Source organism: Gorillibacterium sp. sgz306347, assembly GCF_059735245.1.
Map to the genome: position 1 here is coordinate 56,702 of NZ_JCAPET010000006.1, position 88,300 is coordinate 145,001.

Here is an 88,300-nt window from a genome sequence, read left to right on the forward strand (position 1 = left end):
TTAATGTGTACATGAAACCCGAACACGATGATTATTTTAACCGGATTGCCGCGAAATATCAAATCGGGCGGCCCATTCAGTGGAGCGCCGGAGACTCCGGCATGAACAACACGACCCGGTATGCTCTGCTCCCGGGCGGCGGCAGGCTGGTCTGCCGGGTTTATGAAAACCACCGCGACCCGGATAAGCTGCTTTTCGAACACGATGTTTTGCAGCAGCTTCAGTTCTGTCGGCTCCCTTTTTCCATTCCTTGTCCCCTTCGCACCAGACAAGGCGAAACCTTTGCCGAGGCGCCGGACGGCAAGCTGGCCGCTTTCTTCGGCTATCTGCCCGGCCGCAGGCCTTCGGGTTCCGAAACCGGCTTGCTGGATGCGCTTGGACGGGCGGCGGGTGAACTGAGCCGCGCCCTCGGACAGGTGAAGCCTCTGCATCCCCCTGTCTATCCGCCTTATGACGAGCTGGAGGAGGCTTATCCGGGAGCGGCGGAAGGGCTTCTCAGGCTTACCAAAGAGCCTGTGCTAACGGAAGCGGCCGCCGCCATCGTGTTGCTTCTGGAGGAAATGGCGGGGTTTGCTGCCGTCCGCCAGCAGCTGCTCCGGCTGCCGCGCCAATTGATACATGGGGACGTGTCTTTTTCGAATGTCCTGACCGACGGTGCCGGGATAGCCGCCGTGCTTGATTTCGAGTTTGCCACCCGAGACATCCGGGCCATGGAGCTTGCCGTCATGCTGGGCGAGCAGCTGGCGTCCGGGGAAGAAGGGCAAGGCGGAACCGTTGGCTTTTTGCGAACGGGCCAAAGCTCCTTGGATTCTATCCGGGAGCTTCTGTCCGGATACGGCAGCGCATTTAAGCTGTCAGTGGATGAATGCAAACTTTTGCCCGATCTGATTAAACTCCGGCGGCTGGATGTAGCGCTTCATTTTTGGACGCGCTGGCAGGCCGGCCTCGACCCCGCCCCGGTGTTCGCGGATCAATTGGCCCGCTCTGCGGCCTCCTTCCGCCGTTTGAACTCCAATCGGGGTATGCTAGAAGAATGGTTCGGGATTTTCTTGTTGGACGGGGCTTAATCGGCTGCGGCGATGCGGCTTATCCCGCTGGAAAAGCCGCATCCAGCGCTTCGCCGATGCTGCCGCGCATCACGAGATCCGCCGAAGCATCGTAAGCCGTCGGCGTCCGGTTAATCAGGACCAGTTTGTCGCCCCGGAAATAACGGATCAGCGAAGCGGCCGGGTTCACTGTCAGGGACGTCCCGCCGACTATCAGCAGCCGGGCGTTCCCGATAGCCTCCACCGCCTGTTCGATGATGTCCATATCCAGCCCTTCCTCATACAGCACCACATCGGGTTTGACCATGCCTCCGCAGGCGCAGCGCGGAGCCTCCCCCGGAAGCTCTCGAAATTCCGCCAGGCTGTAATGCCTTCGGCAGTCCATGCAGGTATTGCGGTGCACGGAGCCGTGCAGCTCCAGCACGCGTTTGCTGCCTGCCAGCTGGTGCAGCCCGTCGATGTTTTGCGTCACCACCGCATCCAGCTTGCCGGCCTGCTCCAGTCGCGCCAGCGCCCGGTGCGCCGGTCCGGGGGCGGCCTCCGGATGAAGCATCTTGCTTTTATAAAACGCGAAAAAATCCTCCGGGTGCCGCAGAAAGAAGCTCCGGCTCAGCATCGTTTCGGGCGGATAATTCATCCCCCCGGACGTCCGGTACAGCCCGGTTTCCGAACGGAAATCGGGAATGCCGCTCTCCGTCGAGACGCCCGCTCCTCCGAAAAAAACAATGCCCTTCCCTTCCTCCACCCATTCCCGAAGCCGGTCTGCCGGTTCCGCCATTTCGCATACCTCCTTGATTTTCCCGGAATGAAAACAAAAGCGGGAGGCGCCGCCCTTCCGGGATACGCCCTCCGCCTTTGCACCTGCCGGTGATGCAGGACTTATTGAAAAATGGAACGGTTCGCTTCCCGCAAAACGTCGGCGGAATGCTTCAGCTTCCGGAGCTCGTCCTCGTTCAGGTCCAGCTTCATGATTTCGCGGATGCCGTCGCGGCCCAAAACCGCCGGCATGCCGATATAGAGATCCTCCAGCCCATACTCGCCCCGGGCAAGCGTGGAAACCGTCAGGATGGAATTTTCGTCGCGCAGGATGCACTTGGTCAGCTTGGCCAGGCCGACCGCAATGCCATAATAGGTCGCGCCCTTCAGCTTGATGATCTGGTACGCGGCGTCCCGCACATTGGCGAAGATGTCGTCGTAGTCCTCCGGCGCAAGCGCTACATCCGGGTGGCTTGCTTCGTATTCCGGCAAGCGCAGTCCGCCGATATTGGCCAGGCTCCAGACGGGAAGCTCCGTGTCGCCATGCTCACCGATCACGTACGCATGGACATTGCGCGTGTCCACCTTCAGGCGCTGGCCCAGCAAAAAGCGCAACCGGGCGGTATCCAGAATGGTGCCGGACCCGATGACCCGTTCCGGCGGCAAGCCGGAATATTTCCAGGTGGCGTAGCTTAAGACGTCGACCGGGTTCGTAGCGATCAGGAAAATGCCGTCGAAGCCGCTTTTCATGACGTTTTCGACAATCTCTTTAAAAATGCGCGAGTTTTTGCCGATGAGGTCGAGCCGGGTTTCGCCGGGCGCCTGGTTGGCCCCCGCCGTGATGACCACCAGCGCGGCGTCCTTGCAGTCCGAATAGTCGCCGTCCCAGATCGTGATCGGGGAAACAAACGGCAGCCCGTGGTTCAAGTCCTGCACATCGCCCTTGGCTTTGTCCTTGTTCTGATCGATAATGACAAGCTCTTTCGCCACTCCCCGGTTCATCAGGGCAAACGCGTAGCTGGCGCCTACCGCCCCGGAACCGATCAATACAACGCGATCCGATCTTTTTCTCATGGTTGTCCGTCTCCTCTCGTCCAGTCCAGGTGCTTGGGGATTTGCGGTCGTGCTGTACCGGATTGCCCGGCCGTGCCGCAGCCGGTTCACAAGCTTTGCCCGTTCATAGGGTTCCCGTTAAAACGCGATTCCTACTCCGCCTTCGCCGGCATAAGTGCCGATAACCGGACCCATGTTTGAAACGATCACTTCCCGAAACGGATAACGGGCCAGAATCTTGTCCTTTACTTCCCTTGCCTTGTCTTCGCAATTGCTGTGCGCGATTGCCAGAATGGCCTCTTCGAAATTATGCTTTTTCTCGCCGAGCTTGTCGATCATCTTGTTCAGGGCGTTCGGCAGCCCCCGTGTCTTCTCGACGACCTCGACCTTGCCTTCCTCGCTGACCTTCATCAGCAGCTTGATATTCAGCACCGAAGCAACCGTGCCGCGCAGCCGGTCCAACCGGCCGCCTTTGATGACATTGTCCAGCGTGTCGAGGGTAAAGTAGGTGGCGATCTCCTGCTTGTACTGCTTCACCTTCGTCTTCAGCTCGGCAAACGTGCTGCCCGCATGGGAAAGCTTGGCGATCTTGACCACCAGCAGCGCCAGTCCCAGTGAAAAGGTTTTGCTGTCCACGACCTCAATATGGTTGCCGTGTCCTTCTTCCTCATACATGTCTTTGGCGATCACGGCGTTCTGATACGTGCTACTGATGGCGGAGGACAAGCAGAGCACCAGGATGTCCGTTCCGTCCGGCGTTCGCTTGTATTCTTCCAGAAACTCGTTCGGGCTGGGGCTGGCCGTCGTCGGCAGCTCCCGGCTTTCTCTCATTTTGCGGTAAAACTCTTCGGCGGACAGATCCGCGGGCATTTTCTCATTCTCAAAATGAACGGAAAGCGAAACGATCCCTATGTTAAAGCGTTTGACCCATTCCAAGGGCAAATCTGAGCCGCTGTCCGTGATGATTTTGATCGTCACCCTGTGTACCAACTCCTATTTCTTAAGATAGAATAACCCCGCGGTTTGCGGACCGCAGTGACTTGAAATCACGCATCCGGCCTCGGTTATGTAAACTTCTTTCGCTCCCGTAGCAGCGAGCAATTCGTTCTTTAAAAAGTCTGCCTCTTCCGGCGCGAAGGAATGCGCGACGAAGATCAGCTCCGGGTCCATCCGGTGTTTGTTCGCGAGCGCATTGTCAAGCAGCTGTCGCAGCGCTTTTTCCCGTTTGCCGCGGATTTTGGCCGCCATGAACATTTTGCCTTCCGCAACCTTCACAATCGGCCGGATCTTCAGCATGTTTCCGATGAACGCCTGGGTGCTGGAGCAGCGGCCGCCTTTGTGCAAATAATCAAGCGTGTCGATCAGGAATTCCGCTTCCACGTCGCTCCGCTTCTTGAGCAAAAGCGCTTCGATCTCGGCAGGCGTCCGGCCCTTCTCGGCTTCCCGTGCGGCAAGAACCACCTGCAAACCGATGCCGGTGCAGAGATTAAGCGAATCGATCACCGTCACCCGGCCTTCGTCGAACTGCGACGCGGCGATCCGGGCGTTCTGAATGGTGGAGGATATTTCCGATGACAGCCCGATATACACAATATCCTTACCCGCTTCGATATGAGGCTCAAACCTTAAAGCAAAATCAGCCGGAGAAGGCGCCGCTGTCTTGGGCAAGCTGCCGGTTTCATCCACGGTCCGGTAGAGCTGGCCGGGTGTCATGTCAATGCCGTCCCGGTATGCTTGTTCGCCGAACACGACGTACAGCGGCACGACATCCACATCGTACCGCTTCAGCAATTCGGGAGATAAATCACTGGTGCTGTCCGTAAACAATTTTATAGGTCTCATAAAAAAGGGCAAATCCTCTCTTTCGGTTATCGGCCGCATTTCCGCTTTCCGCGGCCGCACTCGGTGAACGGGAATTGGCTCCGCCGGCAAGAGCGGCGGACATTACGCGATTATTCCATTTCCCTTCCTATTATAAGGTTAGATGAATGTTGGACACAACCACAAACCTGCGGGCCCTTGCGGGGCAAGGCTTCCGGGAAACCGCCGGGCGGCCGTGACATGCAAAGGGCTCCCCGCCCGGCTGAAATCCGGTTGGAAAGCCCTATAGGCGGTTATTGGACATCCCTTTGGACGAGACAGCGCCACTAATGGTCCGGCGTCGGGTTCCGGCGCATCGCCTGGTGGATCTCCCTTCGCAAGCGGACGAAGGCTTCGTCGGCGGTCAAGTCTTCTTTTCGGGGGCGTCCGAAGGGCACCCCGATTTCGCGCAAAACGCAGGTCGGTTTTCCGGACAGGACGTAAATCCGGTCGGACAGCAGCAGCGCTTCTTCAATGCTGTGCGTGATAAACAATACCGAGCGCTTCTCTACCTCCCAGATGTCCAGCAGCCAGCGCTGCATGTCAAGCCGGGTCAGCTCGTCGAGCGCGCCAAAGGGTTCGTCCAGGCAAAGCAGCTCGCGCGGACTGAGCAGCGCCCGCAGAAACGAAACCCGCTGCCGCATGCCCCCGGACAGGACATGCGGCAGGGATTTCTCGTAGTCCGCTAATCCGGCACGCGCCAGCAACTCGCGTGCCTTATCCCGCGCTTCGCTTTTGTTCGCTCCGGCAAGCTCAAGCGCCAGCACCGCGTTGTCCAGCACCGAACGCCACGGAAGCAGCGCGTCCTGCTGCGGCATATAGCCGACCAGCCCTTTATGGCCCGTCACCGGCCGGCCTTCCAGCAGCACATCGCCGGAGGTGGGCGCGACGAGTCCTCCGATGATGTGAAAAAGCGTGCTTTTCCCGCTCCCGGACGGGCCGACAATGGACACGAACTCGCCTTTGCCGACGCGGAGCGAAACGCCGTCCAGCACGGGCTCCGGCGTTCCCCGGTCGGTGAACGTTTTACGCAGGTCCCTTAATTCCAGCAGGGCTTCACCCGCTTCCGGCGCGGCCGCCGGCCGGTACGCCAGCCCGGTTTCGCCTGCCGTTTCGCGTTTCTTCATCCCGTTTTCTCTCCTACTCCCGCTTGGCGTTCCAGCGGACGACGATTTTTTCCAAAAGCGTAACAGCGCCGAACAGCAGCATGCTTAGCAGCACGACTATGAAAATGGCGGCAAACACACGGTCCGCCCGGTAGGATGCTTTCGCGTTCATCATGAAAACGCCGATGCCGCGCGACGAGCCCATCCACTCGGCGATCACCGCCCCCATCACGCTGTAGGTGGCGGATATTTTCACCCCGGCCATCAGGCTGGGCAGCGCATGAGGCAGCTCCAGCTTCAGAAAGGTTTGTCTTCTCGACGCTCCGCTCATGCGGAAGTAATCCACCAGCGCGCCGTCCGTCCGGGCCAGTCCGCCCATCAACGAGACCGAGACGGGAAAAAAGCAGACGATGGTAATCAGGATCAGCTTCGGCAGCACCCCGAAGCCGAACCAGATGACCAGCAGAGGGGCGAGCGCGATGGTCGGCACGTTTTGCGAAAGCAGCAAAAGCGGATAGACACCCGCTTTCAAGCCGGGCACGACATGCAGCAAGCAGGCCAGCAGCACGCCGGTGACGGCTCCAATCGCAAACCCGTACACCGCAATTCCGAGCGTCGCGACCGTGCTGTCCCAAAGCCTCGGAAACACGGCCGCCCCTTCGCGGGCGATCTGCCAGGGGCCGGGCAGAAGCCATTCCGGCGTGCCGAACAGCGACACCGCCGCCTGCCAGCCGGCGAGAAACAGCGCGAACACGGCAAGGGGCGGCCAAATCAAACGCCAAGGCCGCCGCCCGCTCATGCGTCGTATTTTTCCGTCAGCTTGGCCATCGAGGCGCCGGCGGGGTTGTAATAAATTTTCACCTGCGAGATGACGTTCGGCGAACCGGCTTCAATCATCGCTTCGTTCATGCTTTGCACGATTTCCAAAAGCTTCGGGAGCTCGCCTTCCATCGTCGTCTCCAGCGGACCGACGCGGTACGGCACGCCGGATTCGGCGATAACCGCGATGGCCTTGTCGACATAGGGAATGACATCCTCGCCGCCCGGCGTTTTCGGGATGATTTGAATGGATAAAAGGGCGTTTGCCATTGTGATTTCCTCCGATTCAATAAAATTGCCGGGAAGCGTCACTACGAGCACATTTGGGCTTTCGGCCGCTGTTGGTTTAAAGGCGGACGCTTGCGCTCCTTCAGCTCCAAACTCCTCTCCACTCCTCTTCCCGACCTGTACATTGCATTACCTTGGACTCCGTAATACGATACGGCTCATTTGGAAGGCAAGAAATCGTTCGTAAACGCCTTGTCGGGATCGAATTCGCCTTCCAGCAGGTTGTTCTCGTACATCCAATCGGCGTAGCCGGAGAAAACCTCGCGCTTTTGCAGGCCCCATTGAGCGGCGTCGTCCTGGTAGCGGGGGCTCAGCCATTGCTGGCTGGCCTTCACCAGCTCGGGATCGAGATCGGGCGCGCCTTTGATCAGGATGTCCGCCGCCTCGTCCGGGTTGGCGATGGCAAACTCATAGCCTTGGGAGGTGGCAGCCATAAACGCCCGCACGGTATCGGGGTCGTCGGCGATCATTTTCTCGTTGGTGACCAAAATGGGCGTGTAATAATCCAGCTTGTCCGAAAAGTCTTTTACGTAGATCATATCGACCGGCTCGTTGCGAAGCTCCGCTTCGATTCCCGTCCAGGCGTAAAAAATCCAGGAGAAGTCCACGTCCCGTTTCACGGCTGTAAAATAATCCGCAGCTCCGATGTTGATCACCTCGACCTGGCTCGGATCGGCGTTTTCAGCCTTCATCAGTGTTTGCAGGGTCGGCACCTCGGACGGCCCGCCAAACCCGCCGTACCGTTTGCCGGCGAAATCCTTCGGGCTTTTGATGTTTTTCTCCGCCGGGGCGGCGAAGCCCGACGTGTTATGCTGAATGACCGCGGCCAGCGAGACGAGCGGGATGCTTTGCGTGCGAGCGTAGGTCAACCCTTCCTGATAGCTGACGCCAAACGGCACTTCGCCGGAGGCGACCATGGCATCCGCTCCCGCATCGCCCGGCTGGATGATTTCGACATCCAAGCCCTGCTCTTCATAATACCCTTTGTCCTTGGCGACATAAAGGCCGGTGTGGTTCGTGTTCGGCGTCCAGTCGAGCACCACCTTGATTTCCTTGAGCGGCGCGGCGGAGGCCGGCGCGCTTCCTCCCGGCGAGGCCGCCGCTCCGCTCGGGCTTTCTCCTTCGCCGCCGCCACCGCAGCCGGCCAAAGCCAGCAGCGCCAGGCCGGCCGCCAGAAAGGCCGATGTTCGTTTTTGCCGATCGGTTGTTTTCATTCCGCTCTCCCCTATCTGTATGCTGCATAATCTCATCACGAAAAACGCCTTCCGATCCGAAAGACGCGCATGAAAGCGAGCGGCCGCTTCGGGAATGGCGAACGGGCACTCCCGTCTCGCACAAACCAAAAGCCGCCCGGAATAACCGGGCGGCGTTAGCGGCGAACCTATCCTTCTCTACGCTGGCATTACCCAGATCAGATTTCCGGTCAACGACACAAGGTCGTACTCTCAGCCTGACTTCATCAAGCACCCGGTGGCACTATTCGTTTGTCGGTATTAACCATACTCTATTTTTTCCGAAAAGGCAACCGCCGCATTCTCGCCGATTCACAAGCGCCGCCGTTTTCGGCTATGCAGCATTCACCGTTTCAAGGCTGGTCCGGCGGTCCAGCTCGGGCACAATCAGCTTCAGGATCGCAAGGCCGGCAAAGCCGGACAGGAAGATCGCGGCCGCCATCAGCCAGGAAGGCAGCAAGCCCCCGAGCAGAACGGCAAAGCTGCTGATCAGCATGGCTCCCTGATAGCTGAACCCGTGGAAGGCCATATACGAGCTGCGCATATCCGAGCGGGTGATGTTGCCGAGGTACGCCTCCCGCACCGGCACCTGAACCACTTCCCCGATGGTAGCGGCCAGCATGGAGACGACCAGCAGGCCCAGGCTGTTGGAAAAGCCCAGAACGGCATAGCCGCCGACATAGAGCAGAATTCCCCCGAACATGACGGTTTTGTCGTCAAAGCGGCGGAACAGCCGCACAAAAAACAGCGAAAACAGGACCACCAGAAGCGTGTTTTCCGTCCGCAGCAGCCCGACCACCCCGACTCCGTCAAACGTGAGGTTCAGGCCAAGTCCCTGCAAAAGCGTTTGTACGGGCATTTCGGCCGCCAGCCGGACGCTGACGTAATTGCCCAGGTGGAACTCCACCGACATGATCAGCATGCCTGAAATGACGAACAGAAGAAACGCCCGGTCGCGCACCACGTTCCGGTAATTGACGATCATGCGGACAAGCGGATTGGCGTGCTCCTTTTCCTCTTGGCCTGCTTCGACTGCGGCAGCTTTACCGACGTGGGTTTCCGAGATCATGAAGACGGTCACCAGCGTGGACATCACGCCCACCGCGGCAAGGCCGAGAAAAAGCTCGAGCAGGTAGTCGCGAAACAGCAGCGCCCCGACCATGCCGCCGGCCGCCCCGGCCAAATTGTGCAGCCAATACTGCATGCTGTAGATGTACTTGCGTTCATGGGGACGGGATACGTCCAGAAGCATGGCATCCGAGCTCGGGCCGAAAAAGCCCCAGCTGACGCCGACTCCCAGCATCATAAAATAAGTGAGCCAAGCGGATTGCATCAGCTCCGAGTTGGCAAGCGCGGCCATCGCGCAGCAAAGGGCCATGGCGGCTTCCGCCGCAATCATGATCTTCCGCCGACCGATACGGTCCGACAGATAGCCGCCGTAAATGCCGCTCAGCAGCCCCGCCACGACGTTGAGCGCGAGCAAAACGCCGGTGACCGCGGAACCCAGCCGCTCAGCGTAATAAATCGCCATCAGCGGCATAACCATGGAGCTTACGATATTCGATACAAAGGATAACATCAAACGAATTTTTACATTGCGATGAAAGTCTCTAAAACGCATAAGCGGTTTCCCCCGTCTCTCTCTACTGCTTCTCGCAGTATAAGGGCAAGGGAAACCGCGTGTAAACGGCAATCTTGTTTCTACCGAAACTTTCCGGTTATTTCAGGTTTTCCGGGTTCAGAGATTCCAGCTCGGGGACGACAAACCGTCCGTCCTTGCGGATCAGCCGGTCGTCGAACCAGATTTCTCCCCCGCCATATTCGGGCCGCTGGATGCTGACCATGTCCCAGTGAACGGAGGAGTTGTTCCCGTTGTACGCTTCTTCATATGCTGCGCCGGGGGTGAAGTGGAAGCTGCCGTCGATCTTTTCGTCGAACAGAATGTCCTTCATGGGCTCGCGGATAAACGGGTTGACGCCGATGGCAAATTCGCCGATGTACCGGGCGCCTTCGTCCGTATCCAAGATTTTGTTGATCCGTTCGTTGTTGTTGGCGGTTGCCTTGATGATTTTCCCGTCCTTGAATTCCAGTCGGACGTTCTCGAAGGTAAAGCCGTCGTAAGGGGTAGGCGCGTTGTGCGAAATCACGCCGTTCACCGAGTCGCGAACGGGGGCTGTATAAACTTCGCCGTCCGGGATATTGGCGTCGCCATCGCATTTGATCGCGCCAATCCCTTTGATCGAAAAGGTCAGATCCGTTCCCGGTCCCTTGATGTGCACGCGGTCGGTCCGGTTCATAAGCTCCTTTAACGGGTCCATGGCTTTCGACATTTTGCCGTAGTCCAGCGTGCAAACGTTAAAGTAGAAGTCCTCGAACGCTTCCGTGCTCATGGACGCCAGCTGCGCCATGGAAGGCGTCGGGTAGCGGAGGATGACCCATTTTTTGCTGAGGCGGGTGACCAGATGCACGGGCTGGGTATACAGCGCGGAGTATTGCCGCAGAATCGCCGGGTCGACATCGGAAAGCTCCGTGATGTTGCTGCCGCCGCGTACCCCGATGTAGGCGTGCATTTGCGCCATTTGGTGCTCGTCGTATTCCGCCCAGGTTTTGAGCTGCTCTTCGGTGGCGTTCATCAGCAGCGCACGGGTCACCTGCGGATCGCGCAGGTTGACGTAGGGACGTCCGCCTGCGGCGTTTACGGCTTTCACCAGCTCGGTGACAAGCGGCGTTTCGATACCGGTGGCTTCGATCAGGACGTTTTCGCCCGGCTGCACTTTGTTCGAATAATTGACCAGCACATCGGCCAGTTTGGTTAGGCGGGGATCGATCATGAAATAGGTCTCCTTTTGGTTAAGCGGAACCTGTCTACCTTGGAGTTCCGTCCCTTTGGAACGGTTTGGGCCTTCGGCCGCTGTTGTCCCCAAGCTTTTTCTGGAATTATCTGCGGTAAAAGCTCGGGGACAAAGGCGGACGCTATCGCTCCTGCGGCTCCAAACCTTCTTTCGGGACAATCTCCGGTTAAAAAAGTTCCGCTTATTTCGTTTTTTTCAAAACAACGTCAATCAATTCTTCCGCCCGGAGGCAGTCGTGCAGGGTCGGCGCGAGGCCGGGCCAGCGGTCTTCTCCCGCCAGACGGTACAGGAAGTGGTGGAGCGCCCCGAAATGGCTGTCCACGGCATAGCCGAGCGTCTCCTTTTCTCCGGGCAGAAGCTCAAGAGAAGCCGGCTTCGGCAGCGCCGGCGAGGAGCCGTCCAGCAGTCTCATCACGGGCGCCGTGTCCCGCTCCAGGTCGCAGACCAGGCTGCCGCGCAGGCCGGTGATGTCGATCCGGAACGCTTCCGCTCCCCAAGCGATTCGCGATACCTCCGCAATGCCCTTGACTCCGCTTTCCGTCTCCACGTGCAGGAGCGCCCAATCATCCACCTTCATTTCTGCCAGCCGGGAGGAACCGGCCGCCTCCGGACGTTTTTTGACGAAGGTGTTGGTTTCTCCGTCCGCCTGTTTGATTTCGCCGAACCAGAGGCGGAACAAATCGAGCACGTGAACGCCGAGGTCGCTGATTGCTCCCCCGCCCGACATGTCGTCCCTCATGCGCCAGCTGATCGGCCGGGACGGGTCCAGATATCCCGAACGGCGATAGGAGATGCGGCATTGCAGCACCTCTCCGATCACGCCCTGCGCCAGCGCTTCCCGGATTTTCAGCACCGCCGGATGGTAGCGGAACGTAAGAGCGACCTGGCTCCCGCCCCCTTGCCTCGCCGCTTCCACGAGGGCGACCGAGCGCTGATACGCTTCGGTAAGCGGCTTTTCGCAGTAGATGGCCTTGCCTTTTGCCGCCGCCGCTTCAACCGCCTCCAAATGAAGCGAGTTGGGGGTGCAGACGTCCACCGCGTCAATGGAGCGGGACGCAAGGGCTCCCTCCAGCGAAGAAGTAACCTCGCCAAACCCCATGGCCTTGGCCTGCTCTTCAACCGCGGCGGGATTTCGCGTGATCAAAGTGTCCAAAACGGGAACAACCGGCAGCTTCTTTAATACCGGCAGGCTGCGCAGAGCGACGATATGCGTCCGCGCGATGCCGCCGAAGCCGATCACGGCAAAACGGGCTGTTTTCATGATTGCCACTCCTCTCGTAGGCCGCAAACGGGCAATAGAAACCAACGTTCTAAGAAGTTATGTAGGCTCAAGCGTTTTCCAGCAGCTCCGCCGCTTTGCATTCCAACGACGCGATCTGCTGCGCATTGCTCTGAACTTCCCTGGCAATGCGGCGAAGGGCGTCGTCCACCTGCGAGATGCCGTCGGAAAGGCGGTCCCGCGCATCGTTAATCCGTCCCTGTACCATCCAGTCGGAAAAGAAACCATCAAAGAAGTAATCCGCAAAGGAAAGAAAAGAGTCCATATTCAGGTCAATGGCCAAAATGACGTTGACGTCGCGCAGCTCCTTCTGAAATCGCCGGAGCTCGGTTCTGGCGTTTTCCAGCACCTCCATCGCTTCCTCCATCCGGCTGCGCTTGATATGCGTCGCGATCATTCCTCCGCCCAGCATATCATAGGTTCCCCAGCTGCGGGCCGAATCCAGCGATTCCATGGCTTTGCCCAGCGAGCGCCGCAGCCGTCCGCCGGCTTCATCCGCTTCCCGGAGCTCTTTCGCCAGCGCTTCCAGTTCCGCCTTCTTCTCGGCGAGAGCGTCGAGCTGGGCCGCTGTTTGCGGACTGTACATGCTCAGCAGGTTGTGTTTCTCGCGGATAACCGCGGCGTATTCCTGTTCCCAGTCGCCGTTTTCCGCCATGGCGCTGCGCGCCCGCGACATTTCGCCCCGCGTGAACTCCAAAGCCGCTTTTGCTTCGTCATACCTGGCCCGGGCCTGAAGCTCTTCCTGCTCTTCCTTCTCCAGCCGTTCGGCCTTGCGGTTGACCAGCGCAAGCATCCAGCCGGTCAGGCTGCCTTCGCGGAGCTTTTCCACGTCGCGGCGTTCCCGCTGCCAATCATCCTCCAGCTGCCAAAGCTTCCGTTCCTGCTCGCGGTATTCCGTTTCAAGATGATTGGCGCGATACGACCATTTCTTATATTCGCGTTCCTTTTCCTTCGCGCGAAGCAGCCGGTCGTTCAATTCCGTAAACATCCCCATACCCCCTTCGTTTCCTTCTCTTTTTAACGGTGGGGAGCGCGGTTGGTTTCAAATCCTTCAGCGTTCGCCGGAATAGCGGACGTATAAGGCCGGTATAACATGCCGGTCAAGGCAAACAGCAGAAACAAACCGCCGAGCAGGTAAAACATGGAGCCGAGCGAAAGGTACTGCATGCCGAAGCCCCCCGCATTGGGACCGGTTATGGAACCGAGGCTGAACAGAATGGAGGAAACGACGTTTCCGGCCGCGAGCAGCGCGGGAGGCAGCAGATCGGCCAAATAGGCAAGCCCCAAGGAGAAAAACGAGCCGACCAGTCCTCCGGCAACAGCCAGCAGCACCAGAATGATCCATTCGTTTGTGCCTGCGGAAGGGATCGCCAGAAAAGCGAACGAGCCGAGCAGTCCCGCCCCAATTAAAACCCGTCGCCGGCCGATCCGGTCGCTGAGGGTTCCGAGGGGCAGCTGGAGCACCAGACTTCCCAGCCCGATGGCCGGGAGCAGGAGCGACAGCCACGTATCGCTGATTCCCATTTTGATGCCGTACACCGGGAAATTGCTGTTCATGGTGGATTCCATGTAGCCGTATAAAAAAGAAGGCAGCAGCGCAAACCAGCCGATGGCGACGGCCCTGCCGAACCGGCTGGAAGCCCGCCGGCCGCCCCCCTGTTCCGCTGCGTCTTCCCGTGCGACCGGCTCGTTGGCAATGCCCGCCACAAGCAGAAGCCCTGCGGCGAGAACCGCCGCCATGACGGCGAACGGAAGCCATTCGGCGGCTTTCAGGAGGTTCAATCCAATAGGGCCCAGGCTGAACCCGATGGAATAGAACATGCCGTATAGCGCAATGTTTCGCCCCCTTCTCTCCTTGGGGCTTGATGCAATAATCCAAAGCTGTGTACAGAAATGCAGCGCGCTGTCGCCGATGCCGGCCGCAATCCGCAGCGCAACCCAAAACCAAAGGTTGTTCCATACGGGAAACAGCAGCACAGCCGTCAGAACAAGCAGCAAACCGCCGACAATCAGGGGTTTGAACCCAAGCCGGCGGAGCGGAATTTCGATAAACAGCATCGCCGCGAATGTCCCTGCATACATCGCTGCCGCGTTCAGTCCGTTGATGCCTGAGCTGACGCCGTCTTTTTCCAGAAGGACGGTCAAAAGAGGCAGAAGCAGTCCTTGGCAGGCACCCGAAAAGACGGTAAGCAGGATCAGGACGGGAATCCGGCGGCCGAAGGGGGAAACCGATGAAAGACTCGACATAAACCCAATAACCCTACTTTTCTTGAAATCGACCGTCGCCAACTGCAAAAAAGCAGCAGAACCGCGGGAACGGCCCTTCCTATTCTAACACGAAACCGCGGAAATGAAAGCCTGCCGGAGCGTTCAATGCGTTGGGGGAGGTTCGTTCAGATTCAGCAGCTCGGGGATCGTGACCAGTTCATACCCGCGCGCCCGCAGCTCGCGGATAATGCGCGGAAGCGCTTCAATGGTACCGGTCAAATCCTCCCCCGTACCGCCTCCCGCATGCTGCAGTACGATGCCGCCGGGGGTTATGTTCTTCATAACATTGGAGTAAACGGAGGATGCTTTGAGGCTTCGCCAGTCCAGCGAATCCGAATTCCAGTTGACGGCGATCAAATTCCGTTCGGCGAGCCAAAGAAGCTGCTTCTCCCGGATAAACCCGTACGGCGGGCGCACGTATTTCGGTGTTTTGCCGGTCAACGTGTGCAAAATCGACTGGGTGCTCATCACCTGCTCATGAAATGAGGCTTCGGAAAGCTTCGTCAAATCGGCATGGGAATACGTGTGGTTGCCGATGGAGTGCCCCTCCCTCACCATCCGCTTGACCAGCGAAGGATAGTGCTCGGCCCGCCTGCCGACGACAAAAAACGTTGCCCGGGTTTTGGTTTCGGCGAGCACATCCAAAATTTGAGCGGTGTATCGGGAATCGGGGGCATCGTCGAAGGTAAGGGCAATCTGCCTTTTACTCGCGCTGCCCCGGTTGAAAAACAGCTTCGGGTATTTGCGGCGAAGCTCGGCATGCGTCAGCTGGCGGCCGGCGGCCCCGGGCCGTGAAGCCGGCCGGTCGGCTTTCAGACGTTCGTTTGCCGGAGCGGAACCCGCCGAAAGCATATTCGCGGACACCCCCGGCAAACGGGTCGGACCCTCGGCGGATGAAAGGGGCTGCCAAGCCAGAAGAACGAAGGGAACAAGCAGACAAGACACGATCATGCCGGATATTTTCATTGCGGCCTCCCAAGAACAGGTTCCGTTGCTTACGGTTTTTAGTGTGTCCGGCTTGTCTGCAAATCCGAAAGGTAATTTTCGCTTATAAACGAAATCCCCCTTCTCATTTTTGGAAAAAGTGATATAATATATTTGTAACCATGATAAATGGAGGTTATCTGATATGAACGGACAACGGACCTTGACGCAAGATGTGTGCAACCAGCTGGGCGCGCAAATGTTCTCCCTGGTATCGGCAAAAGTCCTGATGCTTTTCGATTCCAGAACGCTGAATGCGGAGTCTTTCCTGGCCCTTGCCGATCAGGAAGGAATCTCCAACCTCTCCGAGCTGCGCGAGGGATTTCTTAAAGAATGCGCCCGCCATCATTTGAGCATGAACGAAGCGGAATATTTGTTCTCCAGCACCAAGCGGCTGCTTGAGAGCAAGCGCCCGCGCCAATAAAACCGAATCTTCCGGCCTGCCGCCTGCGGTGCCGGAACCGGCAAACGGGGCTGCCCTGATCATCGCGAGATGACCGGGACAGCCCCGTTTCTATGCGCGCCGGTTTTTTAAACCAGCTTGTTTTTGATTTCCCGGATAAAAGCCGGCTCGTCCTTCGGCGTCCGGGACGTGATGAAATTGCCGTCCACCACGACCTCCTGGTCGACGAAATTGGCGCCTGCGTTCACCATGTCGTCCTGAAGAGGCGGATAACTCGTAATCGTTCTTCCCTTCAGAAGACCGGCGCTGGCCAGAATTTGCGGACCGTGGCAGATGGCCGCCACCGGTTTTCCGGCTTGATCCGCATTCTTGACGAAATTAAGAACCGGTTCGCTGAGCCGGAGGTTTTCCGGAGAAGATCCGCCGGGAATTACGACGGCATCGAATTCCCCCGCCTTTACTTCTTCAATGGAGGCTTCCGCCTTATAAGTAGCCTCTCCGTTTTTGCCCTTCAGCTCTTCTCCTTTTTTCAGACCGACGATAACGGCCTGGTGTCCGGCTTCCTTCAGCTTTTCATAAGGTTCGCGCATTTCGGAATCTTCGAACTCATTGGCCAGCAAAAATGCGATCTTGCCCATTATGAATCACTCCTTCTTCAGGTTCGGATACTGACACCTTATTTACATAACCGTCCGCCGGTTATTTTAAACATAGTGCCGGCCTTCGCTTGAAGGAGCTCTCCCCGCCTTACTCGAGCACGGCCTTCATGTGCGCGGCGGTTACGGACCAATGGGATGCGTTCCAGTACGCTTCTTTGTTCTTGAGGCAAATTATCTGCGGAGACTCATGCTTGATGCCGGTATCTTCGGCGATCCGGTTGGACACCGGACGCGATTCGATTACCTTGACCAGCACGTATTCCGCGTCTTCCTGGGGGGCGTTCTGCAAATACGCTTCGTATTCCCGGAGCGCGTTCGCGCTGACCGGACAGGTGGTGCTGTGCTTTAACACAAGCACGGGTTTATCCGCCGAGTGCTCCCGGACTTCTTCCCATTCCTCAATTGTGGTAATTTCTTTCCATTTCATAAAGCGCCTCCTCATTCGGATTTGTCGGTATAAAAGGAATGCTCCAGCCGAAGAATGCGGCCGTCGGCGATTTCCATCACGCCGTAGGAATAACGCGGCTGCCAGCGCTTGTCCGTCGGCGAACCGGGATTGAACAGCAACCCTGCGCCGCTCTCCTGCTTGAACGGAATATGGGAATGGCCGAAAATGATTACGTCGGCCGGGTCGTTGACAAACGCGAGCTCGGCCCGTTCGGCTGTCGGGATGCGGGGATGATCCCCATGGACAATCCCTACGCGTACGCCGTCCAGCGTCAGCAGCTTGCGGGTGCCGAACCGGCGAAGCAGCTCGCCCCCGTCGTTGTTGCCAATGACTCCGTCAACCGGCGCGATCTGCTCGAAAAGGTCAACCACCCAGGGCTCCGTCCAGTCTCCGGCGTGCAGGATTAGCTCGACCCCGGCCAGACCGTCTTTCAGTGCCCGGGGCAACCCCTTCCCCCGGTGCGGCATATGCGTATCCGATACGATTCCGACCTTCACTGCCATTCCCTCCGCTTGGCGGCCTTTATTCCGGCTGCTGTTTGACCTCATTATAGCGACTCGGCCGGACCGTTTCAAACCGGGCCAAATGAAAAACGCGCTCCCCGGCAAGAAACGCCGGACAGCGCGGGTGTGACGCCGGACCAGCCGGCCTCAGGGATTCACAGGATTACCCTGCGTTTAACAGAACGAGCGCAGAATGATCACGAGCAGAATGAACAGCACCAGAACATAAGCCAACCCGTTGCCGCCGCTGCAAGCCGGCGATACCGCTCCGCAAGGGTAGCCGCTCACCGACGCGGGCGCGATCGGCATATTGCTGTAAGGCGATACGAACGGGCTGTTCTCGTAAGGGGAAACCATGGGGTTGTTGCCGAACATACTCATCCTTGAACCTCTCCTCTTCTGATAGGGTTGTGCGGGAACACAACATATCCTATGTCAGAAGCGGAAGGGCGCTTGTGCAGCCACCTATCCGGCCGGACAAAAGACCAAAATAGGCGGCTGCCTTCAAACGCCGGTTTAATCGGGCAGCGACGCGAACCAGTCCCAGCCGGCACCCGCATCCTGCGGTTTGTGAGCGTCGGACCCGAAAACGCACTCGATTCCCTGCTCCCGGCAGGCCGCGACAAACCAGGCCGGCGCATAGGATTCCCCGCAGGTGGCGACCCGCAAGCCGGCCGTGTTGACATCCACGCCTACCCCGTGCTTAAGCAAAAGCGGGACCAGACGGTTCAACCGGTCTTCGGTGAGCTGAGGGTCCCAATCCGGCAGCGCGGCGCGGAATTTTCGGATCAGGTTGACATGGCCGATCCGTTTTCGTCCGGGCAGCCGGCCCGCCCAGGCGATCGCCTCTTCTACCCGCTCGAAGTATTCGCCGACAACCGTTTCCATCGAGCCGTAATAAGCAAGCAGATTGGTCCGGAAATCCTCCGGGGTAAAGTCGATGCACCGCATGCCGCCTTTTCCGGGCAGGTAATGCACCGACACGATCAGATCGTCCAGCTCCCGCTCATGCTGCTCGATGATCGCTTCCGAATAGGATTCGCCGCCTTCGAGGTAATCCATTTCCAGACCGATCTGCACGTCCAGCCGCCCGCTGAAACGGGTACGGGCGCGGGCGGCCGCCGCGAAATAACCCGGCAGCTCCTCCGGCTGCATCGCAAGCTCCTGCATTAAGGCAGCGTCCGGCACCCACCCCGCCGGAAGCGGCGGATGTTCGCTGAGCGTATACCGCTGAAAGCCCAGCCGGGCCGCTTCCTCCAGATAGTCCTCCATGGGCGCGGAGCTCCCGTGCCGGCAAAACTCCGTATGGGTGTGGCCGTTCCATTTCAGCTGTAGATTCTGCAAATTCATGTTGTCCCGCCTCCTGCCGCCAACCGTCTCTCCGCGATGCGGTTCCTTATCTTCCGTCGAACAGATTGCCGATACCCCCGAGGATGCTGCCCTCGTCTTTGCCGCCTCTGATCGAAGCGCTCATAATGCGGTCCGCCATCCGGCTGAACGGGAGCGATTGAATCCATACGGTGCCCGGCCCGCGAAGCGTCGCAAAAAAGAGGCCTTCGCCGCCGAACAGCGCCGTTTTGACTCCTTTTACAAATTCGATGTTGTAGTCCACGTTCGGGGTCATCGCGACCAGACACCCCGTGTCGATGCGCAGCGTCTCGCCCGGGTTCAGCGTCCGCTCCACGACAAAGCCGCCGGAATGAACAAAGGCCAGGCCGTCCCCTTCGAGCTTTTGCATAATAAAGCCTTCGCCGCCGAAAAAGCCGGCGCCCAGCTTCCGCTGGAATTCGATGCCGACCGAAACCCCTTTGGCTGCGCAAAGAAACGAATCCTTTTGGCAGATCAGCTTTCCGTTCAGCACGCTGAGGTCGAAGGGAATGATCTTGCCCGGGTAAGGCGAAGCAAACAGAATGCTTTCGCGGCCGCGTCCTTCATTGGTGAAGACGGTCATAAACAGGCTTTCGCCGGTCAGCAGGCGCTTGCCCGCTCCCATCAGCTTGCCCATCAGCCCTCCGCCGCCTTTGGAGCCGTCTCCGAAAATCGTTTCCATGCGGATGCTTTGGTCCATCGCCATGAAGCTTCCCGCTTCCGCTATAACACTTTCGCCCGGGTCCAGCACAATTTCCACGCATTGCATTTCGCTGCCGTGGATGTGGTAATCGATTTCGTGCGCATTCATCCCTATCGCCTCTTTATTCTCAAAATGATGAATCCTTGAAATAATCGCCGCCCAGCTCCCGCAATTCCCGGAGCGCCCGTTCGGCATACTCGTATTGGTCCCGCAGACGCCGCTCTTCGCGGTCGAAGGCCAGCTTCAGCGATGCCCTGTAACCGGGAACGTCCCCGGAAAACAGTACAATGGTGGAAAGGGGCATCAAAGCGATTTCGTTCTCGGCCAGCGCGCGACGCTGATGAAAAAACGAAACATCCGCCCGGTCCGGGTGGTGCAGATCGCCCTGCGCCGGGTGCTTCAAAACCGCCAGGACGCGTACGGCCGCTTTGCGTTCCGTCAGCTCGACGACTTCGCCTACGTATTCGCCGGTTTTAAACGATGCTTTTACTTTATCCCCAACGGTAATGACGGACATGCTGCCGCCTCCTTTTCAAGATTTCGCCGCTTCCAGATCGGCTAGGCCTTCGGATATCTCTTCCCGGGGCAATCCGCCCCGTTCGAGCTCTTCGTCGCTCCGGTCCGCCAGACGGCCGTAAAACCGGAGCCCCTCCTCCACCACCGCTCCCGAATCGACGCCTTCCGTCTGCAGCAGCTCAAACAAGCGGTCCTCCGCTTTGGCGAATTGTCCGGTTGTTTCGTAATATCCGACCAGCCGCTGCAGCATTCCTGCCGGCAGCCGATATTCACGCAGCAGTTCAACCAGTTCATCGGCCTGCTCGCGGGCTTCCGGCCCAGGCTCTTCCTGCTCAGCAGCCGCAAGCGTAAGCCCCAGCGCTTTTATGTAACGCGGAACCGCTTCTTCCGGATCGTCCAGGCTGTCGTACAGCCCGCCTTCTTCTTTGAGAATCCGGGCCAGGGCCAGGACGCGCTCCGTCTCCAAAAAACCGTTTACGGTCAGCATGGCCAGTATATCCTGCTCCGACAAACCGTTCACCAGCTTGGAATTCATCCGGAAAAACCGGCCGAGCATATCATCTACCACTTCAAAGGCCTGCTCCTGTTTGTGCTGCTTCTTCAAACCGGCGATGGTGGCCACAAAACCGGTCATCTGTTCGATCATGCGAAGAATGTAGTCTCTCTGGAACAATGTCGCAGCCTCCTCTTCAGCTAGCCTCGGATGCGGGCTTTCAATAGTTACGGGGCAGAAGCGGCAACGGTTTCATCGAAATCAAGGTTTGCAGTGAGGAGAGATTCGCTATAAAAAGGATTGCGGTTGCTTGCGCGGAAAGCATGTTTTACAATACCACTATACCACAGAAAAAGCAGGTGTTAAGCATGACCGAGCCCAACCAATCCCAACCGGAGCAGGAAACGGCCGCAGCCTCCGCCGAACCGAAAAAAGTGAGCCTCGCGGAAGCGATCCGAAAACAGCTGGAGCAGAAAAAAAAGGCGCAGGCGGATAGCAAAAATAGCGGCAACCAGCGCGCCGGCAACATGACCGCCAAGAGCCAAATGACCAAGAAGGTCAACAACCAGCGCCGCCGCACAGGCGGAAGCTGAAGAAGCAAAACCGGAGCCGCTCCGTTTGCCGTTCCCCAGACGGCACGGACCGGCTCCTTTTTCTTTGCGCCGCCGCGCCGATGCCGGATGTCGAATCCGATCATGCAAAAGGCCCGCCCGAAGCAGATTCGCTTTCGGGCGGGCCTTTTGCATGCTCCCGGCTTGCACCGCCGGTTAAGCGTACATTTCTTCTTTCAGCTTGGCGACGTCAGGGTTTTCCAGGTATTCGTCGAACGTGGAGAGGCGGTCGATGATGCCCTTCGGCGTAATTTCAATGACGCGGTTGCCGACCGTCTGCAAAAGCTGATGGTCATGGGAGACGATCAGGAACGTGCCGTCAAAGTCACGCAGCCCGTTATTGAGCGCCGTAATCGATTCCAGATCCAAGTGGTTGGTCGGCTCGTCGAACATCAGCACGTTGGCCCCGGACAGCATCATGCGGGCAAACATGCAGCGCACCTTTTCGCCCCCGGACAGAACGCTTGCTTTTTTGGTGGCTTCCTCTCCGGAGAACAGCATCCGGCCGAGGTAGCCGCGGATGAACTGCTCGTCCTGATCCTTCGAGAATTGACGCAGCCAATCAATGAGGGTCAGCTCCACGCCGTCAAAGTACTTGGTGTTTTCTTTCGGGAAGTAGGCTTGTGTAGTGGTAACGCCCCAGGAGAAGCTGCCGCTGTCCGCTTCGAGCTCGCCCGCCAGAATCTGGAACAGTGTCGTTTTGGCAATGCCGTCCGGTCCGGCCAGCACGACCTTGTCCCCTTTGTTCAAGGTAAAGCTGACGTTGTTCAGCACCTGTTGACCGTCGATGGTCTTGGACAGATTCTCCACCGTCAGGATTTGCTTGCCCGCTTCACGCTCCGGTTTGAAGTTGATAAACGGGTACTTGCGGTTGGACGGACGGATGTCCTCCAGCGTGAGCTTTTCCAGCTGCTTTTTCCGCGAGGTCGCCTGTTTGGATTTGGAGGCGTTGGCGCTGAACCGGCGAATAAACTCCTCCAGCTCTTTGCGTTTCTCCTCGATCTTTTTGTTTTTGTCGGAGATCAGGCGCGTAGCCAGCTGGCTCGACTCGTACCAGAAGTCGTAGTTGCCGACGTACAGCTGGATTTTGCCGAAGTCGATGTCGGCGATATGGGTGCACACCTGATTCAGGAAGTGGCGGTCGTGGGAAACCACGATAACGGTGCCTTCAAATTTAGCCAGGAAGTTTTCGAGCCATTGAATCGATTCCAGGTCCAAGTGGTTGGTCGGTTCGTCCAGCAGCAGAATATTCGGCGTTCCGAACAGGGCTTGAGCGAGCAGCACGCGCACTTTCTCGTTGCCGTCCAGCTCTTTCATTTTTTTGTCGTGCAGGTCCTTCGGGATGCCAAGGCCCATCAAAAGCGCGGCGGCGTCCGATTCGGCCTCCCAGCCGTTCAGCTCGGCAAACTCGCCCTCGAGCTCGGCGGCGCGCATGCCGTCTTCATCGGAGAAGTCCGGCTTCATGTAAATGGCGTCCTTTTCCTCCATGATTTCATAAAGCTTGGTATGGCCCATGATGACCGTCTTCAACACTTCGTACTCGTCGTATTCGAAATGGTTCTGCTTCAGAACCGCCATCCGCTCGCCCGGCGTGATGCTGACTTCGCCGCGCGTCGGTTCGATTTCTCCGGCCAGAATTTTCAGGAACGTGGATTTGCCCGCTCCGTTTGCGCCGATCAGACCGTAGCAGTTGCCCGGCGTGAATTTGATGTTGACGTCTTCGAAAAGCGCGCGGCTCCCGTACCGAAGCGTCACGTTGGATGTATTAATCATTTGCTTACCGCCTTTGCTTTAATTTGCCTGGTTGCGGGCAATTTCCTCGACCAGCTCGGAAAGCTCGGTCCAGCGCTCCATTGCCTTATCCAGCTTTTCGGTTAACGCGTTCTGCTCGTCGAACAGCTCGCGGACTTTGTCGTAGTCGCTCCCGTTTACTTCGATCTGCCCTTTTACCTCTTCGATACGGGCTTCCAGACCGGCGATCACGCCTTCGATCTCATCCCATTCCTTCTGGTCCTTGTACGACAGCTTGCGCGGTTTTCGGGCTTCTGCGCCTGCCGTCTCTTTGCCGGGTCCTTCCGGTTGGGAAGCCGGTCCCCGTCCTCCGCTCCCAGCGGAAGCTCCTTTGGCGTCCTGATCGGCACGCGATTCGGACGCTCCGCCTTCCAGCTCCAGCCTCTCCGCGTATTCGCTGTAATTCCCTTCGAATTTGCGGATGCTTCCGTCTCCCTCGAAAACAAAGAGCCGGTCCACGGTGCGGTCCAGAAAATAGCGGTCGTGGGAAACGGTAATGACCGAGCCCGGGAACTGGTCCAGGTAATCCTCCAGGACGGTCAGCGTTTGGATGTCCAGATCATTCGTCGGTTCGTCCAGCAGCAGTACGTTCGGCTCGCCCATCAGCGTGCGGAGCAGGTACAGCCGGCGCTTCTCCCCGCCCGACAGACGGGAAATGTACGTCCACTGCTGCGGCCCGGGAAACAGAAAACGTTCGAGCATTTGGGCGGCGGTGATGGTTTCGCCATCCGGCGTATGAATCACTTCCGCCGCCTCTTTTATATATTCGATGACCCGCTTGCTTCCGTCAAGCTCTTCGTTTTCCTGCGTATAAAACGCCAGCTTGACGGTCGCTCCCGTCTCGACCGTGCCCTCATCCGGCTGCAATCGGCCCGCCATCAGGTTCAGCAGCGTGGTTTTTCCGCTCCCGTTTGGCCCTACGATGCCGATTCGCTCGCCCGGCAGTACGATGTGGCTGAAGCCGTCGATCAGCTTCCGCCCGTCCGCCGATTTCGTCAAACGGTCCAGCTCCAGCACCTTCCGGCCGAGCCGGCTGGCGCCGACGGCAAAGTCGAGCGCCTCGTCCGGGCCATCCGTTTTGCGGTCGCGCAATTCCTCCACCCGGTCGATGCGCGCTTTCTGCTTGGTCGTGCGCGCTTTGGCGCCGCGCTTCAGCCATTCCAGCTCGCGGCGAAGCAGGTTTTGCCGCTTCGCTTCGGAAGCCGCCTCGCGTTCCTCCCGCTCGGCTTTCTTGTCGAGAAAATAGGAATAGTTCCCCTCGTACACATACAGCAATCCCCGGTGAAGCTCGAAAATCCGGTTGGTTACCCGATCCAGAAAGTAACGGTCGTGGGTGACCAGCAGCAGCGCGCCGCGGTACCGGGACAGCTCCTGTTCCAGCCAGCCTACCGTCCGGTTGTCGATGTGGTTGGTCGGCTCGTCCAGGATCAGCAAATCCGCCGGCTGGATCAGCGCGGATGCAAGCGCAACCCGCTTGCGTTGCCCGCCGGACAACTCGGAAACCGGTTTGCCGAACGCGTCGATGCCAAGCCGGCCCAGAATCGCTTTCGCCCGTGTTTCGGCTTCCCAGGCACCCGCCGCGTCCATCGCCTGCTGCGCCCGGAACAGCCGGGCCTGAAGGCGGTCGTCGGCAGGGTTTTGCTCCAGGTCGGCAAGCGCCGCTTCATAGTCGCGCAGCGTCCGCATGAGCGGGTTGTCGCCGCGGAAGACATGCTCCAGCACCGTAACGCCTTCGGCGAAGAAAGGGTCCTGCGCCAAATACTCGGCCCGGAAATCCTTCGCGTGCACCAGCTTTCCTCCGTCGGCCGGCTCGATTCCGCCCACGGCCTTGAGCAGCGAGGATTTGCCGGTGCCGTTGACGCCGATCAGCCCAATCCGCTGCCTAGGCTCAACCGCAAACGAGATGCTGTCAAACAGCACCTTCTCCCCGTAGCTTTTGGTGAGCTGTTCCACGCTCAGCATGCTCATGAGCGCTTCTCCGTCACATAAGCGGCCAGGAGAGCCGTTGTATTCCAGAGGGCTTCCTCGTGCGTCCGCTCCATGCCGTGGGAGGCATGCACGCCGGGTCCGATCAGGGCGGCCCGAATGTTGCTGCCGCCCCGGAGGGATGCGGACGCGTCCGATCCGTATGAAGGGTAGATGTCAATCGCAAAGCCGAGCTCTTCCCGTTCCGCTAAACGGATAAGGTCGGACACCATGTCGTAATCGTAGGGGCCGGACGAATCCTTGGCGCAGATGGAGACGTCTTTTTCGGTGCAGGACAGATCATCTCCGATCGCGCCCATGTCCACGGCCAGCAGGTCGCGAATATCGGGCGGCAGATAGGAGGCCCCGTGTCCGACTTCCTCGTAGGTGGTCACGCAGACTTTGAGGGTGCGCTCCGGGACCAGCTTTTCGCGGCTCAGCAGCTCCAGAAGGCCGAACAGGCAAGCGACGCCCGCTTTGTCGTCCAGATGGCGCGACTTGATCCAGCCGCCGTCAAGCCGTGTGCGGGGATCGAAGGACACGATGTCCCCTACCCGGATGCCAAGCTTCTCCACGTCATCCGCACTTGCGGCGTCCGCGTCGAGACGGATCTCCATGTTGGCTTCCTCGCGTTTTTGGTCCCGTACGTCCGAATATACATGTACGGAAGGATGGGTGGAGAGAATCGTTCCGCCGATCGTCTTGCCGCTGCGTGTGTGAACCGTGCAGTATTCGTTTTCAATGCTTGTCATGGAATACCCGCCGAGCGATGTGAAACGGAGCATCCCGTTCGCTTTAACCGAACGGACCATGGCGCCGAGCGTGTCCACGTGCCCGGTAAGACCAAGCGTTTCCTCTGTTTTGCCGGGGACCGTCACGATTCCCATTCCCTTCGGCGTCCGTTCAAAGGAATACCCCAGCCGTTTCGCTTCGGCCTCGATCCGGTCCACGGCCTGCCGCGCATACCCGGTCGGACTTGGAATCGCCAGCAGCTCCTTCAACAGTTGCAGGATATAGTCGCGGTTGAGCCGGTTTTTCATAAAACCCCATCCTTCCATTTATCTACACAGCAAAACAGTGTAGTCACCCGGGGGAAACTACACTGCCTGCGAGCTATCGTTTCATTTGTCCGCTTGAGAGACAACCGCTGCCGCGGCCGCTAAATCGAAGGCAAAGGATTGCCGCCGCCGCCCAAGTTGAGATTTTTGACCAGGTTAATCCCAAACTGGGTAATCTTCGCGACCAGCTGGCCGTTTTCGGCTTTGAACCGGATCAGGCCCTTGTCGGCCAAATATTCCAGCGCAAAATATTTTTCCGGGTCCCGATCTTCGAGATTCCCGGGGATGAGTGCTTTTTTGCCTCTTTCCGCGAGGTGAAACTCATAAAGCTCATCAAGCATATCCATCCGAAGTTTTTTACGCTTCTCTGAAGCCATGCCGTCTCACTCCCTTATCGACACTTTATAGCCCCCGAAATGAATCCAGTATGTCCACTAAACATTCTTCAGTATCTATGATATATGAAGTTGACCAATTCGTCAATTGTATGTACAATAGTGGGTCTGTTTTTTTCGGAAAAGAGTCGGTTGCGGGCGCGCTGCGTCAGCTCTCGAAATCGACCGCGACGGAAGGCTCGCGGGTCGCTTGTCCCATGTAGGCGATTACCGGCTGGTGCACGGGATGCTTTTGGTAAACGTCCAGATCTTCAAGCGTTTCAAACTTTGCCACGAGCGCCAAATCGTACGCCCTGCCGGACGGCACGAAATTTACGCCTGCTTCAAGGCTCACCAATCCCGGAATCTTCCCGTCCATCGAGAGGATCGTTTCCCGGGTTTTGGCCAGCCCTTCCGGGCTTGTATCCTTTAATCGAAAAAACACGATATGCGTGATCATGACCGGCTGCTCCTTTCCTCGCCGAGGGAGGAATGTTTGCCGACATTATACCGATAAACCCCCGCAGGGTCAATAGAGAAGGCGGGCCTGTTGAATGTCCGGCCAATGGTTTGCAGCCTATGAAGCAAGGAGCAAAGCTTCCGTTTGGAGGCGGTAACCTCCAAGTCAAAGCAAAAGCGGCGGACCGGATACGAAATCCAGTCCGCCGATTTGGTTCATAGGGTTAGCCTACGCAATCAGCTTGCACTGCCGGCGCTGCCGATGTATGCCTTCCCTGCCGGCTTGCTGCTTACCATTTGACGGTGCAGGTCCACCCTGCTATTTGGAACCGTTCGCCCTGCGCAAGGGGATAATCCTTGAATGGCACAAGTGCTTCTCCTCCGCGCCGGGTTCCGTTCTTGGACCCAAGGTCCCGGAGCGCCACTCCTTCCTCCGTGCGAACCAATTCCGCGTGCTGCCTTGACACTCCGTGGTCAGCCGCCGCGAAAGGGGTCTGACCGGATTCGCGTCCGATCACCAATCCGCCTTCGGGAATCGGGACGGAAAATTCTTCTTCCCGGTTGCGGAACTCCGCCCAGGCCGCTTCGGCAGACGGGACGGCTTGCCGGTCCAGCAGCACGGTTGCCTGCCCGCCTCCCAATAAAACCGTCCGGTCGGACAAATTCATATAATAGTCCTTCCCGGCCTTCTCCCGTCTCTCCGGAAGCAAAGTACCCGCAAAGGGATCGGAAGCCGCCGCATCGGGGCCGGGCGTCCGGCTGCGGAACGCTTCTTCATTGCTTTCTCCGCTAAGCCGCTTGTAAATCGCGTCCGCGGCCGGCGCTCGACCGGCCGGCTCCGGGACGTCCGGTCCCGGCCGCACCTCCGCATCTCCCGGTATCGCCTGGAAACCGACTTTTCTCCAGCCGTATCCAAGCGTCAGGCACAGGAAGGTAAAGCCCAAGGCGAGGTAAAGCATACCTTCCGTTTGGACGGAGCCATATTCCAGCCAGCTATACCCGGAAGCCGCCAAACAAACAGCCAGCACAAAACCGGGATGCACGCCGTGCCTGGTTCCGGTCCCGGCAGCCGACTCTTCCGCTAGGCCGGCTGCATAGGTGCCTTTCGCTTCGTCCTCCGGAAAAAGGCGTTCACTGGAAAAACGGGCGAAACGGGGGTTGCGGCCGCGGGCCGCAGGTTTGGCCGAAGCCGGATTTCCATGCCCTTTCGGTGAAGCATTCACGTTTGGAAGTAATGGCTTGGACACGGGATCAAGACTGCCCGTGTGTGCAGCATAAGACAGCATTCGGGACTGCTTGCCGGAAAACGCGGATTCTCTTCTCTCCTCCGCCTGCCCCCTGGCTTCCTCCGCTTCCAGGTTCCCCGAACGGTATGCCGCCTGAATGCGTTTCTTATATTCCCACGGACCGGATGCCCCGTTTAAAAAAGCGGGCAAATCCGGTTCGCTTCCGTTTTGCATCCCCGACGCAAAAGACCACAGGTTTTTGGCAAACCGGTTCCATCGCGCTTCCAGGCTTTCCTCCTGTTGAAACCCGTGAAGAGGCAGATACATCAGCTCGGGCTCGTTCCAGCCATTCGAGCAGTAAACCCACTGCGCATCCAGAACGTACCGTTCCGGGTTCAGCAGATAAGCGACGCTTCCCTCCAGAAGGGAAGCGATCGCGAGAAGCACACGGGCAAACGGTTCAGGTCCGAAGCTTCCGAAGCGGGCTTCTACAGCAAGCGGACGTTTGCCCGTATAGGCGAACAGAATGTTGATTTGCAAATCCATCTCTTCGAACTGAACCGGCATGATTCCCGGAACGCGGCAGCGCGTCAGCATCTTCTTCTCGGTCTGCACAAAATCCGCGTTTCGAAGCGGCTCGCTGCGGCCAATGACCAAAAAATGCCCGCCCCGTTCCACCCGATCGCAAAGGAATCCCTGTAGCGCGCCCACCTCATATCCCTCCATTTCCGGTCAAAAACTCCGCCAGCAAAACAAGTGCGGCTGGCGCAACGGCATACATAAACGGAAACCGCAGCATTTCCTTCTTGGGTACAATCAGCAGCGCTTTCCGGTCCTTCCAGCCCAGAAAGGCGAGCAGCCCGAACAAAAGCTGCCGGATGCGGAGAAAAAGCAGCTTCTTCCGGAGCAAGATGAACAGCCCGATCAGACCGGCGAACAGCATCGAATACAGTGCGCAATTGAGCGCGAACAAGCCTCCCCCGATTGCGCCGATCGCCCCGAACAGCTTGACGTCGCCCGCACCGAGCGCCCCGAACAAATAGAGCACGTACAAGGGAGCAAATCCGATGCACCAGCCGGCAAACGCAAGCCACAATCCTTCCGTTCCATATGCGACCGTCTGATAAACAAAACCGCCGGCCGCTCCGGTCAGCGTAAGCCAGTTCGGAATCCGGCTCGTGCGGGCATCCGTCGCCAAAGCGGTTAACAGCAATACGCCAAGCAAAATCCACATTCCTTCTTCTTTCCTTTCTATTTGCCGATCCATACCCGCTCCTGCGCCTTCTTTCGCAAGGTGATTTTCTTGTCGAGAAACGGGAGCGGCAGCCGGTATTCATATTCAACCTCAACGGCAAGCATGTCGGATGAAGCCTGAAACGGATTCGGCACCTTAACCTTTGTGACCCGAAAGTGTTTTTCCCGGATCACCCTTTTGTCGGCGAAGTGCAGCACAATCGGGGCAAACGCCCGGTTGACGGCCGGATCAACCGATTCGCTTGCAGCGTCTTGCAGCGCATCCAAGCCGGAAGCCTCCAGCCGCTCGCGGTGGAGCTTTTCCCATTCCAGCCATTCGACAACCGGTTTGGGCAGAAGCGCTTCCAGGCGGCCACCCGTGTCCTCTGCTTGCCCGAGCCTTTCTTTTGCTTCTACGATCTTCCCAAGCACGCTGTCATAAAGGACACTGGCCTTGGAGCCGGATAGCGATTTTGCAGCTTCCTTGAGCAGCATATCCAAAGGCCCGTAATGAGTCGCAATCTCTTTTACGGTTTCGGAGGCAGCCGATTGCAGCTTCGATTCGATCACGGAAATCCGGATAAAGACGCTTAAAGTGAGCACAAACACGAGGAAGAAAGGAAGCACAAGCACAGCCTCGAGGGCCATGCCACCATCGTTTTGCAGGACAAACGGCTTTCGTTTAATAGGCCATCACCGCCGTTGCTTTGACCTTGACCAGGTTCCCTTCCACTTCTCCATAAAGCGGTTTTTCCAACAGCTTGGCCACCCCCGGCAGAAACCACAAACGAAAATGCGCAGCGGCCTCTCCCTGGATATGCGTGGTCTGTTTCGTTAAATCCAGCCCGCTGTCCAATTCGATCAGCGCCTGCATACGGGCCATCATCTTTCGGTCGTTGCTGTGCAGCAGGTACATAACACGCAGCAAATCCTTGTAGCTTACTTTCAGAGCGGGAAACTTGGCGACTGCCGCTATGGTTTCTCCTTTGACAAGCTTGTTTACTTCCCCGTAGGCTTTCGCCGCTCCTTCGGCGGCCGCCGCCAAAAGCATCAGAAGCGGAGATCCGATGTTTAGGGTTTGAAGCTTCGGGTCGGAAACCGCTTCAACGGTTCGAATGGCAAACAGCATCAAAAACATTTCGCCATAAGCGGCGGAGTAATTTGCCGAACAGGAAGAGAAGCCATATAGGATGTATTCCGCTTCCTGCCCGGGGAGCGGCCGGTCGGACGCTTCTCCGGCCGGAGAGGTCCGGTAGGTAAAACGCGAGAGCGCATATTCGTTCAAAAAAAGCTCACCCCGGGCTTCACGCAGCACATTGCCCAGCCGCTCGGACAGAGACATCGCCGCCTTCAGCCCTTTATCCGGATCGGCGGCCGGCTGTCCCAATCCCTCGGAGCCTGCTCCGCCGGGATCCTGGGAATTGTAACGCATGTATTTGGCGTAATAACCCGTTTCCGCTTCCTCTCCTTGTAAAGTGCGGTAAGCCGCCGCAAACGAATCGGGTGCCCCCCATTCCCCGCAATTGCCAAGCACGTTGTTCACCGCGCCAAGCGCGCTTCCCAGCCTGCCGCGCTGCTCATCCTCTTTTCCTTTGATGGCTTTCCGCTTCTCTTCACGTTCCCGTTCCAAAGCATGGCGGGTGCTGCGAAACTCCGTTACGGTTTTTCCGAGACTCCCGATGGAGTCCTCCAGTTTTTTGAACCCGGCTCCGGCAAACAAATCGGTTCCCGTCCATTGTGCCGAAAAGCCATGAAACAGAGCAGGTATCCGGCCGGCCTGCGTACCGTATTCGTTAAAAAACCCATCGTTCCACACCGGAACGGTTTCAAAAAGGCGGGCCGTATCTTGACCGGAATACCGGGCCGTCAACTTCTCTTTTTCTTCTATTAATGCTTCATTGGCTTTTCTTGCGGAGGCAAGACTTTCGGAAAAAGTCCTATAGCGGCTGTCTAGCGCTTGCGCATCGGCGGGAAGCGCGGCTCGAGCCGATTCCGTCAGCACGGCATATTCGGCGATGTCCTTCAACAGCTGTTCCACGTTCAGCTTCCGCTCTCCTAAACTTTGAATCGATTGATCCAACGTCCGGATCGATTCCCCGATGGATTGGATTTGCGACCGAAGGGCCGCAATTCGGGCCGCATTTTTCTTGGCGTCGCGATTCAGCTCTTTCAGCGACCTATGGGCGGAATCGAGGGAGCTTTGCAGCTCCCGAAGCGATTTCTCCGATTGCCTCAGGCTGTCTTCTATGCCGCGAAGCGATTCCGCGGCCGTTACCGCGTCGTTTAAGCCGATCCGTTCCGCGAGTCCCCCGATCTTCGTTAACCGCTCCCGGTAGGAAGCTGCGAAACCGTCGGCCGTTCGACTTAACGCTTGCGCTTCCTCCCACGCTCGATCCAATGCCTCATGTACAGCATCCGCCTTCTTCTGAAGGGAGAGCGATTGTTCATAAAGATCGGACGCTGCACTCAATGCTTCAGCCGTTCCGGTTTTACGGAACTTCTCCACAATTTCCAGAGCGAATTCGGCCGGAGCCCGGTATTTCATATCCTCCATGACCTGCGTCCGAAAAACGCTTTGGTTTCCCAAAGTGTCCATTCCTTTGACCGAATCCTCTTCGCCGTTATGCTCCATGGATAAATAACGAAAAGAATCGGACGAGCTCCCGCCGGTCACATTCTCCGTTACGATATTAGCGAAAAGCTCCTTCATTGCTTCCTCCGAACCGTCCCTCCCGAACAAGCCGTACTTTCGCAGCTCCGGCTCGAATTCCGACAGTACCGAACGAACGGCCGCTTTGACGGCCCGCTCGGTTTGGCGTTCCGCGAGCTGGTAGCGGATCAGGTCGATGAAGACTGCATTCAGCACAAACATCGGGAGCAGAATCAGAATCAAGTAGACCGACGCCGAACCGTCGGCTTTGAACAAAAATCGTATCCGCATCCGGTCCCCCTTGCCGGTCCTACCGGTTATCGTGATAAACGACGGTTATGCCGGATTGATCCAGCTTTTGGCGAATGGCCTCGCTAAGTTCATACCTTCCGCTGTTTTTCACCCGGAAAATATGCCATATGCAGCCTTTGATCATGCCTTTGCGAATCAGCTCGGCGTCCTTCAGAATTTCCTCCTCATACAACCCGGCTCCGCCGCGCATGGTATATTTCACTTCATGGGCGACGCGGTCAGGGTCTACAGCGTCGTATTGCCGTTCTCCCATAGACGTATCCATCACTGCTCCCCGGCCGTTTACCATCTCTTGCACATAAAGCTTGGCTTTCGCTTCAGTATCGATATACGGCATGGGCTTTTCCTCGGAAAACCGGTCAAAGGCCGAAGCGCCGCCTTCTTTGCTCAAATATTCCTTTAAACGGCCTGCATATTCAGTCAAAATTTCCACGTTGCGAAGAAATTCAGCCGGTTCGGTAACATAAGATTTCGCGGCACCTTCACTTATCCGTTTTCCCGTCCATTCTTCATACAGTTTCGGAATTCGCGCATCTTGGCGAAGCTCCGCCGTCACGCTGCGCTCCAGCAAACTGTTTCGGTATTCCATCGTGCCGGAGGCGTCGCCCGGCAGGCTGCCAGCGGGACGGGCCAGTTTTCGCTGATTGAGGTTATGCTCGGCGCCGGCCGTCAGGGGCAGCTCCAAACGGCTGGATGCGCCGCCGCCAAAACCAAGCAGCGCCGACCATTCCGAGCCGGATATCCGCCAGTAAAGACCATCGTTCTCGCCTGCATAAAACGCGCCGCTAACAGGGTCTTTCCTGGAGTTGTCCCAATTGAATGCCGCCCGCTCCGCCGCTGCGTCCGCGGCAAATTCCAGATTGGCGGAGCGGTACAAGTACAAACTGAAGAAAATCAAACCGAACGAAAGAAGCAGGAGAATCGGGAATACCAAAGTCGCCTCCATCGTCCATGAGCCCTCTTCCCGGGACCAGAGCCGCCGAAGCGCGGCAGACGAGTTGTTCATAGCGGATCAGGACGTCGGTTCTTTCGGGCTTGTGGAATTGGTAGTAATTTTGCCGTCCGTATCGTCAAAGAGCTTGTTCACCCATTTAATAATCCATTTCCGGAAGGCAATCGCAATAATGACCAGTACCGCCAAAATCATTAAAATCTCCAGCGTTCCCAGCCCTTCTTCTTCCCTCATGAAGCGGCTCGCTCTTTTCTTCCCTTTTGACGCCCAGCTTCTTGCTTTTCCTCTGAATGCCGGCAAGCTGTTTTCCATGTTTTCTGCACACCTTTCTTCTATATAATTGCTATCCCATCATCAGAATGGCGGGAGCCGCCACGATGACGGTTACGACCAGGAAAATGGCGACCATGGGGAAGACCAGCTTGGAGGACGCTTCTTCCCCTATGGTTCTCGCCTGCGACTTGCGTTTCTCCCAAAGAACGCGCCCCAGTTCCCGCAAACTGGTTACAAAATCATCCCCGCCCCGACGGTAGTTGAGCAGCACCGTATTGGTGAACAAGGATACTTCCTGAACCGCGCAGCGTTTGCTGAAATTCTCCAACGCTACGGGGAAGGAAACATTATTGGCCATATCGGACACCAATAAGGCCAGCTCCACATACAGCGGATGCTCCGGTCCCGGTCCCGGCTCCTTCCCGGGCGGCTTCATGCATTTGCCGAGCGCCTGCTGCACCGTCTCTCCGGCGTTCACCAGCAGCACGAGTTTGTTCAGCAGCTCGGGCATTTCCATCACCATCATCCGCCGTTTGGCACGGACGAGCATGTCCAGCCGCCGAACGAGAAACACAGGAACCAGTGCGGCGGCAAGCGCGCCGGCCATTAGCAGTGCCGGATCGCCTGCTGCTGCTCCCAGAGCGGCCATAAGCGTGATCGCCAGCATTGCCGCTGCGAGAACAAACGTCAAATAATCGGCTGCGGCATTGGGCCCCGCCGAAGGACCGGCCAGCAGGAACAGCTTCAATTGAACCTTGGTGAAAAGAGCCGGAAAGCGGCTTTCCGCCTGCGTGCTGCGGATCAGCTTCTCCGCCGCCGGATGAAACAAAGGAATACGCCGATTCGGAAGAACCGTCTTTAGCTCCCGATTTCCGGCTAAACCTCGATGCTGATCAGCTTTTGGCTGAGCCACATGCATCCCCCCAGCGCAAGCAAGCAAACCGTCATGACGGCAACGCCTCTTGCATTTCCGTATAAAGGACTCATGTATTCAGGAGAAGACAGGCTTAAAAACGCCACAACAAGCAGAGGAGCCAAGCTCAGCACCCGGGATTCAAATTTCTTTTGGGCGATCATCACCCCGATCTCCTGCTTGACTTCGATTTTCTCCGCAATCATATTGGAGGTCCGCCGAACCACCTCCACCAGATTTCCTCCCGTCCGCTTGCAGGTGCCGAACACATCGGCAAAATTGCGGATATCCTCCAGTCCCGAACGGCGGGCCAAATCATGCAAGACTTCTTCTATCGTTTCGCCATAATCCAGCTTGCCGACCATCCGGCGAAGCTCCAGCAAAATTGGCGTCTTCGGGTCGGGATACATCAGGATCAAATCGCGCGATGCGTCCCGAAACGCATTTTCTACGGATCGCCCCGCCGAAAGAAGCGACGACAGCGAATAAAGCAGCTGCTTGAACTGCTCGCTAAGCTGCTGCCGGCGCAGCTCTGCGAGCCGTCCGGCCCGCCTGGCGGGAAACAGAAAGCCGAGGGACAAACCCGGGATAATGACCCATGGACTGCGGTAAAACAGAAAGCCGCCTGCCGCAAGGGCTATTCCCGATCCGGCAACCGTCATCCACTTCTGCAGCCCGGACAGCTCATAAATGCGGTAATCCGTTTCGCTTCTTTCCCTGCTGCTTTGCTTTTCTCGCGAATTGCGGGCGCGGAAGCCCCGTTTTGAAAACCCGATCATGACGACCCAGGCCAGCAAACCCGAGCCAAAGGCTAAAGCGATAACTAGAATGCCGCTTCCCTCCTTCCCCTTGCTTCCGCCAGCCGCAGCTTGGCTGTATCACGCAGCTCATTGCCGGTCGGCTTAAGACAGCCTCCGTCTTCCTCGGACTCATCGAAAAGATAGAGCGGGTTCAACAGCACCTCCCCGTCTTCGATGCCGGCCACTTCATGAATTTCCGTCACTTTCCGCGACTTGTCGGGCATGCGGGACAGATGAACCAAAAGATCAAGTGCGGACGCCACCTGCTTGCGCACCACCGCGACAGGCAAGTCAGCTCCGCTCAGAACCATCGTCTCCAGCCGGCTCAGCATGTCCAAAGAAGAGTTTGCATGCCCTGTGCTCAGGCTTCCCTCGTGACCGGTATTCATGGCCATCAGCATATCCAGAGCTTCCGCTCCTCTCACTTCGCCTACCAAAATGCGATTCGGGCGCATCCGCAGGGAAGCCCGGATCAGCTCGCGGATGGTGATTTCGCCGCGTCCTTCCGTATTGGCGTTCCGGGTTTCCAGTCCTACAAGGTTGGGGATGCTGCGGATTTGCAGCTCGGCGGAATCCTCAATGGTGATAATCCGTTCGTCGCACGGAATAAACCCCGCCAATGCCCCGAGAAAGGTCGTTTTGCCGGAGCCCGTTCCCCCGCCAATGAAGATGTTGAACTTGGCCCTGACCAGACGCGCCAGAAAATCCGCCGCATCCTTGGGGATTGCCCCCATCCGGATCAAATCCTCCATCGTGAGCGGCACTTCGGGGAATTTGCGGATGGTCAGGGTCGGACCTTTCAGCGCGACAGGAGGAAGCACGACATTGACGCGCGAGCCGTCCGGCAGCCGGGCATCCACGATGGGAGACCCTTCGTTCACGACCCGGTTGACCTTCGCCACGATCGATTGAATAACATCCTCCAGCTTCTGCTCGCTTTCAAACTTTCCTTCATAAGGGGAAACCGAACCCGCGCGTTCAATAAAAATTTCGTCATGCCCATTGATCATGATTTCCGTAACGGAAGGGTCGTCGATAAGCGGCTGCAAAATATCCAATCCGCGAAACGAGTGAAAAACCCGTTCCACCAGCCTCCACTTCCGCTCCGCCGGAAGATAGATTTCTTTGGCTTTGCGGAATACCTCCCGCTCGATGAGGTCCCGAAGCTCCCGGTCGGAGCGTGCCGGCTCGCGGTCCAGCTCTTCGAGAACATACCGGCGGATGTCCCGGCTAAGCTGCTCATCCTGCATGCCGCGTCAGCTCTTTCGATTGAAAAAATCGTTCGACGGTCTCCGCCAGCGCATCCTGATAGATTCGTTCCTCCAGCAGCAGCCCCGGAGAAGCAACGGATTTCCATGATGGATTGTACGGCAAGTACACTTGTGGAGCCATTCCCGCAGAGGCCAGATCATGTACGAATGAACCGGTATAGCGGTTAGCGGCAAATACCGTACTCCCAGCCCAAGCATTGTTGCCGTCCAGCCTTCTCGCCAGCTCGGCCAAAGCGTTCCGGCTCTTCCCGATGCAATTGGCGTCGTCCCAAAGAACCCACAAAATCAGATCCGCCAGCCCGAGAGCAGTCACGGTTCTTTCATGCAGCGTGCTGTCCAGGTCGGCGACCACGTAATCGTAACCGGAGTGACAGAGAGCTTCCAGAAGGACGCCGGTTTCCCCGGAAGCGAGCCTTTCCATTTCATCCGATTGAACGACAGGCTCCAGAAAATCAAGCGAACCGAAATTATCGCTGCACTTCAGCTCCTGAATCCGCACGGCTATATTCGACGGTTCGGCTTTCAGGTAATACAGCAGGCGCCCGCCCCGGTCTTCGTCCGCAGAGACGGAGAAGGGCAGCGGCGTCTGCACGGCTTCCAGACTCAGCAAGAAGACCCGATGGCCGCGTATAGCCAAAGCCCGGGCGGCATTCCAGGCCACCGTCGACTTTCCCGCGCCGCCGGACGCGGAATACACCGCCATAAGCTTCGCTTCGCGGGTAAACCCGGCCTGCTCGCGCGCCTGCTGTTCCGCGCCGGCAGCCGTCAGTTTCCCCGTCAATTGATCCAGCGGCTGATATTTGCTGAGAAATCGCTCCTCACTTCCATCGGACGGCTGCTTCTCGCCAAGCTCGAAAACTGTTCTGGCCATTCCGGACAAGACGGGATGCCGTTCGCGGAACGCGGAATCGTAAAGTAAAATATCCGGTTTCCCCGATTCCCGGCAGGACTCCTCCAAGGCAGCCATTCGGGTAAACGCCGCAAGCGAAAAAAATTTCGCCGCATCTCCGCTGCGGAAATAAGCTTTCAGGCAATCCAGGTATTCCGCATCCTCATCCAATACGGCCAGCTTGACCAATCCCATTTCCTTCACCTCGCCTCTGCTACGACTTTAAAACCCACTGTACAAAAAAACCGGCCATGATCATCGCTACGGACGCTACGAAAAGACAGACAAACATACGGTCGGAAAACCAGGCAGCCACGCTTATCACTCCCTTTGCAAGCAAACAAAAAAGCACCGCCGCGCAGGAAAAAGTCCTGCGACGGCGGTGCCTCCGCTCGTTCGCTTTAAAATATTGACTGTAGTATAGCACAGCGCAGAAAAAATGCAAGACACTTATGCCCGGCTTCCGGTCCATCCGCCCCAAAACCGCCGGGTCCCGCGCTTTTTATCCATCCCGTTCTTCCGCGGAACAAGCATGGAAACCAGCGGAGCAAGAGAGTCAGCCAGCATTTGCCCGTAAACGGGATCGTTTTGAATCCGCCTGCCGTTCCACTCCGCCTCAAGCACCCGCTCGTGCGGAACAAACGGAAGAACGAAAGGATTTCCGAACGGCAGCAGGCCGAGCCATTCCTTCCGCTCGGCAAAGGCCGCGTCCCCGTTGGCTATGATCCGGATCGGACGGCCCCGCTCCCGCCATTCCGCCAGCCGGGCCGAAGCAGACCGGCACCGGGCGGACGCGAGCTTGGACGGAAAAGGCCCGTATACCGCAAGCACCAGATCGGCCCGGTGAATCAGCTCCTCCGCCCCGGGATGATCCCAATGCCCGGAAATATCGACGATGACCACCTGGCGCTTCAGCGCCTGCATCAACCGAAAAGCGAATTCCCCCATCCAGCCGGGTTTTGGCCGCTCGGGATCAAGCGGAACCCACTGGGCGAGCCCTTCCGTCCAAGGCTTTTGACGGCCGGCCTGTTCTCCGAGGAGAAGGTCCTGCAGGAGCAGTACGTTCTCCTGAGACCGCCTTTCGCCGTCCAGGAGAGAGAACAGCTCGGGCTCGTTGGCCGGAAGCTCGGCCAGCGCATGAGTGACGCCGGCGTCCCCGAGCGCCCGGCAGAGCGCCAGAGCGGCAAATGTCGCGCCTGCGCCGGGATACATTCCGCCGATAACAACCAGCTGCTTCTCCCCCGGTCCTGCATTTGCTGCCGCGGGACCCGCTCCGGCCGGCGAAGCGGCCTGTGCTTCGACGCGAAGCAGCTCCTCCAGCGCAGCCTTTACCTCCCGGCTGCTTTGATAGCGCTGTTCGGGAAGCGGCTGAAGGAGCTTTTCCAGCACGCGACAGAGCGGCTGCGGGCAGCCCGGCCTTTCAGCAATCGCGCCTCCCTCGTAATACCGCCCGCCAAAAAGCAGGTAATGCAGCATTGCGCCGAGCGTATAAAGGTCGGTGCGGGCATCGGAGGGGCCTCCGCCAAACTGCTCCGGCGCGGCAAAGCCGACGGTCCCCAACAGCACAGTATCCGCCGCCTTTCCTTTCGTCTGGCTCCGGGCAATACCGAAATCGATCAGACGGACGTTGTCCTGCTCGTCTATCATGACATTGGCGGGCTTCAAGTCGCGGTAAATAACCGGTTTCGGCCGGATGCCATGCAGGTATTCGAAAAGCTCGCACAACTGCATCGCATAACCGATCAGCTGCCGCACCGTCAGCGCGCCGGTTTCGTAACGGCGCTGCAGGCTCTCGCCTTTTACATATTCCATGACGAGATAACTGATCCCGCTGTCGTCGGGCGGAAAAAAATCCGCCGCTTTCGCCAGGTACGGATGGTCCAGAGCGGCGAGAATGGCGGCTTCCTCTTCAAAGCCCGTCCGGTTTAGCGCATAGCGGGACGAAGCTTTGACCGCCCAAGCTTTTCCCGGCAGACGGACATCGTCAGCGAGATAAACCGCCCCCATTCCGCCCCGGCCAATCAGCTCCAGAACCCGGTAACGGCCGCCGATCACATCGCCCGGACGCAAAAGCTCCGGATAAACTGCCTTTTCCTTCAAAACGTTACAACGCCCCCTCCCAATGTTTGGAAAGCTTGATCACGATTATAGGCACACAGCGGGATTTCTGTCCACCGAATTTCTATTTAATAGCATTAAGTTATTTGTTTTATCACATAAACTAAGAGTTGCTGGACACATAAACGTGGCGGTAAGCAAGGAATGCGGGAGTCCAACGCCGAATAAAAAAATTAACCAGGTTAACTACCGCAGATACAAAAAAACACCCTCCCTCTCAAGAGGGAAGATGCTTGTCAATCCGATCGTTAACCGACTTTTATCCATGGACGGCCGCCAAACCAGTCGATGCGCACCTTCACCCCGAACGCTTCCGACACCGATTCGGCCGTGAGTACGGTTTCCTTCACGCCGGAAACGGTCAGTCTTCCATCCTCCAGCAGCGCCGCATGCGTAAACGACGGCAAAATTTCTTCAATATGATGGGTGACATAAACCATGATGAGGTCGGGATTTCGCAAGCTTTCCAGGTTCGCGAGAAACTTTTCCCGCTCGTAGAGATCGAGGCCCGCACAGGGTTCGTCCAGGATCAGAATGGACGGCTCCGCCATCAGCGTGCGGGCCAGCAAAATCTTTTTGCGCTCCCCCTGCGACAAAGTGCCGAGAGGCTGGTCCTTCAGCTTTGTGAGCCCGACGAATTCGATCCATTCGAGCGCTTTTGCAACCACCGCTTCCGGAACCTTTTGATAAAACCGCAGAAAAGCAAACGCGCCTGTGGCCACAACCTCCCACACGGGATCGCGCAGGGCGAGCTTTTCAAACAGCGATTGGCTGATGTAGCCGATTCGTTTGCGCATGTCGCGAAGATCCGTTTCCCCGTAAAGCTCGCCCAGCACTTTAATGCTGCCGGAGCTTGGAAACAGATACCCGTTGATCATTTCCAGAAGCGTCGTTTTGCCTGAGCCGTTGCGGCCGAGAATGACCCAATTTTCTCCTTTGTTCATGGTCAGGTTTACGCCGTCAAGAATCGTTCTCTTTTCCCGGCGGTAGTGAATGTCCGTCATTTCGATAACGGGTACCGGCTGTCTTTCCATGCTCTTCACCGCTTCCTCGGGCTAAGTTTTTTCTCATTGTAGCGCCCCGGCGGCTCTTTTTCCACCCTTTTTACTGCGGAAGCGGCGTTTCGGCTGCTTTTCGCAGCAGAGCAATCTCTTCCCGGTGCGTCCCGTCCGGGCCTGCTCCGGTCTCCAGCAGAAACGGCACCTCCCGGAGCGCCTGCGAACGCAAAACCTGACTCAACCCGTCCAGCCCGATATGCCCTTTGCCGGCGTTGGCATGCCGGTCCTTTCGGGAGCCCGACGGATAAACGGAATCGTTCAAATGAACGGCGCCCACATGCTCCCAGTATCCCAGCTCGCGGCCGAGCCGCTCCAGCTCGTCCCATTTTCCGGGCCGCAGCAGTCCGCTCCCGAAGGCATGACAGGTGTCCAGGCAAAAGCCGACCTTTTCGGGATGGCGCACCATCCGCCGGATTTGCACCAGCTCATGAAGCGTGGTCCCCATCAAGCTTCCTTCGCCGGCCTGGTTTTCCAGCAGAATGCGGGCGTTTCCCTGCCAATCGTTCAGCACGTCATCCAGAGTCGCGACAATGTCGCGATACCCTTGCAGCGGATCGGGAGCCGAAGATTTGCCGAAATGAACCACCAGCCCGACGGAGCCGCAAGCCTCCACAATAGCCAGATCGTTTCGCAGCGACTCCACGGCAGCCGCAAGCAGGTCGGGCGGCGTCCGGACCGCCAGATTCACCGGATACGGCGCATGGCCCACCGAGGCCAGGCCCTCCTCCCGGCAGTAGGCGCTGCAGGCCGCCGCGTCCTCGCGGTTAAAGACTTTTATGGACAGCCGGCGGGGATTTTTCGGAAAATACTGAAACGCGTCCGCCCCGATGGAGACAGCTGTCCGGGCGCACGCCAGATAACCCTTGCGAATGCTGATGTGGCTGCCGATGCTGGGCATGTCCCTCCTCCTTAGTGCTGGCAGCCGGGACAAAAAAATGCCTTTTTGCCCGACACTTCGGTTTTTTGAATCGTCCCTCCGCAGCGGAGACAAGGTTCATTTCCCCGGTCGTACACCATGCAGCGCTCGTCGAAGCCGCCCGTCAAGGTATCTCCCGGAAACAGCGGCATGTCCATGTACCCGCCGTACCGGATCGCTTCGGACAGCACCGACCGCATGGAGCGGTGCAGCGCTTCCGTTTCCGGTTCCGTCAGGGATGCAATGGCGCGTCCCGGCCGGATGCCTGCGGCAAAGCATATTTCATCGGAGTAGCAGTTCCCGATTCCGGCCAGAAAGCTTTGATCCACCAAAACGGGCTTCAACGCCCCCCGTTTCCGGTGCAGCCGCTCTGAAAAATCCTTCCCCGTAAGCTGCGGCTCAAACGGATCGGGGCCGAGCTTGCCTAATTTGCGTTCCGCTTCTTCTTCGCGGAGAAGATGCAGATAGCCCAGCCGCAGCCCGATAAAATGCAAATGATCCTGGCCGAAGGAAAGTCGGACCTGAACGGTGCGATCCGGCTTCTCTTCTTCGGTCCCGAGAAACATCGAGCCGCCCAGCATCAAGTGAAGCAGCAAGCAGTGATCCGGCGGAAGGCGGAACAGCAAATGCTTGGCCCGCCGCGCGACAGCCGAAATGCTATTGCCGAGCAGCGCGGCCTCCAGCTCCCCGGGCGGCCGGTTGACGGACTTTTCCCGCTCCACCCGGACTTCCGTTATCGGATGGCCGATGATGCGCGGGACAAGCAATCGTTTGTAGGTTTCCATTTCCGGCAATTCCGGCATGCCATCACCTTCCGCTATTGGGTTCCCCTTTTGTTATGTCCGCCCGCGTTCCTGTTTAGTCGCCCATGCACAGCGTTCCAAAGAAAGACAATTTGCACGTTCGGGAACAGGGGAAATATGGTAGGATAGATGGCAGGGGCGGTCAAGTGCCCAAATAATTGCGAGGTGATGGAATGAAACGGAGAAAAAAAGGCTTCGGCGTGCTCGCCGGTATGCTGGCCGCATTATTGATTTTTGCTGTCGGCTGCGATTCGGTTAACGGCGTTAACCTGAATCAGGTTTTGCAAAACACGGGGACCATTCAATCCTATGAAGGCTCTCAAACGATGAGCATTAAAATCGTCCCGGCCAAAGGGGCGCAACTGGATGAAACCGAGCAAGCTTTGTTTAAGTGGATAAGTAATCTGAGCATCGAAATGGATTCCGTCAAAGTGAGCAGCCCGGTGAAAGGTTCCCTAAAAGGAACGGTCAAGCTGGGCGATGCCTCCATTCCGTTTCATTTGTATCAGGACGGAAACGAAATGGCTTTTCTGACGGATGGAGCCTTGAAGCCGGTTACGATCGGTTCCGGGCTTTCGGGTGAAGCCGGTTCGGTTTCCGAGCTTACATACGGACAGCTTACGCAATTGAACGAGCTTGTTCTCGACATCATCCCGGTCTTTGTGGAACAACTGCCGAACCCCGAAAAGCTGACCGTGACGGACGCCACGGAAACGGTTAACGGCAGCCCGGTCGCCGGCAAAAGCATTCAAGCCACGATCAAGGGCGGCGAAGCAGGCAAGCTGCTCACGGCCTTCCTGGACCGGCTGGCGGCGAACGACGAAGCCCTGAAGAAGCTGCTGGTCTCGGGACTCTCGCTGATGAACGCATCGGTGCCCGAAGGAGAGGAGAACCCCTTCGCAGGCATTGCGGAAGAGGACATCGAGCTTTACCTCCCGGTCATCCAGGATGAGCTCGCGAAGATTAGCAAAGAACTCGCCGCGGAGCTTAAAGATCCGGAGCTTGCCTCGGTTCTGAACGACCAGCTTACATTCGACGTTCATTATTTCGTTGATGCCGGTCTGATGGTCCGCAAAAGCTCAATAAACTTCTCTTATGTATTCTCGGAAAGCGCTGACGATCAAATCGAGTCGTTTAGCGTACGTGTGGATAACACTTATGCGAATATCAACAAACCGGTCGTTCCGGATAAAATTGACCTTTCGGACAGCCTCGTGCTGGACGTAACCAGCAAGGTGGAACACTTCATCAAAAACCTGAAGCCCGAGTCTCCGCTCTATGATCTTCTCGTCAACGAGTTCGGCGCTTTGCAGAAGTCCGTTGAGCTCTGGGTGGAGGACAAAGGCACTTACCTTTCGGCATATGAAGAAAAAGGAGTTGTTATGGTTCCTGCAGGCTACGTTGCGGAGGAGCTGGGAGCCGAGGTGGCTTGGGATCATTTGGCCAAAAAAGCGACCATCACCGACATTCTGACAGGCAAAACCATCGTGGTTGCCCTTGGCAGCTCACAGGCCGTTGTGGACGGCGCCCCGGTCAAGCTTTCCGCAGCTCCGCAGCTGGTCAACAACCGGGTTTATGTGCCCCTCGATTTCCTCGCGAAGCAATTCGGTGCCGTTACGGCACTAGAGGACGACTACCTCTTGATTGAAAAGTAGGAATCGGAACGCATTGTGAATTGTCAAAAAGAAGCCTTCCTTTCGGAGGGCTTCTTTTTTTGCTGACTGTCTCCTCATAGAAGGAAACCGGCGTACTCCCCGCCGTCACCGGCTTTGCGGCGGCGCTCGGCTGCCCCGCTTCTATCCTGAACAGCGGACGGCTGGCGTTTTTTCCTGACACCGGTCCTTTTCGGGGCCGGGGCGCAGGCCACGCCGGGTTCCGGCCGATCGGTCAAAGCGGCCAGGTCTGCCGATGCCGCCCGGTCCCGAAGCCGCTCCACGCGGTGCCGCAGCGCCTCCATTTCCGCCTTGTGCCGCTCGCCGGGGCGGCCAAAGCTGGTCCGGGCCTGGCAGCGGCGCAGGGCTTCCTCGGCATAGGCCAGCGCGCCGGCATAATCCTTTTGCCGATGCTCCAGATGCTTGGACAGCTCCACAAACGGCTCCAGTCCTCCCGCAGGGCGGCTGCGGGCTTTGTCGGCCGCTTTCGTCCACAGGTCGACCGCCAGCTCCTGACGCTTCCGTTTTTTATAGTGCGCGGCCAGCGGGAGCCAATAAGGAGCGCAGGCTTCGTCGTCCCTGGCCAGCAGATGGGCAAGCGTCTCGTCCGCCAGCCGGCCTTCTCCCATCCGGTCTTGCCAAAGGCCAAGCCGGAACACCTCTTCCGCCTCCATGGCCGCCAGGTCCAGCACGCCGGCAAGCGCCCGACTGAAATGGATCGACAGCCCCGCCAACGACAAAATGTCGTATTCGTTGTGCACGAATACCCCTTGCACAAGAGAAGGGTCCTTATCGGCCAGGTAATGAAAGTACAAGGCGGGGGCCATCGAGCCGGGCACATCCTCTTCTCGGAAAAACCCGAGCCGCCCTTCCTCCACCTTGCCCAACCGGCACGAAGGCAGGGTATGCTTCCACAAGCTGCGGGAGGTGTGGAGAAAATCCAGATGGACCGGCTTGCGAAGTCCCGGCTCCATCCGGTTCATGACATACCGCCCCTGCAGAACCGGCCAGTCAAAGGACTTGCCGTTAAAGGTCACCAGATGGCTGAACCGCGCCGCCAGCTCCGAAAAATACCCCAGCATGGCGATCTCCTCCGCCGGATTGCGGATGAAAAGCTGCTCCACTACAAAGCAGTCCGCCGTGTAATACCCGAGTCCGAGCATAAACGGCACATTGCCCGCCCCCTGCCCGAGCCCCGTCGTTTCCGTATCGAAAAAAAGCAGCGATTCCGGCCGGACCTCTGCCGCCCCTTCAAAGGCGGCCAGCCGCTCCGCATGGACGGAAAGCTCCCCCAAACGGTAGCAGCCGTGTAAATGATCCAAAGGGTAATGCCGTACGCGCCGGATAAATGACCCCCACTCGCCTTCATAAAGGGATGCCTGCAAAAAAGCCCACTCGTTCGCTTTTCCCCCGTCCTCCGCCGGGAGAACGGGGCGGTCCGCGTCGGCATTCTCCCCCGTACCAGGCAGCTTGTCCGCTTGCCCGTCCGTTTCCCCGATGCCAAAATGTCCGCCGGGCTCCTTGCTCCCGGCAGCCGGGATTCCGCGATCCGCTTCCTCTCCCCCGGCTGCGGACGGTCCGCTGTTCGAGCCGGAGCCCGACATGCTTCCTTTCAGGCGGTTCAGCCGTTCCCGGAGCCCGCTCATTTCGCTTCCTCCCCGGTCATGCGGGCAAGCAGATCGAGCGCCTGCTTTTTGCCGAGCAGCCCGACCTCCTCGATTGGCCCGACACAAGCCGGGCAGCCGCTCAGGCAGCCGCAGCGCGTGATCAAGTCGCGCGCCTGCGCAAGCAGCATGCCGTGCACGTCATAGAGCCGCTCGCTCAGGCCGACGCCGCCGGGATAGCGATCGTAAAAAAACAGCGTCGGCAGCTTGTTGTGCACGGCTCGGACCTGCGCGACCACGCGGATGTCCATCGGGTCGCACATCAAATAAAGCGGCGCGATGTGCACCAGCACGTTGGACAGCCCGAGCAGCGCGCTTTGCATTTCGTTCGGGCTTTGGCCGGCCGTCGCTTCTTCCGTCAGCGTGATCCAGTAAGAGCTGGTGTGCAGCTCCTCTTCGGGGAGATGAATCGGGCCGGACCCGATGTTTTCGTGCGTTCGGAGCCGCAGCTTTTTAAAGATGGTCGGCTTGGCATTGACGGTTACTTCCCCGTACTGGCGCAAAATGCCGCTCGTCTCTTCTTCCTTGTGAACATGCAGCACCTTGAGCTGCACGGCCAGTGACGCGTCTGTGAAGTAATCCACGTTCACTTCCCGCACGTAGGCTTTTTTCTCTTCCCAGTCAAGCTTCTCCACTTGGTACTGTACGCCTTCATGAATATAGATCGCTTCCTCATGGATCAGCGTGGGAGCGCCGAACCGGTCGACCTCGCCCAGCACGCGGCTGCCGTTTGTCATGTCGATGATAATAAAGTTTTCCTGGGCCGCGGAGCGAAGCGAAATGTCATGGGCCGGGAACGACTGCTCCATCCAGTACCAGCGGTTTTTCACGCGATGCAGCACCTGCTCGTCGGTCAGAAATTCGAGCACGTCCGGCAGCGACTCTCCTCCGAAGGTTTCTCCTTCTTCAAAGGGAAGCTCGTAGGCCGCGCATTTGACATGATCGACCAGAATGATCAGATTCTCGGGGTGGATCAGCGCCCGCTCCGGCGGCTTTTCGAAGAAAAAGCGCGGGTTTTCGATAATATACTGGTCCAGCGGATTGCTGCTCGCCACCAGGAACGTGATCGAGCTTTCCTGCCGCCGGCCGGCGCGCCCCGACTGCTGCCAGGTGCTCGCGATGGTGCCGGGGTAGCCGTTCAAAACGCAAGCCTGAAGCTGCCCGATGTCGATTCCGAGCTCCAGGGCGTTTGTGCTGACGACTCCGCGGATCTCCCCGCTGCGCAGGCCGCGCTCGATTTCGCGCCGCTGCTTCGGCAGGTATCCGCCGCGGTAGCCGCGGATCGTTTTGGGACCGAGCTCATGCTTTACGGTATCCTGCAAATAGGTCAACAAAATTTCCATTCGCACCCGGCTGCGGGCGAATACAATGGTCTGCACTCCGTTTCGCAGCAAAGACCCGGCGATTTTGCGCGTTTCCAGCACGCTGCTTTTGCGGATGCCGAGCTGCTGGTTGACCACCGGCGGATTGTAAAACACAAAATGCTTTTCGCCTGCGGGCGAGCCGTTGTTGTCGATCAGCGCCATCTTCCGGCCCGTCAGCCGCTCGGCGTGCTCCAGCGGGTTCTCAATCGTCGCGGAGGCGCAAATAAACTGCGGATCGGATCCGTAAAAGCGGCAGATCCGCTGCAGCCGCCGGATGACATTCGCCACATGGCTGCCGAACACGCCGCGGTAGGAATGCAGCTCGTCGATCACGATGAAACGGACGTTCTCGAACAGCTTCACCCACTTGGTATGGTGCGGCAGGATCGCCGAATGCAGCATGTCGGGGTTGGTCACGACGATATGCCCCGCATTGCGGATGGCGGTCCTTACGGTCGGGGGCGTGTCCCCGTCGTACGTATGCGTCTTGATGTCCGCGCCCATGGAATTGACGGTTTCCAGCAGCTCGGCCACCTGGTCCTGTGCCAGCGCCTTGGTCGGAAACAGGTAAAGCGCGCGGGCGTCGTCGTTTTGCAGTATGGTGTGGAGCACCGGCAGGTTGTAGCACAGCGTTTTGCCGGAGGCGGTGGGGGTAACCGCCACCACGTTGTTTCCCGCCGCCGCCGCGCGGAAAGCGTCCGCCTGATGCGTATACAGCGAGGAGATGCCGCGCTGGCGCAGCGCCTGCTTGAGCCGCTCGTCCATCTCCTCGGGGAACGCCGCGTACTTCGCCTCTCTCGGCGGAATGGTATGCCAATGGGTTACCTGCCCCATAATCTCCGGTGTTTGCTTCAGCAGCTCGATCATTTCGGCAACGGATGACGCTTTGCCGGTCAAACGGTTCATTGGTGCATTCATTCCTTTCCCGGTCGGAACTCCCGTTTCGGGTATGCCTACATTGTACAGAATATACGTTCGCCCAGCAATCCCGGGAAACGCAAAAAAGCCGCGCCCGGCGGCTTTCTTTTTGGACAGGCGCTGGCGAACGGCCCCGTTTTGGCGGCGGACCGGTCGAAAAGCGGCTGTTCCTGCCCGGTTTTTCGGCTCAAAGCAGCGGTATGTCGCATCCTGCGCTTTCCCGGGAAAAGTTACGCTTCCGCAGCGGCCTCCGGCAGCCGGCGCAGATACTCATGCAGGAGCTCTTTTGCCTGCACGGCCTGGTTCCGGCCGTGAAGCGCTTTGCGCACAACCATCACAAGCTCGTGCTCCGGGACCACAAACAGATACTGTCCTCCGTAGCCGAAAGCAAAATAATAATCGCTGAGACCGGTCAGTTCTTTTGGCGATACCCACCAGTGGTAGCCATAACAGCCGTAAACGGGCGGCTCGTAGCCCGAAAGCCCTTTGTTGTGGGGCTTGACGGACTCGGCAATCCAGGCTTCCGACAGCACCCGTTCACCGGCCCAAACGCCGTTTTGCAGATACAGCTGCCCGAACGCGGCCCAATCCCGGGCCGCCAGGAACAACCCCGCTCCGCCTTCGCGGACATCTCCGTTGCCGCGCCAGGCCGGTGTGCCGACGCCCAGCTTGTCAAAAAGGTGCGTCTTGGCGTAATCGCGGAGGTCCCTTCCGCTTGCCTGCCTCAAAAGAGACGCCAACACCTGCGATCCGCCTGAATTGTAGCCGAACGCCTCTCCGGGCTCGTGCGCCATCGGTCGATTCAGAACATAGGCCGTCCAATCGGCCTGCTTTCTCATTTCGCGATAGGGCTTGTCGAAGTCGGGCCAGTCGAATCCGCCCGTCATGGTCAGCAGATGACGGATGGTTATCCGGCTTTTGCGTTCATCCGGGTCGCCGGCAAGCCGGGGGAAAAAACGGGCCAGCGGCTCGTCCACGTCTGGAAGCTCGCCCCGGTCGATGGCGATGCCGATCAGCGCGGACAGCACGCTTTTCGTACCGGAATAGATCGCCTTCACCGTGTCGCGCCCGCGCTCATGCCACTCATAAACCGGCTTGCCTCCGCGCAGGACGATCACATTCTTGATTCGTCCCGCCATCAATAGCTCCGTCCACTGCGGATCGTTCATGGCGATGCACCTCCTGCCGTTCTGAAGGCGTTGCGTACTGCCGCGAATAAATCGAAAGACCGGCGGCTGCCGGTCTTGAAGAAGCTGTTCAGCATCAATAATGAATGGTACAGGGGCCTGTCCAGCCATGCGGCGCAATCGTGTCAAGCTTGTTATACGCCAAGCGCAAGCGCACCGGTCTCCACCTGACCATGATCTTCATCATACCGCAGCTCCGCGCCAAGCTGCCGGAAAAGGCCGATGACGTTCTCGTACCCGCGTTCAATGTGTTCAACGCCGGTAACGCGCGTAACGCCGTCGGCGGTCAGGCCCGCCATGATCAGGCATGTGCCTGCGCGCACATCCGAAGCATGAACGAAAGAACCGGAAAGCGGAAAGCCTCCCTGGATGAAGGCGGACCCGCGGCGCACTTCCACACGGGCGCCCATGCGTTTCAGCTGCGCGATGTGGTTGAACCGTTCCGGGTAGACCTTCTCGGTAACGATGCTGCGTCCTTCCGCTTTCAAGAGCAAAGCAGTCAGCGGCTGCTGCAAATCGGTTGCGAACGCGGGATACATGCCCGTACGCACCCGGGCGGCTCTAAGCTTCACATCGCCGTATGCCGTAATGCTGTTGTCCTTCACTTCAATGTGAAGCCCGATTTCACGCAGCTTGGAGATGGCGCTGCCCAAATGCTCGGGGATGACATCCTCCACCGTAACAACGCCTCCTGTGGCCCCGGCTGACATCAGAAAAGCGCCGGCAATAAGCCGGTCCGGAATAACCGTGTATTCGACGCCGGAGAGGCTTTTTACGCCTTCAATGCGGATGGAGTCGGTGCCCGCTCCGTAAATACGCGCGCCCATCAAATTCAGAAGATTCGCGGTGTCGACCACTTCCGGGTCTTTGGCCGCATTGCGCAGCTCGGTCGTTCCCTCGGCCAGGACAGCCGCCAGCATCGCGTTGATGGTGGCGCCCATGGTGATCATATCGAAATAAACGACCGCTCCGTGAAGACGGGCCGCTTCCACCGTGTAATAGCCTTCGTGAAAAGAAAACCGGGCTCCGAACGCCTCCAGCGCTTTGACGTGCTGGTCGATCGGGCGGGAAACGAAATTGTCCCCCCCGGGATAGCCGATGGTCACTTTGCCCATCTTGGCCAGCAGCGCGCCGACAAAGTAATACGACGCCCGGTAAGAAGAGGTTCTTTCCCGGTTCAGGCTGCTGGAATGAATCGCGCTGGAGTCCACCAGCACGTCTCCGGCTTCGTCGCGCGTCATGGAAATGCCGATCTCCGAAACGATATCTTCTATAAAACGGAAATCCAGAATGTTCGGAATTCCCTTCAGCTTTACGGTGCTTTCCGCCATGCAGGCCGCCGCCAGCAGCGCGAGCGAGCTGTTCTTGGAGCCAGGAATTTTAACGCTGCCCTTCAGCGGTCCCGAAGGATTGACTTCAATCCATTTCATCACGGCTTCCCCCTTGATCTGACATCGATGTCCGTTCTTTTTTTGTATCGGATCCGGATCGGGGTTCGATTAGCTTTGTTGCGGGCGGAAGGTATGTAGCGCACGGCAACGGTGTGTTCCGGTTCCTTGTGCGTTCCGGCTTCGGGGCCGGAATCGTTGTACTGATCTCGCCTGCCGACTTCTTGCCCTTAATCGACCCATTATCTTTATTATCCAATTCCGTAGGCTTTAATCGTTGCGAGGACGATCCGTCCCCAGCGTTCTAAAACGGTTCTATGGTTTCCGGCGTTCCGCTGCAGGCCGGGTGCTCCCCCGCTTGCTTGTATCCGGATGATTGTTTGAGTGAACGCCTTCACCAAGTAAGTTTTACCCAAAACCCGGCGGAAGCGAATCAAGCTTTTGCAAGATGGAGAAGAACACAAAAAAAACCCAGCCTCAATCTTACCATAATTTTGGGCTGGGGGGAATATTTAATTATCTTAAAAAAATCCGCTCCTCCGCCGCTTATGCACCGGAATCAGGGGAATATTTTTCAACCGGAACGGTCATAAAATCGCTTGCCAAATAAGCTTCCGCAAATACCGCTCGGGCCTCCTCCAGGAGCTGCTCCTCGGCCCCTTGGTAACGCGAGCTGATATGCGTCATCACCAGCTTGCGCGCCCCGGCGGCAAGCGCCGTCTCGGCGGCTTCCCGCGCGGTGGAATGGCCGTAATCGCGCGCCATGTCGGCTTTATCGTCTGAGAACGTCGCTTCATGCACCAGCAGGTCCGCCGACCGGGCCAGCCGGGCCGCGGTTTCATTTTTGCGCGTGTCGCCGATTATGGCCACCGTTCTGCCCGGTACGTCCGGACCGATGAAGCGGCGGCCGTCAATGGCCCGCCCGTCTTCCAGACGGACGGTTTCGCCGCGCTTCAGAGCGGCGAACAAGGGACCGGGCCGGAGCCCGAGCTCCCGCAGCTTGTCGGCGTCCAGCTTGCCCGGCCGGTCCTTTTCCGTCACGCGGTAACCGAAGCATTCGATCCGGTGATCCACGCGTCCCATCTCGACCCGGAACCGTTCGTCTTCATAAACGACGCCTTCTTCCTCCAGCTCCACGACCTCAGCCGGAAACTTCATCCGGCATTCGCTGATCGCGAGGGCCGACCGGACAAAGGCGGCAAGGCCTTTTGGTCCAAACAGCGTAATGGGCGTGTCGGCGCCCTGGTTGGAGCGGGTGGACAGAAATCCGGGAATGCCGAACAAATGGTCCCCGTGCAAGTGCGTGACGAACAGCTTGTTAATCCGGCCGGGCTTGATAGGCGTCCGCAAAATCTGATGCTGCGTGCCTTCGCCGCAGTCGAACATCCACAAGCCGCCTCCCTCCTCCTGCAGGTTCAGGACGGAGGAAGTGACGTTGCGCATTCTGCTGGGCGTGCCGGCGCCCGTGCCGAGAAACGTTAGGTCCATCTGCCTTCCTCTCCAATCGGCGTCAAATCAAGCTTTTTCCACGTTGAAATACTTGGCCTGCGGATGCGCAAATACCATGGCGGACACCGAAGCCTCGGGTTCCATCATAAAGCCTTCCGTCAGCTGCACCCCGATGTCCTCGGGCTTCATCAGCCGGAACAGCGGCTCCTGATCCTCCAGATTCGGGCAGGCCGGATAACCGAACGAGACGCGGATGCCCTGGTAACGGGCTCCGTGGCGCTGCTTCATGGTCATTTCCGCCGGATCGGGGAATCCCCATACGTCGCGCATGATATGGTGCACCCGCTCGGCGAACGCCTCCGCAAGCTCCAGCGCGCAGGCTTGCACGGCGTGCGACTTCAAATAGTCTCCGTTCTCTTTGTAGCGCTCGGCCAGCTCCCGGATGCCTTTTCCGGCCGTTACGACCAGAAACCCTACATAATCCATAATGCCGCTATCCACCGGCTTCAAGAAGTCAGACAGGCAGAGATAAGGTTCGGCCTCCTGGCGAGGGAACGAAAACCGCTCCAGAACCTTGGAAGGGTCGGCCGGATCGTATACAAGGATATCGTTGCCGTCCGATTGCGCCGGGAAAAAGCGGTACATGCCGTTCGCCTGGATCACGCCTTCCTTTTGTGCCTGGGCGAAGATGGCATCCACGGTTTCTTTGAGCTCTACCGCTTTGGCGGCGCCTTCCTTCAGCTGCTTTTCCGCCGAACCGCGCAGCCCGAGGTGATGCCCGAGCAGCATTTCCAGGTTGACGTACGGGAGCAAGTAGTCGATCGGGTAATTCTTCAGCACGTGCCGTTCCGTATCCGGAGCCGGAAAGACGGGCGCCTGACGGTCGATGGTCGTGTTCACGGCGCGCGTCAGCTTGACGCCCTCCAGGTTTTTGTTGCCGGCTTCCTGAACATGAGACGCCTTCAGTTCCCGCAGCTCTTCGATCAGTTTGCCGCGCTTTTCGGGGTCGCTCAGCTTGTTGGCGATGTCGAGGCCGTCCATGGCGTCTTTTGCATAAAGCACCAGACCCTCGTATTCCGGCTGAATCCGGGTGCGGGTAAATTTGCGGGTCAAGGCAGCGCCGCCTACCAGAATCGGTACGTCGATCCCGGCTCCGCGCAGGTCCTGCGCCGTGATAACCATTTGCTGCGCCGATTTGACGAGCAGTCCGGACAGGCCGATGGCGTCCGGCTTCTCCCGGTGGAAGGCTTCAATCATCTGCTCCGGCGGCACCTTGATGCCCAGGTTAATGATTTGATACCCGTTATTGGACAGAATGATTTCCACCAGGTTTTTCCCGATGTCATGCACGTCGCCCTTGACCGTGGCCAGCAGAATTTTTCCTTTGACCGCACTCTCGGTCTTTTCCATAAACGGCTCCAGGTACGCGACGGACGCCTTCATGACCTCGGCGCTTTGCAATACCTCCGCTACGATCAGCTCGTTGTTGTTGAACAGGCGGCCGACCTCTTCCATGCCCTTCATTAGCGGGCCGTTGATGATCTCGAGAGGAGAGTATTTGCTCCTTGCTTCCTCCAGATCGGGAATCAGCCCTTCCTTGCTGCCTTCCACAACGTAAGAGGCAAGCCGCTCCTCCAGGCTGAGGTTGTTTGTTTTTTCTTTGACGACGACCTTCTTGGTGCGGAAAAAGGCCACAAATTCCGCCAGCGTCTCGTCATTGGTTTCAAAGATGAGCTTTTCGGCCAGCGTCCGTTCTTCTTCCGGTATGGAAGCATACCGCTCCAGCTTTTCGGTATTGACGATGGCATAGTCGAGTCCCGCTTTGGTGCAGTGGTACAGGTAAACGGCGTTCAGCACCTCACGGCCCGCTTCCGGAAGGCCGAAGGAAACGTTGCTCAAGCCCAGGATGGTCTGGCAGCGCGGCAGCTTTTCCTTGATCAGCCGGATGCCTTCGATGGTCTCGCCGGCGGAGCCGATGTACTGCTGGTCGCCCGTGCCCACCGGGAATACCAGGGGGTCGAAAATAATGTCCTCGGATTTCAAGCCGTATTTCGTTACGAGGAGATCATGCGACCGCAGCGCGACCTCCAGCTTACCCACCGCCGTAATGGCCTGACCGCGTTCGTCAATGGTGCCCACCACAACGGCTGCGCCGAATTTGTGGATCAGCGGCGTGACCCGGGCAAACTTCTCCTCTCCATCCTCCAGGTTGATTGAGTTGATGATCGCCTTCCCTTGGGAATAGGTCATCGCCATTTCCAGTACCTTCGGATCGGTGGTGTCGATCATAAGCGGCACTTTTACCTTTTTGACAACCAGCTTGAGGAACGTCTCCATATCGGACGCTTCGTCGCGGTCGGGGTCCTGGAGGCAGACATCGATGACATGGGCGCCTTTTTTGACCTGGCTGCGGGCAATTTCGGACGCTTCCTCATATTTTCCTTCCGCAATCATTCGTTTAAACTTCCGCGAGCCGAGCACGTTCGTCCGTTCGCCGACCAGGTAAGGACGGCCTTCCGGTTCAATATAAACCGTCTCGATGCCGGATACGGCCGGCAAATGGGCTCCGCTCCGCGGACGAGGCCGATAGCTGGCCATCGTCTCGGCGAGCGCGCGGATGTGGTCCGGCGTCGTTCCGCAGCAGCCGCCGGCCACATTCAGCCAGCCCTGCTCGGCAAAACCCGCCAGCTTTTTCGCAAGAGAATCGGGCGACTCGTGATAATGCCCGTCTTCGTCGGGAAGCCCGGCGTTCGGGTAGCAGCTTACCGCCGCATCGGTTAGCTGCGACAACGTACGAATGTGGTCGCGCATAAATTCCGGTCCGGTCGCACAGTTGAGGCCGACGGAGATCGGATGAAGGTGCTCCAGCGAAACGGCAAACGCCTCGATGGACTGACCGGCCAGCGTCGTGCCCATCGGCTCGATGGTGCCGGACAGCATGATCGGCAGCTGCTTCCCGGTATCGTCCATCGCCCGCCGGACGGCGATGCCGGCCGCTTTTACATTTAGTGTATCCTGGGAGGTTTCAATGAGAAACACGTCGACGCCCGATTCGATGAGTGCCACGGCTTCCACGTAATAGCTTTCTTCCAATTCGTCAAAGGTTACGCCGCCGGTAACGGAAAGCGTTTTGGTGGTCGGCCCGAGGGCTCCCGCCACGTAGCGCGGCCACTCCGGCGTCGTAAACCGGTTTGCCGCTTCCACCGCCAGCTTGGCCGCGGCCCGGTTGATTTCGTCGGCCCGGTCCTGGATGCCGTACTCAGCCAGCACCACGCTTGTAGCGCCGAACGTATTCGTTTCAATAATATCCGCTCCAGCCTCCAGGTACTGCTCATGGATTCTGGAAATCACATCCGGACGCGTCAAGACCAGCATTTCATTGCAGCCTTCCAGCTCTTCGCCGCCAAAATCGGCTGCGTTCAGATTTTCGCGCTGGATCATGGTGCCCATCGCGCCGTCCAAAATCAGGATTTTCTGCTGCATTTGCTGCTCCAATGACGGTTTGTTCACGGTTTGATACTTCCTTTCCGGCGTTAACGCGCTAGCGTCGGCATAAATTAACCCTAAGTGTAGCAGAATTGACACACGAAAAAAAGAACTCTCTCTTCTTTTGAAGCAAAACACAAAGAAAGGCAAATTCCCCAGGCGGTCCGGAGGATTTGCCTTGTGCTTCGTTCAAACGGAACCGTTTATTCCGCTTCTTCCTTGATCTTGCTTAGTACCCCGAGCAGTTCCCGGAGCCGGGTGATTTCGTAAGTGGGCACGATTTCGTCGGTCCGCGTCACGCCGTGCGCGTTGATCCAGACGTTGCGCATGCCGATGCTGCCGGAACCGAGAATATCCGTCGTCAATTTGTCGCCGACCATTATGCCTTCGGACGAATCAATGCCCAAAAGCTCGGCGGCGCGGCGGAAGATCGTCATGGCCGGTTTGCCTTCGCCAAACTCGCCGGAAATGATGATATGATCAAAATAAGCCGCCAGCTCGGGAAAGCCGGCAAGCTTCTCCTGCTGAAGGTCCGGCGCGCCATTGGTCAGCAGCAGCAGCTTGTACGATGCTTTCAGCTCGTCCAGTACTTCGAAGGTTTCTTCGTACGCAAGCGGTCGGGAACGGCGCTCCCGGGGAAAACGCTCCGCAAGCTCGGCGCCCAGACCGGCGTCTTCGACTCCGGCGGCCGCAAGCCCTCTTGTCCAGGCTTCCTTGCGGTAGCCGGGAGCCAGCGACTCCAGCTTGCGGAAGCTTTCCAGCTCGCCGCCGGAAAAGTTGGCCCAGAGCGCTTCAAAGGGATTGATGCCAATCATTTTGGTAAACGCAAACGTCTCGAAGGACTCGTACAACGTCCTCGCTTCCCGGCGGACCTCTTCCTCCAGCCGGTCCGGGTCAAGCTCCGGCCGGCATTCGGCGGCATACCGGCAGGTGGCTTCGAAAGCTTCCTTTACGCTCCGCTCATCCCACAGCAGCGTGTCATCCAAATCGAATAAAACCGCTTTGATGGCCATCCTAATCCCCCGACTTTCCGAATTATCCTTACATTTCGTTCAGTTTGATATCGTTCCGGACGGCGAACTCGCGCAGCGCGTTCGAAACCTCCGCCACCGGGAACCGGTGAATAAACTTCGTAAAGGTCCAGGCTTTGCGCTTCACCTTCATCTGGATGACGAGGCCGCTTTTCATCAGCCGGATCTCCTCAATCTCGTGGGCGTATGCCGTTTGAAACCCGGTGAACCGGCGGGCGGTCAGCGAGTTCCTGCCGACTGACAGCGTCGGCCGGTTGATCACGAGCAGCAGGAGCGCCAAAGCGACGTAAACCGCAAACCAGATCCAGGCGCTTTGCGTCATGTTTCCGGCGGAATAGGTCAGCCAGAGATTGACGACGGTCATGAAAATCAGAAAGATGGGAAGAATCCAGTAGCGCCCTTTATAGGTGATTTGATTTTCCTTGGTGACGGTTCCCAAAGGAGCAAGCCCGTCCTTCTTGCGTTTCTTGTTGATGTCTTTCTGGTTCTTCTCAACCATGCGCTCCCATTTACGGGACATTGTTTTCTTCATCCTCTACGAATTTGATGGATTCCAGCTGATATTTCAAGGACCGCTTGAACGCTTCAATGTATACTTTGCGGAGCTCGTTGCGTTCCTCCAGCTCCTCGTCGGTCAGACCGGTCGACTTGGCCTTGCGGGCAAGCTCGTTGATCCGGGCAACCGTTTCATCCATGTTCATGTTTCAGCCTCCCGTGTTGCGTTATCCCTTCTACTTTGCCATTCGCCCGAAAGGTTGTCAAGGCAATCCGGCCGAATGAATGGGACGCAAATGCAAAGAAGCACACGGCTTTCGGGCCATCCGGCGGATGACGGCAAAACCGGTGCTCCTGTATGTGAATAGCCTGTTGAAATGGACTTAATTGGACGGGGGCAAGGCAAGAATTTGACCCACTTGAAGCTGCGGGCTTTCCAGATCATTGCAGCTCATCAATTGATCGATATAGCGAGACATTCCCACGCCGTTGCGGTGTTCTCTCGCAATGCTCCACAGCGTATCCCCGGGTCCGACATCGATCAGCTTTACGGATGCTTTCTCTTCCAGGTTTATCGCAACAGAGGAGTCCGAACCTGTGTTCGTCCCCTTGGCAGAATCTACTCCTACCGCATAAGCTTTAAGCAAAAAGCCGGAGAAAAAGGTCACCGCTACGAGCATAGCGAAAACTACAGCCATCAGTTTATACTTGGGTCCAGCGGTCAAGCGGCGGGAAAAATCCGGCTTGGCAGCCGGCATATTCATCTTTTGTTTACCGGTATTTTCATTATGTAAACTACTCGTCCGATTATTGCCCCAATAAACGATGACCGAATTCATATCAAGCCCTCCCAAACATTTGTTCTGCTTTTACTATAAAGCGAACATACGTTCATGTCAACAGAAAAAGCGAACAAATGTTTGTTCTTGTGCGAACGGACTCGAACTTATGTTTGTACGAACTCCGGTTCTATGTTATAATTTGCTTACATTTCCTATGATGGAGTGATTCAATTGACGAAATTATCCGGCCGCCAGCAGGCCATTCTTGAATTTATCCGCAACGAAGTCCGGGTAAAGGGATATCCGCCTTCCGTCCGGGAGATTGGGGAAGCCGTCGGTCTCGCTTCCAGCTCCACGGTACACGGTCACCTGGACCGCCTGGAAAAGAAAGGCCTGATTCGCCGCGACCCGACCAAACCCCGGGCCATCGAGCTGCTTGGCGGCGGAGAAGAGACCGAAACGGTGTTCTCCTTTGCCGTATCCCGCGTTCCGCTGATCGGCAAAGTGACGGCCGGCATGCCCATTACTGCAACCGAGAATATCGAAGACTATTTCCCTCTCCCCTCTCATTATGTCGGGGACCATACCGTCTTTATGCTGACGGTCGAAGGCGACAGCATGATCAACGCCGGCATCCACAGCGGCGACTATGTGATCGTTCGCCAGCAGCAAACCGCCAACAACGGCGACATTGTCGTTGCCATGACGGAAGACGATGAAGCAACGGTTAAAACCTTCTATAAGGAACGGGACCACATCCGGCTGCAGCCGCAGAACGATACGATGGCCCCCATTATTCTTCCCAACGTATCCATTCTCGGCAAGGTTGTCGGCGTATTCCGGGATATTCATTAATCCATTCCGGGTACGGCATAGCAAAACCCTCGCGTCCATCCGGCGCGAGGGTTTTGCTTTGTTCCTTTGGTTTTCAACCGTCTCTGTCAGCGCGCTTCCCTCAGGTCCTTGACCCGGACATTGGCGCTGAACAGCGAGCCTTCGCTGCTGACCTTGAAGGAGGGGTATCGCTCCTCCGCCTCCAGCCGCATCGTTTCGTCAAACTGCCCTTGCTGCTGCCGGTCCACGTAGAAGAGAAAAGGATCGTCCTGCACCTTGATGTCGGTGCTATTCGGAGCATCCAGCAGCTGGAGCACGAGCACGCCATTGCAGCCGCAATCTTCGGTGTCGTAATACAGCTTGAAGCAGCCTTTTCCGCCGCCCAGATGCTCCCTTAACCGGTTCTCCGTCAGCTCGTTCAGCGTGATCTTCATGCTTTGCTCCTCCTCCCGTTCCCGATCCTACAGGAAAAGCTTTACTTCCCCGTTTTCTTCCTTCACCACATAGGTCTGCACTTGCCCCTGATCGGGCGCTTGAACAAGACCTGTGGCCAAATCGATTTTCCAATCGTAAAGCGGATCATAAATGTACCGGCCGGAAACAATGGCTTCCGTCAAGGTGCCGCCTTTCGGATGCGGACTGGCATTGTCGATGGCGAACAGCTCCTTGTCGGAGGTGCGGAAAACCGCCAAAACCCGGTCCTCCACCTGCACCGTTCTCCCGATCCGGGACGGAAACGCCTCGCTTTTGCCGATGAAAATGCCGTTTGCCTGCTGCGTCATGAGCCTGAAGCACTCCCTTCTATGATTACCCGGCCTGCCGGACCGGAATCCTCAAAGCTGCGGTTGAACCACTTCAAAATATGCCGACCGGGCTTTATCGTCGGCCAGTACCTTTTTCCACGGGTCCTCTACTTTCTGCAGCGCGAACTCAATGCGCGCTTTCAGGGCTGCGCGGTTGTCGGTGTCTTCCACGACCGCCTGCTTGATCGCGTCCAGACCGATCCGTTCCACCCATTCCGAGGTCCGCTCCAGATACTTGCCGGTCTCCCGGTAATGCTGCATGACGGCTGCCACTACGTCCACCAGTTCACCGTCCGTCTTCACCTTGCACAAGGAATCGGCCAATCGGGGCTTGATGCCCCCGTTGCCGCCGACAAAGATTTCCCAGCCGCCGTCGTTGCCGACGATTCCGATGTCTTTGGTGCACGATTCCGCACAGTTCCGCGGGCAGGCGTTAACCGCCATTTTGAACTTCGCCGGGAAGTCCAGCCGTTCAAACTTGCGTTCCAGCAGCTCGCCCATGGCCATGGAGTCCACCGTACCGAACCGGCACAAAGGCGCGCCGACGCATGTTTTCACCGTGCGCAGCGATTTGGCATAGGCATAGCCGGAAGGCATATCCAGCTCCTCCCACACCTTCGGCAGATCCTCCTTGCGGACGCCGACCAGGTCGAGGCGCTGTCCTCCTGTTACCTTAACCACTTTGATGTTGTATTTCAAGGATACGTCGGCAATTTTCTTCAAATCCTCCGGCGTTGTAACCCCGCCGTACATCCGGGGAACGACGGTATACGTGCCGTCCTTCTGAATGTTGGCGTTCAGGCGTTCGTTGACGAAACGGGATTCCTTTTCGTCCACATACGTGTCGGGATAGAGCATGGTCAGATAATAGTTCAGCGCCGGACGGCATTTGGAGCAGCCCTCTTCGTTTTTCCAGCCGAGGCCGCGCATGGCTTCGCGGATCGTCCTGAAGCCTTGGCCGCGAATCCCTTCAACCACTTCGTCCCGGTTCAGGGTCGTGCAGTCGCAGATGCCCTGCTTTGCGGCAGCGCTGAAGCCGTCGCCGAGAACATACTGCAAAATCTGTTCGACTACCGGCTTGCAGCCTCCGCAGGAGCGCGTCGCGCCGGTGCAGGCCTTGATTTCGTCTACGGTGGTGAGGCCCTGGTTTTGGATGACATCGACGATCGTTTTCTTCGTTACCCCGTTGCAGCCGCAGACGATTTCATCGTCCGCCATGGCTTCGACCGAAGCGCCTTTTCCTTCATGCTTGCAGCCGCTTCCCATCAGTTGGCCGTAAATCTCGTCCGTCATCTCGACGCCCTGGCGCACGTATTTTTGCAGGACGGCGGAATCCGTCACATCGCCGAAAAGAACGGTACCGACAATTTTGTTATCGCGAAGCAATATTTTCTTGTAGGTCCGTTTCCACTGGTCCTTCGCCGCGATGACCGTATGCTCGGGAGCGGTCAAAAACTCGCCTGCGGAGAACACATCCACGCCCGAAATCTTTAGCTTCGTTGACACAATCGAGCCTTGGTAGCCTTCGGTTTCCGCGCCGGCCAAATGTTTGGCCAATACGGTACCCTGCTCGAACAAAGGAGCGACCAGTCCGTAACAAACGCCGCGGTGCTCGACGCATTCTCCGACGGCATAGACGTCCTCCAGCGAGGTCCGCATAAGATCGTCGACCAGAATGCCGCGCTTGGCTTCAATCCCGCTTTGCACGGCCACCTGAACGTTGGGCTTGATCCCGACCGCCATCACGACCAGCTCGGCCGGAAGCTCCCCGCCGTCGGCAAACCGAAGGCCTTGTACCCGTTGGTCGCCGTAAAGCTCTGCGGTTTGCTTGCCCATCGCAAATTTGATGCCCTGCCGTTCCAGCTCTTCCTTCAACATGGCGGAGGCTTCCGGGTCGAGCTGGCGCTCCATCAGATCTTCCATCAAGTGGACGACGGTGACGTCCATTCCCAGGTTGACCAAGCCTTTGGCGGCTTCCAGGCCGAGCAGCCCGCCGCCGATAACGGCGGCCGTCTTATAGGTTTTGGCCGCTTCCAGCATGGCCGTGCAATCCGCAATGCTGCGGAAGCCGATAACGCCGTCCAGATCATGACCGGGGACCGGAAGAATAAACGATTGCGAGCCGGTTGCGAGAAGGGCCAGATCGTAAGGAATGGACAGCCCTCCGTCGGTGCGGACAGTCTTGGTTTCCGCGTCGATCCGCTCCACTCGCTGTCCGGTGTGGAGCGTAATGCCGTTTTCTTTATACCAGTCCCACTGGTTTAATACGATATCGTCCAAATTTTTGCTGCCTTCCAAAACATAAGAAAGCATGATACGGTTATAATTCGGGTGAGGTTCGTCACCAATTACGGTGATTTCATATTCCGTCGTCAATTTTAAAACCTGTTCAATGGTCTGGATCCCTGCCATCCCGTTTCCGATGACGACCAGCTTTCTTTTATCGGATGTCATATGCAGTGCTCCTTAAAGGTGAATTTGACTGTCTTGGCATTATACCTTTTTTCGGTTTTTAACTGTGTGATTCCAATCACAAGCGATAAGATCTTTTCGGCTCTTCGTGGACAACTCACAAGGAATGCGTTAATAATGAAAGAAGATTCCTTACATAAAAATGACGTGCAAACGATAAGAAGCTTTGGAATTTTTGCAGCGGAGGTAGCTTCATGATTATTCATAAAGGCGATACCCTGTTTCGTCAGGGGGAAACCGGCCCCCTGTACCACCTGAAAAGCGGAATGCTGAAAATTGTCCGCGTGCATGAAGACGGCTCGCAGTTTCTGGTTAACGTCATTGTGCCGAACGAAATTATCCCCCACCACTCGCTGATCAGCCCGAATCCTTATTACGGCACAGCCGTTGCGCTGATGACATGCGAAATCGAAGTCCTTCCGCGATCGGAGTGGTACCGGGAGCTGGAGCAAAATCCGGAGCGCTACCGGACTATCGCCATGCAGCTTCAGGAAAAGCTGCGAATGATGCAGCAGCGCATCGACCAGCTGACGGAGGTCTCGCCGGCCGCGCGGCTGGAGCAGCTTCAAGCCTGGTTCGAGACCTACATCCGTCCGGCTACGCTCACGGACATATTGACGCAGAGCGAAATCGGTCAAATCATCGGGCTTCGCCGCGAAACGATCAATCGGCTCCTCAGAAGCGCAACGAATTCGCCCGCCAGGAGCGGAAAAACACGGTCATAACAGACAGAGCGCCCGCTATACGGACGCTCTTCTTGTGAACCGCGTCCTTGGACCGAATCAGGACATGATGCGCTTTTGCCCCGTCAGCTTCTGGATCGGCTCGATGTTTTGCGTAAATTCCAAGGTGCCCAGGTAACGGCCGTCCTCGTCCCGGACGGCGAAATAGCGGATGTACACGAATTTGTCCCGGAACGGAATCCAGAAGCTTTCCTCATCCTTCACCCCGGCTTTAAAGTCCTCCAGCAGCTTGTTGACAATATGCACGCTTTGCGGCGGGTGGCAGTTCTGCACGGTCCGGCCGATGACGGCTTTGGTGCGGGCGAAGATGCGTTCCTTCCCGTGCGAGAAGTAGCGCACGACATCCTGCTCGTCGATAAACGTCAGGTCTACCGGAAGATGATTCATCATCGTTTCCAGCTGCTTCAGGGTCAGAATACCGGTTGCCATCCGGATCAGGCCGTCGGCGGCGGGCAGCTCGCTTTCACCGTCCGGTTCCGCTTCCGGCTCCGGCGCCCGCTCGGGAATCCATTCCCGCTCGGGGGCGGTGAGGCAGTAGCCGATCTCGTCGCTTTCCTTCGCGATCTTCACCCATTCGTCTTCCGTCAGCTTTTCCAGAGCCATCGGCAGCAAAATGTTCTCTTCCTTGAAAATCATCTCGGTAACTTCCTTCAGCACCCGTTCAATCAATCCCGCCAGCGCTTCGGGATTTCCCTCGTAATCTCTCAGCTTGGCGATTACTTCTTTGATGCCGATTCGAATGCCGTCGTCGACGCCCCACATCACTTTGGTCGGCCCGTAAATGCCGTATTTCTCCAGATACGGAAACAGCAGATTCTCTTTCCGGCTGTAGTGCTTATCAAGATCGTACAGCAGACTGAAATCCTCCAGCAGCTTCAGACGGTTCGGCTCGCTGTCGTCCCGGCGGAACTGGTCCAGGTGGAGCGAAATTTTAAAATTGACCAGCCGGTCCACTTCGCGGTTCTCCAGCTTGATCGTATGCACGGGATGCCCTGGCTGCTCTTCCGGCTTGGCGCTCCGGTGAATGTCTTGTATAGAGCCCTTAAAGACGGCTGCGTGCACGCTGCACAGGCGCTGCACTTCCTCGACCGGTATGCCGTCCTCCTCCATGATCGCCTGCTCCAAAGAGGAAATTTCGGAAACCGAGATATCGCCGATTGCGTGATCGAAACGCGCTTTCACTTCCTCCACGGTTTTGCCGCTGTGCAGCTCCTTGATAATTTCCTTCAGCATACGCCGTCGTTCGGCGTCCATCAGCGGGGCTTGCTCGCGGTTGTTAATCAGCTCGCTCATGCTCCACACTCCTTTATGGGTTTGATTCCTCATTGTTTTCTTAGCTAATTCAACCCTAACGGAAAGAGAAGTTTAAACTTGTGACTGAAATCACATTTTGTTCTTAGGAATGGCTTACAATAAAAGCAGGAATATCGCACCAGACACCCACAACACAAGCAAAATCGGATGGTACTGTTGTTCACTTCAAGTAACTGCTTGTTTTAATAAGAGAAATTTATCACAAGGAGAGAGTGAAAATGGAGAAAAAAACGATCGCCGAATTTCAAGACTATCAGGAAGGCCGCTTTACGAAGCGCATTGTGTTTAAAGAAGCGGCCCATGTCGTGTTTGTGCTGAATTTCGATGCCGGCCAGGCGCTTCCGATGCACAAACACCCCGGCGCGACGGTGTACATTACGGTGCTGGAAGGCAGCGGCGTCGTGACGGCGGCGGGAAAAGAAGCGGAAGTCAAGCAAGGCGACGTGCTGCAAATTCCGGGCGACGACGATTTTGCCTATGCCGGTTCTCCGGAGGAGCGGTCCAGCCTGTTTGTAACTTTGATCAACACGCCGAGCGAGCAGTACGCGCAAAACATTTAAGGCATGAAGCGAAACAGCAAAAAAACGCCCCGGACGAAGTGCGGAAGCACAACGTTCGGGGCGTTTTGATTTTTCCTCCGCGTTAAAGGGCTAACCTGTCTCTAAGCTTCTTTCCTCAGAAAACGCAGGGAAAGTTCATTCACAATGTCCGCGTGTTCCATGGTCAGGGAATGGCTCGCACCTGCAATCAAGTGGGTCTCCAAATGGGGAATCATGCGTTTGGCGTTGGCGGTCGCCTCTTTTGCGGGGTAGATGACCTCTTTTTCCCCGATAAGGAGCAGGGTAGGCACTTGAAAGCCGTTGAATTCCTCCTCGGAAAATACGGAAGGCATGACCTGCAAAAGCGGTTTGGCATGGCGATAACCCGAAATGACCTGAGCGCGAAATACTGGATGCAGGGGCTCTCCCGTGCCGGAGAACCAGGCAAATGCTTTGTCGATCCAATGCTCCGTATGAAACAACAAGGCTGGATAAATTTTGGCGAAGAACTTGAAGCTTATTTTATGAAAGGTTCCGGCAGGGGCATATAACATTAACTTGGACAACCGGTCCGGATAAGCAAGCGCAAAATTCAAAGCCAAAAAGCCGCCCATGGAGTGGCCGGCCAGGTCCGCCCTGTTCAATTCCAGAGCATTCAAAACCTCAAGAACCCACTGCCCGGCTTCCTTCCTGCTTTTTATAGCCATCAAAGGCTTGCTCTTGCCAAAATCGCCCATTACATCAACCGCATACACACAGCGTTCCTGCATCAGCCGGTTCACGTTGGGATACCACATCGTACTGCTCATTGTCATCCCATGAAGCAGCAGCAGCGGTTTCTTATCGGTGTCCCCAAAGCAAAGGACATGCGTCTCTCCAAACGTTGTCGGGATCGCAAGGGAACGAAAACCCGTTTCAAACAGAGCCAAACTTTTCTCATAGCAAAACTCGTATTCTTTTTGACCTGCTTCGTGCTTGAAAATGGACGCCACGGAACTCTCCTCATCTCGGGCATTTTCCTATGATCATACCATAAAAGCTTCCCGCTTAATGGGATAGTTTCAAAACAAAAAAATCCCCCGGCGCTTATGCACCAAGGGATTTCTCGAATCAATACAGGCTCAGGTAATGATCGCGTTCCCAGGCGTGGACCTGAGTACGGTACATGTCCCATTCAATTTCTTTCAGCTCAAAGAAATAAGCCAGGGCGTGCTCGCCCATCGCTTCGAAAATGACGTCGTTGCGCAGAAGCTCGTTCAGCGCTTCCTTGAGGTCGGACGGCAGGCTCGGAATGCCCTGCTCCACACGCTCTTCCTCGGTCATCACGTAGATGTTGCGGTCGACCGGAGGCGGAAGCTGAAGCTTGTTCTTGATTCCGTCCAGTCCCGCTTTCAGCATAACCGACAGCGCCAGATAAGGGTTGGCCGCCGGGTCCGGGTTGCGGACTTCGACGCGGGTGCTGAGGCCGCGCGATGCCGGAATGCGGATCATCGGGCTGCGGTTGCTGCCCGACCAGGCTACATAGCAAGGCGCTTCGTATCCCGGCACGAGCCGCTTGTAGGAGTTGACGGTCGGGTTCGTAATGGCCGCAAAAGAACGCGCATGCTTCAGGATACCGGCCATAAAATAACGGGCGTTGGAGCTGAGGCCCAGCTTGTCGCTTTCGTCGTAGAACGTGTTCTCGTCGCCGTTAAACAGCGAAAGGTGACAGTGCATCCCGGAGCCGTTGACGCCGAACAGCGGCTTCGGCATAAAGGAAGCATGCAGTCCGTGCTGGCGGGCGATTGTTTTGACAACGAGCTTGAAGGTTTGAATCGCATCGGCCGCGGATACCGCGTCGGTGTATTTGAAGTCGATCTCATGCTGGCCGGGCGCGACTTCGTGATGGGACGCTTCGATTTCGAAGCCCATTTCTTCCAGCGTAAGTACGATTTCACGCCGGCAGTTCTCCCCGAGGTCGGTCGGCGCCAGGTCGAAATACCCGCCCTGGTCGTTCAGCTCGGTAGTCGGGTTGCCCTTCTCATCGGTTTTAAACAGGAAAAATTCCGGCTCGGGACCGACGTTCATGGTGGTGAAGCCCATTTCCTCGGCTTCGCGCAGCGCGCGCTTCAGAATGCCGCGCGGGTCTCCCGGGAACGGCGAGCCGTCCGGCAGGTACACGTCGCAGATCAGACGGGCGATGCGGTTTTGCGTCACCCAAGGGAAGATAACCCAGGTGGACAGGTCCGGATACAAGTACATGTCGGATTCTTCGATGCGGACATATCCTTCGATGGAAGAACCGTCGAACATCATTTTGTTGTCGAGCGCTTTTTCCAGCTGGCTGACGGGAATCTCCACGTTTTTGATCGTGCCCAGCAGGTCGGTAAACTGCAGCCGGATGAAACGTACGTTTTCTTCTTCGGCAATGCGAAGAATATCTGCCTTGGTGTAGTCGTTGTTATTCACGAACTCTACTCCTCCTCAAGTTTGTCGCCCTAACGGTTACTGGTGAAAAAACCTCGACAGCTCCCCTTGAATAAGGGATACCCGTCCCGGTCTTTTCTCGGTAAACAGCTGCTGCTTCAGCATCTTGTGAAGCTGCGAATCGGACAGCTCCTTGCGCTTCTGTTCCGTCTCGACCGTAATTACGGTGGCTTCTTCGGAGTTTTGGACGATCGGAGACAGAACCTGCTTGATTCCGGCGATATTGACGCCCTTCTCGATCAAGTTCTTGATTTCCAGCAGCCGCTCCACGTCAATAAAGGAGTACAGCCGCTGATTGCCGCCCGTGCGTGCGGGCTTCACCAGCTCGTGCTGCTCGTAATAGCGGATCTGCCGCGCCGTCAAATCCGTCAGCTTCATGACTATGCCGATCGGAAACAGCGCCATGTTCCTGCGTATCTCGTCATTGTTCACGCCAATCACTCCTGTGACTGATTTTCCACGGTTCCCTCCCATCTTACCATTGTTCACGAAAAAGTGTCAATGTGTGTTAGGTTTAATTACAGAACCTTAAGGAAAGATTTTTCTTGAACCGGACAGGTTTCTTCTCAAAGCAGGAGCAAGCCGCGTTCCTTCATGTTCTCAAGCGCCAGCAAAACGCCCAGCTTGGCATGGGAATACGTCAGCCCGCCTTGCATATAAGCCGTAAACGGGGATCGGATCGGGGCGTCCGCCGACAGCTCAAGGCTCCCGCCTTGAATAAAGGTCCCGGCCGCCATGATCACCGGATCGTCATAGCCGGGCATATCCCATGGTTCGGGTACCACATGGGCATCGACGGCGGATGCTTTCTGGATGCCCTGCACAAACGCCACCAGGTGGCCGGCTTCGCTGAACCGGATCGCCTGGATCAGATCGGCGCGCGGGTCCATCCAGCGGGGATGGGTGGCAAACCCGAGCTTTTCGAACACGGCGGCGGCAAAAACGCTGCCTTTCAGCGCCTGGCCCACCAAATGGGGCGCGAGAAACAAGCCTTGGAAAAGGCTCCGCGTGGTGCCGAGCATCGCCCCGACCTCTCCCCCGATGCCGGGCGCCGTCAGCCGGTAGGCCGCTTTCTCGACCAGCTCCGCCCGGCCGGCAATGTATCCGCCCGCCGGCGCCAGGCCGCCGCCCGGATTTTTGATCAGCGAGCCGGCGATCAGATCGGCGCCAACCTGCGTCGGCTCCCGGTCCTCGGTAAATTCGCCATAGCAGTTATCGACAAAAATGATGGCATCCGGCTTGCGCTCTTTTACGAAACGGACCATTTCGCCGATCTGTTCAACCGTAAACGACGGCCGCCAGTCGTAGCCGCGCGAACGCTGGATGCCGACCACCTTCGTATTTCCGTCAATGGCGGCGGCGATTCCCTCCCAGTCCGGCGTTCCCTCCGGCGTCAAGGCAACCTCGCCGTAGCCAATCCCAAAATCGGCCAGCGAGCCGGTGCCGTCCTTTTCCTTGCCGATGATGTTGTGCAACGTGTCATAAGGCCGACCTGTGATGTAAAGCAGCTTGTCGCCGGGCCGCAGAACGCCGTACAGAGCCGTTCCTATCGTATGCGTGCCGGACGCGAAATGGGGACGCACGAGCGCCGCCTCTGCGCCGAAAATATCCGCGTACACCAGGTCCAGCGTTTCCCGTCCCCGGTCGTTATAAGCATAGCCGGTCGAATCGGCAAAGTGGTAATCGCTGACCTTCCGGTTTTGAAAAGCCTCGATGACCTTCCATTGATTCCGGTCGATCATCCGGTCGATATCGTTCAATTTGGGGGCGGCCAACTGCTCCGCTTCCCCGGCAAGACGGTAAATTTCTTCCGAAACGCGCATGCTGGGCTATCTCTCCTGTCCGAAGCAATCAAAGGTTGCGAATGAACGCACGAAAAGAACCCCGTACGGACCAAACGCAAGAAAAACAGCGCGCCATAAAAGGGCCCCGAAGAGCCCTTTTGTCCGATGCCAAGGTTTAACGCTTTCGTGCTCTTTCATCATACCCTTTCGGCCCGGGTTGTCAAACCCCGTCTTGCGCGTTTTCTTCGGCAAGCAGCTCCGCGGCGGCGGATACACCGGCATTTTGTTCAAAAGGCGCGAGCGGTGAACCAAACTTTTCAAAATCCGCCAGGTTCGGGCGAAGCTTGAGCAGCATCACATCATCCTCCAAAACGCTGTCCAGGACGGTGCCGACCCGGTACGCGAGCGCAAGCAGATCGCCTTTGTCGGCCGGGATGCGGTATGAGCGGACGGCTCCCGCCAGCTTGTCCGAGAGCCGCGCGCACAGCTTCTCCAGATCTTCGTCGGAGTATGCCGAAATCCGCAGCGATTCGCCGCCGGGCGCCGTCAGCAGCTCCTGCTCTCCGGCCGGAATCCTATCGATCTTGTTGAAGACAGTCAGGGTATCCTTCCCTTCGGCTCCCAGTTCCTTCAGCACCTCGCCCACCACGCGCATTTGCTCGTCGCGCATTTCCGAAGAGCTGTCGACGACATGGAGAATCAAATCCGCCTCGTTGGCTTCCTCCAGCGTGGCGCGAAACGCCGCCACCAGGTCATGGGGCAGGTTTTGGATGAATCCGACCGTGTCGGTCAGGACGATCTCCTTGCCGCTCGGAAGCGTCATGCTTCGCGAAGTCGGATCAAGCGTTGCGAACAGCTTGTTTTCCACGTATACATCCGCGTTTGTCAGCCGTTTCAGGAGCGTCGATTTGCCGGCGTTAGTGTACCCGACAAGAGCCGCCTGAAATACGCCCGTCCGCTTGCGGCGTTCCCGGTGCAGGGTGCGGTGACGCACCACTTCCTTCAGCTGGCGCTTCAAGTCGGAAATGCGCTCGCGGATATGCCGGCGATCGGTTTCCAGCTTGGTTTCCCCGGGCCCTCGGGTGCCGATGCCGCCGCCGAGCCGGGACAGGTTTTTGCCCTGTCCGGACAATCGGGGCAGCAGATAGCTTAATTGCGCCAATTCCACCTGCAGAATGCCCTCCCGGGTTTTGGCCCGCTGGGCGAAAATGTCCAGGATAAGCTGGGTGCGGTCGATAATTTTGGCATCCAGTGTTTCTTCCAGATTCCGGACCTGCGCCCCGGAAAGCTCCTGGTCGAAAATGACCGTATTGGCTCCGCTTTCGATTACCATGTCCTTCAATTCCTGGGCTTTTCCCTTTCCGATAAACCATTTGGAATCGGCGGTTTCCCGGTTTTGCGTCATGACGCCCAGCACCGTCAGCCCGGCCGTCTCCGCCAGATTGACGAGCTCGTTCAGCGAATGCTTTGCCGCTTCCGCCGTCATTCTCCGGTCGTTTGTGATCAGACTCACCAAAATTGCCTTCTCATCGACCGCCGTCTCTACTTCATGTGTCGTTTGTTTCAACTCGTGCCGCCTCCTTTTGCCGTGTCTATGGGTCCCAGCGTGATGCGGCGCGCATCAATCGCTTCCCGTCTGGGCCGGTTTGCCTTTCTCCGGTCCAATATCCTCGGGACGAAGGGTCATCAGCTCCTTGCGCCCCGGATTCCCCGTTCCCTGCTTCAGCAGCCGCACCGCGTGGCAGCGCAGCGCTTTTTCCACCAGGTTGCGGACAAACCGCCCGTTGCTGAAGGAATGCGGGCAGCGCGTCTTCTCTGCAGCGAGAAGCTGGCGAAGCTTCCATTCCGCTTGCGGCGTCAGCACATATTCGCGCTCCTCCAGCATCAGCCGGGCCATGCGGGCCAGCTGCTCCTCGCTATAATCCGGAAAGTCGATCCGAACCGGAAACCGGGAAGGAAGACCGGGATTGGTCTGGAGAAAATCGTCCATCTCCTCGGGATAGCCGGCCAATATTAAAATAAACTGATTTTTATAGTCTTCCATAGCTTTCACCATGGAACTGCCAATGCGATTATCGGGCCTCCGAAATCCGGTACACGACCGTGAGCCGGAAGCCCTCGTGAAACTCGACCCGTTCCACGGCCTGCTCCACGATCCGCCGGCGCAGCTCCGGCGGAGCAGCCGTAAGCGCCCGATCGAGCCGGGCTAAGAGCGCCGCTTCATCGCGGTGCGCCGGGCCGCCGGGCGCGGCTGGCGCTGACGCCGCGGATAGCGCCTCCGGCAGGCCGCCGGAGGTGGAAGCATGCGGCCTCGAAGCCGACGGGGACGGCGGGGCGGGCGGCGGCGGGACCGAGGCCGGTGAGCCGGGTCGGTACAGCGCGACCGGGAGGTCGGGTGGCGTGGGCGGCGCGGGCGTCAGGCCGAATTGCTCCAGCGCGACCGGGAGGTCGGGCGGCGCGGGCGTCAGGCCGAATTGCTCCAGCGCGACCGGCAGGTCAGGCGGCGCTGCCGGCGTGGGCGTCAGGCCGAGACGCTCCAGCTCAGCAGCCAGCTCGGCGGCCTTGCGCTCGTACGCCGAGAGGCCGATGCCGCCGGCCAGGTACAGCTCGAGCAGCCGCTCCGCCCGCTGCTCGAGCTTCGTTCGCCGCCGCGCCGCGCGTGCGGCGGCTTCCGCCTGCGCGCCGCCGTCTCCGGCGCGCAGGCCCTCGCCGCCCGAGGCGAGCCGGGCGGCCGCGGAACGCCGCACCGCGGCCGAGACGCGCTCCCACAGGAGCGCGTCGACGGCGGCGGCGTTCCAATAGCGCCCGCCGCCGCACGCGGGCGCCACGGGTTCCGCCGGCGGCGCGGAGCCGGCGGGCGGTTCGGCGGCGGCGCTGGCATGGCCTGCCGGGCCGGCGCGGTTTGCCGCGGCGGCGGAGGGGCAGCGGTAATACGCCGCCCCTCCGCCCGCCGCGGCCGCGCGCATCGGCCGGCCGCAGCCGCCGCAAAAAGCCCGCCCGGCGGCAAGCCGGCCGGCGCCGGGCGGGCGGCCGGAGCGCCGCCGGGAATCGAGCGTTCGTCCGGCCGCGTCAAACGTTTCCGCGCCGACGAGCGGCTCGATCGGCAGCGCCACCTGCTCCTCGGGCGGCCGCTCCCGCCGGTAGCCGAGCTGATAGTCGACTTTGTACGCCCGGTACGTCCCCAGATAGCTGGGGTTCCGCAAAATCCGGCTAACAGTCGATCCGTGCCACCGTGCACTACGCGGACCGGGCACGCCTTCCGATTCCAGCCGCCGCGCGATCTCCGCCGCGCTAAGGCCTTCGGCAGACTTCTCAAATATCCGCCGCACCGTCTCCGCCTCTTCCGGATGCGGAACCAATACGTCCGCGTCCATGTCGAACCGGTATCCGTACAGGCGGGGGTCCAAGCTAAGCTTGCCGTACCGCCGCAGCTTGGCCAAACGCCCGCGCATGGTACGCTCCCGGATTTTCTCCCGCTCAAATTCGGCAAACATGCCGCGCAGCTGATAAAACATTCTCCCCTCAGGGGTATTGTTCCATTGAAAGTTAATGAATTCAAGGGCGACTTTCCGCTTAATCATTTCTTCGGTCAAAAGCAGCTGGTGGGACAGCTTGCGGGAAAGCCTGTCCGGGTCATACACAATAACGTAATCCGGCGGGTCCGCCGAACGAAGAAGCTCGCGCAGCCGGTTTAGCCCCGGCCGGTCCAGCAGCGCCCCGGACGCTTCATCGGTGATAACGCTTACCCTATTCTCCGGAACGCCAAGCTCGGCCGCTCGTTTTCGGCACTCGTCGGTCTGACTCTCCAGGCTGTAGCCTTTTTCTGCCTGTTCCTCAGTCGATACCCGGGCATACACGGCGGCTTTCGGAGCGTCCCCCAAAATCCCGATGTCACAGGAAAAGGAGTTTACCCCAATTGTAACCCCCCTTTCCGCTGGAAGCAATTTTCTACCTTTTCAAAAAGTTAGCCTCGGGAAGCTCGGCATTGTCATACGCCCAACGACCTTTGCAAAAAAATGGTGAACCATAAGCGCAAAAAGCATTTTTCGATAAATAAGCAGTTAAGCCGAATACTAAGACGATGCAGCCTTTTCTGATGCTTTTAGCAATTCACGATGCAGCCTTCATGCGGACCTTCGCTTATATGAACCTCAGTCAACACATACAGCATTTTAATAGTTGTAAGGCAATTTTTAATGTCTACGGTTCCCGCAGACCGTGCTAACGTGCACTCCAACCTCTAACGGTTGCCACAGCGCTTATTCCCGCCAAAATCGCCATATTTTTGCGCTAACGGTTGCCATTGAGCTTATTCCAGAGTAAACAGACTTAAACCAGGCAAAAAACCGGAATTAGCCGCTGTGGCAACCGTTACAATTTTCCGGACCTCTTTTTCGGGCAAATAGCCTCTGTGGCAACCGTTACATTTCGTAACCCTATCTTAGTAGACCTGGAACGGCCGCTTGAACTGCCGATTGACTAATACGAATCAGCTGAAACGAGAATCTCATCAATTCCGGCAGATTTTTTTTGTTAAAAACTCCATCCACCTTCACGTCTCGCGTTCACTGCAGCAGTACTTCCATTTCTGTTGGTGCCGGCTTTCCCTTTCGTTGTGCTTACCACATTCGTTTCCCAACTGTTATCCTGCTTCGTTTACTACCTCGTTCCGGTTCCTTCTTCCGTTACTAGCCTCCGTATTTAAATCCTGCTTCGCGTTCCTTCCGATACCGATTTCATGTACCGTTCCGCTTACCGGTTTTACGTTCCGTCAGGTCCCAATTTCACATTCCGTTCCGCGTTCCAACTTCGTGTTCCGCTTGTGTATTCCGATCGTGCTGTGGTCTAACTTCGCATAGCATTCCACATTTCAACTTCGTGTTCCGCTTGCGTATTTCGTTCGTGCTTTGGCCTAATTTCTCGTTGTATTCATCTTTCAGCTTCTTGCCCCACGTATACGTTCCAGAACTCCACCCTCCGGTCTCACGTTCCGCGCCGGTTCCAAATTCGTGATCCGTTGATATTACCAATACCAGACTCCGCCCAAAACTCGACAGACAATTCCAATTCTGCTCATCACTTCCGGGTTCCCATTCCGTTCTACCTTCCAATTTCATATTCAATCAGACTACGGTCTACTCCGCATTACGATTTTCTTTCCCGGCTTCCGTTCACTTCCCGTTCCACCTGCCAGCTTCACGTTCTTGCTTCCGGTTCACTCCCTTTTACATTACGGTCCATGTTCTGATCCGGCTTGGCTCCCGCACTGTTTTCCGTTTCCGTTTCACTTCCCGTTCCTGCTACGCATCCCGGCGTCACGTCTCGCGTCCGGTTCCACACCCGGCTTATCACGTACTGCTCCGGTTCCGCGTCCGGCTTTCGCACCGGCTCTTCACTCGCTCCGTTTCTGCTTCCGGTTCCGCCTCCGGCTTACACTTCTCCTTTTTCACCTTCAGACTCCGTCTACTGCCCGGCACCTCCCGTTCTCCCGGCTCCGCAGCGCCTTCCGTTCCCTCCGGCGCCTCCCGCTCTCCCGGCTCCGCAGCGCCTTCCGTTCCCTCCGGCGCCTCCCGTTTTCCCGGCTCCGCAGCGCCCTCCGTTCCCTCCGGCGCTTCAAGCAGCGACCGGATAATCGCGGCCATCCGATTTCCGTCCTCCTCTCCCGCGGCGGGAAAACGTTCCTCGCACGTTAGATCGGAAGCCCGAAGCGGCCTGCGCGGCATGATCATCCCTCCCGAGACCACTATATGTGGGCTGCGGGATGTCCTATAACCGGTCGGCACAGCCAAGAAAAGTGCCCAGAATCAAGGGAAAACCGTGAAGCCGGGAACAGCCAGGAACGCGGAAAAACCGCTCTCCCCGAAAGCGAAAGCTCCGGGAAAAAAGCGGTTTTTCAAGGGTGAGGCAATCGCGCCTTCCGCCTGTCGGCTGCCGGAGCCCGGATTCGTCGGGCCGCGGGGTTCAGCGGGCGGGATTTCCCCCGTACGTCAGAATCGGAAGCAATCTTGTTTCCGGTCGCATCTCCGACCCGCAAAGCGGACAGTCGGGCCGTTCCCGAAACGCAAAGTCGCTGCGCATCCAGCCGTTGCAGTCGTCGCTGGCGCAGGACCAGACAGAGGTTTGTTCTTCCGGCACCGGCTCCGGTGCTTTCTTGGCAAACATGAAACTCCTCCTCCGCAAACGGTATGATGGCCGATAGATCCGGTTCCTATCCTTGCTCCGCCGGCTTGTCCGTTACAGCCGGACTACGTTTTCCGCTTGCGGGCCCCGATTGCCCTGGACGATATCCAGCGAAACCCGTTCCCCTTCATTCAACGACTTGAAGCCTTCGGTTTGAATGGCGCTGTAATGCACAAACACGTCGTTGCCGTCTTCCACTTCGATAAAACCGTACCCTTTTTCCGCGTTAAACCACTTGACAGTTCCGTTCGTCATGAATCCGATTCCCTCCAACTTGTAATTGGCCGGGGATAACCCCAACTCTAATCAGTATGCGGCGTTGTGCCGAAAATATGCAGCGGAGACGAAAAATGGCCCGCCGCCGGAGCGGGAGCCGCGTCATTCGTATTTGCGGTGCGATGGCGTTGACCAGCGCATCGATCGCTTCTTTGCCGAAGTCCTTTTCCCCGCCTCTAGCCAGGCTGTAGGCTTCATCGATAAAAAGCACGCCGCCCAGCGACTTGCGGATCAGCTCGCGGGTTTTCACGGCCGTATGGCCAATGTATTCGCCGACCAGATCGGCCCGTTCCGCCTCCACCAGGTGGCCTTTGGCCAGCACGCCCATGTCCTGAAACAGCTTTGCGGCCATCCGGGCCACCGTCGTTTTGCCCGTTCCCGGGTTTCCCGTAAACACCATGTGATAGACCTGGGGCGCGGCATTCAAGCCGGCTTCCTCCCGAAGCCTTTTGACGGCAAGCATCGCGTACATTTCGTACATCAGCTCTTTGACGGAATCAAGTCCTACCATCCGGTCGAATTCGCGCATCATGTCCGCAAAAGGGCCGGGCGACGAAGCCGCATCGGTCAGAGGCCGGGCGTCGGGCGTTTCCGTTTCAATGGGACCCGGATTTTGCAGCAAAATGCGGATGCGGGAGGAACGCCCTTTTGGCGCCGGGACGGCGGTTTTTTCATACAGGCTCACGCGGTTCGCCACTCCTTTCGGAAGCGCGCGGCGTCTGCTGCGCCGGACGGGCATATGCTTCTCCCGGTCTCTGGCAGAACAGCCGGCGGAAAACGAAAGCCGAAGGAATCCCTCCCCCGGCTCCGCTCGCGCGCTCAGGTGATAGCAGTATACGCGGGAGCCCAGAAAGGGTTCGCGGGTTCCGGTTTTTCAGCCGCGCGTCAAAAATTCCTCCACCTGTCCAAAAAGCTCCAGGCTTTCGCAGTCAAGGCAAATCAGGTGGCGGGAACGCGGGAACAGGTGCAGCTCTTTTTCTCCGGGAATCCGCCGCATCAGGTAGCGCGCGCTGGCGGGATGGACAATCTGGTCCCGCTGCCCTTGAACAATCATTGTCGGGACGCGAATCGAAGCGATTTCCGGCCGCAGCCTCCGGACTAGCCGGACAAATTCGACAACGGCGGAAAGCGGCGTCCGGTTTTTGTGAAGATAGTAAGCCGGTTCGCGTTTCAGCAAATGCTCCACCAGGTTGGCGGCGAAGCGGCCCGGACTGAGGTAAATGACCGCCGCATTGAGCAAAACCAGACGCCGCACCGGAAACCGGTTGGCCAGATGAGACGCGAGCAAACCGCCCATGGAGAAGCCGACCAGATCAAACGGCTCTCCGCCCCGGCACAGCTGCTCGGCCGCATGTTCCGCATCCCGGATCCAGTCTCTGTGCCGGACCGGCTTCAAGTGGCGGAGATCGCCGCCGTGCCCCTTCAGAACCGGCGTTTCGCACGTCCACCCGCGGCGGGACAAATGCTCCGCCAAAGGCTGGATTTCATAAGGACCGCCGGTAAAACCGTGAATCAGCAAACAGCGCTTTTTCTGGTCCATCTCGGCTCTCTCCCGTTGTTCAGCGTTCGGTGATTTCGATGGATTGGATCGTGACAGGCTCCAGCGGTTTACTTTGTTCATCGCCCCTATCATTTATCCCTACCGGCACTGCGGCAATCGCCTGCACCGTCTCCATCCCGGAGATCACGCGGCCGAAGATCGGGTAATCGGGCTGCAAGTTTAGATTTTCGCTTGCCGCTCCGGTGCAGATAAAGAACTGGCTGCCTGCGCTGTTCGGCTGAGTCGACTTTGCCATCGCCACGATCCCGGGCTCGTACTTGTGCGGACCATCCAGCTCGTCCTGAATGGTATAACCCGGGCCGCCCATTCCCGTACCGGTCGGATCGCCGGCTTGGACCATGAACTCCTCGATCACGCGGTGAAAGGTTACTCCGTTGTAAAATTCGTTTCGCGCCAGAAACACAAAATTGTTTACGGTCTGAGGCGCGTCTTTCGCAAACAGCTCGATGGTAAACGAGCCTTTGTCCGTTTCAAACTTTGCTTCGTAGCTTTTGTTCTCATCAATGGCCATTTCCGGGGGCTTGGACCAGCTGCCCCCTGTTTCCTTTTCGGCGTTGCCGCATGCCGAGACAAGCAGCATGGCCGCAAGCAGAGAAAAAATCGCTGTGCGCCGCGGGATAAACGACATCCATTTCACTCCTTTTCTAAAATAACCTGCAAAACAAAAGGGGCCGCATCCGGCCCCCTCTTGTTTTCTTTCCTGCTACGCCGCCGGCGGGCTCGCCTCTTCCTGCGAGGCGGGAGAGCCCTGCGGGGCTCCGCTGTCGGCAGGCGTCGGCGAAGGATTTTGATCGCCCTGTGACCCGGTCGGGCTGGGCGTCGGTTCGGTTTGCGGCGTTTCCTCCGTCACCGGCGTCTCGGACGGCGTTGGCGTCGCTTCCTCTCCTGCGCCAGGCGTTCCGGTCGGGCTCTCCGAAGGAGAGGCGGACGGCGATTCGGACGGGGACGGAGACTGGAGGTCCGACTCGTTCGGAATGGTTGCCTGCGCCACGTTCGATTGGACCCCTTCCTCTCCCGTGGACGGTTCAAACGGAACGACGTAATATTCGTACACGCCGCCGGGGAGCGCCGTGGCGTCCTCAAAGCTTGTCGCGCCGGAAAGCTCCTGCAGGAGCGTAAAGTCCGCCTCGGCCGCTTCCTTGCGGAACAAACGGAAGGCCTTCTCGTCGCCGGCCGGCGTCCAGGCTAGGCGGACACGGGTCGTTTCGGGCACGAGCGTCGCGCTCAGATCGGAAATGGCCGCTTCCTGCGACGTCTCCGGCGTCGGCGCCTCCGATTCGGGAAGATCGAAGCCTTTTACCGGATATTCGGCCAGCGCCTGCTCCATAACGGCCTTGAAGATCGCCGCCGCGCTGCCGCTGGAAATGGTGATGTAATGGTCTTTGTCGGTCTTGTCAAAGCCCATCCATACCGCCGCTGTCCATTCCGGCGTATAACCGGCAAACCAAAGGTCGGTGTTGTATTTCTCCAGACCGGAAATGTTAAGCTGCGTGGAGCCCGTCTTGCCTGCGACAGGCCGGTTCATGGCCGCTCTCGTTCCCGTTCCGCCCGGTTCGACGACGGTTTGCAGGATGCGGGTCATTTCCTGCGCCGTTTCTTTCTTCATGACCTGGTCGGCCTTGCCCTTAAAGGAAGCGACCGTCTCGTCGTCGACGGTTTTGATTTCGGTGATCGCATGCGCTTCCCGGAGCATCCCGTCGTTCGGGAACGAGCTGTAGGCCTGCGCCATTTGCAGAGCGGAGGCGCCGTGCGTCATCCCGCCGAGCGCAATGGCCAGGTTGTTGTCGTTTTTGTCGAACTGGATGCCGAGCTTGCTTGCAAAGTCTTTCCCCGTCTTGACGCCGATGTCGCTCAGCAGGGCGACGGCCGAGACGTTTTTCGACCTTTTCACCGCGTTGGTCAGGGTTACCGTTCCCTCGTACTTGCCGTCATAGTTCCGCGGCTTGTAGCCGTTAAAGTCCATCGGTTCGTCCGGAAGCTGGGAATTGGCGTTGTAGTTGCCCGTTTCCAGCGCCGGCGCGTAGACGACAAGCGGCTTAATGGAGGAGCCCGGCGAGCGGGCGCCGTTGATCGCCCGGTTGAAGGTCATTTTCGACTGATAATCGCGTCCGCCGATCATGGCCACGACGCCGCCGGTGGCGTTGTCGAGGATGACCATGCTGCTCTGCATTTTCTCGCCGTTCATGTCTTCCTGGAACAGCTCGTTGTTCTTGTAGGCCGCGTCCATAATCTTTTGGGCGTTCGGCTCCAGCGTCGTGTAGATTTTGTAGCCGCCTCTCGACAGCCGGTCTTCCTCGATGCCGTATTTTTCGTACGCTTCTTCAATCACGTAATCCTTGAAGGTATCGAAAGCGTAATCCGTTCCTTCTTCCTTGTCGGCTACCGACTTCGGAGGAACGTACTCAACGTTGTACGCTTCGTCCATCTGCTCCTTGGTAATATACCCCTGATTGTACATCAAAGTCAAAACCACCTGGCGGCGCTGCAGCGACTTGTCCGGGTTCTTGATCGGGTTGTAAACGGAAGGCGCTTTGGGCATTGCCGCAAGCGTCGCCGCCTGCCAAAGCTCCAGGTCCTTCAGATCGTCGACGCCGAAATACGTTTTGGCCGCCGTTTTGACGCCCCAGGAACGGTTGCCGAAGAAAATCCGGTTGAGGTACATTTCCATGATGGTCTTCTTGTCGAACTTCTCCTCGAGCGCCATCGCGATGGACATTTCCGTCCCTTTCCGGAAAAAGGTTTTGTCCGCGTTCAAAAACATGTTTTTGGCCAGCTGCTGGGTAATCGTGCTGCCGCCTTCAACGGCTTTGCGGGCGATGATATCCTTGACGAGCGCGCGTCCGATCGCCCACGGATCGACCCCGCTGTGATCCCAAAACCGCTGGTCCTCGGTAGCGACGAATGCGTCCACCAGGTAAGCCGGGAATTCGTCGTACGAGGCGATTTCTCGGTTTCCTTCCGCCACGACCAGCTTCATGGCTTCGTTGCCGTTGCGGTCATATATGATCGATGCCTGATCCATGACAAACTTGTTCTCATTGGCGGCCAGCTGCCGTTGGCCGTTGTACAGAATGGCCACATACCCCGCCAGTCCGATGACTATGGCAAGGGCAACCGCTACGGCCATCCAGACGAGCAGACGCTTCCGGTTGAAGCGTTTTTTGCGGGCCGGCTTCTGTGCCGGCGTTCTCCGGTTCGCCATCTCTCTTCCCCCTTTTCTCTCTGACAACCCACTACCTATACGATTCAAACCGGCTTTTTGTTTCAAATTCGGGCAAAAAGAAAAGAACAACCCTCTCGCTGGCGAACGGGTTGCTCCGGGTAACACTTTCTCAGTCTGCGGCCGGCTTACTGCCCGTCCGAACTGTTGTCCGGCATAAAGGAGACCGAACGAAGAGGCGTAAACGTCGAGATGGCGTGCTTGTACACCATTTGCTGGCGCCCTTCGCTGTCAATGATGATCGTGAAGTTGTCAAACGCCTTGACAAGGCCTCGAATCTGGAAGCCGTTGGTCAGGTACACGGTAACCGGGATGCTTTCTTTCCGCAAGGAATTCAAGAAATTATCCTGGATATTGATCGACTTGTTCATTAATGATCCCCTTTCCTGATATCAACTGTCACCCGGGAATAATTCACGGTCTTCTTCTCTGTAGCATGTGATCTTTCCTGCTATTATAGCATCAATCACACGCATTTGCTTGGAAAAGTTTTCGTGGACCCCGACATCCACCCACTCGATCTCCTTCATATGGCGGAACCAGGAGAGCTGCCGCTTGGCAAACCGGCGGGTGTCGCGCTTCAATAATTCCACCGCTTCTTCCAGGGTTGTCCGCCCCTTCAGGTATGCGGCGATCTCCTTGTAGCCGAGTCCCTGCATGGAAACCAGGCCTTCGTCGTAGCCTTTCGCCAGAAGAGCCCGCACCTCCTCCACGAGTCCGTCCGCGATCATCGCATCCACCCGCTCGTTGATCCTTGCATACAGCCGCGCGCGGTCCATTGTAAGCCCGATCAGGCAGAACCGGTACGGCGACTCCTTTTTCTGGCGGGCCAAATGCTCCGACCAGGGCATGCCGGTCAGATGCAGCACCTCCAGCGCCCGGATCACGCGGCGCGTGTCGTTCGGATGGAGCCGCTCCGCCGTCGCCGGGTCGGCCGCCCGAAGCTCGGCGTGTAGCGCCTCCTCGCCATACCGTTCCAGAAAGGCCTGTTTTTTGGCGCGGAACGCCTCGTCGCCGCCGATCTCGGCAAACTCGTAGCGGTACAGCAGGGATTCAATATAAAGCCCGGTCCCGCCCACCAGAAAAGGAAGCTTGCCGCGCGAAGCGATGTCTTCGATCAGCCGGCTGACCCGCGTCTGAAAATCCGCGGCGGAAAACGGCTGGTCGGGGTCCACAATGTCGATCAAGTGATGCGGCACGCCTTCCATTTCCTCCGGGGTGATTTTCGCCGTGCCGATGTCCATCCCCCGGTATACCTGCATCGAATCGCCGGAGATGATCTCGCAGTTCCACTTTTTGGCGACGGCGATGCTGAGGCCCGTTTTGCCGACTGCGGTCGGACCGAGCAAAACCAGCAGCGGCGGACGGCTGCCGTCGGTAGCTTTTGCGCTCATAGGCGGATCACCCCGTAAGCGATTTTGGTCCGGGACCGGCGTTTGACGAAGCCCAGCCGCTCGTATTCGGGGCTGTCCCGGTGCTCCTTGAGCACCACGCATTTGCGGGCCACCCGCTTGGCGTGCTCCACCGATTCCGCCGCAAGCGGCGCGGGGTTGGCGATATCCCGGTAAGGCGAAATGGCGCTCGACTCCTCGACCGGAATGCGGAACATCGGGTCGAAGTACACGATGTCATAGCTCTTGTCCGGCAGGCCGCGCAGGTAGTCGAGATGATCGGCGTGGACAACCTCGATCCGCTTTAACGCCTCATTGAGGGCTGCAAGCTTCGCCCGGTATGTCGCCAGCCCGTCCTCCAGCAAAATGACGGAAACGGCCTCGCTCTCAAGGGCGGTCACCCGTCCTTCGCCGCCGACGGCATGGGCGAATACGATGGCGTCGCTGCCGAGGCCCGCCGTGCAGTCAAGCACCCGGTCCCCCGGCGCGGCCTCCGAAATGTCGACGAGCGGATCGCTTTCGCCTTTTGTCATTCGCTTTACGCGAATATATCCGGTGCTCGGATGAAAATAGACCGGCTCGCCGGACACGGGATAATACAGCAGCTTTTCTTCGGTCAGGAGCAAAATGCCCTGTTCGCCGTATTTTCGGCGCAGGTCCGGCAGCGAGTCGCTCCGGCGGCTGACCCAGCGCGCGCCGGCTTTCCCGGCAAGCTGCCGGGCTTTTTGTATCGTTTCGTCCGTTGCATAATAAGATGTTGTAACCAGCATGGAAACCTCTTCTATCGTTGTTTTTTAACATGCCCGGCCGAATGGGAAGCCAGCAGCCAGGGAAGCAGGCCGAGGACAGCCAAAACGGCGGCATAAGCGAAAGGCGACAGGTAGCTGACCGCCTGCCAGCCGGCGCTGTAGCGGTCCGCATTCATTAACGCGTCCGAAACGCGGAAGGCGGGCGGCAGAAGCCAGCCGAGAAAGGACAACCCTTCCGGCAGCAGATTGACAACGCCTTTGCCGCCGATTCCAAGGATTACGGGCAAGCTGATCCAGGTCAGCAGGCCAGCGTGCTGCCCTTCATAAACCCGCTGCGCCAGCCAGACGACGGCCGCCGCCAGGGCGGATACGCCCAAATGCCCCAGAAGTCCCCGTGTGACGTTCGCCCAGGTCGTCGGCTCGCCAAAAGAGCCCCGCAACACAGGGTACAACACCGCGAAGGCTGAAAGCAAGGCGCAGGGAAGCCAAAAAGCAGCCAGCCGCCCCAATTCGTAGCGTACCCTCCCGCCCGCATGAAGGGCGGTCAAAGAGCGCTGCACCCGGGGCTCGGTTCCCGCAAAGTTCAGGCAGAGCCAAGCGCCGAATACATACAGGAGCATGGAAGTCGCCGCATAGCTCTCCATTTCGGGATTCGGCGTCAGGGAATAAATCCAGGCCACCAGCACGACATAAAAGACGGAGGGCGCCAGATAGCGGTGCGAGCGATTAAAATCCTTCAGCAGATAGCCGATCAACGTCAGCATGTCGCCGCCTCCTTCACCTGGCGGTCTCCGCTGCCGGAAGCTGCCGTCAGCGGCCGAACCGAACGAATGGAGCCGCCCAGCCGGATGACCGTCAGGATCGCGTCGTCGCTCGCTCCTTCTTCAACCTCAAAGCGGACACCCGCCGCGGTGCGCGTCAACCGGCGCCATTCCGCCGGCAGCCGGACGCTTTCATCCGCTGCGCCTGCCGGTTGGGCCATGGTGTTCTGCGGCCCTTCTCCCGCCAACGCTTGAACGAGCCTTTCCGCCGATACGCCCGCCGCTTCCACCAGCAGATAAGCGCGGCTCGGCCGGTCGGCTTCAGCCGATTCCGCAAGCCGTCCTTCCCGAAGCTCCAGCACGCGGTCCGCCAAGCCTTCCACCGTCCTCCGTTCGTGACAGGAAAACAGCAGGCCGATGCCTCCGCTCCTGAGCTCCAGCAGAAGACGGATGATATCCCGCTCGGATGCCTCGTCAAGCCCGGAAAAAGGCTCGTCCATCAAAAGCAGGTCGGGCGTTTCCAGCAGGGCTTGCAGGATGGCGACTTTTTGCAGCATTCCCTTGGAGAACGTATTGACCCGCCGGTCCCCGGCGTGCGTCAGCATGGCCAGCTCAAGCAGTTCATCGATACGTTCCCCGAGCCGGGGTTCGCGCATTCCTCTCATTTTGCCCATGGCCTGCAAGTATTCGACCGGAGTAAACCGAACCTTGGAAAACCGGTCGGGCACATACCCGATGACCGGCCGCCCTTTGCCGCCGCCCCATTCTACCCCGCCCGCCGTCGGCTTCTCCAAATCCGCCAGAATGCGCAGCAGGGTGCTCTTGCCGGTTCCGTTGCGGCCGACCAAAGCGACGCTTTCTCCCCTTTTCAGCTCAAAGTCAACTTGCTCCAGCACGCGAACGCCCGGATAACGCTTGACCATTCCATGTACGGCCAATAAAAGTTCCAAGTCGCTCATCTCCAAATTTTATGAAAACCACCCGTTCAGTATAGCATACCCGCACTGTTTTCCGCGCCGGGTTGATGGCCCCCGTCAGCCGCCTTATAATCGGAATGAACAGAAAACGGCACAGGAGGGCGTTCCATGATTCCGGAAGGAAATTTGCAAAGCAATGTCGACCGCTTCAACGGATTCGCCGAATTGTACGACCGTTACCGCCCTGAAGCGCCGGAGGCCGTGACGGAAATTCTCACGGGCTATCTCGGCCGGCGCCCCGGACTCGTCGCGGATGTCGGCTGCGGGACCGGCTTGTCCACGTTTCTGTGGGCCGGCAAAGCCGACCGCATCATCGGGATTGATCCAAACGGGGACATGCTGGGCGTTTCCAGAAAGAAAGCGGCCGAGTCGTTTCCGTCCGTTACTTTTCGGGAGGGGTATTCCAACGCTCTGGATCTCCCCGACGCATGCGCCGATGCGGTGACCTGCTCGCAATCGTTTCACTGGATGGAGCCGGTAAGCACGATCCGGGAAGCGGTGCGCGTCCTGAAGGAGGGCGGCGTATTTGCAGTCTACGACTGCGATTGGCCGCCTGTTATTCACTGGACGGTCGAGGATGCCTACAACCGGCTGATCTCGAAAGCCAACCAACTGGTTGACGAGCATACGCCGCCCGCCGAACGGGTCAACAGCCGCGACAAAAACGGCCACCTGGACCGCATCCGGGAAAGCGGCTGCTTCCGGTTTGCTCGGGAAATCGTGTTTCATCACGACGAGCCCTGCGACAGCGAGCGTTATGCCGGACTGGCGCTTAGCCAGGGAGGCGTGCAAGCCGTGCTGAAGCGGGGTCTTTCCGATTTGGACGGAGACATTGCTTATCTGCGGGAAACGGCGGAGCGGGTTTTCGGCGGCCGCGTTCAAACGATTCGCTTCGGGTACCGGATGCGTCTCGGCGTTAAATAAAAGCAGCCTAAAAAGGCAGCCAAACCTCCCCGGTTTGCGCTGCCTTTTTGCTTTTTTTCCGTTAATCGAGGGTGACTTTGGTGGAAGCAAAAAAGCGCGTGATGGCGATGGAGCACGCTCCAAGCACAGTCGCCCGGCTGCCCAGCTCCGAAAAGCGGACCGTAAGCCCCGCGCGCGGATAAGGAAGCGTCCGTCCGTTCAGCACGTCCATCATCGGCGCTTCCAGCCAGCGTTTTGCCCGCGCAAGCCGGCCCCCCAGCACAATCGCCTCCGGGTTGAACCCGTTTACGATATTCACGAGGCCGATGCCGAGGTAGCGGCCCGCCTGCCGGAACAGCCGCTCCGCCTCCCCATCCCCGTCCTCCGCTTTTTGCAAAAGCCCGTCAAAGCTCAAGTCTTCATCCGCGTAAACCCGATGGGCTTCCTCCATCAAAGCCTGCTCCGACGCATAAAGCTCCCAGCAGCCGGAATTTCCGCAGCGGCACGGCTTGCCGTCATGGTGGATGGAAATATGGCCGAGCTCGCCCGAGAAGCCGGATGCGCCCCGGTACAGTTCATCCCGGAACAATATGCCGGTCCCGATCCCCGAACCGATGCTGACGTATACCAGACTGGAGACGTCCGCCGATCCGCTCCCGTAGCGTTTTTCGCCAAGCGCCCCGACGTTGGCTTCGTTTTCGATCGAAACCGGAATGCCAAAGCTCTCTTCGATCCGAGACGGCAGGTCCACGTTTTCCCATCCCAAATTGGGCGCGAACAGAATGCTGCCCGCTTCGTCGCTGAATCCCGGCACCGCTGCGCCGATGCCGACGACGCCGTACGGGCTTTCGGGGGCGGCGGCGATCCGCCGGCCGATCTCCTCCTTCAGCACCCGGATAGCCTTATCCGGATCGGTGTTGTCGTGGCGCACCGTCGCTTCGTCGAGAATGCCGCCGTTTAAATCCGTCAAAACGGACGTGATCCAGTCGTTGCCGAGATCAACCCCTACGACATGGCCCGCGGCGGCGTTGAACATCAGCATGACGGGTTTTCGTCCGCCCCGCGACTGGCCCGCTCCAATCTCGTAAACCAGGCTGCTTTCCATCAGCTCGGTCACCAGCGTCGAAACGGTTGCCTTGGTCAGCCCCGTCTGCTCCGCGATACGCGCCCGCGAAATCGGCGACTGCTTGCGGATCAGCTCCAGGACGATCGATTTATTCAGTTTTTTCATCAGATACAAATCGCCGGTCTGCTTCATTTTTGCCCCTAGCCTTTTTTTCTGATTTTATCATGGATGCGGCGAAATTTCTCCCCTTTGTTAGTTCAATGAATTTACAAAGTGAAAAAGGAGTGGTATAGTGGGGATGAAAGCGTTTCTTCGGCTCGGCTGACGGGAACGCAGGCTCTACCATATCTGTTTCCGGAGGGAAAAACATGAGCTATTTCGGCAATGTGGACAAAATCAAGTACGAAGGCAAGGAATCGACGAATCCGCTTGCGTTTAAACACTACAACCCCGACCAAGTCATCCTGGGCAAAACGATGCGCGAGCACCTCCGCTTCGCCGTCGCTTACTGGCACTCTTATACTTATAACGGCAGCGATCCGTTTGGCGTCGGCACCATGAAGCGCGGCTACGACCGCTTCAGCGGCATGGATCTGGCGAAAGCCCGCGTCGAAGCCAACTTCGAGCTTCTGAACATCCTGGACGCCGACTTCTTCTGCTTCCATGACCGCGACATCGCGCCGGAAGGCGACACGCTGCAGGAAACGAACAAGAACCTGGACGAAATCGTCGCCCTCATCCAGGAGCATATGAAAACCTCCGGCAAAAAGCTGCTTTGGAACACAGCAAACATGTTCACCAACCCGCGCTTTGTGCACGGCGCCTCCACAACGAGCAACGCCGACGTATACGCTTACGCCGCCGCCCAAGTGAAGAAAGCGCTGGAGCACGGCAAAGAGCTGGGCGCTCAAAACTACGTGTTCTGGGGCGGCCGCGAAGGCTACGAATCCCTGCTGAACACCGACATGGCGCTGGAGCTCGACAACATGGCCCGCTTCATGCACATGGCCGTCGACTACGCGAAGGAAATCGGCTTTGACGCCCAATTCCTGATCGAGCCGAAGCCGAAAGAGCCGACCAAGCACCAATACGATTTCGACGCCGCGACGTCGCTTTCGTTCCTGCAAAAATACGACCTGCTCAAGCACTTCAAGCTGAACCTGGAAGCCAACCATGCAACGCTTGCCGGCCACACCTTCGAGCACGAGCTGCGCGTGGCGAGAATCAACGGCGCGCTCGGCTCCATTGACGCCAACCAGGGCGACATGCTGCTGGGCTGGGACACCGACGAGTTCCCGACCGACCTCTATTCGACCACGCTGGCGATGTACGAAATCCTGAACAACGAAGGCGGCCTCGGCCGCGGCGGGGTCAACTTCGACGCCAAAGTCCGCCGTCAATCCTTCGAGCCGATCGACGTGGTCTACTCCCATATCGCCGGCATGGACGCCTTCGCCCGCGGCCTGGTGGTTTCCGCCAAGCTGATCGAAGACAAGGCGTTGGACAACATTCTCGACGAAAAATACGAGTCCTTCAAATCCGGCATCGGCGCCGACATCGTGGCAGGCAAAGCGGACTTCAAGTCGCTGGAAGCCTACGCGCTGCAAAACAAACCGATCGTCAACAAATCCGGCCGCCTGGAGCTGATCCGCGCCGTCGTGAACCAATACCTGCTGAACGCTTAAACTTTGCATGCGGCGCTGTTCGCACCGCAGCAGCAGAGACGGTCCAAGGCTAATTTCCTTGGAGAACTGAACGGTCCTCTGACGCAAAAGGAAATCGGCTCCAGGCAAATGCTGCACTTGCCTGGAGCCGGTTTTTTTGCGTCTTCTGTTCGCTCTATCAGCATGTCCATGGGCATACGACACTTCTTAGGTGTCAAGGGGGCCGGCGGAGCGTGAATCCGTTATCCTAACACCGGCCCTACCTTAAGACCCGGGTTCAAATCCTAACACAAGGTCCAGATTCTAATCCAGGTGCAACATCCAGACTCCAAACCACGCTCCAACCCCAACTTCAACTCAAGCACCAAACCACACTTCCCAATCAAACCGAAATCAAACTTCAACTCAAACACCAAACCCACTCCAAATCAAACTCGAAACCCATACTCCGCCCAGCTAAATATCCGGACTCCAATTCCAGCTCAAGATTCCGGACTTTAACTTCAATGCTCGAATTCTTCCTTGATCAGTGCTGGCTTAATCAGAGTCTCGTATACCTTTATCAATGCGAGCTTGATCAGAGTCTCCTATGCCTTTTATTAGTGGGGAGCTTCAATCAGAGTCCCTTACGTGCTATCCACGTAGGAGAGGAAGTTGTCCACTTGGCGCGACAAGCCGTCCTGCCGTCTAGCCGTCCTGCCCTCCACATTCTCCGCTTTGCCGACGCCCGAACTCTGCTCGGACTATTAACGTGCCTCGATTAACTGTGGGGTAATACAGCGCGTCAGAATCTACCCTGAAAATAACGCAGCTTCATAGTCTGTGGTGCCCGCCGGGGCATGGGTGGCTAACGGTTGCCACAGCGCTTATTCG

Annotated in this window: 83 protein-coding genes and 1 pseudogene; 9 read left to right on the forward strand and 75 right to left on the reverse strand. The window is 57.9% G+C overall.

The window, feature by feature from the left end; all coding sequences use genetic code 11:
• The first annotated feature begins 101 nt into the window (after positions 1 to 101).
• Positions 102 to 1,067, forward strand: coding sequence for a phosphotransferase (locus AC6I6H_RS05285; RefSeq protein ID WP_497952396.1), 966 nt, complete (start codon positions 102 to 104; stop codon positions 1,065 to 1,067).
• 19 nt (positions 1,068 to 1,086) lie between these two features.
• Here AC6I6H_RS05285 and AC6I6H_RS05290 read toward each other — a convergent pair whose 3' ends face one another.
• From AC6I6H_RS05290 to AC6I6H_RS05355, 14 genes are all read right to left on the reverse strand, one after another.
• Positions 1,087 to 1,824, reverse strand: a complete 738-nt coding sequence (locus AC6I6H_RS05290; RefSeq protein WP_497952398.1) for an NAD-dependent protein deacylase — start codon at positions 1,822 to 1,824, stop codon at positions 1,087 to 1,089.
• Between the two features lie 101 nt (positions 1,825 to 1,925).
• The gene (locus tag AC6I6H_RS05295; protein ID WP_497952400.1) at positions 1,926 to 2,876 is read right to left on the reverse strand and encodes an L-lactate dehydrogenase; all 951 of its coding nucleotides are present in this window, start codon (positions 2,874 to 2,876) and stop codon (positions 1,926 to 1,928) included.
• Positions 2,877 to 2,993: 117 nt separating this feature from the next.
• Positions 2,994 to 3,833 carry a DegV family protein gene (locus AC6I6H_RS05300; RefSeq protein ID WP_497952402.1) on the reverse strand — a complete coding sequence of 280 codons (840 nt, stop codon included), beginning with the start codon at positions 3,831 to 3,833 and terminating at the stop codon, positions 2,994 to 2,996.
• A 15-nt stretch (positions 3,834 to 3,848) separates the two neighbouring features.
• Positions 3,849 to 4,697: a DegV family protein gene (locus AC6I6H_RS05305; RefSeq protein ID WP_497952406.1), complete on the reverse strand. Its 849-nt coding sequence runs from the start codon at positions 4,695 to 4,697 to the stop codon at positions 3,849 to 3,851.
• A 305-nt stretch (positions 4,698 to 5,002) separates the two neighbouring features.
• A complete protein-coding gene (locus AC6I6H_RS05310; protein WP_497952411.1) occupies positions 5,003 to 5,842 on the reverse strand; it encodes an ABC transporter ATP-binding protein in 840 nt (279 codons plus the stop codon).
• Between the two features lie 13 nt (positions 5,843 to 5,855).
• Entirely contained in the window at positions 5,856 to 6,620 is a 765-nt protein-coding gene (locus AC6I6H_RS05315; RefSeq protein WP_497952415.1) for an ABC transporter permease, read from the reverse strand.
• On the reverse strand, positions 6,617 to 6,910 hold the full coding sequence (locus AC6I6H_RS05320; RefSeq protein ID WP_497952418.1) for a thiamine-binding protein: 294 nt from the start codon (positions 6,908 to 6,910) through the stop codon (positions 6,617 to 6,619). Before AC6I6H_RS05320 ends, AC6I6H_RS05315 begins: the two co-directional genes overlap by 4 nt.
• A 176-nt stretch (positions 6,911 to 7,086) precedes the next feature.
• Positions 7,087 to 8,142, reverse strand: a complete 1,056-nt coding sequence (locus AC6I6H_RS05325; protein ID WP_497952423.1) for an ABC transporter substrate-binding protein — start codon at positions 8,140 to 8,142, stop codon at positions 7,087 to 7,089.
• 352 nt (positions 8,143 to 8,494) lie between these two features.
• Positions 8,495 to 9,781, reverse strand: a complete 1,287-nt coding sequence (locus AC6I6H_RS05330; RefSeq protein WP_497952426.1) for an MFS transporter — start codon at positions 9,779 to 9,781, stop codon at positions 8,495 to 8,497.
• A 97-nt stretch (positions 9,782 to 9,878) separates the two neighbouring features.
• Positions 9,879 to 10,991, reverse strand: a complete 1,113-nt coding sequence (locus AC6I6H_RS05335) for an aminopeptidase (RefSeq protein WP_497952428.1) — start codon at positions 10,989 to 10,991, stop codon at positions 9,879 to 9,881.
• A gap of 202 nt (positions 10,992 to 11,193) precedes the next feature.
• Entirely contained in the window at positions 11,194 to 12,273 is a 1,080-nt protein-coding gene (locus tag AC6I6H_RS05340) for a Gfo/Idh/MocA family protein (RefSeq protein ID WP_497952434.1), read from the reverse strand.
• A gap of 67 nt (positions 12,274 to 12,340) precedes the next feature.
• Positions 12,341 to 13,279, reverse strand: coding sequence for a hypothetical protein (locus tag AC6I6H_RS05345; protein ID WP_497952439.1), 939 nt, complete (start codon positions 13,277 to 13,279; stop codon positions 12,341 to 12,343).
• 29 nt (positions 13,280 to 13,308) lie between these two features.
• Positions 13,309 to 14,538, reverse strand: a complete 1,230-nt coding sequence (locus tag AC6I6H_RS05350) for an MFS transporter (RefSeq protein ID WP_497952443.1) — start codon at positions 14,536 to 14,538, stop codon at positions 13,309 to 13,311.
• Positions 14,539 to 14,661: 123 nt separating this feature from the next.
• On the reverse strand, positions 14,662 to 15,525 hold the full coding sequence (locus tag AC6I6H_RS05355) for a polysaccharide deacetylase family protein (protein WP_497952448.1): 864 nt from the start codon (positions 15,523 to 15,525) through the stop codon (positions 14,662 to 14,664).
• Between the two features lie 163 nt (positions 15,526 to 15,688).
• On the opposite strand from AC6I6H_RS05355, the gene AC6I6H_RS05360 reads away from it, so the two are divergent.
• Positions 15,689 to 15,967 (forward strand): hypothetical protein, encoded by a 279-nt coding sequence (locus AC6I6H_RS05360; RefSeq protein ID WP_497952453.1) that lies wholly within the window; start codon positions 15,689 to 15,691, stop codon positions 15,965 to 15,967.
• A gap of 107 nt (positions 15,968 to 16,074) precedes the next feature.
• Here AC6I6H_RS05360 and AC6I6H_RS05365 read toward each other — a convergent pair whose 3' ends face one another.
• The 8 genes from AC6I6H_RS05365 to AC6I6H_RS05400 all read right to left on the reverse strand — a co-directional run bounded on the left by AC6I6H_RS05365 (position 16,075) and on the right by AC6I6H_RS05400 (position 20,816).
• Positions 16,075 to 16,584 carry a type 1 glutamine amidotransferase domain-containing protein gene (locus tag AC6I6H_RS05365; RefSeq protein WP_497952458.1) on the reverse strand — a complete coding sequence of 170 codons (510 nt, stop codon included), beginning with the start codon at positions 16,582 to 16,584 and terminating at the stop codon, positions 16,075 to 16,077.
• Positions 16,585 to 16,693: 109 nt separating this feature from the next.
• Positions 16,694 to 17,032, reverse strand: coding sequence for a bacillithiol system redox-active protein YtxJ (gene ytxJ / locus AC6I6H_RS05370; RefSeq protein ID WP_497952461.1), 339 nt, complete (start codon positions 17,030 to 17,032; stop codon positions 16,694 to 16,696).
• An 11-nt stretch (positions 17,033 to 17,043) separates the two neighbouring features.
• Positions 17,044 to 17,550: a metallophosphoesterase family protein gene (locus AC6I6H_RS05375; RefSeq protein WP_497952463.1), complete on the reverse strand. Its 507-nt coding sequence runs from the start codon at positions 17,548 to 17,550 to the stop codon at positions 17,044 to 17,046.
• 180 nt (positions 17,551 to 17,730) lie between these two features.
• Positions 17,731 to 17,937: a hypothetical protein gene (locus AC6I6H_RS05380; protein ID WP_497952465.1), complete on the reverse strand. Its 207-nt coding sequence runs from the start codon at positions 17,935 to 17,937 to the stop codon at positions 17,731 to 17,733.
• 135 nt (positions 17,938 to 18,072) lie between these two features.
• Positions 18,073 to 18,906: a histidinol-phosphatase HisJ gene (hisJ, locus tag AC6I6H_RS05385; protein ID WP_497952467.1), complete on the reverse strand. Its 834-nt coding sequence runs from the start codon at positions 18,904 to 18,906 to the stop codon at positions 18,073 to 18,075.
• A gap of 46 nt (positions 18,907 to 18,952) precedes the next feature.
• On the reverse strand, positions 18,953 to 19,735 hold the full coding sequence (locus tag AC6I6H_RS05390) for a TIGR00266 family protein (RefSeq protein WP_497952469.1): 783 nt from the start codon (positions 19,733 to 19,735) through the stop codon (positions 18,953 to 18,955).
• Between the two features lie 19 nt (positions 19,736 to 19,754).
• Positions 19,755 to 20,144 (reverse strand): kinase-associated lipoprotein KapB, encoded by a 390-nt coding sequence (kapB, locus tag AC6I6H_RS05395; protein WP_497952472.1) that lies wholly within the window; start codon positions 20,142 to 20,144, stop codon positions 19,755 to 19,757.
• 15 nt (positions 20,145 to 20,159) lie between these two features.
• Positions 20,160 to 20,816: a DUF6483 family protein gene (locus AC6I6H_RS05400; protein WP_497952474.1), complete on the reverse strand. Its 657-nt coding sequence runs from the start codon at positions 20,814 to 20,816 to the stop codon at positions 20,160 to 20,162.
• Between the two features lie 188 nt (positions 20,817 to 21,004).
• On the opposite strand from AC6I6H_RS05400, the gene AC6I6H_RS05405 reads away from it, so the two are divergent.
• Complete coding sequence (locus AC6I6H_RS05405; protein ID WP_497952478.1) at positions 21,005 to 21,229, forward strand: hypothetical protein; 225 nt, start codon at positions 21,005 to 21,007, stop codon at positions 21,227 to 21,229.
• 174 nt (positions 21,230 to 21,403) lie between these two features.
• Here the strand turns inward: AC6I6H_RS05405 and AC6I6H_RS05410 are convergent, their stop codons facing one another.
• The 19 genes from AC6I6H_RS05410 to mutM form a co-directional block, all read right to left on the reverse strand.
• A complete protein-coding gene (locus tag AC6I6H_RS05410; protein ID WP_497952483.1) occupies positions 21,404 to 23,020 on the reverse strand; it encodes an ABC-F family ATP-binding cassette domain-containing protein in 1,617 nt (538 codons plus the stop codon).
• Positions 23,021 to 23,038: 18 nt separating this feature from the next.
• Positions 23,039 to 25,006: an ABC-F family ATP-binding cassette domain-containing protein gene (locus AC6I6H_RS05415; RefSeq protein ID WP_497952485.1), complete on the reverse strand. Its 1,968-nt coding sequence runs from the start codon at positions 25,004 to 25,006 to the stop codon at positions 23,039 to 23,041.
• Entirely contained in the window at positions 25,003 to 26,043 is a 1,041-nt protein-coding gene (locus AC6I6H_RS05420) for a M42 family metallopeptidase (RefSeq protein WP_497952487.1), read from the reverse strand. The genes AC6I6H_RS05415 and AC6I6H_RS05420 overlap by 4 nt, the downstream gene beginning before the upstream one ends.
• A 119-nt stretch (positions 26,044 to 26,162) precedes the next feature.
• Complete coding sequence (locus AC6I6H_RS05425) at positions 26,163 to 26,438, reverse strand: hypothetical protein (RefSeq protein ID WP_497952489.1); 276 nt, start codon at positions 26,436 to 26,438, stop codon at positions 26,163 to 26,165.
• Between the two features lie 166 nt (positions 26,439 to 26,604).
• A complete protein-coding gene (locus AC6I6H_RS05430) occupies positions 26,605 to 26,895 on the reverse strand; it encodes a Dabb family protein (RefSeq protein ID WP_497952491.1) in 291 nt (96 codons plus the stop codon).
• Positions 26,896 to 27,184: 289 nt separating this feature from the next.
• Complete coding sequence (locus AC6I6H_RS05435; RefSeq protein ID WP_497952493.1) at positions 27,185 to 28,831, reverse strand: DUF6382 domain-containing protein; 1,647 nt, start codon at positions 28,829 to 28,831, stop codon at positions 27,185 to 27,187.
• Between the two features lies 1 nt (position 28,832).
• A complete protein-coding gene (locus AC6I6H_RS05440) occupies positions 28,833 to 29,354 on the reverse strand; it encodes an A24 family peptidase (RefSeq protein ID WP_497952495.1) in 522 nt (173 codons plus the stop codon).
• 17 nt (positions 29,355 to 29,371) lie between these two features.
• Positions 29,372 to 30,001, reverse strand: coding sequence for a TadE/TadG family type IV pilus assembly protein (locus AC6I6H_RS05445; protein WP_497952497.1), 630 nt, complete (start codon positions 29,999 to 30,001; stop codon positions 29,372 to 29,374).
• 34 nt (positions 30,002 to 30,035) lie between these two features.
• Positions 30,036 to 32,294: a hypothetical protein gene (locus AC6I6H_RS05450; protein WP_497952499.1), complete on the reverse strand. Its 2,259-nt coding sequence runs from the start codon at positions 32,292 to 32,294 to the stop codon at positions 30,036 to 30,038.
• A 19-nt stretch (positions 32,295 to 32,313) separates the two neighbouring features.
• Entirely contained in the window at positions 32,314 to 33,261 is a 948-nt protein-coding gene (locus AC6I6H_RS05455) for a TadE family protein (RefSeq protein WP_497952501.1), read from the reverse strand.
• A 66-nt stretch (positions 33,262 to 33,327) separates the two neighbouring features.
• Positions 33,328 to 33,579 (reverse strand): Flp1 family type IVb pilin, encoded by a 252-nt coding sequence (locus tag AC6I6H_RS05460; RefSeq protein WP_497952503.1) that lies wholly within the window; start codon positions 33,577 to 33,579, stop codon positions 33,328 to 33,330.
• A 31-nt stretch (positions 33,580 to 33,610) separates the two neighbouring features.
• On the reverse strand, positions 33,611 to 34,369 hold the full coding sequence (locus tag AC6I6H_RS05465; protein WP_497952505.1) for a type II secretion system F family protein: 759 nt from the start codon (positions 34,367 to 34,369) through the stop codon (positions 33,611 to 33,613).
• 47 nt (positions 34,370 to 34,416) lie between these two features.
• Positions 34,417 to 35,232, reverse strand: a complete 816-nt coding sequence (locus tag AC6I6H_RS05470) for a type II secretion system F family protein (RefSeq protein ID WP_497952507.1) — start codon at positions 35,230 to 35,232, stop codon at positions 34,417 to 34,419.
• A gap of 44 nt (positions 35,233 to 35,276) precedes the next feature.
• Positions 35,277 to 36,503, reverse strand: coding sequence for a TadA family conjugal transfer-associated ATPase (locus AC6I6H_RS05475; protein ID WP_497952509.1), 1,227 nt, complete (start codon positions 36,501 to 36,503; stop codon positions 35,277 to 35,279).
• Positions 36,493 to 37,608, reverse strand: coding sequence for an AAA family ATPase (locus AC6I6H_RS05480; protein WP_497952511.1), 1,116 nt, complete (start codon positions 37,606 to 37,608; stop codon positions 36,493 to 36,495). Before AC6I6H_RS05480 ends, AC6I6H_RS05475 begins: the two co-directional genes overlap by 11 nt.
• 255 nt (positions 37,609 to 37,863) lie before the next feature.
• Entirely contained in the window at positions 37,864 to 39,513 is a 1,650-nt protein-coding gene (locus AC6I6H_RS05485) for a serine/threonine protein kinase (RefSeq protein ID WP_497952513.1), read from the reverse strand.
• Between the two features lie 266 nt (positions 39,514 to 39,779).
• Complete coding sequence (locus AC6I6H_RS05490) at positions 39,780 to 40,565, reverse strand: ABC transporter ATP-binding protein (protein ID WP_497952515.1); 786 nt, start codon at positions 40,563 to 40,565, stop codon at positions 39,780 to 39,782.
• Positions 40,566 to 40,635: 70 nt separating this feature from the next.
• Complete coding sequence (locus AC6I6H_RS05495) at positions 40,636 to 41,487, reverse strand: deoxyribonuclease IV (protein WP_497952517.1); 852 nt, start codon at positions 41,485 to 41,487, stop codon at positions 40,636 to 40,638.
• A gap of 11 nt (positions 41,488 to 41,498) precedes the next feature.
• Positions 41,499 to 42,308 (reverse strand): DNA-formamidopyrimidine glycosylase, encoded by an 810-nt coding sequence (gene mutM, locus AC6I6H_RS05500; RefSeq protein ID WP_497952519.1) that lies wholly within the window; start codon positions 42,306 to 42,308, stop codon positions 41,499 to 41,501.
• A 173-nt stretch (positions 42,309 to 42,481) separates the two neighbouring features.
• Here mutM and AC6I6H_RS05505 point away from each other — a divergent pair, with 173 nt between their 5' ends.
• Positions 42,482 to 43,963: a copper amine oxidase N-terminal domain-containing protein gene (locus AC6I6H_RS05505; RefSeq protein WP_497952521.1), complete on the forward strand. Its 1,482-nt coding sequence runs from the start codon at positions 42,482 to 42,484 to the stop codon at positions 43,961 to 43,963.
• A 74-nt stretch (positions 43,964 to 44,037) separates the two neighbouring features.
• Here the strand turns inward: AC6I6H_RS05505 and AC6I6H_RS05510 are convergent, their stop codons facing one another.
• From AC6I6H_RS05510 to AC6I6H_RS05555, 10 genes are all read right to left on the reverse strand, one after another.
• Entirely contained in the window at positions 44,038 to 45,606 is a 1,569-nt protein-coding gene (locus AC6I6H_RS05510) for a ribonuclease H-like domain-containing protein (RefSeq protein ID WP_497952523.1), read from the reverse strand.
• On the reverse strand, positions 45,603 to 47,894 hold the full coding sequence (locus tag AC6I6H_RS05515) for a DEAD/DEAH box helicase (protein ID WP_497952525.1): 2,292 nt from the start codon (positions 47,892 to 47,894) through the stop codon (positions 45,603 to 45,605). Before AC6I6H_RS05515 ends, AC6I6H_RS05510 begins: the two co-directional genes overlap by 4 nt.
• 242 nt (positions 47,895 to 48,136) lie before the next feature.
• Positions 48,137 to 49,075, reverse strand: a complete 939-nt coding sequence (locus AC6I6H_RS05520; RefSeq protein ID WP_497952527.1) for a serine hydrolase domain-containing protein — start codon at positions 49,073 to 49,075, stop codon at positions 48,137 to 48,139.
• A 152-nt stretch (positions 49,076 to 49,227) separates the two neighbouring features.
• Positions 49,228 to 50,523 carry a UDP-N-acetylglucosamine 1-carboxyvinyltransferase gene (murA, locus tag AC6I6H_RS05525; RefSeq protein WP_497952529.1) on the reverse strand — a complete coding sequence of 432 codons (1,296 nt, stop codon included), beginning with the start codon at positions 50,521 to 50,523 and terminating at the stop codon, positions 49,228 to 49,230.
• A 504-nt stretch (positions 50,524 to 51,027) separates the two neighbouring features.
• Positions 51,028 to 51,969 carry a ribonuclease Z gene (gene rnz, locus AC6I6H_RS05530; protein WP_497952531.1) on the reverse strand — a complete coding sequence of 314 codons (942 nt, stop codon included), beginning with the start codon at positions 51,967 to 51,969 and terminating at the stop codon, positions 51,028 to 51,030.
• Positions 51,970 to 51,996: 27 nt separating this feature from the next.
• On the reverse strand, positions 51,997 to 55,413 hold the full coding sequence (gene metH, locus AC6I6H_RS05535; RefSeq protein ID WP_497952618.1) for a methionine synthase: 3,417 nt from the start codon (positions 55,411 to 55,413) through the stop codon (positions 51,997 to 51,999).
• 206 nt (positions 55,414 to 55,619) lie between these two features.
• The gene (locus AC6I6H_RS05540; RefSeq protein ID WP_497952533.1) at positions 55,620 to 56,429 is read right to left on the reverse strand and encodes an HAD family hydrolase; all 810 of its coding nucleotides are present in this window, start codon (positions 56,427 to 56,429) and stop codon (positions 55,620 to 55,622) included.
• Positions 56,430 to 56,457: 28 nt separating this feature from the next.
• Positions 56,458 to 56,967, reverse strand: coding sequence for a hypothetical protein (locus tag AC6I6H_RS05545; protein WP_497952535.1), 510 nt, complete (start codon positions 56,965 to 56,967; stop codon positions 56,458 to 56,460).
• Entirely contained in the window at positions 56,957 to 57,148 is a 192-nt protein-coding gene (locus AC6I6H_RS05550; protein ID WP_497952537.1) for a DUF896 domain-containing protein, read from the reverse strand. Before AC6I6H_RS05550 ends, AC6I6H_RS05545 begins: the two co-directional genes overlap by 11 nt.
• A gap of 177 nt (positions 57,149 to 57,325) precedes the next feature.
• On the reverse strand, positions 57,326 to 57,781 hold the full coding sequence (locus tag AC6I6H_RS05555; RefSeq protein WP_497952542.1) for a LysM peptidoglycan-binding domain-containing protein: 456 nt from the start codon (positions 57,779 to 57,781) through the stop codon (positions 57,326 to 57,328).
• 174 nt (positions 57,782 to 57,955) lie between these two features.
• On the opposite strand from AC6I6H_RS05555, the gene lexA reads away from it, so the two are divergent.
• Positions 57,956 to 58,579 (forward strand): transcriptional repressor LexA, encoded by a 624-nt coding sequence (gene lexA, locus AC6I6H_RS05560; RefSeq protein WP_497952545.1) that lies wholly within the window; start codon positions 57,956 to 57,958, stop codon positions 58,577 to 58,579.
• Between the two features lie 86 nt (positions 58,580 to 58,665).
• On the opposite strand, the gene AC6I6H_RS05565 is transcribed toward lexA, so the two are convergent.
• From AC6I6H_RS05565 to nirB, 3 genes are read right to left on the reverse strand one after another with little or no spacing between them, the layout of a single operon-like run.
• Positions 58,666 to 58,992 carry an iron-sulfur cluster biosynthesis family protein gene (locus tag AC6I6H_RS05565; RefSeq protein ID WP_497952548.1) on the reverse strand — a complete coding sequence of 109 codons (327 nt, stop codon included), beginning with the start codon at positions 58,990 to 58,992 and terminating at the stop codon, positions 58,666 to 58,668.
• 27 nt (positions 58,993 to 59,019) lie between these two features.
• Positions 59,020 to 59,340 (reverse strand): nitrite reductase small subunit NirD, encoded by a 321-nt coding sequence (gene nirD / locus AC6I6H_RS05570; protein WP_497952552.1) that lies wholly within the window; start codon positions 59,338 to 59,340, stop codon positions 59,020 to 59,022.
• A gap of 51 nt (positions 59,341 to 59,391) precedes the next feature.
• The gene (gene nirB / locus AC6I6H_RS05575) at positions 59,392 to 61,815 is read right to left on the reverse strand and encodes a nitrite reductase large subunit NirB (RefSeq protein WP_497952559.1); all 2,424 of its coding nucleotides are present in this window, start codon (positions 61,813 to 61,815) and stop codon (positions 59,392 to 59,394) included.
• A gap of 212 nt (positions 61,816 to 62,027) precedes the next feature.
• Here nirB and AC6I6H_RS05580 point away from each other — a divergent pair, with 212 nt between their 5' ends.
• On the forward strand, positions 62,028 to 62,558 hold the full coding sequence (locus AC6I6H_RS05580; RefSeq protein ID WP_497952561.1) for a Crp/Fnr family transcriptional regulator: 531 nt from the start codon (positions 62,028 to 62,030) through the stop codon (positions 62,556 to 62,558).
• Positions 62,559 to 62,615: 57 nt separating this feature from the next.
• Here the strand turns inward: AC6I6H_RS05580 and AC6I6H_RS05585 are convergent, their stop codons facing one another.
• Positions 62,616 to 63,869 (reverse strand): DUF438 domain-containing protein, encoded by a 1,254-nt coding sequence (locus AC6I6H_RS05585; protein WP_497952567.1) that lies wholly within the window; start codon positions 63,867 to 63,869, stop codon positions 62,616 to 62,618.
• 239 nt (positions 63,870 to 64,108) lie between these two features.
• Between AC6I6H_RS05585 and AC6I6H_RS05590 the strand changes: the two genes are divergently transcribed.
• On the forward strand, positions 64,109 to 64,450 hold the full coding sequence (locus tag AC6I6H_RS05590; protein ID WP_497952569.1) for a cupin domain-containing protein: 342 nt from the start codon (positions 64,109 to 64,111) through the stop codon (positions 64,448 to 64,450).
• A 101-nt stretch (positions 64,451 to 64,551) separates the two neighbouring features.
• On the opposite strand, the gene AC6I6H_RS05595 is transcribed toward AC6I6H_RS05590, so the two are convergent.
• The 19 genes and pseudogenes from AC6I6H_RS05595 to AC6I6H_RS05685 form a co-directional block, all read right to left on the reverse strand.
• Entirely contained in the window at positions 64,552 to 65,421 is an 870-nt protein-coding gene (locus tag AC6I6H_RS05595) for an alpha/beta fold hydrolase (RefSeq protein WP_497952571.1), read from the reverse strand.
• 118 nt (positions 65,422 to 65,539) lie between these two features.
• On the reverse strand, positions 65,540 to 66,877 hold the full coding sequence (gene glnA, locus AC6I6H_RS05600) for a type I glutamate--ammonia ligase (RefSeq protein WP_497952573.1): 1,338 nt from the start codon (positions 66,875 to 66,877) through the stop codon (positions 65,540 to 65,542).
• A 36-nt stretch (positions 66,878 to 66,913) separates the two neighbouring features.
• A complete protein-coding gene (locus AC6I6H_RS05605) occupies positions 66,914 to 67,300 on the reverse strand; it encodes a MerR family transcriptional regulator (protein ID WP_497952623.1) in 387 nt (128 codons plus the stop codon).
• Between the two features lie 161 nt (positions 67,301 to 67,461).
• Positions 67,462 to 68,718: a methionine gamma-lyase family protein gene (locus tag AC6I6H_RS05610; RefSeq protein WP_497952575.1), complete on the reverse strand. Its 1,257-nt coding sequence runs from the start codon at positions 68,716 to 68,718 to the stop codon at positions 67,462 to 67,464.
• A gap of 181 nt (positions 68,719 to 68,899) precedes the next feature.
• Positions 68,900 to 70,246, reverse strand: a complete 1,347-nt coding sequence (hflX, locus tag AC6I6H_RS05615; RefSeq protein WP_497952577.1) for a GTPase HflX — start codon at positions 70,244 to 70,246, stop codon at positions 68,900 to 68,902.
• Positions 70,247 to 70,300: 54 nt separating this feature from the next.
• Complete coding sequence (locus AC6I6H_RS05620; RefSeq protein ID WP_497952580.1) at positions 70,301 to 70,723, reverse strand: hypothetical protein; 423 nt, start codon at positions 70,721 to 70,723, stop codon at positions 70,301 to 70,303.
• A gap of 28 nt (positions 70,724 to 70,751) precedes the next feature.
• The gene (locus AC6I6H_RS05625) at positions 70,752 to 72,560 is read right to left on the reverse strand and encodes a recombinase family protein (RefSeq protein WP_497952582.1); all 1,809 of its coding nucleotides are present in this window, start codon (positions 72,558 to 72,560) and stop codon (positions 70,752 to 70,754) included.
• Positions 72,561 to 74,027: 1,467 nt separating this feature from the next.
• A complete protein-coding gene (locus AC6I6H_RS05630; RefSeq protein ID WP_497952583.1) occupies positions 74,028 to 74,321 on the reverse strand; it encodes a hypothetical protein in 294 nt (97 codons plus the stop codon).
• A 319-nt stretch (positions 74,322 to 74,640) separates the two neighbouring features.
• Entirely contained in the window at positions 74,641 to 74,841 is a 201-nt protein-coding gene (locus tag AC6I6H_RS05635; RefSeq protein ID WP_497952584.1) for a cold-shock protein, read from the reverse strand.
• A 72-nt stretch (positions 74,842 to 74,913) separates the two neighbouring features.
• Positions 74,914 to 75,114 carry a cold-shock protein gene (locus tag AC6I6H_RS05640; RefSeq protein ID WP_497952586.1) on the reverse strand — a complete coding sequence of 67 codons (201 nt, stop codon included), beginning with the start codon at positions 75,112 to 75,114 and terminating at the stop codon, positions 74,914 to 74,916.
• A 142-nt stretch (positions 75,115 to 75,256) separates the two neighbouring features.
• A pseudogene (locus AC6I6H_RS05645) lies at positions 75,257 to 75,820 on the reverse strand (AAA family ATPase); the annotation flags it as partial.
• Positions 75,821 to 76,009: 189 nt separating this feature from the next.
• Positions 76,010 to 76,675, reverse strand: coding sequence for an alpha/beta hydrolase (locus AC6I6H_RS05650; protein WP_497952588.1), 666 nt, complete (start codon positions 76,673 to 76,675; stop codon positions 76,010 to 76,012).
• Positions 76,676 to 76,694: 19 nt separating this feature from the next.
• The gene (locus AC6I6H_RS05655; protein WP_497952590.1) at positions 76,695 to 77,324 is read right to left on the reverse strand and encodes a peptidylprolyl isomerase; all 630 of its coding nucleotides are present in this window, start codon (positions 77,322 to 77,324) and stop codon (positions 76,695 to 76,697) included.
• A 75-nt stretch (positions 77,325 to 77,399) separates the two neighbouring features.
• A complete protein-coding gene (locus AC6I6H_RS05660) occupies positions 77,400 to 79,898 on the reverse strand; it encodes a transglycosylase domain-containing protein (RefSeq protein WP_497952592.1) in 2,499 nt (832 codons plus the stop codon).
• Between the two features lie 146 nt (positions 79,899 to 80,044).
• Entirely contained in the window at positions 80,045 to 80,287 is a 243-nt protein-coding gene (gene hfq, locus AC6I6H_RS05665) for an RNA chaperone Hfq (protein WP_497952594.1), read from the reverse strand.
• A 21-nt stretch (positions 80,288 to 80,308) separates the two neighbouring features.
• The gene (gene miaA, locus AC6I6H_RS05670; RefSeq protein ID WP_497952596.1) at positions 80,309 to 81,310 is read right to left on the reverse strand and encodes a tRNA (adenosine(37)-N6)-dimethylallyltransferase MiaA; all 1,002 of its coding nucleotides are present in this window, start codon (positions 81,308 to 81,310) and stop codon (positions 80,309 to 80,311) included.
• Positions 81,307 to 82,077 (reverse strand): class I SAM-dependent methyltransferase, encoded by a 771-nt coding sequence (locus AC6I6H_RS05675; protein ID WP_497952599.1) that lies wholly within the window; start codon positions 82,075 to 82,077, stop codon positions 81,307 to 81,309. Before AC6I6H_RS05675 ends, miaA begins: the two co-directional genes overlap by 4 nt.
• A gap of 11 nt (positions 82,078 to 82,088) precedes the next feature.
• Positions 82,089 to 82,820 (reverse strand): hypothetical protein, encoded by a 732-nt coding sequence (locus AC6I6H_RS05680; RefSeq protein ID WP_497952601.1) that lies wholly within the window; start codon positions 82,818 to 82,820, stop codon positions 82,089 to 82,091.
• Positions 82,814 to 83,767 carry an ABC transporter ATP-binding protein gene (locus AC6I6H_RS05685; RefSeq protein WP_497952604.1) on the reverse strand — a complete coding sequence of 318 codons (954 nt, stop codon included), beginning with the start codon at positions 83,765 to 83,767 and terminating at the stop codon, positions 82,814 to 82,816. Before AC6I6H_RS05685 ends, AC6I6H_RS05680 begins: the two co-directional genes overlap by 7 nt.
• A 135-nt stretch (positions 83,768 to 83,902) precedes the next feature.
• Between AC6I6H_RS05685 and AC6I6H_RS05690 the strand changes: the two genes are divergently transcribed.
• Entirely contained in the window at positions 83,903 to 84,718 is an 816-nt protein-coding gene (locus tag AC6I6H_RS05690; RefSeq protein ID WP_497952607.1) for a class I SAM-dependent methyltransferase, read from the forward strand.
• A 61-nt stretch (positions 84,719 to 84,779) separates the two neighbouring features.
• On the opposite strand, the gene AC6I6H_RS05695 is transcribed toward AC6I6H_RS05690, so the two are convergent.
• Entirely contained in the window at positions 84,780 to 85,955 is a 1,176-nt protein-coding gene (locus AC6I6H_RS05695; RefSeq protein ID WP_497952610.1) for an ROK family transcriptional regulator, read from the reverse strand.
• Positions 85,956 to 86,131: 176 nt separating this feature from the next.
• Here AC6I6H_RS05695 and xylA point away from each other — a divergent pair, with 176 nt between their 5' ends.
• On the forward strand, positions 86,132 to 87,448 hold the full coding sequence (gene xylA, locus AC6I6H_RS05700) for a xylose isomerase (RefSeq protein ID WP_497952612.1): 1,317 nt from the start codon (positions 86,132 to 86,134) through the stop codon (positions 87,446 to 87,448).
• Positions 87,449 to 88,300: the final 852 nt, after the last annotated feature.

Bases quoted from the DNA above. Each gene is read 5' to 3' on its own strand.
- AC6I6H_RS05285 (WP_497952396.1), top strand. From the start codon at position 102: ATGAACAACACGACCCGGTATGCTCTGCTCCCGGGCGGCGGCAGGCTG.
- AC6I6H_RS05290 (WP_497952398.1), bottom strand. From the start codon at position 1,824: ATGGCGGAACCGGCAGACCGGCTTCGGGAATGGGTGGAGGAAGGGAAG.
- AC6I6H_RS05295 (WP_497952400.1), bottom strand. From the start codon at position 2,876: ATGAGAAAAAGATCGGATCGCGTTGTATTGATCGGTTCCGGGGCGGTA.
- AC6I6H_RS05305 (WP_497952406.1), bottom strand. From the start codon at position 4,697: ATGAGACCTATAAAATTGTTTACGGACAGCACCAGTGATTTATCTCCC.
- AC6I6H_RS05310 (WP_497952411.1), bottom strand. From the start codon at position 5,842: ATGAAGAAACGCGAAACGGCAGGCGAAACCGGGCTGGCGTACCGGCCG.
- AC6I6H_RS05315 (WP_497952415.1), bottom strand. From the start codon at position 6,620: ATGAGCGGGCGGCGGCCTTGGCGTTTGATTTGGCCGCCCCTTGCCGTG.
- AC6I6H_RS05320 (WP_497952418.1), bottom strand. From the start codon at position 6,910: ATGGCAAACGCCCTTTTATCCATTCAAATCATCCCGAAAACGCCGGGC.
- AC6I6H_RS05325 (WP_497952423.1), bottom strand. From the start codon at position 8,142: ATGAAAACAACCGATCGGCAAAAACGAACATCGGCCTTTCTGGCGGCC.
- AC6I6H_RS05330 (WP_497952426.1), bottom strand. From the start codon at position 9,781: ATGCGTTTTAGAGACTTTCATCGCAATGTAAAAATTCGTTTGATGTTA.
- AC6I6H_RS05335 (WP_497952428.1), bottom strand. From the start codon at position 10,991: ATGATCGATCCCCGCCTAACCAAACTGGCCGATGTGCTGGTCAATTAT.
- AC6I6H_RS05340 (WP_497952434.1), bottom strand. From the start codon at position 12,273: ATGAAAACAGCCCGTTTTGCCGTGATCGGCTTCGGCGGCATCGCGCGG.
- AC6I6H_RS05345 (WP_497952439.1), bottom strand. From the start codon at position 13,279: ATGTTTACGGAATTGAACGACCGGCTGCTTCGCGCGAAGGAAAAGGAA.
- AC6I6H_RS05350 (WP_497952443.1), bottom strand. From the start codon at position 14,538: ATGTCGAGTCTTTCATCGGTTTCCCCCTTCGGCCGCCGGATTCCCGTC.
- AC6I6H_RS05355 (WP_497952448.1), bottom strand. From the start codon at position 15,525: ATGAAAATATCCGGCATGATCGTGTCTTGTCTGCTTGTTCCCTTCGTT.
- AC6I6H_RS05360 (WP_497952453.1), top strand. From the start codon at position 15,689: ATGAACGGACAACGGACCTTGACGCAAGATGTGTGCAACCAGCTGGGC.
- AC6I6H_RS05365 (WP_497952458.1), bottom strand. From the start codon at position 16,584: ATGGGCAAGATCGCATTTTTGCTGGCCAATGAGTTCGAAGATTCCGAA.
- ytxJ (WP_497952461.1), bottom strand. From the start codon at position 17,032: ATGAAATGGAAAGAAATTACCACAATTGAGGAATGGGAAGAAGTCCGG.
- AC6I6H_RS05380 (WP_497952465.1), bottom strand. From the start codon at position 17,937: ATGAGTATGTTCGGCAACAACCCCATGGTTTCCCCTTACGAGAACAGC.
- hisJ (WP_497952467.1), bottom strand. From the start codon at position 18,906: ATGAATTTGCAGAATCTACAGCTGAAATGGAACGGCCACACCCATACG.
- AC6I6H_RS05390 (WP_497952469.1), bottom strand. From the start codon at position 19,735: ATGAATGCGCACGAAATCGATTACCACATCCACGGCAGCGAAATGCAA.
- kapB (WP_497952472.1), bottom strand. From the start codon at position 20,144: ATGTCCGTCATTACCGTTGGGGATAAAGTAAAAGCATCGTTTAAAACC.
- AC6I6H_RS05405 (WP_497952478.1), top strand. From the start codon at position 21,005: ATGACCGAGCCCAACCAATCCCAACCGGAGCAGGAAACGGCCGCAGCC.
- AC6I6H_RS05410 (WP_497952483.1), bottom strand. From the start codon at position 23,020: ATGATTAATACATCCAACGTGACGCTTCGGTACGGGAGCCGCGCGCTT.
- AC6I6H_RS05415 (WP_497952485.1), bottom strand. From the start codon at position 25,006: ATGAGCATGCTGAGCGTGGAACAGCTCACCAAAAGCTACGGGGAGAAG.
- AC6I6H_RS05420 (WP_497952487.1), bottom strand. From the start codon at position 26,043: ATGAAAAACCGGCTCAACCGCGACTATATCCTGCAACTGTTGAAGGAG.
- AC6I6H_RS05425 (WP_497952489.1), bottom strand. From the start codon at position 26,438: ATGGCTTCAGAGAAGCGTAAAAAACTTCGGATGGATATGCTTGATGAG.
- AC6I6H_RS05430 (WP_497952491.1), bottom strand. From the start codon at position 26,895: ATGATCACGCATATCGTGTTTTTTCGATTAAAGGATACAAGCCCGGAA.
- AC6I6H_RS05440 (WP_497952495.1), bottom strand. From the start codon at position 29,354: ATGTGGATTTTGCTTGGCGTATTGCTGTTAACCGCTTTGGCGACGGAT.
- AC6I6H_RS05445 (WP_497952497.1), bottom strand. From the start codon at position 30,001: ATGGCCCTCGAGGCTGTGCTTGTGCTTCCTTTCTTCCTCGTGTTTGTG.
- AC6I6H_RS05450 (WP_497952499.1), bottom strand. From the start codon at position 32,294: ATGCGGATACGATTTTTGTTCAAAGCCGACGGTTCGGCGTCGGTCTAC.
- AC6I6H_RS05455 (WP_497952501.1), bottom strand. From the start codon at position 33,261: ATGGAGGCGACTTTGGTATTCCCGATTCTCCTGCTTCTTTCGTTCGGT.
- AC6I6H_RS05460 (WP_497952503.1), bottom strand. From the start codon at position 33,579: ATGGAAAACAGCTTGCCGGCATTCAGAGGAAAAGCAAGAAGCTGGGCG.
- AC6I6H_RS05470 (WP_497952507.1), bottom strand. From the start codon at position 35,232: ATGATCGGGTTTTCAAAACGGGGCTTCCGCGCCCGCAATTCGCGAGAA.
- AC6I6H_RS05475 (WP_497952509.1), bottom strand. From the start codon at position 36,503: ATGCAGGATGAGCAGCTTAGCCGGGACATCCGCCGGTATGTTCTCGAA.
- AC6I6H_RS05480 (WP_497952511.1), bottom strand. From the start codon at position 37,608: ATGGGATTGGTCAAGCTGGCCGTATTGGATGAGGATGCGGAATACCTG.
- AC6I6H_RS05490 (WP_497952515.1), bottom strand. From the start codon at position 40,565: ATGGAAAGACAGCCGGTACCCGTTATCGAAATGACGGACATTCACTAC.
- AC6I6H_RS05495 (WP_497952517.1), bottom strand. From the start codon at position 41,487: ATGCCCAGCATCGGCAGCCACATCAGCATTCGCAAGGGTTATCTGGCG.
- mutM (WP_497952519.1), bottom strand. From the start codon at position 42,308: ATGCCGGAATTGCCGGAAATGGAAACCTACAAACGATTGCTTGTCCCG.
- AC6I6H_RS05505 (WP_497952521.1), top strand. From the start codon at position 42,482: ATGAAACGGAGAAAAAAAGGCTTCGGCGTGCTCGCCGGTATGCTGGCC.
- AC6I6H_RS05510 (WP_497952523.1), bottom strand. From the start codon at position 45,606: ATGAGCGGGCTCCGGGAACGGCTGAACCGCCTGAAAGGAAGCATGTCG.
- AC6I6H_RS05515 (WP_497952525.1), bottom strand. From the start codon at position 47,894: ATGAACCGTTTGACCGGCAAAGCGTCATCCGTTGCCGAAATGATCGAG.
- AC6I6H_RS05520 (WP_497952527.1), bottom strand. From the start codon at position 49,075: ATGAACGATCCGCAGTGGACGGAGCTATTGATGGCGGGACGAATCAAG.
- murA (WP_497952529.1), bottom strand. From the start codon at position 50,523: ATGAAATGGATTGAAGTCAATCCTTCGGGACCGCTGAAGGGCAGCGTT.
- rnz (WP_497952531.1), bottom strand. From the start codon at position 51,969: ATGGACCTAACGTTTCTCGGCACGGGCGCCGGCACGCCCAGCAGAATG.
- metH (WP_497952618.1), bottom strand. From the start codon at position 55,413: ATGCAGCAGAAAATCCTGATTTTGGACGGCGCGATGGGCACCATGATC.
- AC6I6H_RS05540 (WP_497952533.1), bottom strand. From the start codon at position 56,429: ATGGCCATCAAAGCGGTTTTATTCGATTTGGATGACACGCTGCTGTGG.
- AC6I6H_RS05545 (WP_497952535.1), bottom strand. From the start codon at position 56,967: ATGTCCCGTAAATGGGAGCGCATGGTTGAGAAGAACCAGAAAGACATC.
- AC6I6H_RS05550 (WP_497952537.1), bottom strand. From the start codon at position 57,148: ATGAACATGGATGAAACGGTTGCCCGGATCAACGAGCTTGCCCGCAAG.
- AC6I6H_RS05555 (WP_497952542.1), bottom strand. From the start codon at position 57,781: ATGAATTCGGTCATCGTTTATTGGGGCAATAATCGGACGAGTAGTTTA.
- AC6I6H_RS05565 (WP_497952548.1), bottom strand. From the start codon at position 58,992: ATGAAGATCACGCTGAACGAGCTGACGGAGAACCGGTTAAGGGAGCAT.
- nirD (WP_497952552.1), bottom strand. From the start codon at position 59,340: ATGACGCAGCAGGCAAACGGCATTTTCATCGGCAAAAGCGAGGCGTTT.
- nirB (WP_497952559.1), bottom strand. From the start codon at position 61,815: ATGACATCCGATAAAAGAAAGCTGGTCGTCATCGGAAACGGGATGGCA.
- AC6I6H_RS05580 (WP_497952561.1), top strand. From the start codon at position 62,028: ATGATTATTCATAAAGGCGATACCCTGTTTCGTCAGGGGGAAACCGGC.
- AC6I6H_RS05585 (WP_497952567.1), bottom strand. From the start codon at position 63,869: ATGAGCGAGCTGATTAACAACCGCGAGCAAGCCCCGCTGATGGACGCC.
- AC6I6H_RS05590 (WP_497952569.1), top strand. From the start codon at position 64,109: ATGGAGAAAAAAACGATCGCCGAATTTCAAGACTATCAGGAAGGCCGC.
- AC6I6H_RS05605 (WP_497952623.1), bottom strand. From the start codon at position 67,300: ATGGCGCTGTTTCCGATCGGCATAGTCATGAAGCTGACGGATTTGACG.
- AC6I6H_RS05610 (WP_497952575.1), bottom strand. From the start codon at position 68,718: ATGCGCGTTTCGGAAGAAATTTACCGTCTTGCCGGGGAAGCGGAGCAG.
- AC6I6H_RS05620 (WP_497952580.1), bottom strand. From the start codon at position 70,723: ATGGAAGACTATAAAAATCAGTTTATTTTAATATTGGCCGGCTATCCC.
- AC6I6H_RS05630 (WP_497952583.1), bottom strand. From the start codon at position 74,321: ATGGCCGCGATTATCCGGTCGCTGCTTGAAGCGCCGGAGGGAACGGAG.
- AC6I6H_RS05635 (WP_497952584.1), bottom strand. From the start codon at position 74,841: ATGTTTGCCAAGAAAGCACCGGAGCCGGTGCCGGAAGAACAAACCTCT.
- AC6I6H_RS05640 (WP_497952586.1), bottom strand. From the start codon at position 75,114: ATGACGAACGGAACTGTCAAGTGGTTTAACGCGGAAAAAGGGTACGGT.
- AC6I6H_RS05650 (WP_497952588.1), bottom strand. From the start codon at position 76,675: ATGGACCAGAAAAAGCGCTGTTTGCTGATTCACGGTTTTACCGGCGGT.
- AC6I6H_RS05655 (WP_497952590.1), bottom strand. From the start codon at position 77,324: ATGTCGTTTATCCCGCGGCGCACAGCGATTTTTTCTCTGCTTGCGGCC.
- AC6I6H_RS05660 (WP_497952592.1), bottom strand. From the start codon at position 79,898: ATGGCGAACCGGAGAACGCCGGCACAGAAGCCGGCCCGCAAAAAACGC.
- hfq (WP_497952594.1), bottom strand. From the start codon at position 80,287: ATGAACAAGTCGATCAATATCCAGGATAATTTCTTGAATTCCTTGCGG.
- miaA (WP_497952596.1), bottom strand. From the start codon at position 81,310: ATGAGCGCAAAAGCTACCGACGGCAGCCGTCCGCCGCTGCTGGTTTTG.
- AC6I6H_RS05675 (WP_497952599.1), bottom strand. From the start codon at position 82,077: ATGCTGGTTACAACATCTTATTATGCAACGGACGAAACGATACAAAAA.
- AC6I6H_RS05680 (WP_497952601.1), bottom strand. From the start codon at position 82,820: ATGCTGACGTTGATCGGCTATCTGCTGAAGGATTTTAATCGCTCGCAC.
- AC6I6H_RS05690 (WP_497952607.1), top strand. From the start codon at position 83,903: ATGATTCCGGAAGGAAATTTGCAAAGCAATGTCGACCGCTTCAACGGA.
- AC6I6H_RS05695 (WP_497952610.1), bottom strand. From the start codon at position 85,955: ATGAAGCAGACCGGCGATTTGTATCTGATGAAAAAACTGAATAAATCG.
- xylA (WP_497952612.1), top strand. From the start codon at position 86,132: ATGAGCTATTTCGGCAATGTGGACAAAATCAAGTACGAAGGCAAGGAA.